General features: G+C 47.0%; 107 protein-coding genes and 2 riboswitches (2 of these 109 running past the window's edge). Of the genes, 68 read left to right on the top strand and 39 right to left on the bottom strand.

Annotated features, from left to right (window positions below; genetic code table 11):
- The 6 genes in view from N7U64_RS06750 to N7U64_RS06725 are tightly spaced (at most 37 nt apart) and all read left to right on the top strand, a layout consistent with a single transcriptional unit that may run on beyond the window.
- On the top strand, window positions 1-724 hold the 3' portion of the coding sequence (locus N7U64_RS06750) for a glycosyltransferase family 4 protein (RefSeq protein WP_318928952.1). Its footprint begins 449 nt before the window's first position; only the last 724 of its 1,173 coding nucleotides appear in the window; its start codon lies off the left edge, out of view; its stop codon occupies window positions 722-724.
- Window positions 717-2,042 (top strand): O-antigen polymerase, encoded by a 1,326-nt coding sequence (locus tag N7U64_RS06745; protein WP_318928951.1) that lies wholly within the window; start codon window positions 717-719, stop codon window positions 2,040-2,042. The genes N7U64_RS06750 and N7U64_RS06745 overlap by 8 nt, the downstream gene beginning before the upstream one ends.
- Window positions 2,029-2,577, top strand: a complete 549-nt coding sequence (locus N7U64_RS06740) for an acyltransferase (protein ID WP_318928950.1) — start codon at window positions 2,029-2,031, stop codon at window positions 2,575-2,577. Before N7U64_RS06745 ends, N7U64_RS06740 begins: the two co-directional genes overlap by 14 nt.
- A 37-nt stretch (window positions 2,578-2,614) precedes the next feature.
- A complete protein-coding gene (locus tag N7U64_RS06735) occupies window positions 2,615-3,829 on the top strand; it encodes a lipid II flippase MurJ (RefSeq protein WP_318928949.1) in 1,215 nt (404 codons plus the stop codon).
- A gap of 14 nt (window positions 3,830-3,843) precedes the next feature.
- Window positions 3,844-4,854: an NAD-dependent epimerase gene (locus N7U64_RS06730; RefSeq protein WP_318928948.1), complete on the top strand. Its 1,011-nt coding sequence runs from the start codon at window positions 3,844-3,846 to the stop codon at window positions 4,852-4,854.
- Between the two features lie 14 nt (window positions 4,855-4,868).
- Entirely contained in the window at window positions 4,869-6,035 is a 1,167-nt protein-coding gene (locus N7U64_RS06725; protein WP_318928947.1) for a nucleotide sugar dehydrogenase, read from the top strand.
- Between the two features lie 657 nt (window positions 6,036-6,692).
- Here the strand turns inward: N7U64_RS06725 and N7U64_RS06720 are convergent.
- The 4 genes from N7U64_RS06720 to N7U64_RS06705 are packed head-to-tail and all read right to left on the bottom strand — an operon-like array spanning window position 6,693 to window position 9,288.
- Window positions 6,693-6,968, bottom strand: a complete 276-nt coding sequence (locus tag N7U64_RS06720) for a hypothetical protein (protein ID WP_114594944.1) — start codon at window positions 6,966-6,968, stop codon at window positions 6,693-6,695.
- Window positions 6,965-8,341, bottom strand: a complete 1,377-nt coding sequence (locus tag N7U64_RS06715) for a hypothetical protein (RefSeq protein ID WP_318928946.1) — start codon at window positions 8,339-8,341, stop codon at window positions 6,965-6,967. The genes N7U64_RS06720 and N7U64_RS06715 overlap by 4 nt, the downstream gene beginning before the upstream one ends.
- Window positions 8,286-9,014, bottom strand: coding sequence for an ABC transporter ATP-binding protein (locus tag N7U64_RS06710; RefSeq protein ID WP_318928945.1), 729 nt, complete (start codon window positions 9,012-9,014; stop codon window positions 8,286-8,288). The genes N7U64_RS06715 and N7U64_RS06710 overlap by 56 nt, the downstream gene beginning before the upstream one ends.
- A 55-nt stretch (window positions 9,015-9,069) precedes the next feature.
- The gene (locus tag N7U64_RS06705) at window positions 9,070-9,288 is read right to left on the bottom strand and encodes a hypothetical protein (protein WP_026830228.1); all 219 of its coding nucleotides are present in this window, start codon (window positions 9,286-9,288) and stop codon (window positions 9,070-9,072) included.
- A 338-nt stretch (window positions 9,289-9,626) separates the two neighbouring features.
- On the opposite strand from N7U64_RS06705, the gene N7U64_RS06700 reads away from it, so the two are divergent.
- Window positions 9,627-10,358, top strand: a complete 732-nt coding sequence (locus N7U64_RS06700) for an EAL domain-containing protein (protein ID WP_318929157.1) — start codon at window positions 9,627-9,629, stop codon at window positions 10,356-10,358.
- A gap of 226 nt (window positions 10,359-10,584) precedes the next feature.
- Window positions 10,585-11,403, top strand: a complete 819-nt coding sequence (locus N7U64_RS06695; protein ID WP_318928944.1) for a tyrosine-type recombinase/integrase — start codon at window positions 10,585-10,587, stop codon at window positions 11,401-11,403.
- Here N7U64_RS06695 and N7U64_RS06690 read toward each other — a convergent pair.
- Both N7U64_RS06690 and N7U64_RS06685 read right to left on the bottom strand, forming a co-directional pair.
- On the bottom strand, window positions 11,381-12,220 hold the full coding sequence (locus N7U64_RS06690; RefSeq protein ID WP_318928943.1) for a tyrosine-type recombinase/integrase: 840 nt from the start codon (window positions 12,218-12,220) through the stop codon (window positions 11,381-11,383). The genes N7U64_RS06695 and N7U64_RS06690 overlap by 23 nt on opposite strands.
- On the bottom strand, window positions 12,217-12,651 hold the full coding sequence (locus tag N7U64_RS06685; protein WP_188004751.1) for a sigma factor: 435 nt from the start codon (window positions 12,649-12,651) through the stop codon (window positions 12,217-12,219). The genes N7U64_RS06690 and N7U64_RS06685 overlap by 4 nt, the downstream gene beginning before the upstream one ends.
- A 459-nt stretch (window positions 12,652-13,110) precedes the next feature.
- Between N7U64_RS06685 and N7U64_RS06680 the strand changes: the two genes are divergently transcribed.
- Together N7U64_RS06680 and N7U64_RS06675 are read left to right on the top strand one after the other, a co-directional pair.
- The gene (locus N7U64_RS06680; protein ID WP_318928942.1) at window positions 13,111-13,551 is read left to right on the top strand and encodes a hypothetical protein; all 441 of its coding nucleotides are present in this window, start codon (window positions 13,111-13,113) and stop codon (window positions 13,549-13,551) included.
- Between the two features lie 115 nt (window positions 13,552-13,666).
- Window positions 13,667-15,199: an FAD-dependent oxidoreductase gene (locus N7U64_RS06675; protein ID WP_318928941.1), complete on the top strand. Its 1,533-nt coding sequence runs from the start codon at window positions 13,667-13,669 to the stop codon at window positions 15,197-15,199.
- Between the two features lie 40 nt (window positions 15,200-15,239).
- Here the strand turns inward: N7U64_RS06675 and N7U64_RS06670 are convergent, their stop codons facing one another.
- A complete protein-coding gene (locus N7U64_RS06670) occupies window positions 15,240-15,917 on the bottom strand; it encodes a DUF3298 and DUF4163 domain-containing protein (protein WP_318928940.1) in 678 nt (225 codons plus the stop codon).
- 340 nt (window positions 15,918-16,257) lie between these two features.
- On the opposite strand from N7U64_RS06670, the gene N7U64_RS06665 reads away from it, so the two are divergent.
- Together N7U64_RS06665 and N7U64_RS06660 are read left to right on the top strand one after the other, a co-directional pair.
- Window positions 16,258-17,277, top strand: coding sequence for a fatty acid desaturase (locus N7U64_RS06665; protein WP_318928939.1), 1,020 nt, complete (start codon window positions 16,258-16,260; stop codon window positions 17,275-17,277).
- 126 nt (window positions 17,278-17,403) lie between these two features.
- Complete coding sequence (locus tag N7U64_RS06660) at window positions 17,404-17,916, top strand: VanZ family protein (RefSeq protein ID WP_131972185.1); 513 nt, start codon at window positions 17,404-17,406, stop codon at window positions 17,914-17,916.
- 55 nt (window positions 17,917-17,971) lie between these two features.
- Here N7U64_RS06660 and N7U64_RS06655 read toward each other — a convergent pair whose 3' ends face one another.
- Window positions 17,972-18,166: a hypothetical protein gene (locus tag N7U64_RS06655; protein WP_131502347.1), complete on the bottom strand. Its 195-nt coding sequence runs from the start codon at window positions 18,164-18,166 to the stop codon at window positions 17,972-17,974.
- A 362-nt stretch (window positions 18,167-18,528) separates the two neighbouring features.
- On the opposite strand from N7U64_RS06655, the gene N7U64_RS06650 reads away from it, so the two are divergent.
- Window positions 18,529-19,941: an ankyrin repeat domain-containing protein gene (locus N7U64_RS06650; protein ID WP_318928938.1), complete on the top strand. Its 1,413-nt coding sequence runs from the start codon at window positions 18,529-18,531 to the stop codon at window positions 19,939-19,941.
- A gap of 82 nt (window positions 19,942-20,023) precedes the next feature.
- Here N7U64_RS06650 and N7U64_RS06645 read toward each other — a convergent pair whose 3' ends face one another.
- Window positions 20,024-22,120 carry a 5'-nucleotidase C-terminal domain-containing protein gene (locus N7U64_RS06645; protein WP_318928937.1) on the bottom strand — a complete coding sequence of 699 codons (2,097 nt, stop codon included), beginning with the start codon at window positions 22,118-22,120 and terminating at the stop codon, window positions 20,024-20,026.
- A gap of 370 nt (window positions 22,121-22,490) precedes the next feature.
- On the opposite strand from N7U64_RS06645, the gene N7U64_RS06640 reads away from it, so the two are divergent.
- The 4 genes from N7U64_RS06640 to galU all read left to right on the top strand — a co-directional run bounded on the left by N7U64_RS06640 (window position 22,491) and on the right by galU (window position 25,711).
- Complete coding sequence (locus tag N7U64_RS06640) at window positions 22,491-22,667, top strand: hypothetical protein (RefSeq protein ID WP_318928936.1); 177 nt, start codon at window positions 22,491-22,493, stop codon at window positions 22,665-22,667.
- A 274-nt stretch (window positions 22,668-22,941) separates the two neighbouring features.
- Window positions 22,942-23,751 (top strand): ABC transporter permease, encoded by an 810-nt coding sequence (locus tag N7U64_RS06635; RefSeq protein ID WP_026827415.1) that lies wholly within the window; start codon window positions 22,942-22,944, stop codon window positions 23,749-23,751.
- A 14-nt stretch (window positions 23,752-23,765) separates the two neighbouring features.
- Window positions 23,766-24,719: an ABC transporter ATP-binding protein gene (locus N7U64_RS06630; RefSeq protein WP_318928935.1), complete on the top strand. Its 954-nt coding sequence runs from the start codon at window positions 23,766-23,768 to the stop codon at window positions 24,717-24,719.
- 110 nt (window positions 24,720-24,829) lie between these two features.
- Window positions 24,830-25,711 carry a UTP--glucose-1-phosphate uridylyltransferase GalU gene (gene galU, locus N7U64_RS06625; protein WP_318928934.1) on the top strand — a complete coding sequence of 294 codons (882 nt, stop codon included), beginning with the start codon at window positions 24,830-24,832 and terminating at the stop codon, window positions 25,709-25,711.
- 58 nt (window positions 25,712-25,769) lie between these two features.
- On the opposite strand, the gene N7U64_RS06620 is transcribed toward galU, so the two are convergent.
- Window positions 25,770-26,351, bottom strand: a complete 582-nt coding sequence (locus tag N7U64_RS06620; RefSeq protein ID WP_318928933.1) for a TIGR00730 family Rossman fold protein — start codon at window positions 26,349-26,351, stop codon at window positions 25,770-25,772.
- 129 nt (window positions 26,352-26,480) lie between these two features.
- Between N7U64_RS06620 and N7U64_RS06615 the strand changes: the two genes are divergently transcribed.
- Both N7U64_RS06615 and N7U64_RS06610 read left to right on the top strand, forming a co-directional pair.
- Window positions 26,481-26,654: a hypothetical protein gene (locus tag N7U64_RS06615; protein ID WP_318928932.1), complete on the top strand. Its 174-nt coding sequence runs from the start codon at window positions 26,481-26,483 to the stop codon at window positions 26,652-26,654.
- 299 nt (window positions 26,655-26,953) lie between these two features.
- Window positions 26,954-27,280 carry a hypothetical protein gene (locus N7U64_RS06610; RefSeq protein ID WP_318928931.1) on the top strand — a complete coding sequence of 109 codons (327 nt, stop codon included), beginning with the start codon at window positions 26,954-26,956 and terminating at the stop codon, window positions 27,278-27,280.
- Window positions 27,281-27,290: 10 nt separating this feature from the next.
- Here N7U64_RS06610 and N7U64_RS06605 read toward each other — a convergent pair whose 3' ends face one another.
- The gene (locus tag N7U64_RS06605; protein ID WP_318928930.1) at window positions 27,291-28,169 is read right to left on the bottom strand and encodes a helix-turn-helix domain-containing protein; all 879 of its coding nucleotides are present in this window, start codon (window positions 28,167-28,169) and stop codon (window positions 27,291-27,293) included.
- 147 nt (window positions 28,170-28,316) lie between these two features.
- Between N7U64_RS06605 and N7U64_RS06600 the strand changes: the two genes are divergently transcribed.
- From N7U64_RS06600 to N7U64_RS06585, 4 genes are all read left to right on the top strand, one after another.
- The gene (locus tag N7U64_RS06600) at window positions 28,317-28,463 is read left to right on the top strand and encodes a hypothetical protein (protein WP_158537512.1); all 147 of its coding nucleotides are present in this window, start codon (window positions 28,317-28,319) and stop codon (window positions 28,461-28,463) included.
- Between the two features lie 83 nt (window positions 28,464-28,546).
- Window positions 28,547-29,755, top strand: a complete 1,209-nt coding sequence (locus tag N7U64_RS06595) for a hypothetical protein (RefSeq protein ID WP_318928929.1) — start codon at window positions 28,547-28,549, stop codon at window positions 29,753-29,755.
- The gene (locus tag N7U64_RS06590; RefSeq protein ID WP_318928928.1) at window positions 29,748-30,491 is read left to right on the top strand and encodes a hypothetical protein; all 744 of its coding nucleotides are present in this window, start codon (window positions 29,748-29,750) and stop codon (window positions 30,489-30,491) included. Before N7U64_RS06595 ends, N7U64_RS06590 begins: the two co-directional genes overlap by 8 nt.
- Before the next feature lie 268 nt (window positions 30,492-30,759).
- Window positions 30,760-31,068: a hypothetical protein gene (locus N7U64_RS06585; RefSeq protein WP_318928927.1), complete on the top strand. Its 309-nt coding sequence runs from the start codon at window positions 30,760-30,762 to the stop codon at window positions 31,066-31,068.
- A gap of 69 nt (window positions 31,069-31,137) precedes the next feature.
- Here the strand turns inward: N7U64_RS06585 and N7U64_RS06580 are convergent, their stop codons facing one another.
- A complete protein-coding gene (locus N7U64_RS06580) occupies window positions 31,138-31,557 on the bottom strand; it encodes a helix-turn-helix domain-containing protein (RefSeq protein ID WP_290827876.1) in 420 nt (139 codons plus the stop codon).
- Between the two features lie 228 nt (window positions 31,558-31,785).
- Here N7U64_RS06580 and N7U64_RS06575 point away from each other — a divergent pair, with 228 nt between their 5' ends.
- A complete protein-coding gene (locus N7U64_RS06575; protein WP_318928926.1) occupies window positions 31,786-32,283 on the top strand; it encodes a VanZ family protein in 498 nt (165 codons plus the stop codon).
- A gap of 96 nt (window positions 32,284-32,379) precedes the next feature.
- Window positions 32,380-33,372 (top strand): ATP-grasp domain-containing protein, encoded by a 993-nt coding sequence (locus N7U64_RS06570; RefSeq protein WP_318928925.1) that lies wholly within the window; start codon window positions 32,380-32,382, stop codon window positions 33,370-33,372.
- Between the two features lie 64 nt (window positions 33,373-33,436).
- Here N7U64_RS06570 and N7U64_RS06565 read toward each other — a convergent pair whose 3' ends face one another.
- Together N7U64_RS06565 and N7U64_RS06560 are read right to left on the bottom strand one after the other, a co-directional pair.
- On the bottom strand, window positions 33,437-34,195 hold the full coding sequence (locus N7U64_RS06565) for a hypothetical protein (RefSeq protein WP_318928924.1): 759 nt from the start codon (window positions 34,193-34,195) through the stop codon (window positions 33,437-33,439).
- Window positions 34,196-34,226: 31 nt separating this feature from the next.
- The gene (locus tag N7U64_RS06560) at window positions 34,227-35,516 is read right to left on the bottom strand and encodes an O-antigen ligase family protein (protein ID WP_318928923.1); all 1,290 of its coding nucleotides are present in this window, start codon (window positions 35,514-35,516) and stop codon (window positions 34,227-34,229) included.
- 328 nt (window positions 35,517-35,844) lie between these two features.
- On the opposite strand from N7U64_RS06560, the gene N7U64_RS06555 reads away from it, so the two are divergent.
- The 13 genes from N7U64_RS06555 to N7U64_RS06495 are packed head-to-tail and all read left to right on the top strand — an operon-like array spanning window position 35,845 to window position 50,347.
- Entirely contained in the window at window positions 35,845-36,495 is a 651-nt protein-coding gene (locus N7U64_RS06555) for a YveK family protein (protein ID WP_012371440.1), read from the top strand.
- A gap of 22 nt (window positions 36,496-36,517) precedes the next feature.
- Window positions 36,518-38,389 (top strand): nucleoside-diphosphate sugar epimerase/dehydratase, encoded by a 1,872-nt coding sequence (locus N7U64_RS06550; RefSeq protein ID WP_318928922.1) that lies wholly within the window; start codon window positions 36,518-36,520, stop codon window positions 38,387-38,389.
- 12 nt (window positions 38,390-38,401) lie between these two features.
- Window positions 38,402-39,664, top strand: a complete 1,263-nt coding sequence (locus N7U64_RS06545) for an oligosaccharide flippase family protein (RefSeq protein WP_214849710.1) — start codon at window positions 38,402-38,404, stop codon at window positions 39,662-39,664.
- Between the two features lie 13 nt (window positions 39,665-39,677).
- Window positions 39,678-40,970, top strand: coding sequence for a hypothetical protein (locus N7U64_RS06540; protein ID WP_318928921.1), 1,293 nt, complete (start codon window positions 39,678-39,680; stop codon window positions 40,968-40,970).
- Entirely contained in the window at window positions 40,960-41,997 is a 1,038-nt protein-coding gene (locus N7U64_RS06535) for an NAD-dependent epimerase (protein ID WP_318928920.1), read from the top strand. The genes N7U64_RS06540 and N7U64_RS06535 overlap by 11 nt, the downstream gene beginning before the upstream one ends.
- The gene (locus N7U64_RS06530; protein WP_318928919.1) at window positions 41,987-43,336 is read left to right on the top strand and encodes a phenylacetate--CoA ligase family protein; all 1,350 of its coding nucleotides are present in this window, start codon (window positions 41,987-41,989) and stop codon (window positions 43,334-43,336) included. The genes N7U64_RS06535 and N7U64_RS06530 overlap by 11 nt, the downstream gene beginning before the upstream one ends.
- Before the next feature lie 12 nt (window positions 43,337-43,348).
- Window positions 43,349-44,692 carry a nucleotide sugar dehydrogenase gene (locus N7U64_RS06525; RefSeq protein ID WP_318928918.1) on the top strand — a complete coding sequence of 448 codons (1,344 nt, stop codon included), beginning with the start codon at window positions 43,349-43,351 and terminating at the stop codon, window positions 44,690-44,692.
- Window positions 44,680-45,789 carry a glycosyltransferase family 4 protein gene (locus N7U64_RS06520; protein ID WP_318928917.1) on the top strand — a complete coding sequence of 370 codons (1,110 nt, stop codon included), beginning with the start codon at window positions 44,680-44,682 and terminating at the stop codon, window positions 45,787-45,789. The genes N7U64_RS06525 and N7U64_RS06520 overlap by 13 nt, the downstream gene beginning before the upstream one ends.
- 16 nt (window positions 45,790-45,805) lie before the next feature.
- A complete protein-coding gene (locus tag N7U64_RS06515) occupies window positions 45,806-46,426 on the top strand; it encodes a sugar transferase (protein ID WP_318928916.1) in 621 nt (206 codons plus the stop codon).
- Window positions 46,407-47,474 (top strand): GNAT family N-acetyltransferase, encoded by a 1,068-nt coding sequence (locus N7U64_RS06510; protein ID WP_318928915.1) that lies wholly within the window; start codon window positions 46,407-46,409, stop codon window positions 47,472-47,474. Before N7U64_RS06515 ends, N7U64_RS06510 begins: the two co-directional genes overlap by 20 nt.
- Window positions 47,471-48,625, top strand: a complete 1,155-nt coding sequence (locus N7U64_RS06505) for an aminotransferase class I/II-fold pyridoxal phosphate-dependent enzyme (RefSeq protein WP_318928914.1) — start codon at window positions 47,471-47,473, stop codon at window positions 48,623-48,625. The genes N7U64_RS06510 and N7U64_RS06505 overlap by 4 nt, the downstream gene beginning before the upstream one ends.
- A 23-nt stretch (window positions 48,626-48,648) precedes the next feature.
- Window positions 48,649-49,389 (top strand): hypothetical protein, encoded by a 741-nt coding sequence (locus tag N7U64_RS06500; RefSeq protein ID WP_214849979.1) that lies wholly within the window; start codon window positions 48,649-48,651, stop codon window positions 49,387-49,389.
- A 34-nt stretch (window positions 49,390-49,423) separates the two neighbouring features.
- A complete protein-coding gene (locus N7U64_RS06495; RefSeq protein WP_318928913.1) occupies window positions 49,424-50,347 on the top strand; it encodes an LCP family protein in 924 nt (307 codons plus the stop codon).
- A 315-nt stretch (window positions 50,348-50,662) separates the two neighbouring features.
- Here the strand turns inward: N7U64_RS06495 and N7U64_RS06490 are convergent, their stop codons facing one another.
- Window positions 50,663-51,274, bottom strand: coding sequence for an AmiS/UreI family transporter (locus N7U64_RS06490; protein WP_012371427.1), 612 nt, complete (start codon window positions 51,272-51,274; stop codon window positions 50,663-50,665).
- A gap of 152 nt (window positions 51,275-51,426) precedes the next feature.
- Window positions 51,427-52,680, bottom strand: coding sequence for an SH3 domain-containing protein (locus tag N7U64_RS06485; protein WP_318928912.1), 1,254 nt, complete (start codon window positions 52,678-52,680; stop codon window positions 51,427-51,429).
- 158 nt (window positions 52,681-52,838) lie between these two features.
- On the opposite strand from N7U64_RS06485, the gene N7U64_RS06480 reads away from it, so the two are divergent.
- Window positions 52,839-53,747 carry a Gfo/Idh/MocA family oxidoreductase gene (locus tag N7U64_RS06480; RefSeq protein WP_318928911.1) on the top strand — a complete coding sequence of 303 codons (909 nt, stop codon included), beginning with the start codon at window positions 52,839-52,841 and terminating at the stop codon, window positions 53,745-53,747.
- Between the two features lie 68 nt (window positions 53,748-53,815).
- On the opposite strand, the gene N7U64_RS06475 is transcribed toward N7U64_RS06480, so the two are convergent.
- The 3 genes from N7U64_RS06475 to N7U64_RS06465 all read right to left on the bottom strand — a co-directional run bounded on the left by N7U64_RS06475 (window position 53,816) and on the right by N7U64_RS06465 (window position 58,878).
- Window positions 53,816-54,445: a hypothetical protein gene (locus tag N7U64_RS06475; RefSeq protein ID WP_318928910.1), complete on the bottom strand. Its 630-nt coding sequence runs from the start codon at window positions 54,443-54,445 to the stop codon at window positions 53,816-53,818.
- Entirely contained in the window at window positions 54,442-55,131 is a 690-nt protein-coding gene (locus N7U64_RS06470) for a zinc ribbon domain-containing protein (protein WP_318928909.1), read from the bottom strand. Before N7U64_RS06470 ends, N7U64_RS06475 begins: the two co-directional genes overlap by 4 nt.
- A 189-nt stretch (window positions 55,132-55,320) precedes the next feature.
- Complete coding sequence (locus tag N7U64_RS06465) at window positions 55,321-58,878, bottom strand: CDP-glycerol glycerophosphotransferase family protein (RefSeq protein WP_318928908.1); 3,558 nt, start codon at window positions 58,876-58,878, stop codon at window positions 55,321-55,323.
- 141 nt (window positions 58,879-59,019) lie between these two features.
- Between N7U64_RS06465 and N7U64_RS06460 the strand changes: the two genes are divergently transcribed.
- Both N7U64_RS06460 and N7U64_RS06455 read left to right on the top strand, forming a co-directional pair.
- Window positions 59,020-60,096 (top strand): glycerate kinase, encoded by a 1,077-nt coding sequence (locus N7U64_RS06460; protein WP_318928907.1) that lies wholly within the window; start codon window positions 59,020-59,022, stop codon window positions 60,094-60,096.
- Window positions 60,097-60,202: 106 nt separating this feature from the next.
- Window positions 60,203-60,772 (top strand): hypothetical protein, encoded by a 570-nt coding sequence (locus tag N7U64_RS06455; protein WP_318928906.1) that lies wholly within the window; start codon window positions 60,203-60,205, stop codon window positions 60,770-60,772.
- Between the two features lie 152 nt (window positions 60,773-60,924).
- On the opposite strand, the gene N7U64_RS06450 is transcribed toward N7U64_RS06455, so the two are convergent.
- Window positions 60,925-61,404: a glutathione peroxidase gene (locus N7U64_RS06450; protein ID WP_318928905.1), complete on the bottom strand. Its 480-nt coding sequence runs from the start codon at window positions 61,402-61,404 to the stop codon at window positions 60,925-60,927.
- 171 nt (window positions 61,405-61,575) lie between these two features.
- Here N7U64_RS06450 and N7U64_RS06445 point away from each other — a divergent pair, with 171 nt between their 5' ends.
- The 6 genes from N7U64_RS06445 (at window position 61,576) to N7U64_RS06425 (ending at window position 67,824) form a co-directional block, all read left to right on the top strand.
- Window positions 61,576-61,770 carry a hypothetical protein gene (locus tag N7U64_RS06445; RefSeq protein ID WP_318928904.1) on the top strand — a complete coding sequence of 65 codons (195 nt, stop codon included), beginning with the start codon at window positions 61,576-61,578 and terminating at the stop codon, window positions 61,768-61,770.
- A 240-nt stretch (window positions 61,771-62,010) separates the two neighbouring features.
- Window positions 62,011-62,164, top strand: a riboswitch (cyclic di-AMP (ydaO/yuaA leader).
- 220 nt (window positions 62,165-62,384) lie between these two features.
- On the top strand, window positions 62,385-62,465 hold the full coding sequence (locus N7U64_RS15400; protein ID WP_214849975.1) for a potassium-transporting ATPase subunit F: 81 nt from the start codon (window positions 62,385-62,387) through the stop codon (window positions 62,463-62,465).
- A 20-nt stretch (window positions 62,466-62,485) separates the two neighbouring features.
- Complete coding sequence (gene kdpA / locus N7U64_RS06440) at window positions 62,486-64,126, top strand: potassium-transporting ATPase subunit KdpA (protein WP_318928903.1); 1,641 nt, start codon at window positions 62,486-62,488, stop codon at window positions 64,124-64,126.
- Between the two features lie 17 nt (window positions 64,127-64,143).
- The gene (gene kdpB, locus N7U64_RS06435) at window positions 64,144-66,207 is read left to right on the top strand and encodes a potassium-transporting ATPase subunit KdpB (protein WP_318928902.1); all 2,064 of its coding nucleotides are present in this window, start codon (window positions 64,144-64,146) and stop codon (window positions 66,205-66,207) included.
- 13 nt (window positions 66,208-66,220) lie between these two features.
- Complete coding sequence (locus N7U64_RS06430; RefSeq protein WP_318928901.1) at window positions 66,221-66,742, top strand: potassium-transporting ATPase subunit C; 522 nt, start codon at window positions 66,221-66,223, stop codon at window positions 66,740-66,742.
- On the top strand, window positions 66,739-67,824 hold the full coding sequence (locus tag N7U64_RS06425; protein ID WP_318928900.1) for a universal stress protein: 1,086 nt from the start codon (window positions 66,739-66,741) through the stop codon (window positions 67,822-67,824). Before N7U64_RS06430 ends, N7U64_RS06425 begins: the two co-directional genes overlap by 4 nt.
- Before the next feature lie 121 nt (window positions 67,825-67,945).
- Here the strand turns inward: N7U64_RS06425 and N7U64_RS06420 are convergent, their stop codons facing one another.
- Window positions 67,946-71,530, bottom strand: a complete 3,585-nt coding sequence (locus N7U64_RS06420; protein ID WP_318928899.1) for an SH3 domain-containing protein — start codon at window positions 71,528-71,530, stop codon at window positions 67,946-67,948.
- A gap of 197 nt (window positions 71,531-71,727) precedes the next feature.
- Window positions 71,728-73,761 (bottom strand): thioredoxin domain-containing protein, encoded by a 2,034-nt coding sequence (locus N7U64_RS06415; RefSeq protein ID WP_318928898.1) that lies wholly within the window; start codon window positions 73,759-73,761, stop codon window positions 71,728-71,730.
- 773 nt (window positions 73,762-74,534) lie between these two features.
- On the opposite strand from N7U64_RS06415, the gene N7U64_RS06410 reads away from it, so the two are divergent.
- Window positions 74,535-77,282 (top strand): chitobiase/beta-hexosaminidase C-terminal domain-containing protein, encoded by a 2,748-nt coding sequence (locus N7U64_RS06410; RefSeq protein WP_318928897.1) that lies wholly within the window; start codon window positions 74,535-74,537, stop codon window positions 77,280-77,282.
- A gap of 23 nt (window positions 77,283-77,305) precedes the next feature.
- On the opposite strand, the gene N7U64_RS06405 is transcribed toward N7U64_RS06410, so the two are convergent.
- Complete coding sequence (locus N7U64_RS06405) at window positions 77,306-77,662, bottom strand: hypothetical protein (protein WP_318928896.1); 357 nt, start codon at window positions 77,660-77,662, stop codon at window positions 77,306-77,308.
- Window positions 77,663-78,017: 355 nt separating this feature from the next.
- On the opposite strand from N7U64_RS06405, the gene N7U64_RS06400 reads away from it, so the two are divergent.
- On the top strand, window positions 78,018-78,896 hold the full coding sequence (locus N7U64_RS06400) for a CAP domain-containing protein (protein ID WP_318928895.1): 879 nt from the start codon (window positions 78,018-78,020) through the stop codon (window positions 78,894-78,896).
- Between the two features lie 243 nt (window positions 78,897-79,139).
- Here N7U64_RS06400 and N7U64_RS06395 read toward each other — a convergent pair whose 3' ends face one another.
- From N7U64_RS06395 to N7U64_RS06380, 4 genes are all read right to left on the bottom strand, one after another.
- Window positions 79,140-79,955 (bottom strand): MetQ/NlpA family ABC transporter substrate-binding protein, encoded by an 816-nt coding sequence (locus tag N7U64_RS06395; protein WP_318928894.1) that lies wholly within the window; start codon window positions 79,953-79,955, stop codon window positions 79,140-79,142.
- Window positions 79,956-79,989: 34 nt separating this feature from the next.
- The gene (locus N7U64_RS06390) at window positions 79,990-80,655 is read right to left on the bottom strand and encodes a methionine ABC transporter permease (RefSeq protein ID WP_318928893.1); all 666 of its coding nucleotides are present in this window, start codon (window positions 80,653-80,655) and stop codon (window positions 79,990-79,992) included.
- A complete protein-coding gene (locus tag N7U64_RS06385; protein ID WP_318928892.1) occupies window positions 80,645-81,658 on the bottom strand; it encodes a methionine ABC transporter ATP-binding protein in 1,014 nt (337 codons plus the stop codon). Before N7U64_RS06385 ends, N7U64_RS06390 begins: the two co-directional genes overlap by 11 nt.
- 82 nt (window positions 81,659-81,740) lie before the next feature.
- Window positions 81,741-81,844, bottom strand: a riboswitch (SAM riboswitch).
- A gap of 62 nt (window positions 81,845-81,906) precedes the next feature.
- Window positions 81,907-83,094 (bottom strand): aminotransferase class I/II-fold pyridoxal phosphate-dependent enzyme, encoded by a 1,188-nt coding sequence (locus N7U64_RS06380; RefSeq protein ID WP_318928891.1) that lies wholly within the window; start codon window positions 83,092-83,094, stop codon window positions 81,907-81,909.
- A 163-nt stretch (window positions 83,095-83,257) separates the two neighbouring features.
- Between N7U64_RS06380 and N7U64_RS06375 the strand changes: the two genes are divergently transcribed.
- A complete protein-coding gene (locus N7U64_RS06375) occupies window positions 83,258-84,868 on the top strand; it encodes an alpha-glucosidase (protein ID WP_318928890.1) in 1,611 nt (536 codons plus the stop codon).
- A 101-nt stretch (window positions 84,869-84,969) separates the two neighbouring features.
- Here the strand turns inward: N7U64_RS06375 and N7U64_RS06370 are convergent, their stop codons facing one another.
- The 4 genes from N7U64_RS06370 to N7U64_RS06355 all read right to left on the bottom strand — a co-directional run bounded on the left by N7U64_RS06370 (window position 84,970) and on the right by N7U64_RS06355 (window position 87,577).
- Window positions 84,970-85,698 carry an MBL fold metallo-hydrolase gene (locus N7U64_RS06370; protein ID WP_188004712.1) on the bottom strand — a complete coding sequence of 243 codons (729 nt, stop codon included), beginning with the start codon at window positions 85,696-85,698 and terminating at the stop codon, window positions 84,970-84,972.
- A gap of 102 nt (window positions 85,699-85,800) precedes the next feature.
- The gene (locus tag N7U64_RS06365) at window positions 85,801-86,604 is read right to left on the bottom strand and encodes an SMP-30/gluconolactonase/LRE family protein (protein WP_214767472.1); all 804 of its coding nucleotides are present in this window, start codon (window positions 86,602-86,604) and stop codon (window positions 85,801-85,803) included.
- A 36-nt stretch (window positions 86,605-86,640) separates the two neighbouring features.
- Window positions 86,641-87,165, bottom strand: a complete 525-nt coding sequence (locus N7U64_RS06360) for a YceI family protein (RefSeq protein WP_131502291.1) — start codon at window positions 87,163-87,165, stop codon at window positions 86,641-86,643.
- Between the two features lie 148 nt (window positions 87,166-87,313).
- Complete coding sequence (locus N7U64_RS06355) at window positions 87,314-87,577, bottom strand: metal-sensitive transcriptional regulator (protein WP_012371399.1); 264 nt, start codon at window positions 87,575-87,577, stop codon at window positions 87,314-87,316.
- Between the two features lie 229 nt (window positions 87,578-87,806).
- On the opposite strand from N7U64_RS06355, the gene N7U64_RS06350 reads away from it, so the two are divergent.
- The 3 genes from N7U64_RS06350 (at window position 87,807) to N7U64_RS06340 (ending at window position 91,349) form a co-directional block, all read left to right on the top strand.
- A complete protein-coding gene (locus N7U64_RS06350; RefSeq protein ID WP_012371398.1) occupies window positions 87,807-88,352 on the top strand; it encodes an RNA polymerase sigma factor in 546 nt (181 codons plus the stop codon).
- On the top strand, window positions 88,352-89,110 hold the full coding sequence (locus tag N7U64_RS06345) for an anti-sigma factor domain-containing protein (RefSeq protein WP_214853266.1): 759 nt from the start codon (window positions 88,352-88,354) through the stop codon (window positions 89,108-89,110). Before N7U64_RS06350 ends, N7U64_RS06345 begins: the two co-directional genes overlap by 1 nt.
- A 196-nt stretch (window positions 89,111-89,306) precedes the next feature.
- Window positions 89,307-91,349, top strand: a complete 2,043-nt coding sequence (locus tag N7U64_RS06340; protein WP_318928889.1) for a bifunctional diguanylate cyclase/phosphodiesterase — start codon at window positions 89,307-89,309, stop codon at window positions 91,347-91,349.
- A gap of 255 nt (window positions 91,350-91,604) precedes the next feature.
- Here the strand turns inward: N7U64_RS06340 and N7U64_RS06335 are convergent, their stop codons facing one another.
- The 3 genes from N7U64_RS06335 to N7U64_RS06325 are packed head-to-tail and all read right to left on the bottom strand — an operon-like array spanning window position 91,605 to window position 93,637.
- Window positions 91,605-91,952, bottom strand: coding sequence for an iron-sulfur cluster biosynthesis family protein (locus tag N7U64_RS06335; protein WP_318928888.1), 348 nt, complete (start codon window positions 91,950-91,952; stop codon window positions 91,605-91,607).
- Between the two features lie 51 nt (window positions 91,953-92,003).
- Window positions 92,004-92,732, bottom strand: coding sequence for a TspO/MBR family protein (locus N7U64_RS06330; protein WP_318094335.1), 729 nt, complete (start codon window positions 92,730-92,732; stop codon window positions 92,004-92,006).
- 59 nt (window positions 92,733-92,791) lie between these two features.
- Complete coding sequence (locus N7U64_RS06325; protein WP_318928887.1) at window positions 92,792-93,637, bottom strand: DegV family protein; 846 nt, start codon at window positions 93,635-93,637, stop codon at window positions 92,792-92,794.
- A gap of 186 nt (window positions 93,638-93,823) precedes the next feature.
- Between N7U64_RS06325 and N7U64_RS06320 the strand changes: the two genes are divergently transcribed.
- The 6 genes from N7U64_RS06320 (at window position 93,824) to N7U64_RS06295 (ending at window position 98,807) form a co-directional block, all read left to right on the top strand.
- Entirely contained in the window at window positions 93,824-94,369 is a 546-nt protein-coding gene (locus tag N7U64_RS06320) for a helix-turn-helix domain-containing protein (protein ID WP_012371392.1), read from the top strand.
- A gap of 13 nt (window positions 94,370-94,382) precedes the next feature.
- Window positions 94,383-95,480, top strand: coding sequence for an ABC transporter ATP-binding protein (locus tag N7U64_RS06315; RefSeq protein ID WP_318928886.1), 1,098 nt, complete (start codon window positions 94,383-94,385; stop codon window positions 95,478-95,480).
- A complete protein-coding gene (locus N7U64_RS06310) occupies window positions 95,480-96,286 on the top strand; it encodes an ABC transporter permease (RefSeq protein WP_012371390.1) in 807 nt (268 codons plus the stop codon). Before N7U64_RS06315 ends, N7U64_RS06310 begins: the two co-directional genes overlap by 1 nt.
- Window positions 96,283-97,086, top strand: coding sequence for an ABC transporter permease (locus N7U64_RS06305; RefSeq protein WP_012371389.1), 804 nt, complete (start codon window positions 96,283-96,285; stop codon window positions 97,084-97,086). The genes N7U64_RS06310 and N7U64_RS06305 overlap by 4 nt, the downstream gene beginning before the upstream one ends.
- 3 nt (window positions 97,087-97,089) lie before the next feature.
- The gene (locus N7U64_RS06300; protein ID WP_318928885.1) at window positions 97,090-98,163 is read left to right on the top strand and encodes an ABC transporter substrate-binding protein; all 1,074 of its coding nucleotides are present in this window, start codon (window positions 97,090-97,092) and stop codon (window positions 98,161-98,163) included.
- A gap of 134 nt (window positions 98,164-98,297) precedes the next feature.
- Window positions 98,298-98,807: a hypothetical protein gene (locus tag N7U64_RS06295; RefSeq protein ID WP_012371387.1), complete on the top strand. Its 510-nt coding sequence runs from the start codon at window positions 98,298-98,300 to the stop codon at window positions 98,805-98,807.
- Between the two features lie 32 nt (window positions 98,808-98,839).
- Here N7U64_RS06295 and N7U64_RS06290 read toward each other — a convergent pair whose 3' ends face one another.
- The gene (locus N7U64_RS06290; RefSeq protein WP_214853250.1) at window positions 98,840-99,448 is read right to left on the bottom strand and encodes a YktB family protein; all 609 of its coding nucleotides are present in this window, start codon (window positions 99,446-99,448) and stop codon (window positions 98,840-98,842) included.
- 128 nt (window positions 99,449-99,576) lie between these two features.
- Between N7U64_RS06290 and N7U64_RS06285 the strand changes: the two genes are divergently transcribed.
- Window positions 99,577-101,274: a GGDEF domain-containing protein gene (locus tag N7U64_RS06285; RefSeq protein ID WP_318928884.1), complete on the top strand. Its 1,698-nt coding sequence runs from the start codon at window positions 99,577-99,579 to the stop codon at window positions 101,272-101,274.
- A 418-nt stretch (window positions 101,275-101,692) separates the two neighbouring features.
- Here N7U64_RS06285 and N7U64_RS06280 read toward each other — a convergent pair whose 3' ends face one another.
- The 4 genes from N7U64_RS06280 to N7U64_RS06265 all read right to left on the bottom strand — a co-directional run bounded on the left by N7U64_RS06280 (window position 101,693) and on the right by N7U64_RS06265 (window position 105,893).
- Complete coding sequence (locus N7U64_RS06280) at window positions 101,693-102,343, bottom strand: homing endonuclease associated repeat-containing protein (RefSeq protein WP_012371384.1); 651 nt, start codon at window positions 102,341-102,343, stop codon at window positions 101,693-101,695.
- Window positions 102,344-102,612: 269 nt separating this feature from the next.
- Window positions 102,613-104,262 carry a peptide ABC transporter substrate-binding protein gene (locus N7U64_RS06275; RefSeq protein WP_214767499.1) on the bottom strand — a complete coding sequence of 550 codons (1,650 nt, stop codon included), beginning with the start codon at window positions 104,260-104,262 and terminating at the stop codon, window positions 102,613-102,615.
- Between the two features lie 326 nt (window positions 104,263-104,588).
- The gene (bcp, locus tag N7U64_RS06270) at window positions 104,589-105,038 is read right to left on the bottom strand and encodes a thioredoxin-dependent thiol peroxidase (RefSeq protein ID WP_012371382.1); all 450 of its coding nucleotides are present in this window, start codon (window positions 105,036-105,038) and stop codon (window positions 104,589-104,591) included.
- Window positions 105,039-105,050: 12 nt separating this feature from the next.
- Window positions 105,051-105,893, bottom strand: a complete 843-nt coding sequence (locus N7U64_RS06265; protein WP_318928883.1) for a hypothetical protein — start codon at window positions 105,891-105,893, stop codon at window positions 105,051-105,053.
- Between the two features lie 112 nt (window positions 105,894-106,005).
- On the opposite strand from N7U64_RS06265, the gene N7U64_RS06260 reads away from it, so the two are divergent.
- From N7U64_RS06260 to N7U64_RS06225, 8 genes are all read left to right on the top strand, one after another.
- Window positions 106,006-106,293 (top strand): HesB/YadR/YfhF family protein, encoded by a 288-nt coding sequence (locus N7U64_RS06260; protein ID WP_012371380.1) that lies wholly within the window; start codon window positions 106,006-106,008, stop codon window positions 106,291-106,293.
- Window positions 106,294-106,420: 127 nt separating this feature from the next.
- Window positions 106,421-107,965, top strand: coding sequence for an L-glutamate gamma-semialdehyde dehydrogenase (gene pruA / locus N7U64_RS06255; protein WP_012371379.1), 1,545 nt, complete (start codon window positions 106,421-106,423; stop codon window positions 107,963-107,965).
- A 71-nt stretch (window positions 107,966-108,036) separates the two neighbouring features.
- The gene (gene putP / locus N7U64_RS06250; protein ID WP_318928882.1) at window positions 108,037-109,548 is read left to right on the top strand and encodes a sodium/proline symporter PutP; all 1,512 of its coding nucleotides are present in this window, start codon (window positions 108,037-108,039) and stop codon (window positions 109,546-109,548) included.
- A 151-nt stretch (window positions 109,549-109,699) separates the two neighbouring features.
- A complete protein-coding gene (locus N7U64_RS06245) occupies window positions 109,700-110,920 on the top strand; it encodes an Nramp family divalent metal transporter (protein WP_318928881.1) in 1,221 nt (406 codons plus the stop codon).
- Window positions 110,921-111,121: 201 nt separating this feature from the next.
- Window positions 111,122-111,412, top strand: coding sequence for an Asp-tRNA(Asn)/Glu-tRNA(Gln) amidotransferase subunit GatC (gene gatC, locus N7U64_RS06240; protein WP_026827487.1), 291 nt, complete (start codon window positions 111,122-111,124; stop codon window positions 111,410-111,412).
- Between the two features lie 16 nt (window positions 111,413-111,428).
- The gene (gene gatA, locus N7U64_RS06235) at window positions 111,429-112,871 is read left to right on the top strand and encodes an Asp-tRNA(Asn)/Glu-tRNA(Gln) amidotransferase subunit GatA (RefSeq protein ID WP_214853244.1); all 1,443 of its coding nucleotides are present in this window, start codon (window positions 111,429-111,431) and stop codon (window positions 112,869-112,871) included.
- A gap of 13 nt (window positions 112,872-112,884) precedes the next feature.
- On the top strand, window positions 112,885-114,318 hold the full coding sequence (gene gatB / locus N7U64_RS06230) for an Asp-tRNA(Asn)/Glu-tRNA(Gln) amidotransferase subunit GatB (RefSeq protein ID WP_012371374.1): 1,434 nt from the start codon (window positions 112,885-112,887) through the stop codon (window positions 114,316-114,318).
- A 146-nt stretch (window positions 114,319-114,464) separates the two neighbouring features.
- A protein-coding gene (locus N7U64_RS06225) for a diacylglycerol kinase (RefSeq protein WP_012371373.1) crosses the window boundary here: on the top strand, window positions 114,465-115,343 show its 5' portion. 90 nt of this gene lie beyond the right edge of the window; the window shows 879 of its 969 coding nt (coding positions 1-879); the start codon lies at window positions 114,465-114,467; the stop codon falls past the right edge of the window.

Below are 115,343 nucleotides of genomic sequence, written 5' to 3'. Positions count from 1 at the left end.
GAAAACTAAAAAAAGAGTTAGAGAAGCTAAACATGTAATTTACGTTACGAGCGAGTTTTTACAAAAAAGATATCCTACGAATGGGAAGCATACTAACTGTTCAAATGTTCACATTGATGATATGCCAGTTAGTGTTTTAGAGGAGAGAATTGAAAAGATTGAACACACGGCAGGAAATTTGATTTTAGGAACTGTTGCTGCAGTAGATGTTAAATTTAAAGGTCAACAATATGTTATTAGAGCGATGAATGAGTTAAAGAAAAAAAATAAACTTAACTTTGAATACCATTTAGTTGGAGGTGGTAATCAAGATTATTTACGAAGTGAAATTAAAAAATATGGTTTAGAAAACAATGTGAAACTTCTAGGTCCAATGAAGCATGATCAAATCTCTGATTTTTTAAGATCCATAGATATATACATTCAACCAAGTAAACAAGAAGGATTACCAAGAGCAGTAATTGAAGCAATGAGTCAAGGACTACCGTGTATTGGTGCAAATACAGCAGGGATACCAGAACTAATAAACAGAAAATATATTTTCAATAAGGGATTTGGTATTAGAAAAAATATTTTAAATATACTATCTGAAATTACAAAAGATGATATGAGAGAACAAGCTAGTATAAACTTTTATGAATCCAAAAAATATAATAACGATGTTATAAATGCAAAAAGAATTCAATTTTTTAAAACATCTTTGAAGGAATATAAAAATGAATAAGTTGAATGAAGCAGACATTTGGTTGAAATATTTTATTTTAATTTTTGCTGGGATATTCTCGTTAATATGTATGATTAACAGTAGTGAAATAAATGGTCTAATACTTAGTTTTTTGATTTTACCATTTAGCTCAATGTGTCTAGTTCGCTTTAATTTATTACATCCATATGTTTGGTATGGAGTATTTTTCAGTCTATACACAATAGGATATCCAATTTTATTAAGTACAGGAGAAAATAATTTTAATTACTATTATGGATATTCTAATGAACTTTTTTATTTACATTGGATTGCAATTTTCACATTTTTTTTAGTTGTTTCTCCAAATATTTCAAAGCAAATTAAAATACCTGAAAAAATTAAAGTTGAAAGTTTCTTTGTTTTTAACACTATCTTTTATTGGTTGTTAACTTGCTTATCAATAATGTACTTTATTTATATTCAAATAACTGGGATTTCTAGTAAGGTTAATTTAAATGATGCCAGTATTTCTTCAATTGGAGTAAAGATGTTACTTATTTATGTATTAGTTACTACAATAGAAGTCATCAAACTAATTTTGACAGATAATAAAAAATTGTTTTATAGAAATATTTTAGTGACGTTTACTATACTTATTTTAATTATGTTCTTTACTGCTGAAAGAGACTTGATTTTTAGATTCATATTAGTGATTTTTTACATCTATTATATTTTTTTATATAAAAAAAATCATAAAGTGAGATTGTTTTTAATTGGTGTACTGTTCTTTTTATCGATACCATTAAGTAGGAGTTTTAAGTTCTTTTGGATAAGAGGTGAGACTGATACTTTAAGCAGTAATTTATTAATTGAATTTATAAATTCTGAATTCCATACACAATCTAGAAATGTTCAATTGATTCTCAACAGTGGATCTTACAAAGGTATTTTAGAAAATAATTCACTAACCAATGCATTTCTCAAATTAATAGGCATTGACGATTTCAGCGTACTAAGTTGGTTTCAAAATACATTTTATTATAACAAAAGTACAGGAATGGGATTCTCGCTTGTTGGAGAAGGTTATTTAAATAGTGGTTATTTCGGTGTACTAATGATTTTTTTAATTATTTCCTTAATTATTAAGTATTTTTACAATCGTATCAGCAACAGTCTATACTATTTAATAATTTACTTATTAATGATTCCAGTAACTGTATATACGATTAGAGCAGATTTTAATAACTTTTTGTCACAATCAATAAAACAAGTAATTCTAGCTGTTGTATTTTTTGTGCTGATAGATAAGATTAATTTTTTAATAAAAAAGAGGAGTAAATTTAGTGAAAGTAATTAAAGCAATATCTAAGAGAGTTATTTCAGTCGCTTATTTATCAGTCAATAAATTTATTTTGATGAAAAATATATCTTTTAAAAAGGAAGAATTAATTTCTATTTCTACACGATTTAATTTAGATAGAAAAGCAAGCATTGTACTAGGTAATAAGAATGGTACACGAAGAAATGTTGAATTTTCGGTTAGTAATGAAGGCGAAATAATTATTGGAGATAATTGTTTTTTTAATAATAATTGTATGATCGTTTCTCATAAAAGAATAACTATAGGTAATGGATGTTCATTTGGCCCGAATGTAATGGTATACGATCATGATCATGATTTTAGAGCAGAAAACGGTTTGAAGAGCAATAAATTTAAAACTACAGAAATTTCTATTGGAAATAACGTTTGGATAGGGGCTAATTCTGTAATTCTTCGTGGAACGGTGATAGAGGATGATTGTGTAATAGCTGCTGGAAGTATTGTAAAAGGACATATTAAATCCGGACATATTCTAATTACTGAAAAAAATCAAAAATTAATAAAAATTTAAATAATCAATTTGAAAATTTAATTATGGAGCAAAAATAATGAAATTAAAATTTATGAGAACCTTCTCTTGGATGCTAATAGCAAATGCAGTTACATTTGGTCTCAAATGGTTAATAATTATTGTCATTGCAAAAGTTCTTTCAGCTAATCTTGTAGGAGAATATTCATTAGCATTCGCTATTACAGCTCCAATCGCATTATTTGCTCAATTAAAATTAAGATCAATATTTGTAACTGAAAAAAATATTGGCTTTTCAGACTTTTTATATGTGAGACGTATAATAAACTTATTATCAATTATAGTAATGTCACTTATTTCTATTTTGTTTTATAAAGAATTTTTCTTTACAATTCTTGTGATTGGTGCATCTAAGTTACTAGATTTAAAGTCAGAAATTTACTACGCTGTTCCTCATAAAAAAAATGAGTTGGCAATAGTTGGTCAGTTAATGATAGTTAAAAATGTGCTTATGTTCATAAGTTTTTTTATCGTATTAATTTTATTTAAGAATCTAAATTTCTCTTTATTGAGTATGCTTCTTGTTCAATATCTCATTTTTATATTGATTGAAAAGCGAAAAATAACTAAAGCATTCTACGTAACCAAAAAAACTATAAATTATTCAAATGTAAAAAATATATTAATAACATCTATACCGTTAGGGATAGTGGCAATGTTATTTTCTTTTACAATTAATGTACCTAGATATGTACTTGAACATTATGAATCAACAAAAGTTTTGGGTTATTTTTCGGCTGTTCTGTACATTTTAACTGTATCTAATTTATTTCAAATAGCTATTTCTCAAGTTTTTCTACCAAAACTTTCAGTCCTCTATCAAGAACAAAATAAACAAAATTTCCAAAATTATTTATGGCGAAAATTAATGGTTTTTTCTGTCACATTAGGTATTTTAATGTTAATAGTTATTTTTGTTTTTGATAAAGAAATTCTTCTAGTTCTATATGGAGAAGATTACATCGCATATTCAACTGTGTTCAAATTGTCTATGGTTGCGACATTTATAAATTTAATTAGTGGTAACTTAGATACAGCATTAATTGCGATGCGCGCAATTAAAAATCAACCATTGATTTTATGTATAAATTTGGTTATTACTTTAGGGTTAAGCATACCTTTGATTTCTACATATGGAGTCTTAGGAGCAACTTTTACGATGATATTAAGTAGTTTCATATTAACAATTTTTAGATACTTACTTTACAAAAAAAACTTGAAATTAATTGCTTAAGGGAGATGTGAAAAATGATATTAGTAACTGGAGCCTCAGGATTTGTAGGATACCATTTAATAAACAAATTACTTCAAAATAACATAAATGTAATCGGATTCGATAACTTAAATGAATATTATGATAAGAACTTAAAAATCGATAGAACAAATTTATTGAGTAATTATCCCAATTACAATTTTATTAATGGAGATCTGACTGATAAAGAGACTTTAGATAAAATTTTCAAAGAAAACAGTCCTGAAATAGTAATCAATCTTGCGGCACAGGCAGGAGTTCGCTATTCAATTGAAAATCCTTATGCCTATTTAGATTCAAATCTTACAGGATTTTTAAATATACTAGAGGCTTGTCGTCATTACCCTGTTAAGCACCTTTTATATGCATCATCTAGTTCTGTTTATGGTGGTAATAAAGTAGCACCATTCTCAACCAACCATAATGTTGATCATCCAGTCAGTCTTTATGCTGCTACGAAAAAATCTAACGAGTTAATGGCTCATACATATAGTCATTTGTATAATATTCCGACAACGGGATTACGATTCTTTACTGTTTATGGTCCGTGGGGTCGGCCGGATATGGCATACTTCTCGTTTACTAAGGACATCATTGAAGGGAATCCGATCAAAGTATTTAATCATGGGAAAATGGAACGCGACTTTACATATATTGACGATATTGTTGAGGGAATCGTTAAGCTAATTCCACGTGCTCCTGAAAAAAATCCGGATTGGGATGAAAGTAAGGATGAACTGGGTGCAAGTTTTGCACCGTACCGTGTTTACAACATCGGAAATAACCAACCTGTTCAACTCATGAAGTTTATTAATGTATTGGAAGAAAAAATCGGTAAAGAGGCAAATAAGCAATATATAGAGATGCAACCAGGTGATGTTATGCGGACCTACGCCGATGTATCTGAACTAGAGCGTGACATTGACTTTAAACCAAGTACGAGCATTGAGGATGGGCTTGGCAAATTTGTCGATTGGTACAAAGAATACTATAATGTGAAGTTATGAAAAGGATGAGATAAATGAAAGTTACAGTAGCAGGAACAGGATATGTTGGTCTTTCAATGGCAGTTTTACTGGCGCAGCATAATGAAGTCACATCGATTGATATCATTAAAGAACGTGTCGAGCTTGTCAATGATCGGAAATCGCCAATCGTTGATGTTGAAATCGAGAATTTCTTACAGAACAAAGAATTAAATCTACATGCAACTACTGATAACTTTGAAGCCTACAAGGATGCTGAATTCGTCATTATTGCGACTCCCACGGATTACGATCCAACACGGAACTACTTCAACACTCGGACCGTTGAGAGCGTTATCGCGACAGTCCTTGCCATCAATCCTGATGCGACGATGGTTATCAAATCAACGGTACCAGTTGGCTACACACAAGAATTAAAAGAGAAGTTTGATACACCAAACATCATCTTTTCACCGGAGTTCTTGCGTGAAGGACAGGCACTGCATGACAATCTCTATCCATCACGTATCGTTGTCGGTGAACAGTCAGAACGGGCACAACAATTTGCTGATCTTTTACTTCAAGGAGCCATTAAAAAGGATGTGCCGATTCTTTTGACAGATTCAACAGAAGCTGAAGCCATCAAATTGTTCTCCAATACGTATCTTGCGATGCGTGTCGCGTTCTTTAACGAACTCGATACGTATGCAGAAGTCCGTAATCTTGATACAAAACAAATCATTGAAGGTGTCGGGCTTGATAGCCGGATTGGCAATCATTACAACAATCCTTCTTTTGGATATGGTGGGTACTGCTTACCGAAAGATACAAAGCAACTCCTTGCGAACTACGATGAAGTGCCGAATAACATTATCGGGGCAATTGTTGAAGCGAACCGGACACGGAAAGATTATATTGCAGATACAATCATCAAACAAAATCCGAAAGTTGTTGGAGTTTATCGTTTGACGATGAAAACAGACTCAGACAACTTCCGTGCTTCTTCGATTCAAGGCATCATGAAACGAATCAAGGCAAAAGGAATAGAAGTGACGGTCTTCGAACCTGTATTGACGGAAGATACATTCTACAATTCACGTGTCATTCGTGATCTTGAAGCATTCAAGCAAGAATCAGATGTCATTCTTTCGAATCGGATGCATCCTGAGTTGAGCGATGTTGAAGATAAAGTGTATACGCGTGATTTGTATAGCCGGGATTAAAAGAGATATCTTGTAGATTGTTCTAAACCATAAACAAACCCTTAATTCGGAGACGAATAAGGGTTTGTTTTACATCACCAGATTAAATAATACCAGCGTGAAGTATAAATTTTTTAAGTTGAGTTTTTTGCGTTCGATTGGATATGTTTTTTTATGGATTCAATGAATGAAGAACAGAATTTTTTTTGAAAATGCTTCGAGTCTAACGGGAAAAGTAGTTGTTTTTCTCAACTATGAGAAAAACAACTACTTTATTTTTAGTCTGAAGTCGAATTTCGGTTAAACTTTTTTATTTTATTCTGCTTCTGTTTTTGAATCATTTTAACGAGTGATAAAAATATCATCTGTCCGTCTGTCGTGATAGGGAAAAAGTTAAATACGTTTGCTAAACAAAGTATTTTCACCACTACCCACGCTCCGCCGTCCCCTTCGACCCATATACCAAAAGAGAAAAGAAGTAATGGTGCTGAAACTGAAATGATCAGATTTTGCCAGTCTACATGAGTATTATGATAACGGACCGTCGGAGTCAGAAAACGGTCGAATGTCACGCGTGGCTGACGTCGGAAGAGAAGCGCAAAACACCAATGGATACTTTCATGAATAGTCACGACTAAACCAATTAACAGTACATAACTGATCAGGAGCAGTAGTGTCTCAGCTGTCATGTCGAGCAGAAATCCGTCGTGTCTGCATGAATAATCCAAATAAAGTGAACAGTACGATAAAGGCGAGATACATGAGGAGCGCCTGTAATGTGAGTGAGAAATGCGTATTCAGTTCTTCTTTCGTCATCACAGTAGAAATTTTCAGACCGGTCATCGTTGTCACAACACTGGTTTCATTGATTTGGAAAAGCTCATAAATGTAATCAATCAAAAAGATGACCGCCCAGATTACAGTTCCTACACCGATCAATTTTGTGAGTTTCATTTTGCCACCTCGTATTCTTTCTTTAGTATGAGATACAATACACCGAGCAAGAACAATAATGCAGGGTATAGCGCCCCGTCTATGCTGACAAGTACTGATAGGAGAATAATTAAGATAATCGTTAAAACAGAAGCAATCGTCTCATTGATATTGCTTTGTGATTTCGGAAACAAGAATCCTGCAATTGTTGCCGCAAAAAAGATATTGATACCATACAGATAAGGGTTCAAACTATTTGTCTCGACAATCCCGACATATAAGGCAGGGGCCATTAGAATGATCGACACTCCGAGTAGGGAGCCAAGCTCCATCAGCGGATGGATGCGGTATAATCCATACAGTTTGCGTACCGCCAACGTCGCATCTGCGTATGTGATCGTTACGATTCCTAAAATCGGCAAAAGGAATAACCACAGTTGCATCGTTCCCCCCAGACCCACTTGATAGAGCGCCCCGGCTGACATGACAGCTAATAATGCCCAGAAATAAAGGAAGTTCTTACTTCGAATAATGGCCGGCATCGTTGTTGCCAGTCCAATATTAAAAGCGGGCAAGCCCAACTTAAAGTAACTCTGACGCACATAAAGATGGTTGCGGGAGAAGAATAGGGTTTGCAGGAGATACGCAGCTCCTCCAATCAAGATGCTTCCTGCTAGTACGAATAGGGTTAGTTTAAGAATAGAGTACGGCAGCGTGCTGACCCAAACATCGATTTGAAATCGTGTCTTGATTAAATGGAAGGTCACCAGGCCGATTAGACATAAATCGAGCACGAATCCCAGGATGATGCGCTTAAGTCCGGACATTTTTTGTAACAGAGCTGCGTACAAAAAATCAAGAATCCAAAAGCTTGCGATAAAAACAGTATGTAGAGTCAAGAGCACAAGCAACGCAACTCCCCATTGCATCGGAATCAGCTTTAGTGCAGGTGCCACGATGATCATCAACAACTCAAAAAAGACAAGTGCGACACTCAACTTAAACAAGCGTTGACTGACATTAACTTCCCGTTCAGAAAAAGGAAGTGTTTGGGCGAAGAATAAAGAGTTCCGATTTAATGAGACTGTTGCGTTCAACAGAATGAACATGAACGTTCCTAAAATGAAAACGACATTGAAGTAACTGCTCAACGTCATTTTTCCTGCTAACAAGAGTGTCGCCTGATCAGCTTCTTTCGCATTGGTCGTCAACGTCGAAAGTTGGACCATATTTAAATAAAAGTATCCGAGGTAGGCTGCCGTCAGCAGTAGTAATAATCCGTAACGGTTCAATCGGCTACGAAAGAACGGACGATTGAACAAACCATGAAATGTATCGTTATAGAAGAACTTCAGAAGACATAAAATGTTTTTGGACGATGGCGAACTTCTCACGCAAGACCTCCTCTTGTTTTATGACTTGTGTCAATTCTTCGGGAGACCCCTCAAAGTGTATAAGGGAACCATGACGCATCAGTCTGACATCATCGGGAAAGCGATCAATCGTATTCCGTTCATGCGATACGATGATGATTTTCTTCGTCTCGCCAACCGCTGCGAACAGCTCCTGTACAAGAAGGGATGTATCGAAATCCAGTCCGCCGAAAATTTCATCCGCGATTATATACTCAGTATTGGCAGCGAGTGCTGCAACAATTTGAATTTTCTTCTTCATTCCAAAGGAGTACGATTCGATGGTTTTATGTTGTCCATCCGCTAAATCGAGTAGTTCGATTAAGATGGGTGCTTTCTCATACTCACTTGTCTCGTATCGACTTAAAACGAACTGTACATATTCTTTACCTGTCATGTATCCAGGTAAATAAAAATCTGAAGGCAGATAGAAGAACTTAGACTTATATGCTTTGCTACCTGGAGATAATGCATCAATCAAAATCTCACCACGATCTGCTTCGAGTAAGTTTGTCATCATGTTTAGTAATGTCGTTTTCCCACTACCATTTGTCCCGACGATCACAGAAACACCGGTTTTTGAGAACGTTGTGGATAATTGATCAATAATACAATTTTTTTTGAACGACTTCGTTAACTGTTTGATTTCAATCATTTTCTCGCCTCCTAAGAAAAACGGGAGCCCGAAGAGCCCCCGCTTATTAAGTACGTTACGAGGCTTTACAGCCAATACCCATTTGCCAAATCTTTGGCCAATTCAGCTTTACGTTTCCGTTAAAGCTGTAGCCGCGGCTTGTGCAATAAAAGGCATATGCAAAAATTCCAACTAAAAGGACTAACGCAAAAACCATCCAGAACCATTTGTTTTCGATCATGTTAAAGAACTTTTCTTCCAATGATAACTGATACGACACGAACATTGCAGACATCCGAATTCCTCCTTTCTCTTTTAAGATAGAAAGTTATTCATCCTCATGAAACATGGCATTAGTTTTTTTAAGAGAAAATTAAAACTTCCTTCCACTTGATTGTAACAAAAATTCCAATATTAGGAACGAGTCCTTTTGAAGCATCTTACTCAACGAATAATCATGACTTTTCTACCGAGGATTTCTTTAATACTAGTACTCTACTAACTAGTTTTATAAAAATCTGATTGAAAAGTCCTGAAAAAATTAAAGATTATTCTCATAGTCAAATTAGATATATTATGGGGAAAATGTTTGATATTACATAATAATTGAGAAAATGATCACATGATGGTCCTATTTCAAAAACAGATATTTTATATGAAAACGTAAAAATCTCAGAAACACTTCGTCAATTGCATGATAAAGGGATAAGTATCTATTTGGATGATTTTGGAAAAGGATATTCCTCTATTTCTTATCTACAGGACTATCCGATTGATACGATTAAAATAGATCGTAAGTTTATAAAGGATATTGATTCAGAAATTCGTGCCCGTTCCATCGTAAGGTCCGCAATTTTTATTGGTCAAGAGTTTGGATTGAATATTGTAGCGGAAGGCGTAGAAACTGCTGCGCAATTACAAGTTCTTCGCGGATTAGATTGTCCTACTATTCAAGGCTATTTATTCAGTCAACCTTTACTAGAAGCGGATTTTGCTGAATTATTATCACGTCAACTGTTACTACCGAAAGAAAAGATTACTAATAAAGAGATTGCTACGTTATCGTTGCAGGCAAAATTGACAATTGATCGTATTGACGACGTGCCTGTGAAAATTGGCTCCTCTGTCATCATGGTTTGCAGAACTAATTTGAAAAACTTAACTTTTTATTCTAACATTTGTTTTCCTGTTAAAGAAGAAGTGGAGTATAGATTAACTGTAGAATTAACAGATAGATTTCAGGATGTTTCAATCCGGCTTCACGATATGAAAGAGCTCTCCAACGGATTGCTGGAATATGAAGGATACTACACCAGCATTCATCAATCACATATCGTCATCACTGCCTTTCAAAATCTTAGATGAAGTAAAGCTGTATAGTGCCGCTGATTTGTAGTCTCTTCCAGTTTTATCTTTATATAAGAAGTTAGTCTAAGTAACAATATTAAGAAAGAAACAATCAAATAGTACAAACTTTCCGATTTTTCTACATTTTAAAAAGTTCATGGGTAGAGTTATTATATGAATGGGATTGAATAAAAAGTGAATGGGGAATTGAGGGGGAAATACTTTCTAAAAGGAGGTTCTTCTCATGACACATTTTGAATATCTAGACTACTATTTGAAAACGCATCTTTTTTATAGTAAATCGACAATCAAAGCATATCGCAGTGATTTACGACAAATGAAAAATAATCAAATTGAATGGTCGACGAAATCCTTGCAACGTTACTTTAATGAGTTGATTAAACGATACAAACCAACGACCGCGATGCGGCGATATCATGCCTTGATGGCACTGGGAAATGAACTCATCCGAGCGAAACGTCTCAAAGTTAATCCGATGAAACAAGTCCGTCCGATTGTTCACCAGCATATCCAACAACGTGAGCATCATCCACTCGAAGAAACGATTCAAATGATTCGTCACATTACGGATCCGACCTATCGTCTCTTCTTTGAACTCATCAGTCAAACGGGCCTCCGCTTTATGGAGGCCCGTTTATTGTCGATCGAGGATATTCAGTTTGCGAAGTCGACGTTACTTGTACGACATGGGAAAGGACGACGATTGCGGACGGTTCCGCTTGGAGAAGGACTGGTGAGTAAGCTTCGAACGTTTTTAGAAGGACGGACGACAGGGCTCGTCTTTCAGTCTGTCCGAGGCAAAGCCATCAATGAGCAGTCGGCTCGTGATGCATTACGTAAGCAGTCGCTTGCTAAGCGTGGACGACCGTTACATCCGCACGACTTACGTGTGTCGTTTGCGACGTATCTCTATCAGACAGGCAACCGTAAATTGCTTGAGATTCAGCAGTTACTTGGTCACGGCAGCTCCCGAACGACAGAAGGCTACATCATCAGTCAGGAAACGAAGCTCCAGCAAGTCATCGATGCATTGTCGGCGTAAGGCGGTTGATCGAGGACCGGGCAACTTCAGACGACGGTAAGATATACTGTTGCGTCGTCTTCGCGTCACTATGGCCGAGCAGGCGCATGACAGTCAGTAAATCAGCTCGATGTTCCCGGTAAATTGTCGTCGCGAACGTGACCCGTAAATCGTGTGGTCGGAGTGTCCGTTTTAAGATTTGCTCGCTGGCAAGCCGGAGTTGTTTTCGCGTCTGATTCGGATCCAGCAAACCACCAGCAGTGTTTTGAAATAAGGGACCGTCATTGGGTTGAACATCGAGATAGCGCATCAGGACAGTAACCAGTTCGTCGTGGAGCGGGACGTAGCGTGTTTTCTGTCCCTTGCCATGACGGACAAACAGTTGCCGTTCGGTTAGGTCGAGATCGGTTCGACGTAATTGTCGGGCTTCGTTGAACCGAAGACCTGTATGTAAGAGCAGGAAATAGAACGTATACATCGTCTCGTCTTGCAAAATCTCAATGACACCTCTCGCTTCGGTGTAACTAAAGGCAGTGCGATGTTTCGGTAGCGGACGCGTCGGTTTCTTAATTCGGGATAAGGGGTTCGAGGGAATGGATTTTTCAGCGACTAAGGCGTCAAATAGTGTCGCGAGTGCATTAATCCGCCGGGAGACAGTTGTCGGGGCGTAGGTTTGTTTTAACAACGTGATGTAACGATGCATTGAAGGGATGTCGATGGTGTGGGCGTGGGTACAGAAATGACGGACGTCAGCACGATAGGCTTTTTTCGTCAGAGGACTGTAGCTCGGTGACTGTTCGATGATGGCCAGTAACCGGTCCAAGTAAAACGTCATCATAGGAGGATGTCCTGGACTTTCTGTTTGAGTTCCGACTTGAGCGACCGGAGGCGGGCCGGAGAGTAGCCGAGGGTTTCCTCGTTACCATGAAGGAGGGCTTGAAGAATCGTAAATTCCTTGCGGGACAGTTCCTGTTTCAGTTGATCGAGTAGATAAGTGAACGAGACTTGCTGCTGACGGGGGAGTTCCGGTAACATCTCTACAGCGACTTCACCGGCGAGTGTCCGGTTGCGGGTCGCCAAGTAATCGAGCATCGCACCCTTCGCGCGAATCCGGGCGAAGGTGACGGTCATGACCTTACCTTCTTCGATGGATTTCCAGAGTCGGAGAAGTGCGGCTTGACGGCATTCATCCTGTTCATTCGGATGAATCGAAAGGCGGGAGAGAAGAGAGTTGACGAGGGGAATCCATTGTTTTAAGGCTTCATTCATGACGAGATGATCCAATCTGAGATATGCATATCTATGTATTCCGCGGTAGTTTCAGTATAAGTAGAGTTATCCTGAAGCAAGTGGCGGAAACAGGCGGTTTTTCAAGAAGTTTTTCGTGTTCAGTCGTAGAAATGACGACAGTAGGAAATCGGAAAGTTTAGAAAACCGTTGGCATAATTCAAAAAAGACGATTTGAAAAGAGAGGATAACTCTACTTATCCTAAGGGGTGTTCGAAAAAGAAAATCCTTTTTTTTGCAAGTCGTTACTACACAATTATTCTACAGTCTGAAAAACCAAGGTTAAAAGAAAAGACGAGATTTTTCAGATACTGCTTTCCTTGATGTGCAATAGAGAAGTAGAAGCGGATTGGCTGAAGGTGATACGGTAATTAAACCGGTAACGTTAATCTTCAACACGAACAATAATACTATTAAAAAGAAAAGGTTGGTTGAAATGGGATGAATTTAAAGAAAAAACGCCCGCGCATAACACTCATCCTAATTGGTGGTTTCCTGTTGCTAAATCTTGTCTGGTACGGGGTTACGGCGGTTGAGTACAAACCATTCGTTTCGGCTGTACCGGATTTTGATGGCGTACACAGTATGATGCAAGACGGTTTCTCCTATACGGTGGAGACACCTGACTACCTGTCTTATACAGGTAGACTGATGATCGCTGACAAACAAGCCGGATTGGCAGTCGGTGTGTACCCACACTTGTTTCAAGACGACACGTACGAAGTCTGGATTCAAGAAGGATTGAATGGATATCTTCTTGACGTCAACAATAGTTTGGAACTACTCGAACCGTACGACGAGCAACAAGATGTACTTAATCGGAATAAATCGGAAATCACGCGTCTCATGGACCAAGTGAAGAGTGTGTTTTCACTTGATTGAATAACTATCTGAACCCAATTAAAATGTACTATTCATGTATGTTTTTAAAAGAACAAGGGTAACTGTAACTGTTAGCTAAGGGAATAAAAACTGACATTTACGGAGGCGGAAAATAATGAAGAATCTGGATGGATTTCCAACATCGTACTGGCGCACTTCGATTGAACCATCGAATTATCCGAAACTGGCAACAAATCTAACAAGTGACGTCGTTGTCATCGGGGCAGGCATCGCCGGACTCGTCACGGCTGTTCAACTGATTGAACGGGGCTATGACGTGACGTTGATCGAGGCTGACCGGATTGCAAGCGGGACGACCGGTTATACGACGGCGAAGGTCTCGTCTCAGCACGGCTTGATTTATGACGAACTGATCCAGACGTTTGGCGAAGAGAAAGCACGGCTCTATCACGAAGCGAATGAAGAGGCGATTCGGTTCCTCCGTGATCAGACAACACGCCTGGCAATCGAGTGTGAGCTTGAGGAACAGGATGCTTATCTGTATGTCGCGTCAAGCGGACCGAAACACAAGCAACTGATCAAAGAAGCAGAGGCATACAGCCGGCTTGGAATCAACGGCGGAGACGCGACGGAAGAGGTCAGAGGCAAGTTACCGTATCCTGTCGAACAGGCCCTCGTCATTCGCAATCAAGCTCAGTTCCATCCGGTGAAATACTTACTTGGTCTGGCCCGTTATTTCACGGAACAAGGCGGAAAGCTGTATGAACAGACGCGGGCGACGTCTGTCGAGTCGAAACGGACACCGACGGTATTGCTTGAATCCGGTCACCGGATTGAAGCGAAGAAAGTCATCGTCGCAACACACTTTCCATTTAACGACTTCAAGGGACTCTACTTCTCGAAACTCGAAGTTCACCGCTCTTACATCGTCTCGGGACTTGTTCCGGAAGAGTTCCCGGACGGTATGTTCATGAGCGCGGACAAACCGAGCCGGTCGCTCCGTCACGTGCACACGGCGCACGGGAAACGGCTTGGGCTGTTCGGTGGGGAGAACCACCTGTCGGGACATCAGACGGATACGAAAACGAACTATCAAGCGTTGGGTCATTTCGCCGAGAGTGAGTTTGGGGTAGCTGAAATTGATCAATTTTGGTCGGCGCAGGATTTGATTTCACTCGATAAAGTGCCGTATATCGGTCAGATGACGAGTGATGATCCGAACATCTTGATCGCGACTGGATTTGCCAAGTGGGGGATGACGAACGGGATTGCGGCAGGTCTTCTCTTGTCCGATTTATTAACGGGAACGCCGAACCGCTTCAAGGGATTGTTTGATCCGAACCGGTCGAAGTTGCATAAACAGGATGCCAAACAATTTGCGAAGAACAATGCCGATGTCGCAATCGAATTGCTGAAAGGGAAAGTGACCCGTGCCAGTCAATCGGCGGACGAACTCGGTATTGATGAAGGGGGACTTGTCCGTCATGCCGGGAAGACGGTCGGAGGATACCGAGACGAATCCGGTGAGTTACATCTCGTCAAGACGACCTGTACGCATATGGGGTGTGACGTCAAATGGAACAACGGGGAACGATCGTGGGATTGTCCGTGTCACGGCTCGCGGTTTGATTATGAGGGGAACGTGCTCGAAGGACCGGCAGTCAAACCATTGAAAAAATTAAACTGACTAAAAAACATCCACGCCCATTGATGCGTGGATGTTTTGATTAGTTGTAAACACTTTTCGGAACAAAGATTTCCGGCTGACCTGTCGAATAAGGCGCAATCTCGTAAGACTGGAAGACGACCTTGATGCCATCCTTCATCATCAGATATTCTGATTTTTTTGAGACATCGACGTCACCCAATGTATCGACGAAGTAATCGTCATTGTTTTTTAATTTATTGTAGATGTACTTCTCAACTTTTTTAAACTGTGTCGATGTTTTTAAGACGCTTGTGATTGGCACTTCTTTACCTGTTTTCAATGAGTAGTTGACCCCATATTTATAACCAAATCCGTGGGCACCGCCTGTATAAGAATAATCCGACAAGGTGAATGTCAAATAAGACGTGTTATTTCCAGTAACTTTATAAGACGTGCTGTATGTATAGTTGCACATCGACGGATTTTTTTTGCAGTAAGAGGTTTTTCTTTCTTCTTTCTCGAAGGCTTCGATCTCTAAATAGTTTTGATAGGCGAACTTGGAGAAATCAGCTAGGTCAGCGTTGATCGTTTTTTGGACACTCGTCGATGGACCTTTCGTGACATATGGGTACTTCAATGCCTTTTTGTCTTTTGCGTACTTTGTGATGACGGTTGGTTTCGTCGCTGCATCAACAGACAAAGTGGTCGGTAAAAGTAATGTCGCTGACAGCAGGGGGATGAACCAGGATTTTTTCATAAGTAATCGCTCCTTAAAAATGTATTTCTTTTAGTATACGGGATTCTAGCCTAATTGTAAGTAATTCCCTTTACATTTCTTTTATCTCCAAATCAATGTTTTGGAGTCCATCTGACCATAAATATTTCAAGTGATATCAGAATTTAATATTCATTTATTTTTTCGATGTGCTATAATTACCAGGTATTAAAAATATTCAAGCGTTTAATTATATCGGTCGGGTCGATCTTCATGTGGGTGTTACGAATTCACCGTCACGAACGCCGTTTACAGGTTTCATATCAAGTTCATTTCATAGTAGCGTCGTGAACGCTGTACGAATTCGAGGAGGAAGCAACACATGAGTAAAGAAAAAATCGCCCAGCTTCGCAAACACGTTTCGCCTTTTGAGAAGGCAGACGTCAAATCAAGTGTCCGGCAAATGATCAATACGATCCTGCCGTTTCTCGTCGCCTGGTTCCTGGCCTATCAAGCCATACAGATTTCCGTTTGGCTCGCTGTTCCGCTTGCGATCGTCGCAGCCGGTTTCGTCGTCCGGATGTTCATCATCTTCCACGACTGTACACACGGGTCATTCTTCAAAAACAAAAAGGCCAATGCAGTCGTAGGAACGATTACTGGCATTCTGACTTTATTCCCGTATGAGAAGTGGAAACGGGAGCACTCGATTCACCACGCATCCAGTGGGAACTTGGACAAACGCGGTGTCGGTGACATTTGGGTCATGACAATTGAAGAATATGTCGAAGCTTCAAAATGGACGCGTTTGAAATATCGTCTTTACCGTAATCCGTTCGTCATGTTTGGTCTTGGACCACTCCTGTTGATTTTAGTCGTCAGCCGCTTTAACCGGAAAGATGCCCGGAAAAAAGAACGTATCAATACGCATGTCATCAATGCGTCACTAATCGTCTTATACGGCATCATGATTTACTTCATCGGATGGCAGGCGTTCCTGATCATTCAAGGAACAACGATGTTCACGGCAGGCGTACTCGGAATCTGGTTATTCTACGTCCAGCATACGTTCGAAGACTCGTATTTCGAGGATGAGAGCGAATGGGATTACGTCAAGGCAGCTATCGAAGGCAGCTCATACTATGAATTGCCGAAAGTCTTGCAGTGGGTAACAGGGAACATCGGTTTCCACCACGTTCACCACTTAAGTCCGCGTGTACCGAACTACAACTTAGAAAAAGCGCATACGGCGACACCACCGCTTCAAAAGGCAACGACAATCGGCTTGTTCTCAAGTCTGAAGTCGCTGCGTTACAAGCTGTATGACGCTAAAAATAAAACGTTCGTGACGTTCGGGGAAATCAAGCACCTCTTGCGTGAACCGAAAACGTCTGTCTCATAAACGATAGGGTCTTACTTCTTTTTAAAAGGAGTAAGGCTTTTTTTGTTGCGAACTCCGACTTTTGCCGTATGTCTCGCCCGGGAATCCATGGTACGATGGCAAGTATTGAAAAGGAGGGATGTTCGGATGCGTCGCCCATCAATCGGCTACATCATGGCAGGAGCTATTTTGCTTTTATTATTTGGATTCAGTTCGATGAGTTATCAGCAACAATCCTTGATTCCGTTTCTGACGAATCATATCCCACTCGGATGGGTCTACGCCTTTTCGTTCGTCTCGTTTCATTATGAGGTGCCGATTAGTGTCGCAGCCCTGGGACCCGCAGCCTTCCTTGAGTTTTTCATTCGCAAAGGGATGCATGCCGGTTTGTTCTTCATCCTCGGGACAAGCCTCGTCCATGTCTTGCGTCTGCGCGGCTATCGTCCGGTTCCGGCTGCTTTCTTTGCCGCGACGACAGCGATGACCGTCGGAGTGTTCGATGAGTTCCATCAGCAATTGACCGGCGGACGGACCCCGCTCGTCGGAGACGTCCTCATTGATGGCAGTGGGGCTGTATTTGGAATTGTTCTGTATACGGCCATTCGCCTGTTTATCAAAGCCGACCGAATCGTTAAGACTGAGTACTTGCAGTCGAGTTAAAGACAAAAATACCCGGTCGTCTCAATCTTGCTGAGGCGACCGGGTATTTGGACGATTAGAAGCGTTGGACCCATTCGATTTTATATTGCGTCCGACCGAATTGTTTACGAAGCATCGTATCTGCTTTTTTCCGCGCTGCCGTGTGGTCACCGGCTTTAATGATCAGGCGATCTGTGTCCACGATTTCATCCTGTTCGATAACTTGATATTGAATCGTATATTCCTTATTAAAAAGTCCTAATAATCCCAAGAAAATCACTCCCATATTCTTCATTCTAGTAGTTAGTATATGGTATTTAAGAGGGAATAGCAATTTAAATAAATGACTATTGTCGCACCTGTCACTAAAAATTATATGGTTCTAAAGAATCATTCGTCTAATGTTTCAAATGTTACGATTTATGTTGGTATAACTAGATAAATGGTGTTTGAAAGTGGCTTTTAATCAACTTATTTATAACTTTCATGAGTCTTTAGACATACTTAGGGGGAATATATTTTTATCCTTAAAATATATTTAAATATAATGATTTGGATGATTAACAAGAATTGCCTTGGAACTCTTATGGAATTACCGGTATGATAAGAGGAGTGAGAAAAAGAGGTGAACCAATGCATGAGGAAGTGAAACAAATCAGACAGAGACAACAGTCCGCGACCGTACGAGAGCGACTTTATTTTTGGTTACTCTTGCTGAGTACACTCGTAACGGGTTGTGGCTTAATCATCGGCATTCTGACGCTTGAAACAATCGGGATCATAATCGTTGGAACGATCCTTCTTTTACTCGGTATGTTCTGGATTCGTCAGTGGATTCGTGTCATGACCATCCGGACGGACGGGATGGTGCTGAGTGAACAGCAGCAACCACTTGTTTATGAACAACTTCGGCAGGATACGGAACGACTGGGATTCTGGAAGGTGCCGGAAATCATCGTAACAAACCATAAGACAATCAAACGTCCACGGACGATCGGCTTGTTTCAAAAGTATCTGCTTGTCTTACCAACCGGTTATCCGGTAAATGCGACGACGCGTTTCGAACTGTTGCGCGAGCTCGTCCATTTAAAACAGAACCACGAAGAGAAACGGATGCTGCTGTTGCTCGGGAGTTGGGTGCCGTTCCTGAGAAGTGCTTATCTCCGGGCATGCGAAGAGACGGCTGACCGGCTGGCACTGGCTTGTCTTGCAGAAGAGGAACGTGTGCCGGCGCTTGTCCGGTCCGTTGTCGGTCCTGTCTCCTGGCAGACGTTGAACCTTGATGCCTATATCGGTCAAAAACGCCAACCGATGCCGTTTGCCGCAGCGCTCAGTGAATTGTTCCGAAATCAGTCGTCCATTTCCCGGCGGTTGACGTTTGCCGGACTCGATGCTCCGCGAAAACAGTCGGCCCGTATTGCGAGTGCCGCCGTCGTCATTCTGAGCTGTCTGGCCCTGACAGGACTGGTCTTCGCCGTGACAAAGCTTGAGTTGACCGCTTGGTTGCCGAACGGTGCCTCTTCCGTTGCCGAGCAGACGGTGAAAGAAGATCTCGGAGAATCGAAACTGATGGCGGCGATTCAAAAGGGAACGCTTGCCGAAATCGAAACGTTGATTCCGAAGAGTGATATGCAGGCAGTCGATGCCGACGGCGATACGGCCCTGCATTACCTCGGGTACCGGAAGTCGAGTGAGGGGCTGGAGACGGTCTTTAAAGCCTTGCTTGCTGCCGGCAGTGATGTTGACGCCGTCAATGAGTTCGGCGAACGGCCGTTCATCACAGCGGTCTACAGCAACAACAAGGAATTGGTGGAGCTGTACTTAGAACGGGGCGAGAAGATTAATCAACAGGACGACGAGAAATATACACCGCTCCATCACGCGGTTGAAGGCGAAGGAAAAGAGACCGTCCAACTATTGCTTGAGCGGGGCGCCGACCCGGCAATCAAAAATGCCGATGGGTATACCCCGCTGATGATGGCACAGGAGTATGAGCTGGATGACATTATCACCTTGCTGAAACAAAATCAGACCCAGACGTTATGAAGACAATAACAGGAGGGGATATGATCCGCCTCCTGAAAACACAAAAAAGACCGGCAGTTAAGCCCGGTCTTTTTTTGCGGAATTATTTTGTTTCTGCTTTTGTATCGACGATCCGGCCTTCGATTTTGTAATCGACTTGACCAAGTGATTTCGTGAAGTCGCGGAGGTTTTCCCAGTCCGAGAGACCAAGATCCGTCACACGACCGTCTTTATAAGCCACTTCGAACGGTGTAAGCCCGTCGCCGCCCTTAGCTGTGAAGGCATTCGTTGCGATGACATACGTTTTCGTTAAATCAAGGGCTTCAAACGTGTCGCCGTTTTTGACTTCCATTTTCGTGACACGGTCGCCTTTTGCGAGTTTGCTGCTGTATTCGAATTTCATGCCCGAGACGTGGAGGAAACCGCCGTTTTCGATTGGAGCGACGCCAACGCTGATTTCAAGCAAGTCTTTGATTTCCTGACCTGTCAATTTCGCTGTTGCGAGTGTGTTACCGAACGGAAGTGTCGTCAAGACTTCACCGACCGTGAGTGGACCGGCATTGATGGCAGCACGGATTCCACCACCGTTTTGCATCGCGATGACTGTATCTTTGTTGTATTCTTTCGCTTTTTGGAGCATCCCGTCTGTGATCAGGTTACCGAGTGCCGTTTCACTGTTCCGGACACTGACTTCACCACGTGGATTCACGAGCTCGTTGACGATGTTCGCGCCGACTTCTTCGTTTTTAAGTTCTGTGATTTGATCAGCGTATGGTTTAAGGATAGACGCGGCAGTAGCATCTTCCGCTGCTTTTGAAACGTCGATCAATGATCCTTTATACTCTGTCAATTTCCCTTTGTAGTCGAACGTCAGGTTAAGATTTCCGAGGAAATCACCGTACTGGTAAGCTTGAGCGATGATGGTCGGCTCTGCTTTACCCGGTACGACCGTATCATCCACGACGACCGGTGTTTCAAGTTTCGTATGCGAGTGACCACCAACGATGACATCGATGCCGTCCACGTTACGTGCGAGCAACTGATCATTGTCGACGGCCGGATTGTCATCAAAACCGATGTGTGTCAAAGCAACGATTTTATTGACGCCACGGTCTTCGAGTTTTTTGACAGCTGCTTTCGCACTGTCGATGTAGTTCGCGAAGGCGACAGTTCCCGGACTCGAGATATCGGCCGTCTCTTCTGTCGTCAGACCAAAGAAACCGATTTTTTGGCCTTTGTATTCTTTAATGATGCCTTGATAGATTTTGCCTTTTTCAGGACCGGCTGTGATTGTTTTCGATTGCAGACCGCCGAGTAATTCGTTTTTGCTGAAATCGACGTTCGCTGTGATGAACGGGAATTTCGCTTTCTTGACGAATTCCTGTAACGCTAAGTGGTTGTCCGCATCCCCAAGGTCGAACTCGTGGTTACCGAACGTCATCATGTCGTATTTCATGTAGTTCATCAGCTCGAGATCAGCTTGTCCTTTGAACTTGTTGAAGTAAAGGGAACCGGAGAAGACATCCCCTGCATCGAGTAACAGTGACGGTGTACCGTCTGCTTTATAGGCAGCGCGGAGTTCTTTAATGACGGTTGCGCGTTTTGGTGCTTTATCGAGATTGGCGTGCGTATCGTTCGTGTGCATCAAACCGATTGAGAAATCATCTTTATTGATATCAAGCACGTTGATTTTAGCTTTGAGTGTGATCGTTTTGCCGAGACGTGTGTAGCTTGCAACAGCGTATTTGACGCCGGCTTCGCTCGTATCGACTTTCGACCAGCGGACCGGTTTGTCATAGACACGACCTGTCGCATAGAGGACAGCAAGTGTTTTCGGGAGTTCCGGTTTTTCACCGACATAGATCGTCTGTTCTTTGACACTTTCGACGAACTTCACGGCATAATTTTGAATGAGGATTTTAACTTCGATCGGTGATTTCTTCTTGCCATACGTTCCTTTGACCGTCTGATAACGGTTGAAGATATGACGATCATAACTTTTCCACGTGATTTTCTCGCCCTTGTATGTAGCAGGTAACTTGACCGGGGCACCTTTTGTGAAGACGAGTGACTTGAGTTTGACCGTTTTGACTTTGACATGCGTTGCTGCCGATACAGTAGTCTGGGCAACCGGCACGATTGCCGATGTCGTCAGGGCGACAGCAACGGCTGCCGCGTAAAGCGGTTTTGATTTATACATACGTAGAAATCCTCCTTCAAAGTGGGTGTATGAATACAAGGTCGAAATGCGATCGTTGACCTCTTCTTCTACTATAAGTCGTTCTTGGTGGATGGTGCGATAAAACTTTTGTAAAATTCGTAAATTCTTAGGTCGGACGACATGACAACCAGCGGAAGACGTCCGTTTTAGTCCGTTTTTCTGGTTAATTTGACCTAAACATGTAAAATGATAACGCTTTCATTATAATCTGTCCGAGTGAAAAAAGAAACGGAAATATACATCAATTCGTCAAACATTCCCATTAATTGATAATCTACTGGTGGAGTTCGGCGTATGAGTTCGGTATGATGAAGAAATGAGGAAACCGCGGGAGGAGAGCAACAAGACGATGAAAGAGACGATTCAAGGCACCATGGTTCTGGTCATCTTATGTGTGATGAGCATTTTATTGATCTGGGGATTGTCATCCCCGCCGACGACGATTGAATTTCCACTTCTATCCCATTCGAAACCAGTCAGCAACGATGTCTTGTCCATCGTTGCTGACTGGTTTTTTTATTGGTGAGAAAGCTACAGTTTGGTGTCGGTTTGCCCAATACATTGACATGAATTTTAACGATGGCTAGAATTGATTAAGTGTATGGCACCCGGTGCCTGCTTTTTTAATAGGAAAAGAGTGCTTGAAAAGGAAGGGAGGAATGAATCAACGTGCAGGCGTCTGCCTGTCCGCGGTCGGTCGTTCGTTTGAAGAATCGCGAACGGAGCCCGTCTTTTTATTTTGAAGTGGATGCAACCGAACTAAAATACATGTACCTTTACAGATCGGAAGGAAATTAATTATGTGGAAAGAAATGAAAAGCATCATCCGCGAACAAGTGGAGAATTTTCCGCTGATTCGCCGTCTCGCCCGTTATGAGATTAAATCGGCGCACGCGGAGCAACGACTTGGACTTTTGTGGGAGCTGCTCAATCCCGGCTTACAGATCTTTATTTACTGGTTCGTCTTTGGTGTTGGTCTGAAAGGGAACAAAAACGTCGACGGTGATACACCGTTCATCGTCTGGCTCCTCTGCGGGATCGTCGTCTGGTTCTTCATCAATGATGCCTTGCTGCGCGGGTCGAACTCGATCAACAGCCGCCTGGCGATGGTGACGAAAATGCGTTTCCCGATGAGTGCGATTCCGTCGTATGTCATCTTATCCCGGATGTACCAGCATTTCGCGATGCTCCTGATCGTCTTCATCGTCATCATCCTGAACGGTATTCCGATCACCTGGAAGTTACTCCAACTCCCGTATTATATGGCGGCTACTTATATCTTCGTCTACGCGTTCTCCCTGTGTTTCTCGACATTGATTACGCTCGTCAAAGACATTCAATTGTTCCTGCAATCGATGATGCGGATGCTGTTTTATCTGACACCGATTCTGTGGAACATCGAACGGTTCCCGGATGTCTTACACGGTGTGCTTCGTCTGAATCCGGTCTTTTACCTCGTGGAAGGATACCGCGCGAGCCTGCTCGGCGGAGCCTGGGTTTGGCAGGAGTGGCCGACGGGACTTTATTTCTGGAGCGTGACACTGCTCTTGTTCACAGCCGGAACGTTTTTACACATCAAGTTCCGTAAATCATTCACCGAGCTCGTTTAAGGAAGGAAATCGCCATGTCTATGATAAAACTCGACCATGTCACGAAACGGTTCGATATGGTCACGACGACAAAAGAAAAATTCAAGTTACTGTTTAAGAATCAAAGTAAAAACGTCAAGACGTTTACGGCACTCCGCGATGTCTCCCTTGATATCGGGTCCGGTGAAGTCGTCGGTCTCGTCGGAATCAACGGTTCCGGGAAATCGACACTGTCGAACCTGATTTCCGGTATCATCTATGCCAACGAAGGCGACGTCGAAATCAACGGGGAAGTGGCAATCATCGCCGTTTCCCAAGGGTTGAAAAACGTCTTGACCGGCCGTGAGAACATCCACCTGAAATGTTTGATGCTCGGGATGGACGATGCAGAAATCGAACGCCGGATGCCGGGGATCATTGATTTCGCGGACATCGGGGATTTCATCGATCAACCGATTAAAAAATATTCAAGCGGGATGAAATCGCGGCTCGGATTTGCGATCGCCGTCAATGTCGATGCCGACATCCTGATCGTCGATGAAGCGTTGTCGGTCGGTGACCAGACGTTTTACAACCGGTGTATCGACAAGATGAACGAGTTCAAGAACGAAGGCAAGACGATCATCTTCGTCAGTCACTCGTTGAACCAGATCCGGAGTTTCTGTGAGCGGGTCATCTGGCTCGAATACGGACAGGTCAAGCTCGACGGGACGACGAAGGAAGTCGTACCGGAATACAAGAAGTTCCTGACCGAATACAAGAAGCTGACGAAAGAAGAACAGCACCAGTACCGGCGGGATCGTTTGAAGGAACAGAGCGCCCAGGCGAAACCGGGTAAGAAAAACATGGATGCCGAAGATACGGTCAAACATCCGGGATGGATCTTGTCAGGGATCGGCTTACTCGTACTTGCAGCCGGCAGTCTGATGGTCATCGATGAGACACCGTCATTCGCGACATTTACAGAAGCTTTGACTAAACTATTTTAAGAACGGATCAGAGACGTGTGTCTCTGGTCTTTTTTTGAATAAAACAGGGAACAAGAGACTGAAAAGCGAATGCTTACGAGTAACGGATCAAGTACTGAGGAGGAATGTACGTGTCGAAAGTCAGAAAAGCCATCATCCCGGCAGCCGGTCTCGGGACCCGGTTTTTACCGGCGACGAAAGCGATGCCAAAAGAAATGTTACCGATTTTAACGAAACCGACCATTCAGTATATCGTCGAAGAGGCGGTGGCATCGGGGATCGAACAGATTATCATCGTCTCCGGACGGAACAAGCGGGCAATCGAAGATCATTTCGACCACGCACCGGAACTTGAGAACATCCTGCGTCAAAAAGGGAAACTCGACTTGCTTAAAGAGGTCGATGCCTCGACGACGATGGCGGAGATTCATTATATCCGTCAAAAAGAACCAAAAGGACTGGGACATGCGATCTGGAGTGCCCGGCACTTCATCGGCGATGAGCCGTTTGCCGTCTTGCTCGGGGATGATATCATCGTCTCGGAAGAACCGGGTCTAAAACAACTGATTGATCAATACGAAGAACTGGACGCCTCGGTCGTCGGTGTCCGACACGTCCCGACGGAAGACACACATCGGTACGGCATCATCGATCCGTTGAATCAGACAGGACGCCGTTATCAGGTCCGTCAGTTCGTCGAAAAACCGGTCCAGGGAACGGCACCGTCCAATATGGCGATCATCGGACGGTACATCCTGACGCCGGCGATCTTTGAATACCTGGCGACTCAAGGAGCGGGATCGGGCGGAGAGATTCAGCTGACGGATGCAATTGAACGGCTGAACGGACAAGAAGACGTCTACGGATACGAGGTGGAAGGGAAGCGGTTCGATGTCGGGGAGAAGATGGGGTACGTCGAGACGACGTTAGCGTTTGCGCTTGAAGACGCAGAGATTCAGGCAGATGTCCGGCAGTTACTCAAGCGGTATGTCGAGAGCTGGGAGCAGGAATGAACAACAGGAGTGACGGGATGAAAATCCGCCACTCCTGTTGAAAGAAAATTTCTGAACGTTATGTTTGTTTCGTGTTCATGTATGTCTTGACCTGTGGTGCTTGATACGTTCGGAATCGTTCGAGTAACCGTTCCGGATCCGATTCGACAATCAGCATTGCCACATGTTCCGGAATCAAGAAACCTTGTGTCTCCATCTGCTGAAACAATGTCACGAGCGGGTCATAATAGCCGTCAATATTTAGGATTCCGCACGGTTTTTCGTGAAGACCGAGCTGTGCCCACGTAAAAACTTCAAAAAACTCTTCCATCGTTCCCGGACCACCGGGCAAGATGATGAAGCCGTCGGCCAGTTCTGCCATCTTCGCTTTCCGGTCGTGCATCGATTCGACGAGGTGAAGTTCGGTCAGGTTCGGATGGGCGATCTCTTTTTCCTGCAGGAAATGTGGCAGCACGCCGACTGCCTGTCCGTTGGCTGCGAGAACAGCATCGGCGACGGCACCCATCGTTCCGACACGTGAACCGCCATAGACAAGTCCGATTTGATGCGCTGCGAGCGTCGTCCCGAGTGTTGCTGCGGCTTGCCGGAAAATGGGTGTTGATCCGTCTTTAGAACCACAAAATACTGCTAGCTTTTTCATCCATAGGTCCCCCTTTTAAAAATCGTCTTCTGTCACCATATCATATCAGTAAGTTTTGAATAAGAGGAGTCTTGTAAGGTTTTGACGAAGAAAAACAAATCAGGAAACGTCAAAGTAAAGGAGGAAGTAATGAGACCTAAAATCATCGTCTGGCTGGTCCTGCTGATTGCGGCAATCAATCTTGCAATCGGTCTTTGGATCCCGGAATCATCTGTCCGAACGACGGTCAGCAGCATTTTGCTCGGGCTGGTCGTCTTACTTGGAGTAGGGTATTTCATTGCACTGCGCCGTTCGTCAAAATAAATTAAACCCGTTTCATTTGCGTGCAGCAGATGAAACGGGTTTTTGTATGCAGAACAATCATAAAGTTGAGAACGATTGAATATTCTAAAAAATCTATTTTCATACACTTTATCGACACAATGGTGGATAAAATGTAAATAATATGCACATTTCGGGACGTATGACCTAAGCCAAAAGATACGGTTAGTGTAAATAATGTGCAAAATACACTAAATATTCGTATTCGAATATTCAAAGGGGGTCTAAGGTTATATGATGTTGTTACAGAGCTAGACAAAAAAATTAGGAGGTTATTCATTATGAACTTAAAAAAGAAATTAGGATTAGTTGTTGGAGCACTTGCATTAACTGGATCACTTGGATTCAATGGAGTCGAATCTTTAACATCAACAGATATAGCCCGGAATGACCTTCCAATGGAGTATTCAGTAAAAGTCGACGTAGCTCGTAATGATCTTCCAATGGAATACTCAGTAAAACGAGATGTAGCTCGCAATGATCTTCCGATGGAGTACTCAGTAAAACGTGACGTAGCTCGTAATGATCTTCCGATGGAATACTCAGTAAAACGAGATGTAGCTCGCAACGATCTTCCAATGGAGTATTTAGTAAAACCATTAGTGTAAGATAAGTTTCTTAAAGGATTTTAAGATAATGGAGTTTCTTTTCGAGCATGATTTGTTTGTATTCTGTCATATCAAGTAACTCAAAAAGTAAATATGCTTTTTGATAAACTTCACTTGTACTTTTGAAGCTAGAGTTTATCAATTCCAAGCAAGCACCTTTTTGAAATAAAAGCTGACCGAGTAATGACATGTCTTTAAATTTTATACTTTGTTTAATGCCATCGTTAACGTAAGTTAAAGCGGTTTCTGGCTTTTTTAGTTCAATTAAAATTTTAGAAAAGTTATACTGTATCCGGATTTTATTTAAGATCATTTCATCATTATCGAAATTAAGTCTTAATATTTCTTCATATACTCTCAAACTATGTTTGTAGCTTTTGTTTTCATAATAAATATTTGCGATTGCTGCTTTTATTCGTACAATCATATCTGGTGAATAATAAATCGTAGAATATTTATCAGAGAGGTTTTGTAATTCAATAATACAAGTTCTGAAATCAGTTTTGTTTAAACGATAAGCACATAAATGAAAATAATATTTATACAGTAAACTCAATTCAATGTTATTAGAAGAGGATTCAATAAAAGTTTTCGTTTCATTAAAAATAGCATTGAAGTCTTTATTTCTAAATCTGCTTAAAAATGAATCATCGATAAGCCTCATAGAAGTTTGTTGCTCAGTGTGATCTAAAAAAACAGTAATCGGTACCTGCAATCGTCGTGATAATGCAAAAAGCAAATCAACGGTCGGAGAATGTGTTCCACTTTCAATTTTACTGATTTCCGCTTGGCTGCAAATTCCGTTCGCCAAATCCTTCTGCGTCAGATTATGTTTCTTGCGAAGACGGCGAAGGGCCAGACCAATCTGTGGTGATGTGAATTGATCCATCGGGTTCTGTCCTTTCTGTCCTGTGGATTTGAGAAAACGATACCCTTTTCCATTATAAGAGGGAACGGGATCTGATACCAAACTTTTAGTTAAACAAGTCGTCAACGTGTCGTCTGCCATTTTAAACGAATGAAAGGGGTAACTCCTATGAATCTCACCTTTAAAGAATCGCGCCGGACCATGACATCTTACGGCTGGTGCTTAAATGCTGCTGCTGTCTCGGTCGCACCCTTGGCAAGTCGGGAAATGGACCGGATCAAACCGCCGGCGAAACGAGAACTGAAAACTTCATGATGACGTCTCTTGCTGACGTGGCTTCATTCCGTCACAGGTCTGAAGCCTTTTTTTAATATTACTTGGATGAAAGGAGCATGGATATGATCGGACTAACGGTTCTTTCTGAAAGCGAAGGCTGGTTACACCAACTCGACCCGACCGGTGCCCTTAAGACTTTTTGTGAGCAGCACCGGTTCTCAATGGATCGTTATGATTACGATCAACATACGTTTTTGGATTTACTCGACTATATGGACTTTCAGGAATTCGAACATTATTTGTTTGTCCTGCGAGGACAGGGGGAGCGGACCTTGCGTCTGGTCGCGTATTTACAACAGCGGATGCTACATGTTCAGTTTCATCTGATTAATGAGCGGGGCGACGTCTTGTTCGGAGACCCGTATTTCTTGGATAAGACGATTCCGTTAGAAGGGACGACAGGATATACGCAACCGATTGAATTACAGGATGCCTTGATGTCGTTGTTCACTGGTGTCTATCCGGATACGGCGTCGCGTCAGCCGCAACCGTTGCGTCACGTCTATGTCGAAACGACGGATCTGCTCGATTCGATTACACCGACTCTGTTTGATCAGATGACGATCAACAGTTTGTTATACATCGATCAGTCGACCCGGCATGACTTGCCGGTCATCGAACTGATGAGCCGGACACCGGTCCTGCTGGCGTTTTCCGATACGTTACCCTTTAGTGTCAGAGACCGGTTGGCGACGTTTGAACGTAGTGACCTCGATGCTGCCATGCAGCAGTGGCAGGAGACGGGTGTCGTCTTAAATCCGGAACAGCGGATCGGGATTCTTGATTATGCGACGCTCACCGGCATGCCGTCCTCCCATCGTTTGTTCATTCACAGAGACGGAATCTATGCAGATTATGAAAAGCGGATATTGCTCAGCAAGGCGTTTGACTTAAACATCTGTCAGTTACGTCAAAATCAGTTGGCAACATGGGAAGTGCTCCTTCCGATTCCTCAGCTCGCGTTATATCCAATCCTGTTTCAACTGGCTTCGGCGTTTCAAGGGACCAGTCAGTTCGTTACTCCGTACAGCGTGTTCGAGCTGCCGCGGACGGAAGGAAAGCTTGGTCCGCTGACGATGATCGGGATTCAAAATAAAGAAGGCTGTTTCGCCTTCGAACTGTTGACGAATCAATTGTTTGAGACGGATGAAGTCTTTCTCGCGATTCTCGAAGCCGATCAAAAGGAACGGTTCGATGTGTTGCCGAAGCGGCTTGGGACAGATTATGAAGCGGCGGTTCGGACGTATAAGGAGTTGATTTATCATGGATGACACACCATTATTCGGTCCATTTGCGCGAAAAGGGAGTTATTCACGTGTTCAAGTTCTCGATCATCTGTTTGCAGATGACCGGTTCACGGCACTGTATCAAGAAACGTCCTCCTTACCGGAAGTTGACGAATTGATGTTATACCGGCGCTACCTTCAAAAAGAAGATCGTGTGCTGGTACATGGGAACTTTTCAGCAAAGTTATTCAATACGTTATGTGCGGAAGGATACGATCTGTATCTCATCGAGTCGGAGTTAAACCGAATTGCCGGTATCTCCGAGCAATACCTGAACCGCGTCTACGGACTCAGTAATGAGGTGGTCGATGTCATGGGAAGTCATGCGTTTCATAAAATCGTCTTGCCGGGTACGACGATTGCCCGGTATTCACGAGGAGAACTGCTATTGTTCTTCCGCAATATCCGTCACTTACTGGCAACGGACGGTCAATTACTGATCAGTATCCATAACGCGGATTATTTAAGACAAAACGTCCAACCAATTGCCTCGCGACGTATGGAGGACTGTACCTTGTTTTACGGTCAAAAAGTCGACCGTGACCTGTTGATTTTTAATACGTATCTGAAGTCTGCTACTGATGAGAAGGTTGGTTATGTAGTGGAGCATCTCTATGAGACCGATACATTGTTTGAATTTGCGAAACTTTCCCGTTACCGGGGACGGACATTATACGCGGGGAAAAGCATCAGTATTTTAGAATTCGATAAAATCGGATGACGTTCAGTTCAATTTTAAAGACAAACAGGGGTGGATGTTTAAAATCTGCCTCTGTTTTTGTTGTAGAAAAAATCTTGTGCGCCATGTTGTTTTCAAAAAAATAAAGTTTTAAAAATTCAATCTGTTTCCAGAAAAATAATCCCTTATATTGGATAAAAATATTTTTAATACTAGTTTAGCTAGGTCTAAAGGTGGGGTAATAAAGAAAAGTAGTCCTTATCAATCAGTTTAATGATGCCATGCTAAAATCGGAGGATAGGTAAACGTTATGGATGAGAAGATAGCCAAACTGAAAGCCAGTTGTTTATCGTTTATCGAAACGTTGTTTCCAGAAGAGGTTTTTGAGTTTGTGGATGCTGTCATTCTTCCTGATGCCTTTGGTAAGAGCGGTACACATTTGATGTTCAAATCAGATGAACGCGAGCTCAAACTCAGTTTTGTCGATCAAGCACATAGTCGCTTCGAACGTGTTTTCTTAGCTGAAAAAACATCGGAATCTCCATTTTTCAGCCGGATGATGGAAGCGACATATGAAGACGGTCAACTTTACATTCATCATGTCTTAAAATCTGATTAACACGGTAATTTAAAACACGATGAGATGTGTACAGGAAACATCCTGTCCGCCTCTCATCGTGTTTTTAGATTAAATCTCAATCGATTGTAAACCTTGTTGCAGTGCTTGATTGATAGTGGTCGCCATATGATCACGGACTTCCTGCGTCAGGAGACGGCCATTGAAGTAGACTTCCGGCGAAAGTGTCAAGTGGACGAGAATATCTTCCAGGACCAGTTTGAAATCGAGCGGTTGTGTCGGTTCGAGGGATTGAGCCATAAACTCCTGCAATGAGGGATGTTGCACATACTGAGGGTCAATCAAATCGATCACAGTCGTATTCAGAGCGAGCGCAAGGCGTTCTAATGTTTGAGGATTGGGCATCCGTTGGCCACGTTCGTAAGCGGAAATCGACGTGACCGTTTCTCCGCAACGTTCAGCGAGGTGCTTTTGAGTGTATTGGTGTTGTTTACGCAACTGCATGATTTTTTTTCCGAGCGCACGTTTCACAGGGCTCAACTCCTATTCTTGCATCCTTGCTTAATAGTACTAAATAACCACTTTCATTATAGCGCAAACCTTTAAAATGTAAAAAAAAGTTTTTAGAAAAAAATAATTGCATGATTATGTATGTAATGGGTTGAAAATTCAGAATATCATGCATTATTTGAAAATCTTAGGAAGGATCAGAAAAGAGAACATGATATTCTATTATGTAGTGAGAATAGGAGGTCCTATATGTTGAGAAAAATACCATGGTCGGGTTATGTGACCTTGTTGATTTTGGCTATCTTGTTCATATCGAGTTCGATGCCATACGAAGAACAGTCCCTGAAACCGGGTTTGTCACGATACTTTGATTTAGGTTTCGTCAAGCATCTCCGGTTCATCTCGTTCGACTATCACGGCGAAGTGAGCGTTGCAGTGCTTGGTGCTTCCGGCTTTGTCGAGTTTTTCATTCGAAAGGCAGCCCATCTGTCGATCTTCATCGTTCTTGGAATCGCGTTAGTTGATTTAACGTACCGCTTGATCCGTCCGTATGTGTTGGCAGCTTTGTTTGCCTATACGGTCGCGATTACAGTTGCCGTCTTTGACGAGTTTCATCAAATTTTGACTGGAGGACGGACGGGGCTGATTCAGGATGTCCTGCTGGACGGGACAGGTGCTTTGATCGGCATTCTATTGTACCGGTTATTTTGGAAGAAAAGACCAAGTGAACAGTGGATTCGAAAGTGAGTCTTCGGTCCTAGTTTTTTTGAAAGAAAAGCAGGGTTTCAATGGAGCGGGTCGAAAAAGAAAGGTTAACATCATTAATTAAAAGGAGTGAATCGGATGCAGAAACCTCATCTATTGATTACGAGCGCCGGTCGCCGGGCAAAGCTCGTCGAGTATTTTGTCAAAGAGTTTAAGACGGGACGTGTCAGCACAGCGGATTGTAGTCCATTGGCATCGGCGTTATACATGGCAGATCAGCATTACATCGTACCGAAGATAGATGAGGTCGATTACATCGATCATTTATTTAAGCTTTGTCAGAACGAAGGAGTGACGGCTCTCCTGACATTGATTGATCCGGAACTCGGTTTGCTCGCACAAGCGACGGAACGATTTCAAGCCATCGGTGTGACAGTCATCGTCTCGCCATATGCCGCTTGTGAGCTGTGCTTCGATAAATATACGATGTATGAGTACTGTCTGCGACAAGGGATTGCGCATGCAAGAACGTATGCGACGATGGCGTCGTTTGAAGAAGCTCTGGCTGCAGGCGAAGTACAGCTGCCGGTCTTCGTCAAACCGCGCATCGGAAGTGCCAGCATCGAAGTACGACGGGTCGAAACCGTCGAAGAAGTGGAGCAGTTGTTCTCAAAGAACACCGATTTAATCGTCCAGGAACTACTCGTTGGTCAAGAGCTCGGGGTCGATGCGTACGTCGACTTAATTTCCGGAAAAGTGACGTCAATCTTCATTAAGGAAAAATTGACGATGCGGGCGGGAGAGACCGATAAAAGCCGTTCTGTCCTCCGGGACGATGTCTTCGAACTGGTCGAACATGTCCTCGACGGATCGGGGCTGGTCGGACCTCTTGATTTTGATTTGTTTGATGTCGCCGGTACGTTGTATCTGTCGGAAATCAATCCGCGTTTTGGCGGAGGATATCCCCATGCCTATGAATGTGGTGTTAATTTTCCGGCGCAACTGTATCGGAATCTGATGCATGAGATCAACGTTCCGCAAATCGGACAATACCTCGATGATATCTACATGCTGAAGCATGATACCGTCACCTTGATTTCAGCCGCTGAACTGCAGCGAATCAAACGATAAGTAAAAAAATGCCGATTGGACTTCGTTTAGAAATCCAATCGGCATTTTTTTGTAAAGATGGTGATCAAGAAATTGAAACACGCGACCGTTTGAGGCACTGTACGGCAGATGTCCAGCTCCCGAACAAAGCATTGATGGTCGACGTACTTGGAACGGAGCGTCCTTCCGCCCATTTCCGGTAATGGATGATGCTGAGCGATGGCAGTTCTTGTTGAGCCTGACGTAAAGCATCGAGGACATCTTCTTCGACCCATTTCCGGCGGGGTGGAGCGATATCGAGACATGTAAGGGCATCGACCCATGAACCATACTTTCGGGCAATCGTCGCGACCGTCGGATGTCCGTTTTCCTGTGCCCAAATTGAATACGTTTGGGTCGTCAGGCGGGGAAGGACGTCCGATGCTTCGAGGAGCGCATTGATAATCCGTTCTTCCGTCATACAGATCGAACGTGTCATCTCAATGTGAGCTTCCTCAAGGGCCCGTGACCATGACCCGAATCGTAAGTTGATCAACGTCAAAGAAGGTCCGTGTTTTGCTTTGGCCCATTCCCGGTAACTGTTGCTGTGGAAAGGATGGAGCCGTTCCGAAGCTTCTTTGATAAAAGCAAGAATTTCCTGATCGGAGTAGTACGGACGGATGGAAGATAAGCCGGCCGCATGCAAAGCTTCGCGCCATGAACCAAACACGTTGATGATCGTCGTAATTGAAGGGATCTCTTTTCCGTTCGACCAGCGGGCATATGTCTTGGCGTCCAACGCAGGATAAGCGATACTTGCCTCGATTAAGCTGTCGATGACTTGTTGTTCTGTCCATTTCTTCATGATGTCATACCCCTTTCATGTAGGTGTTCGTCTAGGTGTGGGTACTTTCTTGTGAGGTCGCGCGACGCCGGGTCGCATAAATCAAAAGACTGAGCCAGATGAAATAAAATCCGCTCGGCCGGATCAAGACACTTTCCGTGAACTGAAGCAACAGCAACCAAAGACTAAGTAACAGCAAACTGATCGATAACGAATCGTCGTAGCGATAATTCTGAATGAACCGGACGAGTATCAACAGAAACGATGCGGTATAAAGCAACAATCCAATAAATCCAAGTTCATACAGATAGACGATCGGTGTACTGTGAAACGTATACAGTGTACTCGGCCCGAGTTGTTGTTCGAGCCCGATGGCAGCGGAACCGAGCCCGTGTCCGAACCAAAACCGATCGAGTGAAGCGGTCAGACCCGCTTGCCATAAGTCGCTCCGGCCGTTAAGACTGATCAACTTGGCGAATAACGTGTGGTTCAGGGACAGTGAGCCGATGAGAATCGCGGCACCGATCAGATAAAGTCCCGTCACCTGATAACGCAACCGGTTTGTCGGGATCAATAAAATCGTCGTCAGCAACGCAAGCAGACAAAACGAGTAGAGACCGGTCTGTGAGGCACTGAGCACGAGCCCGATTAAAATCACGGCGAGAATCATTCCGAAAAGCACGCATGACCGGACATTTCGACGGTTGAAGGCTTGTAAGACAGACATCCAGGCGATGAGACCACCGGGGACAAGCCATGCCGCCAATGTATTCGGATTGTTGGTCAGACTGGCTGACCGGAGAAAGCTGCCTTGTTCACCGACATACAGTTGCGATAGAGATACGGGACCGAGTTGCAACGACTGGATGTTCTCGATCGGCACGTACTGTTTTCCAAATGAGACAATCAGGGCATAAACAGCGAGACAGAAGGCTTGATACAGAAGGATGAGGTTCATCAGCTGAAACCAGCGGATGTAAGGCTGAACTGAAAGTGACAGCACGATGAGGACGAAAAGTCCTGTCGTAAACAGATGAAGTAGGACAAGCGAAGAATCGACCGCTGGACGAAAGAAGAAAATAATAGCATGAAACGTAAGATAAAATAAAAACGAAATGACAAGTCGTTGCGTTGAGGCACTGGGCGGAAAATACAAGGGACGGTTAACGAGATAAAGACCAACAAATAGGATGAGATAGATCAGTGCCATCCAGATGTTCCAATGACTCGGCAGGACTTCGTCCGTGAAAGAGAGCGGACGCGTCCATAAATCGATCAGGACCCAGAAGGTCAGGAGGAATAAGCCAATCGATTCAGGTATATTGTCTGATTTTAACATCATTACTAGTATCTATCCACCCTTCATATAGGACTTATTACCGAATTTTCAGACTTTTAATCATCAAATTGGTATTTACCCTTTATTTCTTAAAAATCATGCAGTTTTTGTGGATGATTTTGAAAAAGCGGCGATCATTTTTTTGTGAATCGTCTTTTTTTTGTGAATCAATCTTTTTCGATGAACTAACGATACGCAAACATGATGACTCCTCAAAAAAATATAATCATTTCCACCAAGCTCTAATTGTTTTGGCAGTCGTTTGGAAATAAGGTGTAAGCATAACCAGTGTCCATCCAACCTGTCAGGTAGCGAGAAAGAGGTGAACCATGTGAATTCCATCCATCAAAAAAAGACATTCGGTGACCATCTGATGACATTAAAGAAAGGGTGGTGGGTACTCTGCTTACTGACACTGCTCTTAGCGGGTGCCGGATATGCCGTCAGCACCTATGTGATTCCACCGACGTATGAAGCGACTGCCTATATCCTGGTTGTCCCGCAACAAAATGCGGAAACGACTTCAACGACGACGCTTGTCAGTACCTACCAAGATATTTTAAGAAGCCCGGAAGTCATCGATCAGGTTGCTCAAAAAATGGACGTCACGGATAAGCGGATTTTCGATTTGACGAATCGTCTGACCGTCGCCAGTAATCTCGATTCGCAAGTTATCGCCTTGTCGGTCACAGATCGGTCGGCGGAGCAGGCAGCGATCCAGGCGAATACGATGACGGAAGTCTTCCAGGATTATGTTCCGCAACTGATCAAAACGAGTAGCACCGAAGTATTCTCGACAGCCCGGATTCCGACAGAACCGGTCTCGCCGAACATTCTGATGAATACCGCAATCGGCGGCATCCTCGGACTTCTCTTCGGCTTACTGATCGTCTACTCCCGGGCACTCGGAAAAAAGTCAGTCGCTGAAGAAACGAAAGAAACCTCTTATCCGCAAGCTGTCAGTCATCCCAGCCGTTCTTGATTTGAGAAAGGAGGAGCCGCTCATGCAAGCCCCGCCATTCCAGCAATATCGCCGGCATATGAAAATCGGTCTATTGCGACTTATCGATGCCTCGATCATCATTGCTGCGACGGTCGTGACCTTTTACTTTTTTAATCCGCTGAACCTCACGGCCAACTTTGAACTGATGGATGCTATCGAAATCGCTTTGATTCAATGGGTCGCCTTGACACTCGTCGCCCACTGGATGCGTTTTTACCAAATCATCTGGCGGTATGCCAGCCTGCGTGATTTAGGCGTACTGCTCGTTGTCGTTGTTGCGAGCAGCTTCGTTCTTCTCGGACTCGAGTACGCTCTGTTCGATTTTGCCGTCGAGCGTGCCGTCTTCCTTCAGACCGGTTTAGTCCTGAACGGCATCCTGTTCGTCCGACTGTTGATCCGCGGACGAAGTCTCGAGCTGAAACGGGAAAACCGGACGCTCGGGAAACGGACGTTAATCATCGGTGCCGGTGCCTCGGGGCAGATGATCACAAAAGAGCTGAAACAGAAAAAAGCCCATATTCTGAACGTCGTCGGATTGCTCGATGACTTGACGGAACTGAAAGGAATGATGATTCACGGTGTCCCCGTCATCGGAACGATTGATCAACTCGAATGTATCATTGAAGAACATAAAATTGAAGCTGTCGTCCTGGCCATTCCCTCACTTGCCTATCCGGACCGGGTTGCTTTACTGAACCGGATCAAACAGACGAAAGTCGAAGCCCATACATTACCGATGCTTGTTGAACTGGCGTCCGGCAAGGTATCCGTCAATCAGATGCGCGAAGTATCGATTGCCGACCTGCTCGGCCGGGAACCGGTTGAACTGGATATCACGGAGATTGAAAAGAGTGTCAGTCAAGCAACGGTGCTCGTCACCGGAGCCGGCGGATCAATCGGCTCCGAGATTTGCCGACAGCTGATTAAGTTCAAACCGGATCATCTGATTTTACTCGGGCACGGAGAAAACAGCATTTATCTGATCCGACGTGAACTGGAAGCCGTCACAGAAGGAATCACGCTCCATTCCGTCATCGCCGACGTCCAGGATGCGGACCGGATGATGGATGTGATGGAACGGTTTAAACCGGATCTCGTCTACCACGCGGCAGCACACAAACACGTGCCGTTGATGGAAGACAATCCAAGCGAAGCAGTCAAAAACAACATCTACGGGACGCGGAATGTCGCTCTTGCGGCAGAAGCGGCCGGAGTCAACCGATTCGTCATGATTTCAACCGATAAGGCGGTCAATCCGACCAGTGTGATGGGAGCGACGAAACGAATTGCCGAGATGGTCATTCAGCAGATTGCCCGCAACAGTGAGACGACGTTCGCGGTCGTCCGGTTCGGCAACGTGCTCGGGAGCCGGGGTTCCGTCATTCCGCTCTTTAAGGACCAGATTGCGAAAGGCGGTCCGATCACCGTAACGGATCCGGCGATGACCCGGTACTTCATGACGATTCCGGAAGCCAGCCGGCTCGTCATTCAAGCGAGCGTCCTCGCGGAAGGCGGGGAAGTCTTTGTCCTCGACATGGGTGAACCCGTCAACATCACGACGCTCGCCCGGAACCTGATCCACCTGAGCGGTTTTACCGAACAGCAGATTCCGATCGTCTACAGCGGCATCCGAAAAGGTGAAAAGTTATATGAAGAATTACTCGCGACGGAAGAAGTACATGAAGAGCGGGTCTTTGACAAGATTCTCGTCGGGAAAACCCGACCGTTTGGATCAATTGATCCGTATTTACGGAATATCGCCTTGGCGCTCGATGATGAACAAGCGTTACGGACGTATCTACTCGAAGCAACGAACCGGACCGACATGATGCCGGAGACGATTCCACCGGCGATTCGGATCGCCCGGGAATGAGGGGGAGACGAGATGAAACCTGTTCGGCAACTGTCACGATTTAATCTGATTTTCATTGCAGATACGGCCTATTCCCTGCATCAGTGGATGATTTTGACGCTGCTGATCAAATGGAGCACACCACTCAACATCGGTTACTTCAATTATGCACTCGCTTTGACGGCACCGATCGTCATGTTTTGTTGGTTAAATGCCAGCACGATCCTGACGGCAGAACGGTCGGGCTTAAAAAACTTCAACCTGTTCATCAAGACCCGCTTTTCCTTATTATCGGTCGGGGTCTTCGTCCTTCTCGGTGTCTATTATTTCTTCGGTGAAGCCGATATCCTCTGGCTGACCTTACTCGTGTACCTGAACAAGTATATGGAATCCTTTGCCGATCTCGCGTACGGATTCCTCCAAGGACACATGGCATTCAAGGAAGTCGCCTTATCGAAGATTTTCCGCAGTCTCGTCAACGTCTCCGGAGCGGCCTTGATTCTTTTTACGACCCACTCGATTCACGGCTTCGTCCTGGCACTCGTCGCCGGTAACCTGATCATGCTGATTGTTTACGATTTACCGACCGTCCGGCGTGTCGGTCACGGATTCGAAAACCAGCAGATGAGTCAACGTTATCAAACCGGACGGCAATTATTCTTCAAAGCTGTCCCGCTCGGATTCGTCGCCTTATTGATTGCGCTTAACGCCAACATTCCCCGCCTGTTCGTCGGACACGCGATCGGAACAGAGGAACTCGGTTACTATGCGAGCATCGCCTATCTGCTCGTGCTTGGCAGTTTGTTCATCCATTCCCTTGTCGCCGTTCTGTTGCCAAACTTCTCTTCCGACAGCGGAGAACGGCAAAGCTTACCGGAATTACGGAAGCTGACCCGGTCAATGCTGCTCATGACGAATGCAGTCGGCATCCTGTTGATCATCGGTTCGATCTTCTTCGGCAAGTGGGGGTTAACGATTTTCTACAATGCGTCGTTTGTCCAGTACCACACGATTTTCGTCCTGATGATGGTCGCCTCGCTGTTCTTCTATAATTCGACCGTCATTCAAGCATTGTTGACCGGATTCCAGCAATTCCGGGTTCAAACGATTGCCATCTTCGGCAGTGTCGTCGTCAACATCGTCGCCTGCAGCATTCTGATTCCGATGTACGGTTTGTACGGCGCAACGACCGCTTACGGATTATGTGCCGTCACCCAGATCGGATTATTGATTCCGGCACTTTACCGTTGTCTCTACCCACGAAAAATGGCACTGGCGATTGAACAAAGCAGCTAAAGGAGGAAAAAGCATGCGGCCGATCCTGATTGTCGTCGTTCTCGAAGCCTTGCTCAGCCAATTGGTCCGACCGCTCTTTTTGACTTCCGAAGGTTACGTCGCAACCGTCCTTGCCATCAACTCGGTTTTGCTGATGTTTTATCTTCTCCGGCAAGCCGATACGACCCCGTTGTTCCTGATTTTCGTGACGGCATTCCTGATCCGGCTGACCTTGATGCTGGTCGATCTCGAACTGTTCCGGCTCCCGCCGCACAGCGGTGACGATACGGAAGCGTTTCATCTCGAAGGATTGCTGATTTACACCGATCCGACGATGTTCAATGAAGTCGTCCGGGGGAGTTACTCCAAATTTTTAGGTATCTTTTATCTCGCATTTGGTCCGGAACGGATGCTCGCCCAGTACTTCAACGTCATTCTCGGCGTCGTCTCAATCGTCATCCTGTCGAAAACGCTGCTGCTCCTGAAACTGCCGATGCATTACGTGTTGATTGCGACCGGTGTGTTTGCTTTCTTCGCTCAAGGATTACTGCTTTCGCCAATCCTTCTGCGCGATCAGCTCGTCGCACTCGGCATCGTCTACACCTTGTATTATATGGTGCGCTGGACGCTTGATAAGTCGGCGGCGAGTCTGACCTTTGCCTATCTCGGTTACTTCATCAGCACCGTCTTTCACTCGGGACTCGCGATCGGGATTCTGGTCCTGCTCGTCTACTTCTCCTTTTATAATCACGAGACGCAACGGATGGACTTTGAAGCATCGAAAGTCCAGCGGTTGATTGTTCAGGTCGTCATCGTCGGGTTCATCGTCTACAGCTTCCAGGACGTGTTGTTCGCAAAGTTCACCCACGTCTCAGAAAATGGTCAGCTGTTCAGCGGAATGAGTTATGACCGCGGAGGATCGGCTTACTTGAACGGGCTGTCGGTGACCGGACCGTCGGATATGGTCCTGTACGCGCCGCTGCGGATGATTTACTTCCTGTTCTCGCCGTTTCCGTGGCAGTGGTCCAGTGTCATGAATATCGCGATTTTCTTCGCCGATGCGGCTTTTTATCTCCTGTTAGCCGTCTTGACCCTGATGCATCTGAAGTATTTAAAACAATATCCGCTCGGAAGTGTGCTGCTGTTCATGCTGATTCTCTTCATCGTCAACGCCGTCATCTTCGGTCTCGGGACAGGGAATGTCGGAACAGCGATCCGCCACCGGTATAAACTGTTTCCGATGTTGCTGATTGCTTATACATCAATCCATTACATCCGCTATCAAGTGCTCCACCACTTCGAGGAGGTTGAGAAACGTGCAGAATAAGACGATTTTAATTACCGGGATTGCAGGATTCATTGGATTTCATGCGGCACGTCGCTTTATGGCGGAAGGATACCGGGTCATCGGGCTGGATGAAGTCAACGATTATTATGATCCGACATTAAAAGAAGCCCGCTTGCTGGAACTGGATCCGAAGCGCTATACATTTTACCGGGTGTCACTTGAAGATGCGACAGCAATCAACCAGATTTTCGAGACGGACCAGATTGACCTGGTGCTCCATTTAGCGGCCCAAGCCGGCGTCCGTTACAGCATCGATCGTCCCGATGTCTACATCACATCGAACATCGTCGGATTCTTGTCCATCCTCGAAGCCTGCCGACATCATCCGGTCGAACAATTGATTTACGCATCTTCAAGTTCCGTCTACGGATCGAATACGAAGATGCCGTTCGCGACGACGGACGCCGTCGACCATCCGCTCAGTCTCTACGCCGCTTCGAAAAAAGCGAATGAGCTGATGGCGCACACATACAGCAGCCTGTACGGCATCAAGACGACCGGTCTCCGGTTCTTCAGTGTCTATGGACCGTGGGGACGACCGGATATGGCCTTGTTCAAGTTCACGGAAGCAATCGCAAACGGACAGCCGATTGATCTTTACAACTACGGGGAGATGGGGCGGGACTTCACTTACGTCGACGACATTATCGAAAGCATTTACCGGCTGATGCAGACAGAACCCGCCGCCGACCCGGCATTTGATCAGGAAAATCCGTTACCCGACCGGAGTAATGTTCCATACCGTGTCTTTAACATCGGCAGTCACAGTCCGATCCGGCTGAACGAATTCGTCTCCCTGATTGAAGAGCGGCTTGGTAAAAAAGCGATCAAACATGAAATGCCGCTGCAAGCAGGAGATGTTCCCGAAAGTTTTGCTGATGTTGAATCGTTGTTCGAGACGATTGGTTACCGGCCGCAAACGACCATTGAAGCAGGTGTCCATGCATTCATCGACTGGTACGAACAGCATTACCGGCTGAAGGAGGAAGTCCAGGATGGCGCTTAAAGAAGAGATTTACTACAACTCTCCGATATTTATTCAGAATATTTTGACATCAATGTATGGAAAAAAGCTGATGCAGGAACGGTACGGTCCGGGATATGAGAAAAAACTTCAGGAGTTGCGGGTCAAAGACCGGACCGTCGATTACCGGATCGAACAGCTCGAACGGTTGAATGCGTTTCTCCTGTTCATCCAGGAACACACACCATATTACCGGAAGCTGTTTCAGGAGCACGACATCCGTCTTCCTTTTACGTCACTCGACCAGCTACAGACGATTCCGATCCTTGAAAAAGAAACGCTACGGCAACAAAATGAAGCATTCATGTCAGAAGTCGACGCGCCGGTGCGCGGCCGGACCGGCGGGACGAGCGGGAAATCGCTCCAAGTCGCCTTCATGCGGGAAGACGTCCAGGAACGGATGGCGCATCTTGATTACTTTAAAGAGTTGCACGGCTTTCATTCCGGGATGCGACGCGCGAGCTTTACCGGACGAACGTTAACGGCGATCGATCAAAAAAAGCCGATCTTTTGGCGGATGAACCGACCGCTCAATCAGTTGTTATTGTCGATCTTTCATATGAAGGAAGAAAACTTTCCGGCCTATATCGAAGAGTTGAACCGGTTCCGACCGGTGGCACTCGACGGAACCCCGACCGCGATGCTCGAGATTGCCTTGTATTTGCTGAAACATGATTTACGGCTCGACTTCTCACTCGTTGCGATTTTTCCGACATCGGAAACGGTGACGCCGGAGATGCGGCGCTTACTTGAAGAAGCGTTTCAAGCACCGGTCTTTGATCAATACGGCTCATCGGAAGGGGCACCAATCATTTCGGAATGCCGGGAACGTAAACTCCATCTCCATCATGAAACCGGCATCATCGAACCGTATGGAGACCTGGGAGAAGTCGTCGTCACGTGTTTTACGACCCGCGGCACACCGCTCGTCCGTTACCGGATCGGCGACCGGATGACACTCGGACGGGAAGCCTGCACCTGCGGACTGAACGGACCGGTCATCGAGTCGATTGACGGGCGGGGAACGAGTTTCATCGTCAGTGAAAAGCGCGGCAAGGTCTTTGAAGGCGACATCACGACGATTGCCCGGGAACTGCCGAACTCGGTTCTACGCCTGCAGGTCGAACAACACGCGCTGAATCATGTAACACTGCGCTACATTCCCGACGAGCAACGATTCGTACCGAAACATGAAAAAATCCTCTTGCGGGAGATGCAGAAACTCCTTGGATCCTCGATGAAAGTCACGCTCGAGCCGGTCCAGCAGATGAAACAGGAGCCGAATGGAAAAACACTGATCGTCAAACAGTCGATGAAATAGGAGGAATCCATCATGAACAAGGCAGTCAAACACATCGTAGATACGACAGCAGCCGAAACACGATCACTCCCCATCGCCAACCGTTCGATTGCCGTCGTCGGTCTCGGATATGTCGGTCTTCCCGTCGCCGTCGCCTTTGGCGAAAAAACGGAAGTCGTCGGCTTTGACATCAAAGAACAGCGCGTCGCTGAACTGAAAGAGGGCATTGATGCGACGCTCGAACTCAGTCCGTTCGTCCTGAAAAATGCCGACGTCGAATACGTGACGGACGCAGCAGCACTCGGAGCGAGCGACTTCATCATCATCGCCGTTCCGACACCGATCAATGCGCAAAATCAACCGGATTTGACGCCGCTCCTGCGTGCTTCCCATCTTGTCGGACGTCAGTTGAACAAAGGGGACATCGTCGTCTACGAGTCGACCGTCTACCCGGGAGCAACGGAAGAAGATTGTATTCCGGTCCTCGAAGAAGCATCCGGTCTGAAGGCCGGGGTCGACTTCTTCGTCGGCTACTCGCCGGAACGAATCAATCCCGGCGATCATGAGCATACGTTCAAGACAATCAAAAAAATTGTTTCCGCACAAAACGAAGAAACGCTTGATATCGTCGCGGAAGTTTACGAAGCGGTCGTCGAAGCCGGCGTCCACCGGGCATCTTCGATCAAAGTCGCCGAAGCCGCTAAAATCATCGAGAATACACAACGCGACCTGAACATCGCCTTGATGAACGAACTGGCGATCATCTTCGACCGGATGAACATCGATACGCTCGAGGTCCTCGAGGCTGCCGGAACAAAATGGAACTTCCTGCCGTTCCGACCGGGCCTCGTCGGCGGTCACTGCATCGGGGTCGACCCGTTCTACTTGACGATGAAAGCCGAGTCGCTTGGTTACCATCCGGAAGTCATCCTCGCCGGACGCCGGATCAACGATACGATGGGACGCTTCATCGCGACGTCGCTCGTTAAGAATCTAATCAAACAAAACATGCCGGTGCTCGGTGCCCGGGTAACGGTGCTTGGTCTATCGTTCAAGGAAAACGTCAGTGACATCCGGAACTCGAAAGTCGCGAACCTCGTCAAGGAGATCGAAGAGTTCGGCATCGAAGTCCAAGTGACAGACCGGCTCGTCGAAAAAAGGGACGCGAAACGTGAATACGGCATCGATCTTGTTGATCTCGCCGACCTGAAACCCGCCGACGTCGTCATCTTCGCCGTCTCGCATGAAGAGTATGTCGAAGGTAACTGGTTGCTGGCGCAACACCTGCTCAAAGTCGGACGCGGCATCGTCATCGATATCAAAGGGATGCTGACACCGTCGGAAAAACCGGAAGGGGTGCATTTATGGCGACTTTAAAAATCCTTCAGGTCTGCGCGCTGGATACGACCGCCGAGACGATGTTACAACCGTTGCTGCTCGCCTTGCAAAATGCCGGACATGACGTCGGCATTGCTTGTGCCGATACCGGAGCGGCCGCAAAACTCGCGGCGCAAGGTTTCACGATGCACGACATCCCGATTGAACGGAAAATCGACTGGACAAGCAACTGGAAGACGATCCGCTCGATCGTCCAGATTTTAAAAGACGAACAATATGATGCCGTGCATGTGCATACGCCGGTCGCGGCGGCCCTCGGTCGGGTCGCAGCGAAGCGGGCCGGCACAAAACACATCGTCTATACGGCGCACGGTTTCTATTTTCACGAAAAGATGGGACGCGTCACGTATCAGCTGACGTATTCGGTCGAGAAGTGGCTGGCCCGGTTCGCGACCGATTATCTGTTGCTCCAAAGTCAGGAAGACTACGAACTGGCGAACCGCAAACGGTTTAAAAATACGACGCGACTGATGCATCTCGGAAACGGGATCGATTTGACCCGGTTCTATCCCCGGACCCGCCAAACGACCGGACCGTTTACGTTTTTATTCATCGGCCGGATTGTTGAGGAAAAAGGGATTCTCGAACTGTTGAACGCTTTTGAACAGGTCGTTTCGGTTCAACCGGACGTCCGGCTGGTGATTGCCGGTGAAATGATGGAAAGTGAACGCGATCAGACGACGAAACACACGTTCCGCAAACGGATCCGGGAGATTCCGAACATCGATTACCTCGGGTTCGTCGAAGATGTCCCGGAACTGTTGCACCAAGTCGATGCGTTTGTCTTACCGTCGCATCGCGAGGGGGTTCCACGTTCGATCATCGAAGCGATGGCGACGGCGAAACCGGTCATTGCGACAAATATCCGCGGCTGCCGGGAAGAAGTCGTCGACGGCAAGACCGGTTACCTGGTCGAAGTACAGGACGAAACACACCTGGCCCGACGGATGCTCGATCTGGTCGAACAGCCGGACGTCGCGTCCGAGATGGGGCGGGCCGGATTCGAACGGGCGATGAAACACTTTAACGAAGCAGATGTCATCAAGCGGCAACTCAATCTCTTTTCGAACTTATGAGAAGGAGGACGTCATCATGAAACGGACATTCGATTTCACTGTCAGTCTACTCGCCATCATCGTCCTGTTGCCGGTCTACGCCTTCGTCGCCTTATTCATCTACACGAAGCTCGGACGGCCGCTTTTCTTCAATCAAGTCCGTCCGGGGTATAAAGGTGAACTGTTTAAGATCTATAAGTTCCGGACGATGTCGAACGAAACCGATGCGGACGGAAAGCTGTTGCCGGACGCCGACCGGATTCCAAAGTCGGTTGAATGGATCCGCCGTCTGAGTCTCGATGAAATTCCCCAGTTCTTTAATATCCTGCGGGGGCAGATGAGTTTCGTCGGACCACGTCCGTTGCTCGTCAGCTATTTGAACCATTACACGAAAGAACAGATGACCCGGCATGACGTCCTGCCCGGTCTGACCGGCTGGGCCCAAATCCACGGACGAAACGCAACGACGTGGCAGCAACGGTTGGAACAGGATCAGTGGTATGCTGCGAATCATACATTCCGGATAGATTTTTATATTCTTTGGAAGACGGTCAAAATCGTCATCTCGTCAGAAGGGAACTCGACCGATCACCAGACAGGTATGGGCGAATTTAAAGGCCTTGACGGGGGTGTCCCTCATGATGTCGCTAAGCAATGAACGGCTGATTCACGATCCGTTGGAATGGGATGCGCTCGTCGCCCGGTACGGACTCGATTGTTATTATGAGTACGCTTACTTTAAACTGGCCCAAGAACCGGAAGCCGTGCCGGAGATGTACGTTCATCCTTCGGAGTTCGGGATTCTGATTTATCCGTACTTGAAACGCCGGATCACCGGGACACCGTTTCAGGATTTGACGACGCCATACGGATATGGCGGACCAATCTTCGTCGGACTTTGGTCGAGCGATCAAATCGAGGACATCCGGCAGCACTTTCTCGAGTATTGTCAGGCGGAACGGATTGTCAGCGAAACGATCCGGTTTCATCCGCTCCTCGAAAATGATGAGCTCGGACGAAGCTGGTGTGAAACGACGACCGTCCTGCAACAGACGGTGACGGTCGATTTGACCGAACCGTTCGAGACGATTGAAAGTCAGTTCTCTTCGATGACGCGGCGCAACATCAAAAAAGCCGTCCGGGAAGACGTGACGGTCCGGGTCGCCGGACAAAACGAGTATGCCAAGTTCATCCAACTTTACCGGCTGACGATGGACAAACATCAGGCCGATGTCCGTTATTACTTTACCGATCACTACTTTCGCCAGTTTCATGACGGGCGGCTGCCGGCGGAGTTACTGGTCGCCGAACGGGAAGGGAAAATCATCGCCGGCTGTATCGTTCTCTACGGTCAACAGTTTGCGCACTATCATCTCGGCGCATCCGATCCGGCAGAACTGTCCGCCCGCCCGAATCATCTTCTGTTTGCGGAAATGATCCGCCGTGCCAAAGCACTCGGAAAAACAGCCCTGCATCTCGGAGGCGGAACGACACGAAACGAAGACGACAGCCTGCTCGCCTACAAACGTTCCTTCAGCAATCGTCAGACCTCATTCACGCTCGGCACATCGGTGCTTCACCCTTTACTGTACCGTCAACTATCCGAACAGCACCTCGCACACAACGTCCTGTCGTCACAGGACTGGTTTCCGGCCTACCGGACACCTGTCCGCCAACTGTCACCAAGGGGGGAGCAGTCATCATGAAACACATCCCGTTATCGATCCCACATCTCAGTGGTCAGGAAATGCGTTATGTCACGGAAGCTTTGGAAACGAACTGGGTTGCGCCGCTCGGTCCGAATGTCGAAGCCTTCGAAGCAGCAATGAAAACATACAGCGGTTCCGCTGCGACACTCGCGACGAGCAGCGGGACAGCCGCCATCCATTTGGCACTGGCGACACTCGGCGTGACGGCCGGAGATGATGTCTTCTGTCAGTCGTTGACTTTCATCGCTTCGACAAATCCGATCCGTTATGTCGGTGCACGGCCGGTTTTGATTGATTCCGAACCGGAGACGTGGAACATGTCACCGGCAGCACTGCGACGGGCGATGATTCAAGCCGCGACCCGGGGACGCCTGCCGAAAGCCGTCATCGTCGTCCATCTGTACGGCGTTGTCGCGAAGATCGAAGAGATTGCCGCCATCTGTGAGGAGTATGATGTACCGCTGATCGAGGACGCGGCAGAATCACTCGGGTCGACGATCAACGGTCGGATGACAGGCACGTTCGGAACATTCGGCATCTATTCGTTTAACGGCAATAAAATTATCACGACGTCGGGCGGGGGCATGTTGGTCTCAAATGACACCGGCCTGATCGAACGGGCCTTTTATCTCGCGACACAAGCCCGTCAGCCCGTCTTACATTATGAGCATACGGAAGTCGGCTTCAATTACCGGATGAGCAATGTCTCTGCCGGAATCGGACGCGGCCAGCTGGAAGTGATTGAAGAGCGGGTCGAAGCACGGCGGACCATTTTCGAGCGGTATGTCCGGGCCTTTGAGACGGTCGACGTCTCACATTACCAGCAGGAAATCGAAGGAAGCCGCGCGAACCGTTGGCTGACGGCACTGACGTTACCGGGAGGCACGGCACAACGGGATACATTGATTCAGCAGTTGCAGCAAAAAAACATCGAGGCGCGTCCGGCCTGGAAACCGATGCACCTTCAACCCGTTTACCGGGATGTGCCTTATGTCACGGCGAATGAAGAGGATGTCAGCCGCCGTCTATTCGAGGAAGGGATCTGTTTACCGTCTGCTTCGCAAATGAGCTTTACGGATCAAGCACTGGTCATTCGTTTTGTTCGCCAGGGACTCGTTGAAGATGTTCGACGAAATGTTCAGTTATGAATGTGTGGGAGGGAGACATCGTGATGAGCGATTTGGAGGAAGCGATTGAAGCACTCCGTCTCGCTGCGAACGGGAAAAATGAACTGACGGCAAATACCTACTTTCGCTGGCAACTGAATACCCAGTATCCAAGCGTCGCGGAAATCCTGATTTTATTCGGATCATGGCAGATCGCTCTCGAACGGGCCGGTATCGGTAACGTCCGGGTAGCCTTCACCAAGTCGGATATCATCGAGGCCTTACGGGCCGCAAAGGAGGAACTGGAACCCTTCACGAGTGCGACATACCGTGAATGGGCTCAGCAACATCAGGCGCCGAGCTTGACCGATATCGTCCATCAATTCAACTCGTGGCAGCAGGCATTATCGGAAGCAGAGATCTTAAAGGAACGGGTGCAGGAGATGGAGCGCCGGATCATCGAATCGTTACTCGAAGCACAAGAGACGTTATCCGTCCTGACGAGCCAGACTTATACGAAGTGGGCAGCGGGCAAAAACCGGCCGACGGTGGCGACGATTGCGAGACGTTACGGATCGTGGAGCAATGCCCTGGAGATCATCGGGATTGAACAACCACGCAAACGCTGGACAGAAGAAGAGGTTTTACGCATTTTACGGGAAGCGGCAGCTGAAATGGATGGCTTGACGATTGCTCATTATCAACGATTCAGTGAGGGACGGGAGGCACCGAGCATCGGTGTCATCACAGCCTTGTTCGGCAGTTGGAGCAATGCGGTGATGATCGTCTCCGACGAGCAATCGTAAATCGACTTGATCCGAAAGAAAAGGGGATATCGTGATGAAAAAATGGACGTGGCTGATCATAACAGTGGTTGGTATCGGGTTACTCGTTTTTTTCGGATCAGGTGGGTACATCCAACAGGCGGATCACCAGACGAGCAAGCAGGCGGAGGTGACGGATCCGACACATGTCGAGGCAACAACGCCGTCTCAACCGGCAAAAGGCTCGAAAACCAAACTGGCCAATCAACAAAAGGCATTGTCGTTTTTATTGCTCGGTGTCGATCAGCGGGGAAACGAAGCCGGACGGAGTGATACGATCATCGTCGTCACCGTTAATCCGGCAACCGGGGAAAGCAAGATGCTGAGCATCCCGCGCGATTTGAAGACAGAAATCATCGGTGTCGGTTCGAACGATAAAATCAATCATGCCTATGCCTTCGGAGGTCCGGAAATGGCACGGGATACGGTCGAGCATCTCTTGGATCTGCGAATCGACTATTTCGCGGAAATCAATCTTAAAGGATTCACCGATTTAGTCGATGCCGTTGATGGCGTAACGGTTAAAAATGATATTGATTTCTCTTATTACGAGATGCAGTTCCCGAAAGGTCCAGTCTCACTGAACGGTAAGGAAGCGCTCGCCTATGCTCGGATGCGTCATGATGATCCGCGGGGCGACTTCGGACGGCAAATCCGGCAACGACAAGTCGTTCAGGCCGTCGCCGATAAACTGACGGCTGATTTTTCCTTGACGCGGTTTAACGATGTGTTGACGGCACTCGGTCAAAACGTCAAAACCGATATCCCGTTCCCGGTCGTCCGGAAGCTTGCGACCGATTACCGGGACAGTCTGAAACAGGTCGAGACCTTGTCACTTGAAGGAAGCGGCGGCATCGAATCGGATCACATCTACTACTGGCATCCGACAGCGGCTTCGCTGAAACAGGTCCAGACTGAGTTGAAAAAGGAACTGAAATGATGGTTCAGCAACTGAGAAAAGCGTAATTCTTGTTAGACGGGAAAAGGGGCTGACTCAAAAAAGAAACACTCATTCTTTCACGCCCTTTCCTCAGGCGAGACACAAGTCAGTTTTCCTGCCTGAATCAGGCAGAAACCCGGGTCTTGTTTGTCTCTGACAGCGCAACATGCGCTTTCCCTGTAGGAGTCGCGTGAAAAGAGTGTTTCTTTTTTAACGCGAAAAGGGTGGCAGATTCCAATTCTGCCACCCTTCTCTTTGTAGAATCTGACTTTTGAGTCAGCCCCTTGACGTCTGAGTCGGAATAAACGAAGCTTTTTAGTTTTTTGAACGGACGATTGTCCGGACAGGGAGAAACTTCACAGCCGCATAGATGAAATATAAGACCGTCATGATGGCGGCTGCACTCCAGATGAGCTGGTAGTTGGCACCTGTCGTCCCGAACCGGAGACCGACAAGGGCAGGCACGATGAGCGTCAACCAGCTGAGGACGATCGCGACACGAGCCGTCAGCGCATCGAGGCTCATATTCAATCCCATCCCGAGGAAAAACAGTCCCCAGAGGATGACCCAGAATAACCACGTCGCACCGCCGATGATGTCACCGGTACTGAAGCTGACACCGGCATAAAACAGCGCAGAGATGGCGACGAACAATGAGAACCAGCCGACACCGCTGCCGTCGAGACCAAACAAAAACGTGATGCCGACATACAGGTACGTAAAGGCGAATAAATAGATGCTCGCATACCCGAACGTCAGCGCCGGATCACCGGCTGCCCCGATGACGAGCCAAGTCGCGATGAAGGTCTGCAATAAACCGGTCAACAAACTAAAAAGACCGGCGCTCTTCAAATCGACTTTCCCGAACAGCGACAGACTATTTAAAAAGAGGGCGACGCCTCCGAATAACAAACTTACATTTCCCACGTGAATTCCTCCATTAAGACGTCAGACGTCTGATTGTTACTTCCACCATATGATGAATTCGCTTCCATTGCAAGTGAAATTTTTCAGGTGGAAATAACAAAAAAAGACTCCGGATATCACTTTCAGCAGAAAGCGAATCCGAGAGTCTGGTCTTAACGGTTGAGGACGGAACGTAATGTCGTTTCGGTTTGCGGAAGTGTTCCTTTTAACGTAACGAGACCGTAACGTGTCGATCCTTTTTTGATGAAGAAGACGCGTGTATAGGCAGACTCCGGCGTATAACCGGTCTTGCTCGCATAAACACGTGTGTCGCCTGGAAGTGACGTGTTCGTATGATACCACGTCAACGTCCGGGCATAAGGTCCTTTGACAGTCGTCTGGAACGATTTACGTCCGCTGACCGTCATCAGATAACTGTAATTCGCATACGTATTGGCAAGCTTCTGCATATCCGCTGCCGTCGTATAGTGGCTTGGATGATAGAAGCCGTGCGGATTCATGAAATGACTGGCCGACATACCGATGCGGCTCGCACGGCTGTTCATGAGCGAAACGAACTTCGATTCCGAACCGGCAGTCCGGACGGCAATCGCTTTCGCAGCATCGTTGCCGGAGCGGATCAACATCCCGTTTAACAGTTGGCGCATCGTGACTTTGTCGCCTGAACGGAAACCGGCGGTGCTGCTGCCGGAGGGAACGGCTAACATCGAGTACGTCAACGTAAAGGTCTGATCGAGCGTTCCTTTTTGTGCCGCCGCGTCATAAGCGACGATTGCCGTCAGTAACTTCGTCGTACTGGCCGGATAACGGCGGGCAAAACTTTCTTTCGTCAGTTCATAGCCGGACGAACCGAGTTTGAAGTAACGCATCGATGCGACCGGATAGCTGCCGCTTGCCGGAGCCGGCGAACTTGTCGTCAGCTTTTTCGCGACCTGGTTCGAGACATAATAGTAGTTCGTTTTTCCTTTGACCTTATACCAGCCATTCGAATAGGAAACAGCGTTGAACTTTGATTTATATGTAGCATGCCGTTTGATATTTTTAGAAGAGGCCGTACTTGGTGACGTCCGGACATTCGCGCCTGCCGTCGAGTAAACGATAATCTTATATGTCTTGACGGAGCTGGATCCGACTTTTTTCGCGACCTGATTCGACAGGTAACGATAGGCGCCTCCGTCCTTGATCTTGTACCAACCGTTCGAATAAGACACAGCGGTAAACTTAGCTTTGTACGGGGCACGACGGGTAATGGTTGCAGATGAACTTGTGCTTGGCTTCGACCGGATGTTTGCCCCAATCGTCGACGTGACGATGACCTGATAGCTTGTTGCTTGAGCAGGCAGGGCAGGGAGACATAAGGTAAGAAGCAGGACGAGTGTCAAACCAATCCTGAATAATGATTTCATAAAAAACTCATTCCCTCCTTTTGCAAAATATGTTCTTATCATAAAACAAAAAAAGGAAATTATCTTCTTTTTCAAAAAAATAGTTTCCCTACACGAAGCGCATGAAACCGGCTAACATAGGGAATGAGAGCAAAAGACAGGTTCAAGGAGGAAATCAGATGAAAATAGCAGTAATTGGTTTAGGCGATATCGCCCAGAAGGCGTATTTACCGGTCTATGCAGAGCGGACAGACCTGGAAGTTTATCTTGTCTCGACGGATCAGGAGAAGGCAGAACGGTTGCGAAACGCTTATCGGTTTGCCGGGACGTTGTCTTCACTGGATGATGTCATTCGGGAAGGGATTCAAGTCGCGATGATTCACTCAGCGACGAAAGTCCACGCGGAACAGGCGAAGCAACTGCTTGCAGCCGGCGTCCATCTTTACATTGATAAACCGGTCTCGCTGGAAGTCGAGGAAGTCCGGGCATTGACAGAACAGGCGGAAGAACAAGGTCTGCATTTCATCACCGGCTTCAATCGCCGGTTTGCATCCGCCCACCGGACGTTGCTTGAAGTCGAGGAACCGAATCTGGTCGTCATGCAAAAAAACCGGACGTCCTTTATCGAAGATGCCAAGACGTTCATCTTTGATGATTTCGTCCATGTCGCGGATACCCTGCGTTTCTTGACCGGTCGAGGCGAAATCGAACAGTTGCAAGTCCGGGGTAAGAAAGTCGACGGATTGTTGCACCACGTAACGATTCAATTCGAATCGAACGGCATCACCGCGATCGGTATCATGAACCGGAATAACGGCGTGACGGAAGAACGTGTCGAAGTGATGGGACCAAATGAAAAACGGATTGCGACAGATGTGACGTCGGTGGAACGATTGACGAAAGCCGGTACGTTACGCCTGCCGCTCGATAACTGGGAACCGACCCTGCACCGTCGCGGATTCGTCGAGATGGTCGATGCCTTCATCGAGACCGTTCATGGTCATCCGTCAGCGTCCGTCACGGGAAAAGACAGCTTGGCAACCCATGAGCTTTGTGCGGAAATCGTCAAACGGTTGGACGCACTATAAGTCAGTTGAGACAGCAAAAAACGACCGTGTCCTCTTCGATCATCGAGAGAACGTGGTCGTTTTTTGTGTTAATCGACTTTTTTTAATTGATAGATCCGTTTCCCGCCTGGACCTTCGAAAGTTAAGGTCAGACCCGCGCGGCTGAAGACATAACTGACGAGTCCTTCGGAGAGGGCGAGACGGGCTGATAAATCCGGTTCGAAGCGGACGGTCTCCGTATCACTTCGCGGAGCATCGGGCGTTCCAAAGTCCTGATACTGAACCGTCGCGAGCAACGTATGCGGTTTGCCGAACGAGACGTGGAGCTGACCCGTGGCCGGGAAGGTTGTTTCTTCCTGCCCATCATCGAGGATGCTGCGCTCGATTTGATAAGTGCCCGCTGCCTGTTTCAAACGATCGAGCATCGCTTCAGCACTCAGCTGAATCGACTTCGCACGCAGGCGGATCGGATTATCCTGAGGCAATGGTAACTTTTCAATCGTTCTTGCAGTAGTGATGCTGTCTTCAAAACGGTAACTCGCGAACTGCGTTTCGAGCCGCACCATCAACTGAGCCGCATCATGCATCGGATCCTGACGGGACGATTGATCGACCGCCTGTGTGTATTGTCCGAGGTCCAGCTCGTCCTGGATACGCGACGGTTCCTGCGAACATCCCATCAACAAACTACAGAACAGAAGCAGAATGACAATTCTCATGCGTCCACCTCCGTCCGGACGATGTGGGTGATTTGCAGATGATCCGTATGTAACCGGACGTTGTAGCGGACATCGTACGTGACGAGCTGTTGATTGACAGGCAGTTGATAGGTTTCGACCGTTCTGACCTGATAGGAATCCCCTTTTGAGACGAACCGTTTAAAATCAACGGTTTGGAGGCGCGGCGGAATCGGGCTGTCGGAAGCGGCATGAATCGTCCGTAAGGCATCGACTTCTGACTGGAAGGCATCCAAGGTCGCAAACTGGATCGCAGAGAATGTTTCCAGTGTATCCGTCGTTTTGGAATAATTGGCCGTTTCCGGAACCGTTTGTGTATATTGGCGGACGAACTTCAGGATATCGTAAGAGGCCGGAGGATTTTCCGACGAATAAGTTTGATTGTAAGCAGAGGTCTCGTCAGACCAGTCCGACAGGGACAGGGCCTGGACGGGTGCAGCAAGCGTCGTGTGGGTCGAGTCGGTTTGCGTCAAAGCGTACCATGTCCCGATCGCTCCGACTGCAATCGCAAAAACGATAATAAAAGATAGGACGTAACGGTTGGACTTGACCGGTGTGACAGATGATTCTTCATCGAATTGCCGTTTTTTGAGGACAGGATGTTTGCAGTAGGAACATGCTGTCGCTTCTGTTTCCAACGGTGTTCCGCAAAGTGAACAACGTTCCATGAACCATCCCTCCTAATTGAAATGACACATTATTTTTTACAGAGAATAATATTTTTGAAATTCTAATTTAGAATAACATTAATTGGAAATCAAATCAAAAAGCAATTGGCTGAAGCCGACGATTGTTCGTCAGACCCCAAAAAAAGATTCCTTCCACGCGTGTGGAAGGAATCTTAAAAACATAAGCTCTTAAACAGAATAACTGCCGTCCGACTGCTCGGTCATTTCAAGTGTATCTTTTGCAAAGTAGGTGTCAACGACACGTGATGCCGCCGACCCGTCTTCCATCGCACAATAGGATTCCCGGAAAGCATCGAGTCGTGACCGGTAGTCGCTCGTCAACTGCGGAATGTTGGCCAAGGCTTCAACGAAAGCATCTTCGGTCTCGAGAATCGGTCCCGGCAAGTCCTTGTAGTAGTCAAGATAGAAGCCGCGTAATGTATCGCGGTATAAATCGAGATCGTACGCATAAAAGAACATCGGGCGGTTCATATTCGCGAAATCAAAGAACACGGACGAATAGTCGGTGATCAATAAATCCGTGATCAAGTACAGTTCCTGAATATCCGGATAACTCGTGACATCGATAAAACGTTCCCGGTGTTCAGCAGGAATACGCGGTTTCTTCGTCACAAGAACGTGCGTCCGGATCAAGAAGACGTACTCGTCACCGAGTGCTTCCGCGACACGGTCGAAATCGAACGGATAGTCAAAGAAGAACTTTCCGTTTCCGAGCGACTGATGATCGCGGAACGTCGGTGCATACAAAATGACTTTCTTCTCATCCGACAATTGCAGTTTCGTCCGGATACTCTCGATGGTCTTCGGCTGATTGTTCGAGAAGAACAGATCATTCCGCGGATAACCGGATTCTAAAATCGGTCCATCATACCGGAAAGCACTTTTAAAGATCGTCGAGGCGTAAGCACTCGGAGACAACAGGACGCTCCATTGTTTGATTGAGTTCGTGACCCGGTCGACGTACCCTTCGTCCCGTCCATGAATCTCGTCCAAATCGAACAACATCTTCTTAAGCGGTGTCCCGTGCCACGTCTGAATGTAAGTCGTCTCTTTCCGGCGTGTGAAGTAATGCGGGAAGTTCTGATTGTTGACCCAGAACTTCGCTGTCGCCAGGTAATAGAAGTAAGCAGGAGAAAGACGCTTGATGACTTTGGCATTCGGATCCCCGAGGTAAAGCCGCTTATTGTAGACCCAAACGACTTTATAATCGAGATTACGCCGTTTTAACTCTTCATAGATATAACGCGGGCTGTCGGAATACTGTTTACCGAGTCCGCTTTCAAACACAACGAGTTTCGGATCGACCGGCAGTTTTTGCATGAAACGGTAAGCCAGCTTCATCGACGGGAAGTAGTAACGATTTTTTCTATACAAGCGGTATAGAATATTCGCAGCTTCATTCGTCTCTAAACGTTCCAACCAGCTGGTTTGCTTTTTAAAATCAGTAATGTTTTGATAAATCGTTTCTGCATAAGATGAATTGACCGGTCTCAAGAAAATATCCGCTCGCTTTTCATACTCATCTTCCATTTGGAACTGACGTGCAGCGGAAAGTTCCAATTGATCCAGTACTTCATCCGGTGTTTTGGAGATTGGACCCGGTAATTCTTTTTCCAGATCGTAATGGGATCCTTTAGGTCCAATGAAACGCCGACTGTCAAACTGGAAATAGAAAACAGGTCGTTTCAAGAAGCTGAAGTCAAAAGCAACGCTTGAATAATCTGTAATCATCAGCATGCTTTCTTTCATCAGATCCTGAACGTCACGTTCTCCCTGATTGATGACCGTAATCGGCAAGTCTTCGAAATGACTCGAATACTGTTGCATGTTCGGGTGCAGACAAAAAATAATTTCCATGTCATGAGCCGAAGCGAACTGATGGAGTCTTTCGCTCGATAACAGGGTCCGGTACTGCTCGTAGTACTCAGATTCAAAGAATTGGAGCGGTGTCTGTAACCAGGTACGCCATGTAGGAATAATTAAAATTTGACGTTTTACTTCGCAATCCTTTGCGAGCAAGGTATCGAAACGTGCCAGTCCAGTGACTCGAACTTCATGTTCCGGATAACCCATATCTTCTGTAACGACACGTTTTTCACGTTCGGAACTGACGAAAAACAAATCAGTATGGAACGACGGTGAATGCTTGCCGTAATGATTTTCTAAATTCTTCGTTCCGAGTACACCGTGTTGGAGGAAAACATGTTCTGCGTTCATCTTGTGATCAAAACGTTTTGAACGAACAGGATATAAATAATCTCCATGGTGCGTACCAATCACTTTTTTCGCCATAAGCGTGTGATAGATATGTTCTTTGGATTTAAACGGTAAGGCATGTCCCAGTTGATTTACTTTCTCAAATTCCGGCGAATTTTCGTCAATGACATAATAAACAGGACGGTCAGGATAGGTATCGCGCATATATTTGAAGAAGTGATAACCGTTATCCTGTGCCTTATAAGGACGTTCTCCGACAATCCATGTATTCTTTTCAGCAAACAACCGGTAAACCGGTGCAAATTTCATCATATGATTCAGATAATCATAGTTTTCATTCGTGAATTCCGTCATTTCGAACGAGAGATTTCGATGTCCGATCGTAAAGTAAGGATTGATGAGCATCGTGTGTCGATCGCTTCGGGCGTTTGTTTCTGAAATTAATTGGCGGGTGATGTAACGAGCACGACCGAGACGGAGCAATGTAGTCTCTGAACGATGATAGTATTCGAGCGAGACGAATGTATCATATACGCCTTCTTTTAAAAGTTGTTGCTGATGGTAAATATCTGTCCAATCAATCAGTGCTCGATAGGTATACCGGTAAAGTCCGAATTTCTCAGCACTTTTGGCATTGTCATACATCCAATCGATCGGGACTGCAACTTGTTCTCCTGTTTCCCGGTGGACCAGTTGCAATGTTCCTTTTTGAATAAAAGCATGGCGGGTAAAGATTTTCCCTTTAATTTCAGTTTGATTCGCAACAGGACGCTCGATGGAATCGATTTGCATCTTCGGTTTAACTTTAGGTTCTTTGTTTAACAGTAATCTTAAATTCCCTTTTAAATCCGTGTAGATATGAGCCGAATTTTGAAATTCTGAATCAATCAACGGCTTTAAAGGAGAAGAAATTCGAGTCTCCAGAAAACGTCCTAAGATAATTTCGCGGGTAAACAGTTCACCGTTAATCGAAGAACGACTCGGTAATCCTTTTGTTTCCCATTTTTTGAGCGTCGTTGGACGGAAATCTTCGAGCTGTTTTGAAAACTTCAACCAAAAAGAAAATCGACCGGTCGGCAAGTCCGTTTCGGATTCTGAATCAGTTTCTGCTAAATCTTCCGAAGCATCTGCCTCCAAGATCGAGATAGCCTCTTTCGTATCTTCTTCAAGAGACAGTTTTTCTTGCTCCGCTAACAGTTTGTTTTCTAATACCTGTTCAACGAGAGCAGGCAAGATATCATGTGTTAGCGAGAAAGAGAACTGGCCATCACCTGTCGGATGGGTATTTTGTAATTGAACTACTTCATTCAGTCGATTATCACGAATGATCAGAGACTCAACATTCACTGAAGGATCAGACAAACGTCCACTCAAAATATGTTCTTGAAATGTCGAATTGAGTTGTAACGTTTGTTTAAACTTAGCGCGACGTGAAACCGTCTTTTTTGGCTTTGGTAAAATTGAACTTCCGAATCGTGCCATTCGTAATAGTGTCTTGGAAAGACTCACGGGGTAGAACCTCCTCATAAAAAAATCGTCTGTTTTCGACGGGAAAACAAACAGAACGTGTCGTGTGCATGACAATTATCATATCATATTTTCTTTTTTTTGGATGATCAAAATAAAGACAAGTTAGGGGAGGCAATCAAGATGCATCATTTCATCTGTATCGACAGCTTCAAAGGCTGTATCGGCTCGGAAGATGCAGCACGTGCCATCGAACGGGGCATTCGGCATGCCGATCCTGACGCGACGATTGATTGGAGTCCGGTCGCGGACGGCGGAGAAGGCACGATTGATACGTTATTGGCCAATGGATTTGAGAAAATCGAGGACGCGACAATCGATTTAGCCGGTCGTCCAATCGACGTGGCCTATGCGCAAAAAGGCCGGATTGCCGTGGTCGAGGCGGCGACCGTCTGCGGACTGCACTTGAAACGACCGGAAGATGAGGCATTTTCGGTTCACACACGGGGTGTCGGTCGTCTCGTCCGGCAGGTGCTGGCGACGGATGTATCTGACGTCTTTTTGGCCTTGGGCGGCACGGCGACGACCGATGGCGGGCTTGGTTTTTTGGCAGAGCTGGGGGCTGACCTATTGACGGAAACCGGAGCACCGATTTCATGGCAAACGAATCCTTTGATGGAAACGAAACACCTCCAGCTGCCGGCCGTGTCCGTTCCCTTACTTGTCCTGGCAGACGTCACGGCTCCGTACGCGGGTGAACAAGGAGCCGCATACGTCTTCGGACCGCAAAAAGGACTGACTGCATCGGAAATTGTTTTACTGGATGGACGGTTAAATGAAATCGGACACCGGCTGCATATCGATCACGTCAAAGGAGCAGGGGCGGCAGGTGGTCTCGGCGGAGCGGCGTATGCGCTTGGTACTTCGATCGAATCGGGTGCCGCTTTTATATTACGGATGATTCATGCGAGGGAACGGATTGAACGAGCCGATTATGTCTGGACGGGGGAAGGGCGGGTCGATCGTCAGACCGCGATGGGGAAGCTCCCGGCAAAGGTCATGGCATTAGCGGATCAGGAGGACGTTCCTTGTATCGTCCTTGCGGGTGAAGTGACGGAAAGGATGGAGCAGGCATGGATCTGCGAAGCGATTCATGATCCGGATGAAGAAAAGACGCTTGATCCGTTCGTGACGAAACAACGGCTGGCGCAACGGACAGAGCAAATTGTCCGAAGGTTGCTGGCAGCGCGAGACAGGTGAATTCTTTTGAAATCAGGTGAATAGTTGAAGGGAACAGGTATGAACGGATAGGGCTTAGGGTAAAAGAAACTATATTACTCTATTAATTGGAAGGCAGGTCAACCTCATGATCAATCAGTCGATTCAACTGTCATTTCGACAAGTCCGGGCACTCGTCGAACATACCTTATTATTATTCAAGGAGCTCGATCAACAACTCGCCAATCGGGGTTATGAACCGATTTTACCGGACGTCGTCCAAACGGAACACGGTATCAGCATTCATCAGACGAAAGACAGCGCGGAGTCGCTTGTTCCGCATTTTTTGACCCGGTCTTACACACGTCAAAATGAGAAAATCTCGAATCATGCGCTGATTGTTTCCGTTCAATACACACATCCGCTCCACGAACGATTTGATCCAGTTGTCCTGGTCGGAGACGTCATGTTCAAAAACCCGAAACAGACGACAAAACTGTTGCTCGATAAACCATGGTTGCTGAAGTATGCCGCCTTCGAATCAACGGCTGCCGGATCATTTGAGCCGACCGGCAAACGTTTCCGGACCCAGCCGATCGAAGAAATCGAATCGCTCGATGTATGGGGGCATCCGTTTACAGACATGCGGGATGTCGAGGATGTAAAAGTGTTGGCGGAAGAAATGATCAAAGGGCACTTAGAGCCGGGAACACCTTGATGTACGGCACTTCATCACGCAAAAATTACGTGAAGCAAGTGATTCTTTTTTGAACGAGACAAGGGTGGCAGAATTGTAATCTGCCACCCTTGTCTTTGTAAAAACTGACCGTTGAGTCAGCCCCTTAAATGCGTGAGATACGTAATGCGTGTTTAGACCGGAACGACAATCCGTTCAATGGCTGCGACGAGATCCGTCGGATTGGTTTTCGGTGCGAATCGTGTGACTTCCCCGTCACGTGTCACTAAAAATTTCGTGAAGTTCCATTCGACGTCCTGCTCGCCCGTCGTGTTCGGGGCAAGTGCTTTCAGTTCTGCGAACAGAGGATGTGTGTCTTCCCCATTGACTTCGATTTTTGAGAAGACAGGGAACGTCACGCCGTAGTTCATTTGGCAAAAGCTTTGGATTTCTTCGTCTGTTCCCGGATCTTGTCCTGCGAACTGGTTACACGGGAAACCGAGGACGACGAGCCCTTGTTTCCGGTAGTCCTGATGGAGTTGTTCCAGTCCTTCGAATTGTGGGGTCAAACCGCATTTACTCGCTGTATTGACAATCAGCCAAGCCTGTCCCGGATAATCTTTTAACGTCGCTTCCGTACCGTCGATCCGTTGAAATGTCTGCTCCTGTAACATGTTTAAATTCCCCCTTATAGTCTTAATCCCAGTGTAGCAAATGCCTCCGGCTTTCGCCTGAAAAACGGTTTTCAAGATGACAATCCCTTCACAATCCGGTGTCAGCCGCCCTGAATCGTGTCAATTTTTGATAAAATACAAAAGACTTTGGAAGGAAAGGAGAGATGCCACATGAGAAAGATGTTGAAACAATCGCGTTTTGTCATGATCGCGACGCTTTGTCTCGTCTTGGTCGCAAGTGTTGTTACACTGCTGACCCTCGGATTCGAACGTGATATTGTGATTCTTGTTTCTGGAGTGGTCGCCCTGTGGGTGACGATGCTAGCTCCTTTGACGGTCCAGGCCAAAATGAATGAGCAATCATAACCGGTGTTGATTCAAAAAAACCACAGTCCGATTTCTTGCTGAAGGAATGTTTCCATTCAGATGAAGGAATCGGTTTCTGCGGTTTTTTTTCTTCTATAGCATAGGTTGAAAAAACACTATTTTTATAAAATAAGTCATCAAAAAGTCTGACTATATTTTTTTTAGAAATTCTATTTACAACGCCAAATAATCGGAGTAATATCCATCTCATCAACGAACACTAACATGTTAATGCTTCGATCTCAAAGTACGCCGAATTCATGATTGAAGCGGGGGACCCAACCGTCACGACACGTGACACGGGGTGAATCTTCTCAGATTAAGAGAAGTAGGGCGAAATCCTAGGTATGCCCGAATCCGACAGCTAACCCCGCAGGCGTTTTTAGGAGGGAACGACTCTTATTCAGTACTGCCATTTTTTAAGGCGATGCTGGGGCCGTTACTGCCTCACATCGCCTTTTTGTCGTGTTTAATTGTAAAAATATTGAATAATATGGAGGTAATTTCAACATGGGGGACATTTGGAGTATTTTGTTACTTGTTTTCTTTTTCGGAACGTCATTTTTGACGATCGGTCTGATTGAACGGATTCAATGGCGGGCAGGTGACCGGAAATGACGTGGTTTTTACTTGCTGTCGGTTGCCTTGTCTTTTTGTATCTGAGCTATTGTTTGATTTATCCAGAAAAATTCTAATCGCATAGGAGAAACAAATCATGTGGACTCAATTTTTAATCCAGTTTTGGATATTGCTCATCATCGCACTCGGAGCAGCCGTCTTGCTTGGACGGTACATCGGAACGGTCTTTGCACCTGTTGAAGACCGAAAAATGGATTCGTTCGGTAAAATTGAACGGCGATTTTTACTTGTACTTGGTGTGGATGAACGAAAACAAGACCAGTCGTGGGTCGGTTATGCGAAAAGTCTGTTACTCGTCAACTTGTTATTTTTTGTCGGAGGATATCTGTTACTGCGTTTTCAGGGAAGTTTACCTCTGAATCCGAACGGTGCTGCTAATCTGGACTGGTCGACTGCCCTGCATACGACGATCAGCTTCATGACGAATACCGATCAACAGCATTATTCCGGTGAAGCGTTATCGTATCTGTCCCAGACGTTTGTCCTCGGAACGATGCTGTTCGTCGCACCGACGATGGCGTTCACCGTTTGTATGGCAGTCATTCGCGGACTTGCCAACAAACCGCTCGGGAATTTTTATGCCGACTTCGTCCGTTTCATCGTCCGGATCCTGTTACCGGTGTCCTTACTGTTTGGATTGTTGCTGATTTTACTCGGCGTTCCGCAGACGTTTGGCGGAGCGGTGACCGTGACGACACTCGAAGGAGCAAAGCAACTGATTTACCGTGGACCGATCGCGGCGTTTGAAGTCATCAAACAGCTTGGGAACAACGGCGCCGGATTCTTCGGAGCGAACGGAGCGCATCCGTTTGAGAACCCGAACCAGTACGTTAACTTCATTCAGATGTTTTTGATGCTGCTGATTCCGATGTCACTTCCGGTCGCTTACGGAAAAATGATCGGTTCAGCGAAGCAGGGCCGTCTGTTCCTCGGCGTGATGACGCTCCTGTTTATCATGATGACGTTCGGTATGGCCGGCAGTCTCCTCGCAAATCCGACCGCACATGGTCAGGAACTCCGGTTTGGTCAAATCGGGACGATCTTATACAGCTCGATTACGACAGCGGCTGAAACCGGTGCTGTCAATGCGATGCATGATTCGCTTCATCCGCTTGCCGGGCTGATTCAGCTGGGCAACATGATGCTGAACGTCGTCTACGGCGGAACAGGAGCCGGTTTCCTGAACGTGTTGTTGTATGCGTTTGTCGCCGTCTTCCTGACCGGATTGCTGATCGGCCGGACACCGACCTTCCTCGGCAAAAAGCTCGAGACGTTTGAAGTCAAGCTGATGGCGATTACCTTACTCGTTCCGCCGTTTCTGATTCTCGTCGGAACAGCAGTTTCAATGTACGTGGCACCGGGTGTCGGAGCGATTTCAAATCCCGGCTACCATGGTCTGTCACAAGTCTTGTATGAGTTCACTTCGGCTACCGCCAACAATGGTTCCGGTTTTGAAGGGCTCGGTGACGCGAATGTCTACTGGAATGTCTCGACGTCGTTTGCCTTATTCTTTGGTCGTTACATTCCGTTGATTCTGATGCTGGCGATTGCAGGATCACTGAAAGCAAAACCAGCTGTTCCGCAAGATGAATTTTCGTTTAAAACAGATACCCCACTATTCGGTACAGTTTTCCTCGGTACGGTCGTACTCGTCGGTGCATTGACATTCCTGCCAGTGCTTGTACTTGGACCTATCGCGGATTGGCTGACGATGTGAACAGGAGATAATGAAAGATGATGGAACCAATCAAAGATCAACCTACTGGGCAGGAACCGAACGTTCCGGAAAAAGCGTCAACATCAGCCGTTAATCCGTCAATTGCAAAACAAGCGACACTGGATGCCTTTAAAAAATTAAATCCGGCGCATATGGTCAAACAACCGATCATGTTCGTCGTCTGGATCGGTTGTCTGCTGGCAATCGGTTATACGATTTTCATCGACGAGATGCGTGGTTTTAACTTAGCCGTCAGCATCATCCTGTTCCTGACCGTTCTGTTCGCGAATTTCGCCGAATCAATCGCCGAAGGACGTGGGAAAGCCCAGGCAGATTCTTTAAAAGCCTCAAAAGCGGATGTCATGGCGCGCAAACGGGTCGGGCAGATGATCGAGACTGTCTCCTCGGCGACACTGCGGAAGGGTGACATCGTTTTCGTCCGGACCGGTGAATATGTACCGGGGGACGGCGAAATCATTAAAGGTCTCGCTTCGATCGATGAGTCGGCGATCACCGGAGAATCAGCACCGGTCATCAAGGAAGCCGGGGGTGACTTCTCATCTGTCATCGGCGGCACGTTAGTCGTCAGTGACGAAATTGAAGTCCGGATTACGAGTAACCCGGGCGAATCGTTCCTCGACCAGATGATTGCGCTCGTCGAAGGAGCAAGCCGGCAAAAAACACCCAATGAGTTGGCACTTTCGACGTTACTGACAAGCTTGACACTGATCTTTTTACTCGTCGTCATGACACTGCCTGTCTTTACGAATTATTTAGGCTTTGATTTGTCCGGTCCGATTCTGATCGCCTTGCTGGTCTGTCTGATTCCGACGACGATCGGCGGATTGTTATCGGCGATCGGGATTGCCGGGATGGACCGCGTGACCCGCTTTAACGTCATTGCGATGAGCGGGAAAGCGGTCGAAGCAGCGGGAGACATTCAAACGATCATTCTTGATAAGACGGGTACGATTACGTTCGGGAACCGGATGGCGTCCGACATTCTGCCGGTCGGTGCTGCGACGACGGAAACTGTCTTTTCCGGTGCGACACTCTCGTCACTCGCAGATGAGACACCGGAAGGCCGTTCGGTTCTGGAACTGGCTGAACTGCGAAACATGCCGATTGAACAAAAACAGTTGGACGGGGCGGAAATCATTCCGTTTCGGGCGGAAACGCGGATGTCGGGTCTTGATTTAGCCGACGGCCGCCGGGTCCGAAAAGGAGCCGGACAAGCGATTCAACAGTGGGTCGCGGACCAAGGGGGAGAGATTCCTAGCAATCTGCAGGAAACAGTCGATCAGATTTCACGGCTCGGCGGGACACCACTCGTCGTCGCCATCGATACGGAAATCTTAGGTGTCATTTACTTGAAAGATACGGTCAAACCCGGCATGCGGGAACGGTTTGACCGCCTGCGGGAGATGGGAATCAAAACGGTCATGTGTACCGGCGACAATCCATTGACGGCAGCGACGATTGCCCGCGAAGCCGGAGTCGACGATTTCGTCGCGGAATGTACGCCGGAAGATAAAATCCGTGTCATCAAACGTGAGCAGGACGCCGGACACCTGGTTGCGATGACAGGCGACGGAACAAACGATGCACCGGCGCTTGCCCAGGCCGATGTCGGTCTTGCGATGAACAGCGGGACGCAGGCGGCAAAAGAAGCAGCCAACATGATTGATCTCGACTCCAATCCGACGAAAATCATCGAAGTCGTTGAAATCGGGAAACAGTTGCTGATGACACGCGGTGCGTTGACGACGTTCTCGATTGCCAATGATGTCGCAAAATACTTTGCGATCATTCCGGCAATCTTCATGGTCGCGATTCCTCAGATGGAACTGCTGAACATCATGCGTCTCAATTCCCCGACGACGGCTATCCTGTCGGCACTGATCTTTAACGCGATCATCATTCCGATGCTGATTCCGCTGGCGATGAAAGGTGTCTCGTATAAACCGATGACAGCGGATCAACTGCTCGGCCGGAATTTACTCATCTACGGTGTTGGCGGCGTCATCGTCCCGTTCATCGGCATTAAAATCATTGATGTCTTGCTCGCAAGCATCCTATAAGGAGAACAGAATCATGAAACAGGCCATTCGTGTGACGGTCTTCGTCACTGCGTTGTGCGGGATTGTTTTTCCCGCTTTGCTGACCTTGTTCGGTCAATTACTTGTTCCGGACAAAGCAGCCGGTTCACTGGTGCAGGAAAATGGAAAATTCATCGGATCGGAATTGATTGCGCAACCTTTCACGTCAAAACAATATTTCCACGGACGTCCGTCAGCAGTCGATCAATTAGCGGGATCATCTGCTGGGGATAACCTGGCCGCTTCGAACCCGGAGCTTGGCAAGAAGATGGCGGAATTCGCGAAACAGAATCAAGTGGACGGCGCTTCGCTTCCGGACGATGCCCGCGTGACGTCCGGTTCTGGCTTCGATCCGCACATCTCGCTCGACTATGCGCGGGCACAGGTCAAACGGATTGCAACCGAACGAAATCTCTCGCGTGATGCTGTTCGGCGATTAATCGATCAGGAAGCAGGGAATAATCAATATGTGAACGTTTTGATGTTGAATCTGAAACTTGATCGGAGTCCATCATGACACGCGGAAAGCTGAAGCTGTATATCGGCTCGGCTCCCGGTGTCGGGAAGACGTATAAGATGCTGGCGGATGCCCATGCGTTGGTCCGGGAAGGCAAGGATGTCGTCATCGGTTTGATCGAGACGCACGGCCGTCGGGATACGGCAGAGATGATCGGGGGGCTCGAACAGGTGCCGTTACTCGAAGTCCACTATAAAGAGAAAGTGTTTCTTGAAGTGAACGTCGAAGCGATCATTGCCCGCAAACCGGACATCGTGTTAATCGACGAACTGGCACATACGAATGCGCCGGGATCGATTCGGAAAAAACGATATCAGGATGTCTCCGTCCTGCTTGAAGCGGGCATCAATGTCTATTCAGCCGTCAACATCCAGCATTTCGAAAGCCTGCTGTTTAAGGTGAAAGAAATGACAGGGGTCGAAGTCCGGGAGCGGATTCCGGATCCCTTCCTCGGGGAGGCGGATGAGATTCTACTCGTGGACGTGACACCGCAAACCTTGCGCGAGCGACTGGAACACGGAAAAATCTATAAAAAAGAGAAGATTGAACAGAGCTTAAATTCTTTTTTCTCCTTGCAAAACTTAGCGAGCTTACGGGAGTTATCACTCCGGCAGGTCGCGGATGAAGTCGACGATCAAGTATATCAAGCCCGTCTCTTGATCGAAAAAGATCCGACCTTGTTACAGGAACGAATTTTAGTCTGTGTCCAGTTGAATGAAAATGCGCGAAAGTTGATCTATCGCGGATTTCGGATGGCGAGCCGGATGAAAGCCGATCTTTATATTTTGACGATTCTACCCAAGCCGGAAAACCAATTGGCGGCATCGCAAAAAGAAGTACTGGCGATGTTACGCGAAAGTGGAGCCCTGTTTGACGCAGAAGTCTTAATTCGGATTCAAGGGGAACGTTCGATTGCGGAAACCATCACGGCAGCCGCAAAACATCATCGCATCACACAAATCGTGCTCGGTCAATCCGCACGGACCCGGTGGCAGGAGATCCGGCGTGGATCGATCGTCAATCAAATCATGCGTCAAAACCGGGGCATTGATTTGCAAATCGTCGCAGATGATCAAGTCTGACAGGGTGTCTCTTCCGCGTAAATGCAGGAGACGTCTTCCGTCAGATGGTGGCGGTCAAAGCACACAAAAAAAATCCAGACCACGAATCGATGGATTCAATGTCTGGATTTTTTTGTAGTTCTTAACGCGTAAAGACTGGAATATCAAAGACAGCCGTATAGCTGTCCATCTGTTCATAGAGCTTGTAGATTTGGGTGGTTTGTTTGACCGCCCAGCCCATATCCGTCGCGTACTGGTGAACACCCGGACGCATCGGACTCCAACGCATTTTGTAGAGCGTGTTTTGGTCGTAAGCATTGTGGATGTATGTCGTACTGATGAATTCCGCACCACCGACGATGGCGGCTTCCGGTGTGAACCATCCTTTGCTGTACGCATACGCAGCACCTGTATTGATGGCATCGTAGTCATACGCGCCGATTCCGTACATGTTGTAGACCGTTCGTCCGTTCCAAACGACGCCTGTCGCTAGTTTCGACGTCCCGTTCCCTGTCTCGAGTAAAGCATGTGAGATGAGGTACGCTTCGTTGACCGAATACTTCGCGCCGGCATCGATGAAAGCTTGTCCGCAACTTCCTGTCGTACATTTACCGAAGATACCTTTTGTCGCGAGGATGTTGTTCAACGTCGCCGCTGAAGCACCTGTTGATTTGGATAGATCAAGGAACTGGTAATAGGCAGACGATTGACGGTCAACTTTGAGCGGATCCGCTGCATTCCGGACATCGGCTTCCAGTGCGTTCAACCAGTAAATCGTTGAATACTTTGTCGTCGTTGTGTAGACACGCGGATACGTCGTGTAGAACCCGCTGACGTTTTGGTAGACCTTAATCATCGCATTCGGTTTGAACTGACCATAGACGTGACTGGCCGTCGTCGCACCGGAGCGGATGTTCAGCGGTGTCGTTGCCGTGACCGTGGCAATCGTTCCATTGACCGGATCGAGGGAACCGCCGAGGCGAACATAGTCCGCACTGACATACATCAGTTTTGAAGCATATAAATCGGTTTGCGGGGGAGGATTCAGTTTCATTTGGGCACTGATGAAGCTGTCAAACGTATACGGTGTTGCGACTGAATTATAGACGTTCAGCTTGGCTGATGTCATGACCATTGTCCCGTTATACGCATAAAGCGTCTTCCCTTCATAAGAAACTTCATACCAGCTGCCGATTTTTCCGGTGACCGGTAAAACCGTATTCACAGGAACGGAAGCGACGAGTTGATACGCATCCCCGACATAAGACCGGAGCGAAGTCGTTCCGGTTGCCCGGACAAACGATTTTTCGATCGGCTCATAAGCGATGGGTGAAGTCGGTTGACCAAGCTTGATATAACCTGTTTTTCCGTTGACCGTGACTTGATGCCACTGACCATTGGCAGATGTCGTCACAAGCGTTTTCGTCGTGTAGACATTACCTTTGTTTAAGTTGGTGATGGTCGCCGCTGTATCTTTGGCATCGCTTTTGACAGCAACCGGAGCGTCGAGCAGGAAGCGGGCTTCTGCAATCGTCGTCGTCTCCGAAAACTCCGTCAAAGTAGACGCTGCCGCATAACCGCTCTTACCGGCATAGGTGATCTTCACCCAGTTGCCGATTCGTCCTGTCACCGTGATGACCGTTTTGTTCGGAATCGTCGTGACGGGAGCGTAAGATGGTCCGGCATAAGACCGGAGCGGTGTTGTAGCTGACGTTTTGTATTTTGTTGCCGGTAAGGCCTCGTAGGCAATCGATGTTCCTTGGTTGACGCGGACGTAACCGGTTTTTCCATCGATCGTCATCCGGTGCCACTGTTCTGCACGACCGTTCGTGATGACTTGTGTCGTATAGTAGACGTCATTTGCCGAGAGTGTCGTCAACGTATCGGCTGTCGAGTGATGCGATTTCTTTACGTCGACTGACTTCGATAAGACGAATCGTGAAGCCGGCAGTGTTTTTTTCGTAATCAATTCAGTCATCGTATCCGCAACAACATAACCGGTTTTCCCGTTCGCTGCTACTTTGTACCAATCTTGAATTTTTCCGATGACCTGAACGTTCGTACCTGTCGCGAGGGTTGCGACAGTTGCATATGAATTTCCTGCATATGTACGCAGTACAGTCGTTTCTGTCGCTTTCATTGCCATGTTCTCTGAACTGTAATCGACAGGTGTCCCTTGATCGACCGGGATGTATCCTGTCTGACCGTCTTTTATGACACGATGCCATTTAGACGAACCATTCGTGACGAGTTGATTCGTTTGATAGATATCCTTTGCCTTGAACATCGTGACGGTCGCAGCGTTGGCTTTCGGTGCTGCTTTCATCGCGACATCCGTTTCAAGTTGGATATCGGTCGCCGGAATCGGTTGTGTCGTCACATAATCCGTAAAGGTCGTACCGGCTGCGTAACCTGATTTTCCGTCATAAGAGACTTTATACCAGTTGCCGATCTGTCCGTGGATTTTGACGACGGTCCCGTTTGGAATCGTTTTAATGACACCGTACGAAGGACCGGCATACGAGTGCAAGGCCGTTGCTGTCGTTGTCTTTAGAGAAAGATCATGGACCGTATAATACTTGATCGTTTTTCCCTGATTGACTTTGACATAACCGGTTTTGCCGTCTTTTGAGACTTTATGCCATTGCTCGCCAAGCGGATTTGTCACAAGTTGCGTCGTGTAGTAGACGTTTCCTGTTTGCAGGCTGGCAAGTGTCGCAGCGGAAGAAACCGGTGTAGCTTTGACTTCAACCGAATTCGACAACAGGAAGCGTGACGAGGCTAACTTGACCTTCGTCGTGTACTCTTTCAAAGCAGCAGTCAAGACGTAACCTGTTTTCCCGTCATACGTGACACGATGATAGAGACCCGAAATTGCAGTCGATTTAACGATTGCTCCTTTTGGAAGCGTGACGAGCGGACGTTTTGTTCCGTCCGTCGTATCGTACAGGACAAGAGCGGATTTCGTCTGGAACGCCGTTTCCGGAATCGTCGTCACTTCTTGTTTAGAAGAGCCGGCGAACGCCCCTTTGTGCATATAACCTGACTTACCTGCATACGTGACGTTGTACCAGTCACCGATTCGTCCGGTCGTTTGCAGGGAAGTCCCTGTTGGAACGACAATCTGCCGCGGATAGGCTGTACCGGCATATTGACGGAGAATGTAACCGTCTGTCGTCTTTAAAGCAGTTTTCGACATTTTCGTATAGGAGATCGGTGTCGTGTTCAAGGCACGGGCATAAACAGTCTTGCCGTCAAACTTAACACGGTACCAGATTTCGCCGAACGAATTCGTGATTTTTTGTGAACTGTAGTACGCGTCCTGTTCATTTAAAGTAGCGATGACAGGAGCTGTCGCCGACGCCGACGTATGAAGGGTCGTCTTTTTCGAAACGAGGAACCGTTGTCCTTTAATCGTTTCTTTCTGATCAAATGCTGTTAGATATTTTGACGCGACATATCCCGTTTTTCCGCCGTATGCTACTCTTCTGAAATAGCCAGAAGACGACTCATACGTGGATGAAACGATAGTTCCGGTCTTGATCGTCAACAAGCGTTTCCGTGAAGATGTCGTCTTGTCATACAGATAAGTATCGGCAGACAGACGGTAGGTCGTTGCTTTGGTCGTCGCAGCTTCGAGTGAAGGGCTGTAAGAAACAAGTATGCCGAGGACCAGGATAAAGCTGACCAGCATCTTCAAGGGTTTCGTGAATAGTGTCGTGTTCAAAGATCGTATCCTCCTAGTTAGAATTCGTCCGAAGACGTTTCGGGCTCTAGGATGTCAATTCTAAGATGTGAAATTAATTTGCCTATACTTACTATCGACAATAAAACATTTATCTACAGTATATTTAGAATTTTTTTGAAAAAAGGGGTTTAGTTTTTTGAAAATCCCTTCTGTTTTAGGAAACAGAAGGGATTAAGTCATATCATGATTTTTTGAAAAAGTTCCGACAGATTAGTCGTCGGTCGATCGCATTGAAAATCATGACAAAGATAGGCTGTCGCCTGTTGAGTCGGGGGATCATACGTAGCAAGGAATGGAGCGATTTCGAGCAAATCCGTTTTTGAACCGACGAGCAGTGAAAGTTCAGGCAACCGGCGTTGATGGAGCTGTATCAGAAACGAGGCGACATCCTCGTAAGATTCCGTCAACACGATCAATTCTTTTGGTTCCATCAAGGTCCGGGTGTAGACACTCAGAAGACTGGCGAAACCTGTCGGTTGAGATTTAATTTCGGAAGCAAGCGTCGAGAAGCTCCGCTGTGCCTGATCCCGGTAGCCGGTCCGGCCTGTCAGCTGTGATAAACGAAGCAGATTCGAGACAGCCGTGCTGTTACCGGCCGGTTTGACGCCATCATAGACATCTTTCGGCCGTACGAGTAACGTGTCGTCCTCAAATGAAGTAAAGAAAAAGCTGCCGTCTTCGTCAGAGAAGTCCCCGATCATCCGTTCCGTCAGCCGGATTGCCTGCTTGAGATAGGGGATGTACTGTGTCGTTTGATGCAGCTCGAGATAAGCTTCCGTCAAGAAACTGTAGTCATCGAGATAACCGTTTCCTTGAACATGACCTTGACGATACCGGACGTGTAACCGGTCGTCGTTCATCAAATGTGTTTCAAGAAACGTCAATGCCTGCCGGGCACGCTCTGTATACCGGTCATTGTTAAAAACACGTCCTGCTTTTGCGTAGGCAGAAATCATCAAGGCGTTCCAGGAGGTCAAGACCTTATCGTCACGGAACGGACGGGTCCGTTGACTACGTAAGAGCAACAAGGTCCGGCGCTCCTGCTCAAGTTGGATCAGGATGTCTTGAACAGAGGTATTCCGATCAGCCGCCAATTGCTGAATCGATTGACCGGTCCGACGAAAAACAATCCGTCCTTCGAAGTTTCCTTGAGGCGTGGCTTGATAGAGTGAAGGAAAAACAGCCTCTTGTCCGAGTAAATCCGTCAGTTCATCGAATGTGAACGTATAAAACAGTCCTTCGCGACCTTCGCTATCCGCATCTTCCGCTGAATAAAACGCACCGTCCGGAGAGGACAAATCGCGTTCGATGTACGCAAAAATTTCTTCTGCATATTGTTTAAACCGTTCTCTGCCGGATACTTGATACGTTTCGATACATAATGTCGCAAATAAGGCATTGTCATACAACATTTTTTCAAAATGAGGGATTTCCCAACGTTCATCGACCGTATACCGGTAAAGACCGAATCCAACGTGATCGGTGATTCCGCCATCCCGCATCGCGGTTAAGGTCCGCATGACCATCTGCAAAGCCGTCTCATCTTCTGCGAACCGGTAATAATCGAGCAGGAAAGTCAGCAACGAAGGCGAGGGGAACTTAGGAGCTGTTCCAAACCCGCCGTTCTCCACGTCAAACTGACGCATCGCCTGATCAAATGTCTCGTGGACCAATGCCTCATCCAAGGAATCTTCTGAGTCGAAGGTCGTGACCGCCGTTAACGCCTGAATGATTTCCTGTCCGACCCGTTTGATTTTGTCCGGATCGGTCCGGTAATGTTCACTGAGTTGCAACAGAACCTGCCGGAAGCTCGGGCGGTTGAACTGCGGTGTCTTCGGAAAATAGGTGCCGATGTAAAACGGCGTCTGATCGGGGGACATGAAGACGCTGAGCGGCCAACCGCCCTGTCCGTTCATCAGTTGGGCCGCCGTCATATAAATCTGATCGATATCCGGTCGTTCTTCCCGGTCGACTTTGATCGAGATGAACCGGTCATTCAGCATCCGGGCCGTTTCTTCGTCTTCGAAGCTTTCGTGTGCCAAAACATGGCACCAATGACAGGTCGAATAGCCGATCGACAGGAAAATCGGTTTGTTCGCCGAACGGGCAGCGGCAAACGCTTCTTCCCCCCATGGATACCAATCAACCGGATTGGTGGCGTGTTGGAGTAAATAAGGACTTTTTTCATTGATCAGTCGATTCGTCGCCATCTCTAAAACCTCGTTTCTTCTATAGTAATAGTCAGTCAGTAATAGTCAGTCGTCTTTTGATAACCATAACGATACCGGTGTTCGGGAGATGAATCAACAAAAGGACCCGTATCCAAAATAGAAGTTTCTTAAAAAAGATTGACTTTATAAAATAAAACGTGGTATATTAAATTTTGTCATGAATCGGGGATGATCACTCATGTGAGAATCCATCACAAAAATACACAATTTAATAATCAGGTCAGGATTTTTAGACCTTACTGACAAATGAGTCAGACATAAGTCATCGCTTTTATTTTGTCCTTCTTCTGTTGAACGAGAAGAAGTTGACCCAGCAAGATAAACCTTCCATTCGATACTTTTCAGCTCATTTCCGAGCGAAATTCTAAAAATCCCAGTAAATACGCAACCCAACGCGTAACTTGATTCTTGCTAAAACGCTTGATTCAGCTGGCGCGGCCAAGGAGCCGTAACAACGAAAGAGAGGTAGGGCTTTCGTCGTTTCAGGTGTTTTGATCACCTGTATCCTCGATTCTCATGACACCTAAAAAACAGACACGCTGAAAAGGCGTTTTTTTTATGCCTTTTTTTAAAATTAATATACAAATGAATCTTAACATTCTTTACGTAAAGACGAATGATTATTTTTTGTAAGCGTTAACAATTAATTCTTTTACGAATATTAGTGTCTTTTTTTACATAAAATATACACTATTCATGAATTAATCTGATAATATAAAGAAGTGTCAGAAAATTCATAGGGGGTCAACATCATGAAGAACGTCAGTACGTTTGGGAAGTGGGCATTGGTCGGAGCATTAACAGCAGGAATTCTTCCACAAGCAGGCATTACGGTCGGGGCAGAAGGCGAAGGCGTCATCTTGTCCGAGTACATAGAGGGGTCAAGCAACAACAAAGCGATTGAAATTTATAATGGTTCGGGTCAAATCATTAATCTTTCAGATTACACGCTTGTTCAATATACGAATGGTGGACCGACAGAGTCAAAAATTACCCTGTCCGGAACGCTTGAGCCGGGGAAAACATTTGTCATCGCCAATTCAAGTGCAAACGCAGACATTAAAGGAAAAGCCCAACAAACAACAGGTTCACTCAACTTTAACGGAAACGATCCGGTTGCCTTGAAAAAGGGTGATGTCGTCCTTGATATCATCGGTCCGGTCGGCTCCAGTGCTGATTTCGCGAAAGATACGACACTTGTCCGGAACTCAAACGTAACAGCCGGTTCGAAAACATACGAACCGTCACAATGGACAAGCTTCCCGGTCGACACGTTAACAAATCTCGGGACGCACGCTGCTGAAGCCGGAGACATTTTAGTCGCACCGACGGCATCACCGGTCGGAGAAGTCGATCGCGGCGATCAAGTGACGTTAAACGGAGAAGGTACGATTCATTATACCGTTGACGGATCAACACCGACTGCTGAGAGTCCGGTCTACTCGGGTCCGATTACAATTAATGAAGAAATGACGATTCAGGCAGTAGCTGTCAAAGACGGAAAAACGTCTGCTGTTTCGACATTCAAATACTACATCGCACCTCCTATCACGAAAATCAGCAGCATTCAAGGAGTCGCACATACATCACCATACGCGGATCAACTCGTCCGGACGACGGGTGTCGTCACCTATGTCGTCGATGCCAACAACTTTTACATGCAGGATCCGAATCCGGATAACAACAGCAAGACCTCTGAAGGGGTTCTGGTCTACGCGAAAAATCACGGTGCAGCAGTCGGACAGACCGTTGCAACGACGGGGTATGTCAAAGAATGGTTGCTTGGCGGATACAGCGACAAGTTTGATACGGATCTCGCGGTTACGGAAATCAGTACAGTCAATCTCGTAAAAGGTGCATTGAATACAGGATTGCCGGCAAGTATCGTTCTTGGGGAAAACGGTGTCCTGATTCCGACGCAAGTCATCGACAACGATTCATTTGCTGAATTTGATCCGGCTGAAGATGCGATTGATTTATACGAAAGTGTTGAAGGCATGCGTGTTGCGCTTCCAAATGCCATCGTCACGGGACCACAGGCCAACCGGACGATTCCGGTCCGGACGCAAACAGCGGATAAAGTCTATACGAAACGCGGTACACCAATCCTGACAGCGGATAATGCCAACCCGGAGCGACTGTTTGTTGAGATGGGCAGCAGCTCGTACCGTGCGAAATCAGGGGACCGTTTCGAAGGAACAATCGAAGGTGTCATGAGCTATAACTATTCGGCATATAAAGTGCTCGCGAAAGCAGCGGATCTGCCGAAGTTGATTACGAGTGAAGTTGATCGTCAACCGACGAACATTGAAACGGGCGATTCGCGTCTGACGGTTGCTTCATACAACGTGGAAAACTTTGCTTCGACGGCAGATGCCGGAAAAGTCGACCGTGTATCGGAAGGCATCGCGACATTCCTGAAAACACCGGATATCGTCGGTTTGACAGAAATGCAGGATAACGATGGGGCGACAGACAGCGGTACGGTCGATGCATCGAAATCATTTGAGACATTGATTGCAGCGATTGAAGCGAAAACAGGTGTCCGTTATGCGTATACGGATATCGCGCCGGAAGACAAAAAAGACGGCGGACAACCGGGCGGAAATATCCGTGTCGGTTTCTTATACAACCCGGCCCGTGTTTCCCTTGCACCAGGTGAAAAAGGAACAGCGACGGAAGCCGTTGCCGTTGAAAACGGTAAGTTGACGAGCAACCCTGGTCGGATTCAGCCGAACGATCCAAACTTCGCAAGCTCACGGAAACCACTCGTCGGAGAATTCATCTTCAAAGGCGAATCGTATCATGTTATCGTCAACCACTTTAACTCAAAAGGTGGCGACGGAGCGGACTTCGGGAAAAATCAACCGGTCGTTCGTAAGAGTGAAGTCCAGCGTCATGCGATTGCACAGATCGTCCAAAACTTCGTTAATGAACTTGAAACAGAAGTCAAAGATTCGAACGTCGTCGTACTGGGTGACTTAAACGACTTCCAGTTCTCGAAAACACTCGACATCTTAAAAGGCGACAATCTCTGGAATACAGTTGATGATCTTCCGAAATCGGAACGTTATTCTTACGTCTATAACGGAAACGCACAGGTGCTCGACCATGTCCTGATTTCGAAAAACCTGAAGCCGTATACATCTTCTGATATCGTCAACATCAACTCGGATTATATGGAAGCAGACGGCAGCGCAAGTGACCACGATCCAGCCATCATCTCGATTCAAGGAATGGAAAGCGCCGTTGCAGTCAACGGTAAAGCAGAAATCGGAAAATGGCGTGCCGTTCAAAAAGGAAAGCATATCTTCATCGAGCGTCAACTCGCCGGTAAATGGGACAAGGCAAGCGAAACACATGCCGATCAGCAAGGAGATTTACTTGAACTGCGTGTTTCTCAAGGTCGTCCGTACATCCAGGTGAAAACGAAAAAAGGCAAAACGATTTGGCTTGAACTATCGAACGGTTATAAATTAAAAGAAACAACAAAATACTAAACGACTGTATCGAAAAAGCGGACTTAATTGTCCGCTTTTTTGTGTGTTCGAATAAAGAGAGAGAAGAAGGACAACAGACTAATCGAGAGGGTAAGCAGTAGCGCGAGGTTTAATGGGACGACACGGAACATATACGTAAAATGAATGATGATTAATAACAGGATAATCGCAAGGCCAGGAAGAAATTGTTTGCGTAACAGATGACCGACACCGGGGACAAGCAATTCGAAACCGAACCGTTGACTGATATGGACTTCTTCATGCGCATTGGCGAGACTAAATGAGACAGTCAACAAAACTAAAATGAGCCATCCGGAAAACAGATATTGTTGAATCGGTAAAAATGTAATCGATTCATAGATAAAATAAAGTAGAATCATGGCATACTCCTTTGGAAGTAGATATTATATAGAATTCCCTTATTTTTTCCTTACGAATTCTAATGATAGCGAGGGTTTTCGGGAACGGCAACAACATTTAAAAGGAATGAAAATAAAAGAATGTTCACACATTTTAACAACAGGGGAAAAATAGTTTATTTTATGTATGATAATGGTGTGAGAATGTGATGGATAAAGACATCAGACCTTTTTTACACAAGAGGCATTAGATGTGTCGAAGGTGTGAAGTAAAATGCTGAATCATGTGATTTCACTTGAAACGACAGCTTAGACTGTTCGAACGGGCGGGTTTCTTTTAAAATTAAGTCAATGGAAGAAGCGAGGAGGCAAACGAATGAAAAAGTGGTTAGTACTTGGAATAGCAGCTGTCGCTTTCTTTAGTTATGAGAACATGCCGATGGAACAAGCAGAAGCGGATTATCCGAAAAGCGGCGGAACGCTGATTGATCGATATACGAGTGAATACCCTGGTTATGACTGGGAAGTGAGGCGGACGGCGACGGAGGAATTCGTAGCGTTGACGAAAGATGGTAAGGATTATGGAAAGTACCGTTCGAAAAACGGTGTGACGACACAAGGAGCCGTTTTAAACAAAGATACGGAAGCTACCCTTGCGAAAAAAGGCTGGAAAGCTGTCAAGTCGTACCGGAAAGGGAATACGAACTATCTGCTGAACCTCGATCATGCCGCGGTCTATGAAAAAAATGACCGGTACGTGACGTATTTCTTTGATCAGCACGACGGCAACAAAGTTAAAGCGACACTCGCAATCCCAAAAGAAGTCGAAGCGAAAAAAATCGGATTTTACGGCAAAGCGTCAAGTGCATTGCGAACGACGGATGAGAAGCTGATGTTGCGTCTGATGAACTGGGACCGGGCCGATTATAAGCTCGGAGCGCTTGCGCCGTATAATGCACTTAAACCCGTCACACGGGCGCACAGTGAGAACATGGCGAAAAACAATTTCTTCTCTCATACCGATCCGGAAGGACGTGACCCGTTTGACCGGATGAAAGAAAACGGAATTCGCTTCTCGGCAGCCGGAGAAAACCTGTCGATGGGCTATCCGAATGTCTTTGCAGCGCACTGGGGCTTGATGAACTCAAAAGGGCACCGTGATAACATCATGAACAAGGACTTTAAACAGGCGGATACCGGTGTGGCATTCCGTGACAATGCACCGTACTTTACGATTAATTTCCGGACACCGTAAAAACAAGGAATAGTACGTATGACCTCGATTTTGCGAAAGCAGGATTGAGGTTTTTTTTGATGGGAAGAATTCTGTTTTCTGTCCGTTCGCTTTTCTCGAGGGAGAAGTCGTGACGTCCGAAACAGTTGTTCAATCAAAAAAACTCCTGAAGCGTCTCCGCCCTTGAAACAAGGAGGAGTGATCAGGAGGTTCGTTCGGCATATTTCCGTTCAGCATATTAATGAAGCGAGCGGACAACTTCGATTATTTTGCCCAGTCCGGTTTACTGAATCCTTTAAATGATTTTTCGATGACGTTGTTAAAGTCATCCGATTTGACGACAGCCGTCAAATCTTTCGCCAGTTGTTTATCGGCATTCGATGTTTTAATGGCGACCAGATTCCGGTACTGCTCGTCCATTTTCTCAAGTGCCAGTGCATCCAGTAAATCAAATTTCGCGGCTAACGCAAAGTTTCCCGGAACGGCAGAGATGTCGACACTTTCAATGGCACGCGGCAGTTGGGCGGCTTCGAGCGGTTTGATGACCAGTTTCTTCGGATTCTTGACGATATCTTTTTCAGAGACCGTCAGTGGGTCCGTGTCGGCTTTCAATTCAATCCAACCTTGGTCAGCCAGCAGATTCAGTGCCCGGGCCTGGTTCGTCGGATCGTTTGGTGTCGCGACTTCCGCCCCCGTCTTGACGTCAGCCAGCGATTTGTAGGATTTGCTGTATAATCCCATCGGCGCCGTCGGGACAGTAATCAGTCCTTTGAGATCGAGGTTCTTTTCCTTGGCAAACGTCTTCAGGTAAATCGAGTGTTGGAACAAGTTAGCGTCAATATCGCCACTGCCGAGCGCGATGTTCGGTTGAATATAATCGCCGAACTCGACGATTTCAACGTCGTAGCCTTTCTTTTCAAGCCCGGGTTGAATCGCTTCTTTGACCATGTCGCTGTAAGGACCGCTCGTCGCCCCGATTTTGATCGATTTATTTTCTTCTTCGGCACTGCTGTCACCGCAACCGGCAAGAATTCCGGCTCCGAGTAGTCCTGTTGCTAAAAAGGCATAACGTTTTTTCATATTCATTCTCTCCCTTACGATTCTCTATTTTTGGTTAACGTTTATCAGCACGACGGGCCAGAACATTGCCAAGCCCTTGAATACTTTGAACAATGATGACGAGGACGACAATTGTCACGATCATGACGACATTATCGTACCGGTAATAGCCAAAGCGGATGGCCAGGTCACCGACGCCGCCACCACCGACGATACCGGCCATGGCGGAAAACCCGATCAGGCTGATGGTCGTCAAAGTGACGGCTTGAATGATGCCGGGAAGGGCCTCCGGTAAGAGTGCACTGATGATGATCCGAAACGGTGTCGCGCCACACGCTTCTGCTGCTTCAATCAATCCCGGTGGAATCTCGCGAAGCGATGTTTCGACCAGTCGGGCGAGAAACGGAATGGCGGCGACACTCAGACTGACGGAAGCTGCTGTCGGTCCAATCGTGTTATCGAGTAATAATTGTGTCAGCGGAATTAACGCGACGAGCAGAATGATGAACGGTAACGAACGGACAATATTAACGAAAAAGTCCAAGATGCTGCGAACGACGACGTTCTGGAAAAACAATCCCCGGTCCGTGATGAATAGCAGAATCCCGAGTGGAATGCCGATGATGAGGGCGAAGCCAAGTGAGATTCCGACCATCAAAGCCGTTTCCGCTAACGCTTTCGTAAGATCCGGTAACATGATTTCAATCCGTTCAAGCCACATCCTGAATCACCTCAAGCGTATGGAGTTGTTCTTCGAGCCACGTCAGGGCCCGGTTCACGTGAAGGGTCGGACCGGTCAGGCTGACGATCAGCACTCCGAATGCGACGTTTTGAATATAATCGACCTTACCGTGGAGAATGCTGACGGAAATATCAAACTGTTTGATTGCTTCCGACAACGTACTTTCACCGGTTTTCTCACCCGTGAATTGCAGGCGGATGATTTTCCCCGGTGTCGTCCGCAAAATCCGTTCCGGTAACTCGATCTGGAGTGCCGTATCGACATAATGTTTCGTGACATCATGTGCCGGCTGACTGAACAGGTCGTATGTACGGGCGACTTCAACGACTTCACCTTGCGCCATGACGGCAACCCGGTGACAAATCTGTTTGACGACATCGATTTCATGGGTAATGAGAATGATCGTCAGGCCAAGCCGTTCATTCAAGTCTTTCAGCAGTTCGAGAATTTGTAGCGTCGTGACCGGGTCAAGAGCGGACGTGGCTTCGTCACATAACAGAACGCTCGGGTTATTCGCCAGGGCGCGGGCAATCCCGACCCGTTGCTTTTGACCGCCGCTGAGCTGACTCGGGAAATTCGTCTCGAAGCCTTCGAGTCCGACCAGGGAGACGAGCTCTTTGATCCGTTGCGGGAAGTCAGTCCGTTTGACGCCGGCAGCCTTTAAGGCAAAGGCGATATTATCGGCGACGTTCCGGGATTGAATCAGTTGGAAATGTTGAAAAATCATCCCGATGTTCAAACGCAGTTCGCGTAAGCTGCCTTTGGAGAGGCCGGACAGATTAGTGCCCGATACTTTAACCGTTCCTTGTGTCGGTGTCTCCAGTCCGTTGATCAGACGGAGCAGGGTGCTTTTTCCGGCACCGGATTCACCGATGATGCCAAAGATTTCACCTTGCTGAATCGTTAAATTGACGTCACGTAAGGCAAAAATGGGTGTCCGGTCACGAACGAACCGTTTAGTGATCCCTTTAAATTCAATCATCTGTCGTTTCCTCCCTATACAAAAAAATCGCCTTTTTCCAGTTAAGAGCAACCAGAAAAAAGCGACGAAGTGAAAATTTCGTAACTTATCTCTCAGAATGAAACATTCTGTAGGATGTGGCACCGTTCCTTAAAGGTGGTTGCCGGACGTCGTTGGGCCTAATCCCTCGGTCGCTCTCGATAAGTAGATATGCTGTTGGGACTTACTGTAACGGAAATCATTCCCATTTGTCAAACGTTTTTTCAGAATTATTCCGCAACGGTCTGGCGAAACAGATTCAATTGACCAATCCGTTCGGTTGCTTCGACGAGTCGTTCGGCGTCAGCAATCAGGCTGATCCGGACGTAACCTTCCCCGTATTCGCCAAAGAAATGTCCCGGTGTAACGGCGACATGCGCTTCGTCGAGCAGGTGATCGGTAAAGCTTTGGGACGTGTAGCCGGACGGGACCGGCAACCAGACGAAGAACGAACCGCCCGGGATCGGTCCGTCCCAACCGATTTCCTGTAACTTGCCGAACAAGGCATCACGCCGGGCTTCATACAGAGCGCTCAGTTCGCGGACACACGTCTGATCGCTTGAAAGAGCGACGGTTGCTGCCTGTTGAATCGGTGTGAAAGCACTGACGTATAAGTGTTCCTGGTACGTCTCGATACTTGCGATGACGGACGGATTCCCGATGGCGAAGGCGATTCGGAAACCGGACATGTTAAAACGTTTCGATAATGAAAACAGTTCGATTCCGACGCCTTTTGCGCCTTCCGTCTGGAGGAAACTGCGGGTCGGACCGTCGAAGCTGATTCCGCCGTAGGCGAGGTCGTGGACGACGCAAATGTCGTTCGCATCAGCAAAGGAAACCGTTTGCTCGAAGGCTTCCGCTGTCGCCGTCGCTCCGGTCGGATTGCTCGGGTAGTTGAGGAACAACATCCGGGCCCGTTCGACATCTGTCGTATCAAGTAACGTGTAGTCAGGTAAAAAGGCATTTTCCGCAAGGAGCGGCAATGTTATCGGGTAAGCTCCGGCAAGGGCGGCGCCGGATAAGTAATCCGGGTATCCGGGATCAGGAACAATGACACCTTCACCGGGATTGACGATCGTTTGCGGTAAAGCGACGATACCGGCTTTGCTGCCGAGCAGAATGGCGACTTCAGAGGCCGGATCGATGTTTACGCCAAACTCTGACTGATAAAAATCCGCGACAGCCTGTTTGAGGAAATCGTGTCCGCGAAACGGCGGGTACTGGAGGTTTGAAGCGTCATTGATTGCCTCTTTCAAGGCATCCAGAATATGTACAGGTGTCGTCTGATCGGGTGTTCCCTGACCAAGCGTGATGACGTCATGGCCGGCAGCCTTGACGGCACCGATCCGCTGGGCGAGCTCGGCGAAGACCGGAGCGGGTAACCGATCAATCGCAATCGATGGGGCGAAATGTTTCATCTGTCTTCCTCCTTGTTGGGTATTGTCGTCAAGGATAACGAATTTTCAGAAAAAAGAAAAGAGTTTTTTAATAATTGCTGATAATTGGGAAAAAGAACCGATGGCTTTCGTGTTTTTGATACACTAAACTAGAATACGATTGAATCACAAAGGAGATGATGGGATGAATCGGGCCTGGTGGAAAGAAGCCGTTGTCTATCAAGTGTATTGGCGCAGTTTTAAAGATTCGAACGGAGACGGGATGGGCGATTTACGCGGAGTAATTGAAAAACTCGATTACATCGCTTCCCTGGGTGTCGATATCATCTGGTTAAATCCCTGTTATACATCACCGGATGTCGATAACGGATACGACATTTCGGATTATTACTCGATTATGCCGAAGGCGGGAACGATGTCGGATTTGGAAGAACTGATTGCGTCCACCCATGAACGGGGATTGAAACTGATCCTTGATTTGGTAGTCAATCATACGAGTGATCAACATACGTGGTTTAAAGAATCCCGCAGCAGTCGGACAAACGAGAAAGCCGATTGGTACATTTGGCGGGACGGGGTCAAAGGAACACCGCCGAACAATTGGCGGTCGTATTTTGCGCCGAGCCCTTGGACGTGGGATGAGACACGCCAGCAGTATTACTTCCATTCCTTTGCATCGGAGCAACCGGACTTGAACTGGGAACATCCTGCAGTCCGGCAGGCTGTGTATACGATGATGCGGTGGTGGGCCGAGAAAGGAATCGACGGCTTTAGGATGGATGTCATCAACCTGATCAAGAAACGGGCGACGTATGATGATGTCGCAGATCCTCTGAATTTATCCTACTTAGGGAACCAGCCGGGCATTCATGAATTCTTGCAGGAGATGCACCAGGAAGTACTGGCGGGAACCGATCTCTTTACCGTCGGTGAGATTCCGTTCGTCGGCCCGGAAGACGGGTTACTGTATGTCGGTGAGGAACGGAATGAGTTGCGGACGCTGTTTCACTTCGAAGTCGCGGATGACATGGAGACGATGGATTTACCGCGCTTCAAACAAATCCAGAAGCGTTGGTACGAAGCGCTTTATCCGAGCGGAGTCGCGTCACAGTTTTTGAATAACCATGACCACACCCGTCAGGTGACCCGGTTCGGAAGCGAACGGTATCGTGTCGAAAGTGCCAAGCTACTGGGCTTGATGCTGCACACGTTACCGGGCATCCCGTACATTTATCAAGGGGAAGAAATCGGCATGACCGGCATTCGTTTTTCTGATCCCGAGTCTTATCAGGACGTCGCATTTCGGAATCAATACGCCGAACGGATTGCCGCCGGCGAATCACCCGGAACCGTCCTGTCCTCGATGCAGTTGCGGGCGCGAGATAATTCACGGACACCGATGCAGTGGAATACCGGCAAAGCAGCCGGATTCACCGCAGCGACGCCATGGATGACGGTCAATCCGAACTACCGTGACATCAACGTCGAAACAGCGGAACAGGATCCGCATTCCGTGCTGGTGTTTTACCGGCAACTGATTGATTTACGGAAGACTCATCCGGTCATGGTTTACGGAGGTTATCGTGATCTGGCGATTCAGGATCCGTACCTGTATGTCTATGAACGGGTCCTGGGCGGAGTGGTTTGGCGGATCGTCTTGAACGTCCATGATGAACCGGTGACGACGACGTTTGGTTTACCGGAAGAACAGTTGATTCTGACGAATTATGAGACCGCGGACATCAATCGATTGGCACCGTACGAAGCCCGATTGTACCAATATGAGATGCCTTAACTGGCGGCGACGGTCAACAGAAAAAATCCGGACATCTTCTACTCTTCATTTCTAAATGAGGAGCAGGAAATGTCCGGATTTTTTTGAACCAGCTGATTTTTTTACGTATAGCCGTTGCGCTTTTTCGAGGATAAGAGCTGTTCGAACCGGTCGACTGCCTGGCGCATATCGAAGCTTGGTGCGACGACGAGCGGTCCGTGACCGACTGCCAGGACGTCCGGTGTCAATTCCGTCAACTGATGCGCCGATTGGAGGGCGACTTCCTTATCCCAGGTCGCAAGCGACGGGAAGGGGAACTGCCAACGCGTGTCCCCCGAAACCGCCAGACCACCCTGAGTTTGGAAAGCGTCACCGGCAATCAACGTCCGACTGCCTTCATGCCACAGGGAGATGGAACCCGGTGTGTGTCCCGGAGAAGCAATGACACTTAAACTGCCGATCTGTTGACCGCTTTCGAGCAGCCGGTCCGGACGGGTTTTGATGTTTTTTGGAATGCCGCCTTTCAGCGGTGTCGTCTCGCCTTCGCGCAACGACTCATCCCCGCTGAGGAGAGCCGCATCCCGGTAACTGATCGAGACTTCGGCAAGCGGGAAAGCACTTGCTAAAAAATCAAGGGATCCGACGTGATCGGCATGTGCATGAGTCAGGATGATGGATTGTAACGGTTTGTCAAACGACTTGATGACGGAATAAATCGCTTTGGCATTCAGTGAAATCCCCGTATCAATCAGGGTGAGGCTGTCCGCTTCTTCAAATAAGTAACAGTTGACCGGGAAGAAGGACGGCGTTGTTTGCAGTTGATGAAGTCGTTCGATCGTCGAAATATGCATCCGATTACACTCCCTCGTCATAATATACACTTCTGTTTTAGTATCGCCTGTTTTAGTACAGACGTCTACAAAAAAACTCCCTCTCGTGAGGGAGCAAAGGTGTTAATACGTCACTTCGAAAACGGCTCCGGCATGTTCGGAATCGTCCCCGTCTGCTGCTGTCGTGACCAGTAGACGGTCTTCGTACAGAATCGGACAAGTCGGGTTCGAAACCGGGAAATCGATCTGGGCAAGTTTTTCACCGGTTTCAAGATTCCAGCGTGTTAAGCATGATCCGGCATAATGGGCGATGAAGACATGACCTTCCGTGTCTTTGGTCATACCATCCGGGAAACCGTCTTCGTCCTCTAAGTCGATGGCCACCCGGCGGTTTGTCAACGGTTGATCCGCAGCATAGTCGAAGGCATAGACTTTTTTCGTCGGCGTATCGATGTGATAGAGTGTCTTACCGTCCTCGGACCAAACGAGTCCGTTCGAGTTCGTTAAGTTTTCGAGGAGGACATCGACGGAACCGTCATGACGCAGACGATAGAGGGAAGCGGTCTCGCCGTCCTCTTCATTGATACTTCCGGCCACATACTGACCCGATGGATCAAGTTTCCCGTCATTCATCCGGTCGGAGTCAGGAAGCGTCAATTGGGTTTCCAGTGAGAGGTGTCCTTCCTTTAAATCAAACGTTCCGAAACCATGTGCCGACGTGACACGAAGGAAATCCGGCGCATCCGTCAAAGCGATCGAGGTGATGGCACTTGGTACTTGGTACGGTTTTAAAGCCTCTGTCGTTAAGTCATATGAAAAAAGAAGCTTGCCCGGAATATCGACGAAATAAAATCGTTTGGTTTTAGCGTCATACACCGGTGATTCCCCGGTCTTACATGCAACATCAATAAAAAGTGAAACTGTCATCTGATTTCCCCCTACATCTACTATGATCTCTACTAATTACCCGTGAATGAACTCGAGGTGCAATTGAAACTTCACATCACTGCCGACCAGAACACCTCCGGCTTCGAGCGCGACGTTCCAGGTGAGATTGTAGTCTTCCCGTTTGATCTTCCCGTCGACTTCAAAACCGGAACGTGTATTACCCCAAGGATCAACACCGCTGCCTTCATACTCGACCTTAAACGTTTCTGTCCGCGTAACATCCTTAATCGTCAAATCACCGGTCACTTCATATTCGTCACCGGAGTGTTTTTTAAACGAAGTCACACGGTAAGTAATGTTCGGATACTGCTCGACATCGAAGAAATCAGCTGATTTCAAATGTGTATCGCGGTCCGCACTGCGTGTGTCTATCGTAGCGACCGGAATCGTTACGACAGCAGAAGCGTTTTCCAAATCATGTGCTTCTCCACTGACATCAAAGGTAAAGTCACGAAACTCTCCTTTAACCTTTGAAATCATCATGTGTTTGACTGAGAATGTGATGGAGCTGTGGTCCTGATCGAGTTGATACGTAGCCATATTCGGTTCCTCCTCATGTTCAAGTCACTTTTCGTCATGCCTTTTATTGTTCCTTTTTATCTCGATTCCAAAACATACAGCGGAAACAAAAATAAGTCTTGCACCGCATCCAAGCAGAGCAAGACTATCAACGATTCCAAGGAATCGATTAGCGGCTTTTTACCAGCAAGTTAACGGCTTCCTTAACCAATTCCTCCGTCTGTCCTTCGCCGGATTGTTCGGCTTCTTTGACACACTCGATCAGATTGGAGCTGACGACGACACCAATCGTCCGGTCAATGGCGGAGCGGGCAGCCGACAGTTGCGTGATGACATCACGGCAATCCTGTCCTTCTTCCATCATTCGCAAGATACCGCGAAGTTGTCCTTCGATCCGGCTGACCCGGTTCTTCATTTTACGATCGTAATCCATTCATTTTCCTCCATTCTAAGATGCAATCCGTCTGTTCGATACCTTTATGCTATGCCCATCACGGTATTGCTGTCAATCTAACCGCTTTTTTCAGCTATATTTTTTAGCGGAATAGGGAATATGGATGTGGTGGACAAAAAAATGAAATAAAGTGAAAAAACTAAAACGATTTTGCGTCAGCTTGCGTATACTATATGATAAGGCTGACTGATCACCAAGGAGGAGAAGGATGCATACTCAATCCGATGAATCGCTTTATCATCAGATGCGCAGTGGAGATGAACAAGCTCTCGAAGTACTGTATGACAAGTATGAAAGACTGTTGTTCTCATTCGCTCATCGCTTTACGAACAATGATCGTTTATCAGAAGAAGTCATCCAGGAAGTCTGGATGAAGATTTGGAACGGACGGGTCGATTTTAATACCGATAAAGGAAAGTTCTCCTCTTGGATATTAACGATTACCCGCAATGCAGCGCTCGACTGTCTGAGACGCGAGAAACGCCAACCGACGATTGAAGTCGAGGAGCGGGACGGCGGATATGATGAACCGGTCGAACGGACGGTCATGCAGCGGGAAACGGCGACGGAAGTCCGCGATGCCGTCAATGAACTGAAACCCGATCAACAAGAGTTAATTGAACTCGTTTATTTTAAAGGCCTGACACAACAACAAATTTCAGATCAGCTTAATTTACCGCTTGGAACGGTGAAAACCAGAATAAGGAGTGCTATCCAGGCACTCCGAAAATTACTAGACGGGAGGGAACGTTGATGGAAGAACGTTGTCATGATTTAATCGATTACTTCAACGGAACATTATCAGCTGCCGATCGCGACGCGTTCGAGGCACACTTGGCGACTTGTGATGACTGCAAACAGGCGCTCCAAGAGATGCAAGACTTGATGCTGCCCATCGCGGAATCACTTCCGGAACGACCGATACCAAACGGCATGAAGTCAAGAATTCTCGGTGAAGTCCTTGGATCGACGAAACAAGGACAAAAACCGGTGCAAGCAGCAGTTGAAAAACCGGCTGTAGAGGAGACGCACTTGTCTGACCTCGACGCAGTACGATCGAAGAAAGAGAAAAAACGGTCTGTGCCGCTCGGATGGTTGATGAGTATCGCAGCCGCCTTGATCCTGTCACTTGGTGCCAACGCCTACTTCTTGTCGCAAGACGAGTCTTCTCCGGCGGAAGAGTTTGCGATGGACGAAGTCAAAGGAATGGGCAACTTTGAAAGTACGGCCTCAATTAAGGGGTCAAGCATGATTTTTACAAAAGATGATCAGGAATTCATGCTTGTCCAACTGAAAGATTTACCGCCGCTGAAGAAGGGTGAGTTGTATCAACTTTGGACGATTCAAGGTGATACGCCTCGTGCGAACGGGGTCATCGAACAGGACGGGGAAGCGGCAGCTGTCTTCCCGATCAAAGGAGACGGAACAATTGATGCGGTCGCCATCACAGTCGAACCTGAACCGGATTTAGAAAAACCGACCGGCGAAGTCGTGGCTTCCGTCGCGTTATAACAATCAGTGAATGAGAGATAACAGTAAGGGGATGCGATATCAACAGCATCCCTTTTTTTGTTCGTTTTTCGAGTATATCCGCCTCTTTTAGAAAAAAGCACACGCATTCTAATGAAATTTCTTCAGAAGACTGAAAAAATACCGGTAAGCAGACGATACTAATAGGAATGTCAGTCAAAAAAGAGAGGCACTTATCATGAATGAATGGATCACCTTAACGAAACATTACGAAGAGACATTGGTCATCCTATCGGTCATCGTGGCCATTGTCGGATCCTATGCCTCACTTGAATTAAATCGCCGGTTGGCAAAAGCCGTATCTTTAAAGAAAAGAGCATTGTTCGTCTCTTCCTTGACGATGGGATTATCCATTTGGGGTATGCACTTCGTTGGCATGGGGGCATTTGAGTTGGCGGTACCGGTCAAATACGACTGGGTGCTGATGTTCCTGTCAATCGTCCCCGCCGTGACGGCTGCCTGGATTGCCTTTTATCTCTTATATTATTCGGAGCTGACACGGAAAAAAGTCATCATTGCCGGAACGTTAATGGGGATGGGAATCGCCATGATGCATTATCTTGGTATGGTTGCGATGCAGTTCGATGGGGATGTCCGCTATGATGCGGCGTTATTCACGTTATCGATTGTGATTGCCATCACGGTCGCTTATGTCGCCCTCCTGTTGCTGTATATGACACGGCATGTCGATAAAAAACGAATTTTGATTCCCGTTGCCATCTTAATGGGGTTTGGTATTTCAACGATGCACTATGTCGGAATGCTCGGGACGACGTTTTGTGTTCCCGGTGCTTCGGGAGTGGACGTCTCAGCCAGCCCCGTCACATCAAATATCTTAAGCGACGTGGCAGTTCCGGTCTTTTTAATCGTTCTGTTGATCGTCGGGCTGTATATTCATCTTGAACGGCGGGCCTTACAGATGATGGCGTATACGGATCATTTGACCGGATTGCACAATCGCCGTTGGCTGGATCATCATATGTCAAAAGTCGACGGACAATACAGCCGGACGAAAAAGCGGATGACGATGGCGTTGCTCGATTTGGACGGGTACAAATGGATCAATGATACATTCGGCTTTGATCAGGGAGACATCGTCATTCGGCAATTCTCGGACCGGATCAAAGCGTTACTTCAAGAAGATGAAGCTTGTATCCGTTACAATGGAACCCAATTTTTCCTGATTCAAAACATCCATCCCGATCTGCTCGAAGAGGCCTTCACGGATGTCCTGGAAGCAATCCGGCAACCGATTTTTCTCGACGGGCAGGAGATTCATTTGACTGCGACCATCGGCATCATCGTTCCGAATATTACGGATACACTGGAAATGCGGATTGGTCAGATGGAAAGCGCCCTGCGTGCAGGGAAAAATGAAGGACGGGACCGTTTTGTCATCTACGATGAACTGCTCCATTCGGATCGCCGGGAACAACAAATCGTCGGTTCCCTCCGTCGGGCCATGACGGACTTTAAAGAGTTTAATCTCGTCTATCAACCGAAAATTGCGCTGGCAACAGGCAAGGTCGAGCAGGCAGAAGTCCTGATTCGCTGGAATCATCCGAAATTCGGTTTCATTTCACCGGCGGAATTCATTCCGCTCGCTGAAAAGTACAGTCTGATCCATCGGCTGACCCAGTGGGTACTGCAGGAAACTGTCAAGCAAATGGAAGTCTGGCGGGAAGAGGATCACTTCATCCGTCAAGTCTCCGTCAACCTGTCAGCGATGCATTTCCGGTCGGAATCGCATAATCTGATGATCAAGGAAATCGTTCATCATTCGTTGAAGGACGGCGGAGAATTACAACTTCAACTGGAAATTACGGAGACATCCGTCATGGAAAATCTGGAGCGGGCCTTATTGATGCTCGGAGAATTAAAGCAATTGAGTTTGACGATTGCGCTCGATGACTTCGGGACAGGACTGTCCTCGCTGACGCATTTAAAGCATTTACCGATCGATATATTGAAGATTGATAAATCATTCATTGATGAAGTACCGCATGATGAGCGGGGAACGGCGATTACCGAAATGATCATCCAGTTGGCGAAGAGTCTTGGGATTGAAGTGGTGGCGGAAGGCGTCGAGACGCTTGAGCAGCATGAATTCCTGAAACGACTCGGATGTGACTATGGGCAGGGCTATTATTACAGCCGTCCGGTCAAGGTCAAGGATCTCGACCAGCAGACGATTGAACGAACTGTCCTGGATGTGGGCTGACAGCACATCCGTTCAATCCAATCCGTGTCTTTTTACGTATACTGGATAAGCACACGAGGAATATGTGTGCGATCATGGGGGACGCAATGGCTTCGTGAACGAATTCCGGGCAGGAATTTGTTCGACTTGTGCAAGATGCAGACAGAATCGCCGTACATTTCGATGGTTGCTCAGCTCTCTACTCAATCCAGTACCTGTCTGTCCATCACACTACAAAGGCAGCTTTCCACAAGGGAAGCTGCCTTTTTTGTCGTCTTACCGGTTGGCTGTCAACTGGCAGCCGGTCTGATCGGTAACGAGGACGTTCGTATTGAAGTATTGACCATCACTTTTTAGAATCAATGATTTTTTCTCGGGATTGTAATCAAGCGTCATTTCCTGATCGAGAAAATGGCTCGACCACCGTTTAACGAGGACCGGTCCGACGTTTGAATCAATCGTCATATCTTCGTCCGCCGCCCCTTCGACGAGCCGGATGCTGAAGATACCGGAATTTCCGCAACCGCATCCTTCTGTATCGTAATAAAGATGCAATTGACCTTCCGTATCACCGCGTAACTGGTCGATTCGACCAAGCGCGGCTTCTGTAAATGTAATATGCATGACATTCACTCCTTTGATACCAGTATACGACGAACAGCAAAGAAAATAACGTTACTTGCTCAGTCGGACTTGACGGCGCATCCGGACGAGCAGGAAGACATATCCGGCAAGCAGGACGACGACGCTTCCGAGAACGACTGTATCAACAAGCCCGTTATCTGACTGGAAGTTAATTGCAATGTAAGCCCAGACGAAGACGAGCGGATAAATCGGATCGCGGTTAAAGAACATGAACAACAAGGCGAGAACTACACCAACACCAAGCATGATCATCGTCCAACCGGCATCGCCGATTCCAAGCCATGAGTTGATGTTTTCGGTATCGATGGTCAAGAAGATATTGGCAATCGTCGCAACCGATACCCAACCGAGGTAAAGCGAGAACGGCAATTTAAAGCGTAAGGCTTTTGTCTCGCGGTCGATTTTTGAGTAAATCACGATCAGTGAAACGAGAAGACCGACGATGACGACGACCGACAGCGGGAATAACTTGTATGAGAACGTAACAATCCAACCGGCATTGAACAGACAACTGATCAAGAACCACGGTCCGATTTTTTTTGCGATATCATGTTCCTTGAATTTCGGAATCGTCTGCATGATCAACCAGACGAGCAAAACAAGATAGATAAGTCCCCAAATTGAGAAAGCATAACCTGCGGGTTTGAAATAGGTCATGATCGTGTCCGAAATCCGTCCTGTCTTTCCACCGTCAAGCGCATTGACAGCGATCGTAAAAACAAAACCAAGCCAGTTGAGCCAAATCCATTTGTTTTTCAATACAAAAACCTCCTTTAATCTCTAAAGGAGGTTTACCCGGATATTTGACTCTTTAGACATCAGCGTCGGCTCGTCGGATTTAAGAACGACATGCCGATGGCCGGATTACCGGTATGTGAACCGAGAACAGGCGTTAAGTTATCGATGCGAACTGTGACATCGAACCGCTTTTCGAGATTCGTTTTCCACTCGAACGCCAAATCGTAGGCAGTTGCATGGAATAATGAAACATCAGTGACCGTTCCGCTCTCAAGCATTTCAACGAGATGGTCATAAATCTTCCCATGCGCTTTCTTGAACGTTCGAACCGTCTGATACGGTACGATTTTCCCTTCTTCGAAATGAAACAGAGGCCGCAATTGAAGTAAGTTACCGACAAACGCCTTCGTCGAGGAAATGCGTCCGCCTGCCTGCAGCTGATCGAGGTTCGCGACCGTGAACTCGATATGATGATCGAAGCGGCGCTTTAAAATATACTGCTCGATCTCTGTGACTGCCATTCCATCTGCTGCGAGCTGTATCGCTTCCGCAAGCAATTGACCCGCCGGATAGATACCGCAACGGGAATCGATGGCAATCAACCGGAAACCGGCAATCTCCGCACCTTGGACGGACGCATTATACGTACCGCTCAGTTCACTTGAAAGATGGATCGCAAAGCCGACATCATACTGTTCTTTTAACCGTTCGTAGTGTTCCGTGAACGTACCGATAGATGGTTGGCTTGTTGTAACCTTATGCTTCGCACCAATCCATTCATAGACGGTCTCAGCCTGGACATCGACGCCGTCCGTAAAACTTTCACCATCCTTCATGACGAGAAGAGGGACGACGGTCAAGTCTTCGTGCTGGGAAATCGAATCGGGCAAAATCGTCGTACTGTCTGTAATCCATGCAATCTTCATGGTGTTTCCTCCTTATTTTAGTACCTGGTATTAATTGTAGTTGTAAGCGTTATCGCTGTCAAATGAACCCTTAAATTTTTGAAACATTTTAGTTGATTAACTGGCCCAATACGCTATAATCGGTACGTGATTAGTAAACTTGAAGTCGTCTTATACTAAACTGTTATTTGGAAAGGAGGGCGCGGATTGCGGACGATCGGAAACAAAATCAAAAATCTGCGTCTTCAAAAAGGCTTGACGCAAGAGGAGCTTGGCGAACGGACGGATTTAAGTAAAGGATACATCTCGCAAATCGAACGTGAGATCAGTTCACCGTCGATTGAGACGCTGTTCAGTCTTCTGGAAGTACTCGGCATCTCGGCAAAGGATTTCTTTGATGAAGACACATTAAATCAAAAGGTCGTTTATTCGCAAAAAGATGTCACGCGTTATGAGGACCCGGAACAAGGGTATCATGTGACATGGCTGATTCCGGAATCAAATGAAAAGGAAATGGAGCCTGTCTTACTGCGATTGGCACCGGGCGGACACTTTAAAGCATACGAACCGTCCGGATCGGAAACGTTCGTCTATGTACTTGAAGGGGCGGTCACGTTGAAGCTTGGCCGGGAATCATTCGTGGCGACGCAAGGCGAGACGCTCTATTATAAAGCTTCAGAAATTCATCAGTTACGAAATGATTCAAAGGCGGAAACGAAAGTACTCGTGACGGCCACGGATTCGTACTTATAAGGAGGAATAAGATTTGGCAGACAACAATACGATCATTCAATTTACAGACGTGACAAAACGTTTTGACGAACAGACGGTTCTTGAACGCGTCAGTTTTGAAATTGAACGTGGAAAATTTTATACGCTGCTCGGACCATCCGGTTGCGGGAAAACGACGGTTTTACGGCTGATTGCCGGGTTCACCGAAGCGACGGAAGGCGATATTCTGTTCAATGGAAAACGGATCAACGATGTTCCCGCCAACAAACGGCAGGTCAACACGGTCTTTCAGGATTATGCGTTGTTCCCGCACCTCAACGTCTTTGAGAACATCGCGTTCGGATTGCGGATCAAAAAGATGAAAGACACGGAAATCAAGACACGTGTGCTCGATGCGTTAAAGTTCGTCAACTTATCCGGATACGAAAACCGCGAAATCACGGAGATGTCAGGCGGACAGCGCCAGCGTGTCGCCATCGCCCGGGCGATCGTCAACGAACCGGAAGTCATCTTACTGGATGAACCGTTATCGGCACTCGATCTGAAACTCCGGACGGAAATGCAGTATGAGCTGCGTGATTTACAGCGTCGTCTCGGGATTACGTTCATTTTCGTCACGCACGATCAGGAAGAGGCACTGGCGATGTCGGACGAAATCTTTGTCCTCAATCACGGTCTGATTCAGCAGTCGGGTACACCAACGGATATTTATGACGAACCGATCAACCGTTTCGTCGCTGATTTCATCGGGGAATCGAATATCATCCCGGGGCGGATGTTGATGGATTACCGGGTCTCGTTCGCAGAAAAAGAATTTGAATGTGTCGACCGCGGTCTCGAATTAAATGAACCGGTCGAAATCGTCATCCGTCCGGAAGACTTGGAAATCACCAGCGTCGCCCAAGGGAAGTTGCGCGTGACCGTCGATTCCCAGCTGTTCCGCGGTGTTCACTATGAGATTGCCTGCATGGATGAAGTCGGAAACGAATGGCTCGTCCACAGTACGAAAAAAGCGACGGTCGGGGAACAGATCGGCTTGACGTTTGATCCGGAAGCGATTCACGTCATGCGTCTGAATGAGACGGAAGAGGAATTCGACAAACGGCTTGAGTCCTACGATGGGGTGCTGTGATGCAGAAGACACGTAACTGGTACCTGATTCCGTATAGTTTCTGGATTGCGTTGTTCGTCATTGCGCCGATCGTCCTCGTCGTCTATTATTCGTTTCTCGATCTCGAAGGACATTTCTCACTCGTCAACTACCAGAAGTTCTTCACCTCGACGTATCTGACGATGACGCTCAGCTCGTTTTGGTATGCCTTTTTGATCACACTGTTTTCACTAGCAATTGGTTATCCGACTGCCTATCTGCTGACGAAAACAAAGCATAAACAATTGTGGCTGCTGTTGATCATCTTGCCGACCTGGATCAACCTGCTCTTAAAAGCCTATGCATTCATCGGTCTGTTCAGCACTTACGGATGGGCGAACCAAACGTTGGAAGCGATCGGAATCGGCCGGAAACAGATCTTGTTCACGGACTTCAGTTTTGTGTTCGTTTCCGTCTACATCTTCATTCCGTTCATGATCCTGCCGATCTTTAACGCGATTGAAAAATTGAATCCGTCACTTGTGTTTGCGGCCCGCGATCTCGGGGCTTCGAATTTCATGACGTTCCGTCGTGTCGTCTTTCCATTGACGCTTGATGGAGTTAAATCGGGCTGTCAGCTCGTCTTCATTCCGGCGCTGTCGTTATTCATGATTACACGTCTGATTGCCGGGAACCGGGTCATCACGCTCGGAACAGCGATTGAACAACAGTTTCTTGTCACGCAAAACTGGGGAATGGGCGCGACGATTGCCGTCTTCCTGATTATTGCGATGGCAATCATTCTGGCATTAACGAGTACGAAACGGAAGAAAGGAGCGACGACATGATGAAACGATTAAAATTAGCGAATCTGTACCTGATCGGTGTTTTCATCATCTTGTACGCCCCGATTCTTTATCTGGCCTTCTACTCGTTTAACAGTGCCGACAACATGACGAACTTTGATTCCTTCACGTGGGATTGGTACAAGGAAGTTTTCCAGGATTCCCGACTTTTGATCATCGTCTTAAACACGCTAGTCATTGCGCTTCTGTCCGCAGCGATTTCGACGATCATCGGTGTTCTTGGAGCAATCGGGATCCAGGCGGTCCGCAAGAAACGGATCGAAACGTCGCTGTTGACGCTCAACAGCATCTTGATTGTCAGTCCCGATGTCATCATCGGGGCGTCGTTCCTGATCTTCTTTACGATGCTCGGCATTCAGCTCGGCTTTACGTCGGTCCTGTTGTCACACATCGCGTTCTCCGTCCCGATTGTCGTCATTCTGGTCCTGCCGAAACTGCAGGAAATGAGTCCGACACTCGTTGATGCAGCGCGTGATTTAGGAGCGAGCCGGCTTGATGTTCTGACGAAAGTCATCCTGCCGTACATTACACCAGGTATCTTTGCCGGCTTCTTTACGGCATTGACGTATTCACTCGATGATTTTGCGGTGACATTTTTCGTTACCGGAAATGGATTCACGACATTGTCCGTTGAAATCTATTCGCTTGCGCGGCAGGGGATTTCGATGAAAATCAACGCCTTGTCGACCGTGATTTTCCTGTTTACATTCTTACTCGTCATCGGCTATTACTTCCTGAACCAACGTTCTGCGATGAAGTTGTCCCGACCGGAGGTGAAATAATCGATGAAAAAACTCATTCAATTGTTTGTCGCGATTTTCTTGATTTCCGGTATCATCCTGTTTGCATTGAACCGGTTGAACGCGACGCAAGGTTATTCGGGCAAAAATGTCCTGAACATCTATAACTGGGGCGATTATATCGATCCGGAACTGATTGATCAGTTCGAAAAGGAATCCGGTATTAAAGTCGTCTATCAGACGTTTGATTCAAACGAAGCGATGCTGACGAAAATCGAACAAGGCGGAACGACGTACGATATCGCTGTGCCGTCCGATTATGCGATCGCAAAGATGATCGAAGAGGATTTAGTGTTGCCGATCGATCAACAAAAGATTCCCAATCTGAAGAACATCGATCCACGGTTCCTCGATTTATCGTTTGATCCAGGCAACAAGTATTCGATTCCTTATTTTTGGGGAACGGTCGGGATCGTCTACAATCAAAAACTGATTGACGGAAAAAAACCGACCAGCTGGAAAGATATTTGGGATCCGGCATTGAAAAATCAAATCCTTCTCGCAGACGGAGCACGTGAAGTGATGGGGATGAGTCTGAACAGTCTTGGCTATTCCTTGAACGAGACCGATGAAACGAAACTGCAGGAAGCCAAAGCCAACTTGATGGATTTGACACCAAACGTCAAAGCGATCGTCGGGGATGAAATTAAGCTTTTGCTTGCCAATGAAGAAGCAGGAATCGGTGTCGTCTGGTCCGGTGATGCCAATGAGATCATGAGTGAAAATGAGAATTTGAACTATGTGATTCCAAAGGAAGGATCAAATGTCTGGTTCGATAACGTCGTCATTCCGAAAACGGCTAAAAACGTCAAAGGTGCCCATGAATTCATCAATTTCATGCTGGACCCGAAAAATGCCGCTAAAAATGCGGACTATGTCGGATACTCGACGCCAAACAAAGCAGCGTTGAAATTGCTCGATCGGGACGTACGGGAAGACAAACGTTTTTATCCCGATAAAGAGGTCACGGATACACTTGAAGTATATGAAAACTTAGGGAAAGAAATGCTCGCTCATTATAATGAACTATTTTTAGAGTTCAAAATGCATAAGAAATAACAGGAAAAGTTGTTGCCCGATCCGGGTAACAACTTTTTTAAAAATATTTTTTAAAGAAATGTATGTAAAGTGAATATTATTTCGAAAATGGGGGAATGAGATATTTATCAAAGCATTTCAAGGGGGAGCACATCATGAAACAAATTTTTGGTCTTATCTTAACTGCCGCACTTACCATGAGCCTCGTCTCAGGTCCTTCATATAACCAGTCTGCCGAAGCTGCGAAGCCGACGGATATCGATTGGTTGAAACAAGTTAAAACGACAGCGTCAAAAGCCAAATCCGTCGATGGAAAAGTGACATTGGAAAAAACGACGTTAGCCCAGGTACATAGCGCGTACAAAGGGGAAAAAAACTCGACGTGGTGCCAAAGCGGTAAAGGATTGGTCGCTCCGAACAAAGCAGTTCACTACTGCTCGACATTCGGTGTGCCTGACCGCAAAGCGAAAGTCTCAGCCATCGTCTACAATCCAAAAGTGATCGGCCGGACAATTACCGTCAAAGAAGTCAAAAAAGCGTACTCAACGGCAAAACTCGACAAAACATTCAACCTGATGACCGTTTCAACAAAAGAGGTCAACATTTATCTAAATTTAAATTCTGAACGTACACAAGTCATGTCAATTCTAGTAAAATATAACTAACGAACAAAGGATGACCTTTTGGGCCATCCTTTTTATTGAATTTTTTTATAGATTGGCACGAGTTGTTCATAGGTATTTCGAATCAATTTTACTAGATCTTCGTGCGACATCGCACTGACTTCTTCGGCAGAGACATGACGGCCGACCAAAAATTCCGCTTTCTTGACATCACGGAATCGTACCAGTCCTTGTTCCAGACCGGTCTCGTCAATCTGTTGTGCCTCTTTCTTCATATGATCGTAAGAAACAACGAAATCAGACGGAAGAGCGTGCAACAGTTCCTGATGATTCAGGAGTTTTGTCGCGTACTGTGATTTATTCGGAAGTTCGTAAATGTAAGCGAGCCAGATGAACAGATGATCATCAAATAAGCCGACTTGGAAATGCGGATGCTTTTTGTAGCCGCGTTTGTTTGGGGAAAAAGCCATCCATGTGTCCTTCGGGGGATTTACTTTCCGGCGGGCATGCTGTGCAATATGCACATACATATCTTCTGCCAGGTTGACCGTTAAATCGGGTGAGACTTCCTGTCCGATTTGTTTGAAAACGGGTTGAATCCGTTCCCGAATCGCGTGCATCCGTTGTTCCAGTCCTTCAATCTCAAATGTATCAAATGCTTCTTTTGTAAATTGTGTAGTCACTGATTTATCACCTCTATTGCTAGTGTAACAAATCAAAGCGTGAAGAATAGACCTCAATGCTCAAATGAGTGATAATCAGATTGTTTTTTTCATATATACACAAAATGTGTTAGGAAGGGGAAGTCAACATGCGTCGCTTTCAACAATATCTCCTTCGAAGCTGGATTGTATTTTTTCTTGTCGTCATCGGAATCGATTTACTGGCGAAATCAAGAGATTACAACCTGAGCATCGACTTTTTTACGTTTACGCTTGTTGTTGCACTCTCCACCATCTTTGTTATTGATCCGGTGCGCAGAAGACATATGAGCTTTACGTTTCATTTCGGATTCGTCCTGTTTACGTTTTTAACGTATGGACTCCTGTCTGCCATCTGTGTTGGACAATTGACGATGTTGATTTACCAATTGCGGACGTTCCATACCGCAATCGGCCGCCGGCGTATGCTACATAATTACCCGTTTAATGTCACGCTCGAGCTGTTATTGATTTTGCCTGCCGGACTAGCTTACAATGCGCTCGGCGGGACGCACGGAAAAGATTTTTTATTAATTGAAAACGTCGGACCGTTGCTCGTCATGGTCTTGATTTTATGGATCGTCTTACTGTTCCAGTATAAATTGTCGAACTTTTTACTTGGTGAAAACATCCCGAACAGTGTCATGCTACCGTTGCTTCGGTTTGAGGCAGTTGTCATTGCCGCCGAATTGCTGTTTGGAATTTTCAGTACATTGATGGTTCAAAACAACGGCAACAGCGGTCTTGTCATGACAGCTTTTGCGCTGTTCATCATCAAACGGTCGCTTGGCAGTTCCGTCCATGCCAGTGACCGGATCGAGCACTGGGAACAGATTGAACGATTGAAGGAAGCAGCCTGGAAAGACGGCGATGCCCAGTTCATCATCGAACGGTATTTACGCCAATTGAACCATTTCGTTCGTCCGGATATCGCCTGGATTAAGTTTGATTTCGGTGAAGGCGAGTCGATTTATTATTCGTTAAAGGACGGTCGGAAATTAAAAGCGGATCATGTCCACGGCATCATCATTGAAGATATCATTGACGAAAAAGAAGAAGTGTTGCTGTACGGTATGCAACAGGAATGGGATATCCGCCTGTATGATTGTGTCCCGGAAGAAACGCAATCGATTCTGTTTATTCAGCCGGAAGCAACCGAAAAAATCAATTGCTCTTTATTTTTAGCATCTGAAGCGAGCGGCGAGTTCACAAAAGACTTTGGTTATGAATTGTACCGCGCGTTACGTGTCCTCTCCTGGGCAGTTGAACGGGCACAGGAGCGGGAACGTCTGTTGACGGACAGCCGGACGGACGCGATGACGAAATTACCGAACTACCGGGCGTTGCAGGAGTGGGGCGATCGCCGGATTCGGCAACGTGATTTATATCCATTCTCAGCCTTGATGATCGATTTGGACCATTTTAAACAGATCAACGATACATATGGGCATGAAGTCGGGGATATCGTTCTGTTTGAAGTCGCCAAGCTGTTAATGCAGGCGACGCGAATCACGGATCTTGTGGCCCGTTACGGCGGCGAGGAATTTGTTGTCTTGTTACCGAATACGGATCTGGAATCGGCTCAAATCGTTGCCGAACGGATTCGCGAGACGTTACATGCCAATCCGATTCAGGTTGAAGAAGATTCGTTAAGGATTACGGCAAGTATCGGTGTCGATACGTTAAACGAGCTGGGTGATTTAGCGAGTCTGATTCGCAATGCCGACCGGGCAATGTATATCGGTGCGAAGTTCCAAGGACGCGACCGTGTCGCATCATACCAAGAGTGGAAAGAACGTGTCATCTAAGCTTAAGATAAAGGGGCTGACTCAAAAGTCGGATTCTACAAAGAGAAGGGTGGCAGAATTGGAATCTGCCACCCTTTTCGCGTAAAAAAAGAAACACTCTTTTCACGCAACTCCTACAGGGAAAAGCACGATTTTGCGCTGTCAGAGACAAACAAGACCCGGGTTTCTGCCTGATTCAGGCAGGAAAACTGGCTTGTGTCTCGCCTGAGGAAAGGGCGTGAAAGAATGAGTGTTTCTTTTTTTGAGTCAGCCCCTTTTAACGTTCTGATAACGTGTGTAGATCGTGTGGAGAGCTCTGTAGTAAGAGGTAAGAACAGGAAGCTCTCTGAGGGCGTTAAATGAGACAAAAAAGCCCCGTTCTGCAAGAGAAGGAGGCTCAGTGATTATGAATGTATTTGAAGGAAAAATAAAAGCAGGATTATTGGGCTTGCTGGTTGCTCGTACGGATTTCGCTTTCAATCGCATGGATGGCCGCAGACCAAGAACCATACCGGTGCAGTAGAGCTTTCGTCGACGGTTTGTTGTTTCGTTTCGCCCATTCACGATAGGCTTCGAATGAGAGCGAGAAACCGACTTCTTCAATCGCTTGGCGCAATGATGCGGCAAGCTCAGCTTTTGAATAGGTGACGCTTGCTTCTAATCCGGCGGCCGTACAGGCATCATGCCAAGATCCGAACATCTTCACGATATGATAATGACTCGGAGCATGATGAACCGATTTACGCCAGATTTGATATTTCTTTAAGGTGATGGTCGATCCGACATCCTGGGCGTACCGGTGAAACGACTTCAGGATTTCATCTTTCGTATATTTCGGAGCCCGTTCGAGTTCTTCCGGCTGTTGATCGATATGCCATTCATAACCGGCTGCAGATAAAGCTTCCGGCCAAGATCCGAACTGACGAATGATGGTTTCCGGTTGCGGCCAACCATGTTCGATGGCATAACGACGATAAATCGTCCGGCGGGGACGATCCTGGATGAGTTCGCCTAAGGCCTGGATGGCTTGAATCATTTCAAGTTGTTCTTCCGTCCATGTCTGCTGACTCGTAAGTACACGTTGTTTCAAGGGTGAGTCCTCCTTCCTAGTAAATCGTAATAGTTGAGGCAAAAGTCCTCTGTATAGAATATATCGGCACTTTTCCATTAATTATGAATAATTACCGTGAAATATTGTAAATAAAGTGAAAATCATTCTTCTGCTAAGTATAAATGGAAGTAATCCAAATGAAAACAGAATGTTACCAATTTTTAATGAACCGTATAAAAACAGTACATTTGTCTCATATGGAAAAAAAGACCAGACCCGCATGGAGCGAGACTGGTCTTAGGTCATACTTATTTTCCTTCGATATACGTCCATTTGAACGAAGTATCCGCACCGACTTTATGGTTGACGATTCCTTTAACGTACGGTTTACGTAAGAGGGAAGCACCGCGTTGGTACATAACTGAGATCGCTTGATCGTCTTCAAGTAAGACTTTCTCCGCATCTTTCAGTGACTGCCAACGTTTTGCTGCATCTGTTTCTTTCATCGCCGACTTGATGAGTGAATCGTACTTGTCGCTTGTGTACTTACCGCGGTTGTACGGTCCATCTGTCATCCACATGTCGAGGAATGTCATTGGATCCTGGTAGTCAGGGCCCCATCCTGCGAATGAAAGTTCGAACTGACCTTTAGACTCGAGGTCCAATTTGTTTTTGAACGGTTGCTGTTTGATTGTAACTTCAAGACCTGGAAGGTTTTTCTCCCACTCGCCTTTGAGGTATTCGGAGATTTTCTTCGAGTTGTCGTCATCGTATGAAAGAAGCTCAAGCTTGACGGATTTCTTACCGATATCCTTCAGACCTTTTTCGAACGAAGCTTTAGCCGATGAAGCATCGAATGATCCGAAACCTTCGTTGCCGTCACGGAAGTCTTTTCCGTCCGGACCTTTAGCGAATTCTTTTGGTACATAGTAGTAAGCAGGGATCGATCCGTTGTTTAAGAGGACTTTCGCCATCTGCTCTTTATCGTAACCAGAGTCGATTGCTTTACGGATGTCTTTGTTTTTGAGCAATTCGTTTTTGAAGTTCATTTGGATGTAGTACATCGACGCGTCAAGACGTGTATCGAAGTCTTCGCTATCTTTGTACTGATCAACGAACTCACTTGTCAGACCAACTGTATCGATATCACCTTTTTCGTACAGGTTGACGGCTGTTGATACTTCTTTAACGACTTTATAGTTGACTTCTTCGAGTTTGACCGTATCTGCATCCCAATACTGATCGTTTTTCTTGTAGCTCCAGCCGACTTCTGTTTTCCAGTCCGTCAGTTGGAACGGTCCGTTGTAAAGGAAGTTCTCCGGGTTCGTCGCGAAGTCTTTGCCTTTTTCTTCAACAAATTCCTGTTTGAGTGGCATGAATGAACCGAAGCCAGTCAATGCTTTGAAGTATTCAGCCGGTTGTGTCAGTTTGACTTCGAGTGTCTTGTCGTCAACCGCTTTAACACCAACGTCAGCCGGTTTTCCTTTTCCTGTGTTGTAGGCTTCAGCGCCATCGATGATATACATGATGTACGCATATTGCGATCCGCTTTTCGGATCAAGAACACGTTTCCACGCATATTCGAAGTCTTTTGCCGTGACGTCACTGCCGTCCGACCATTTAGAATCACGTAATTTAAATGTGTATGTAAGACCATCTTCAGAGACGTCTACACTTTCCGCAACACCAGGTGTCGGCTCTTGTTTTTCGTCGAGACGGAAGAGACCTTCCTGGACGTTGTTTAAGACTGTGAATGAAACTGAGTCTGTCGCAACGGTCGGGCTGAGTGCCGGGATGTCTGAACCGCTTGTGAGGTTAAGAACCTGTTTGTCCGACGCCTTTTTCGTATCAGTCGAACCTGAAGTATCTTTTGAATCATCTGTCGATGTACAAGCAGCAAGGCTTGATCCGGCGATAGCTAGAGCACCAACGAGTGCAAGTGTTTTTTTCGTCTTCATAATAATAAGTTCCCTCCCAAGAATGAATATATATGATTGAAAAATGAGTACCGATTAGAATAGCGATCCGGTGTCCTATTAAAAAAATAAGAGGGGTCATCGCCTTTTATTTTGTTGAAGGAAAGCACCGGATCAACTTGTTACCAATAATAAATACAATATTCAGAAAAATCAATAGCTTATTTTCAGATTATTTCAAATTGATTAAAATTTCGTGTAATATCAACGTTTTTTTTGTAAAAATAATTTTCCGGGAGGATAATATTGGGAGGTAAAAATGATTCCAAAATTAAAACACGCTCATCAAATGGCGTGTTTTAATCCGGTCAGTTCAGTTGTTCGAGAAAGGAAAGTGCTTCTGTGACGTGGTCTTTGACTTTAACGGAACGCCATTCCTGAATCAATTCGCCGGATTCATTAATTAAAAAAGTGGAACGTACGATTCCATAATATTCCTTCCCGTAATTTTTCTTCAGTTGCCAGACTCCATACTGCTCACAAACGGTATGGTCGACATCGGACAATAATTCGAAAGGAAGTTCGTATTTTGAGATAAAATTCTGGTGACGCTTTTGGCTGTCAGCGGAAATACCGAGAATGACCGTATTCTTCGCAGCAAAGGCTTCCGACGCATCACGGAAGTCACATGCCTCCGTCGTACAACCCGGTGTCGAGTCTTTCGGATAAAAGTAGACGATGACTTTTTTTCCGCGGAAATCACTTAGTGAAATCATCTCTCCCTGCGCATTCGGCAGTGTAAAATCGACTGTATTCATGAATGGTCCTCCTCAACCCAGTTCCATATTCAACTGGTCAGCGTATTTTTCGAGTTTCTTTTGCAGACTTTCCTTTAACGGATCGAGCGCAATCAAATACTTTTCAAAGTCGGTGCCGGCTTTTGCCGTCTTCAGTAACAAGGATTGTTCCTCCCGGTACCAGTCAGCGTAATCCTCATAGTAATTAACAAGCGTCTCCGGATTTCCTTTGTTACCGAGGGCCGGACCGTAAATCATCAGGATGTTGCTGTTCATTTCAAGCGCCATGTAGTCCGTCTGGGCATTGACCCGGGTAAAGACTTCATCCTGCTCGTCTTCCTTCGTATTCCCGACCGCTTCCGCCGCTTTCGCGTTGACCCCATATTCATCGGCGTTAAAGGACTCGAACAGGGAGGCGAGGGTCGTAAAGACTTCGGGATCAAACTTCGTCGGCACGATGACGACTTTCCATTCGCCGTCCTGTTTTAAAAACAGTTTCGAAGCACGATTCGGTAAAGGCGATCCGTCTTCATCGTTGAATTCGTGAATGATGTAGGCGACGTTACCTTCCTGAAAACTTTTGACGACTTTACCCGGTTTGATCTTTAAATTCTTGGCACCGAGTGTCGCGGCCCGCAACAACTTTTGATCCCCCGTATACTCAATCGCGGCAAGTGCTTCAGCATCAGCTGTACCGGACTGACCAACAGTTTGTTGATACGTCTTGTAGACATCAAGAACGTCTTGACTTGCCTGTTTCGTTTGTTTCGTTTCCGTCGACTTCGGGGATTCAGTATCAGTAGACGGAGCGGAATCGTTTCCGCATCCGGCGAGGATGATTCCCGTTGATACGAGTACCGTCAATAATCGTTTCATATTTCAGTTCCTCCTATATGAACAACATCTTTCATTATGTCTTCACCATACAGGAAATTCGCTTTTTTGAGTAGGGAATAGGTACACTAGCATAAAGGAGAGTGGGTTCACCATGAAAATTCACGTAACAGACGAAGCACTACAATATTTCAAAGAAGAGATGGAAGCAAAGGAAGGCGATACGATCCGCTTTTTCGCCAAGTACGGCGGCTCTACCGATTTAACGCAAGGGTTCTCAGTCGGAGTCCACATGGAGACCGTTGACCGGGCAGCGGTTGAAGAAACCGTCGACGGGATTCATTTCGTCGTTTCCGATCAGGATGACTGGTTGTTCCAGGGACAGGATGTCGAAGTATCTGTTCAAAATGAAGAGATCGTCTTTTCACAGGCTAAGCAATGAATATGAAATGAAGAGGACCTCCACGGTCTTCTTCATTTTTTTGTCTAGAATAATTGTAAGCGGCGACATGCTTCTGTACAATGGAGAATGTAAGCGATTAAAAGCAAGTATAAAAGGGGGAATAGAGATGATTCCGTACAAACACGAACCATTCACGGACTTCTCACAGGAAGCAAACAAGAAAGCGTTCGAAGAGGCGCTTGAACTTGTATCGAAAGAGCTTGGGAAAGATTATCCACTCGTCATCGGGGGAGAACGTGTGACGACAGAGGACAAAATCGTTTCTGTCAATCCGGCAAACAAAGAAGAAATCGTCGGACGCGTTTCGAAAGCGACACAAGCACACGCTGAAGATGCCATGCAAGCTGCAGTCAAAGCATTTGAAACGTGGAAATTCGTCAATCCGAGTGTTCGTGCGGACGTCTTATTCAAAGCCGCAAACATCATCCGGAAACGCAAACATGAATTCTCGGCTTACCTCGTCAAAGAAGCCGGTAAACCATGGAACGAAGCAGATGCGGATACAGCGGAAGCAATCGACTTCCTCGAATACTATGCGCGTCAGATGCTTGTCTTAAAAGAAGGCAAGAAAGTCGAGAGCCGTCCGGGCGAATACAACCGGTACGACTACATTCCACTCGGTGTCGGTGTCATCATCTCACCATGGAACTTCCCGCTTGCCATCATGGCAGGAACAGCGGTTGCTGCGATCGTGGCAGGTAACCCGATCCTCTTGAAACCAGCATCGACGACACCGGTTGTCGCTGCTAAATTCGTTGAAGTCATGGAACAGGCGGGTCTTCCGGCCGGTGTCTTGAACTTCATTCCGGGACCAGGTGCGGAAGTCGGCGATTACCTCGTCGATCACCCGAAAACACGTTTCATCAGCTTCACGGGTTCACGTGATGTCGGACTCCGCATTAACGAACGCGCTTCGAAATTAAACGACGGTCAAATCTGGCTCAAACGCGTCATCGCGGAAATGGGCGGAAAAGACACGATGGTCATCGATGAGTCGGCTGATCTCGATTACGCGGCAGACATGATCACAAAAGCGGCATTCGGTTTCTCGGGACAAAAATGTTCAGCTTGTTCACGTGTCGTCGCACTGGATTCGGTATATGACGAATTGCTCGCGAAAGTCGTCGAAAACACAAACAAACTCAGTATCGGTAACCCGGTCGACGTAACAAACAACGTCGGACCTGTCATCGATGCAGCAGCGTTCAAGAAAATCACATCGTACTTCGATGTCGCAAAACAAGAAGGCCGGATTGCAGCAGGTGGTACAGCGGATGATTCGACAGGATACTTCGTCGCACCAACAATCGTCGCTGACGTCCAACCGACGGACCGTCTGATGCAGGAAGAAATCTTCGGACCGGTCGTTGCGTTCACAAAAGCAAAAGACTTCAAAGAAGCAATCGACATCGCCAACAACACGGAGTATGGTTTGACAGGTGCCGTCATCACTCAAGATCGTACGAACCAGGAATACGCACGTGCGAACTTCCATGTCGGTAACTTGTACTTCAACCGCGGTTGCACAGGTGCAATCGTTGGGTACCAACCGTTTGGCGGATTCAACATGTCAGGAACGGATTCAAAAGCAGGCGGACCGGATTACTTGACTTTACATCTTCAAGCAAAAACTACTTCTGAAATGTTCTAAAATGATGTTTAATAGATGAAACGGGTATGCAACCTGCATACCCGTTTTTTTTAGAAAAGGGGGAGCACGAGATGAACGGAATGTGGTTCGCGATTTTGTTGTATCTGGGTTTGATGGTCACACTAGGTGTCGTCGCGTATTATCGGACAAAAAACATGAACGATTATATGCTGGGAGGACGAACAATCGGACCTGTCGTCACAGCGCTCTCAGCAGGAGCCAGTGATATGAGTGGGTGGCTGTTGATGGGATTACCGGGTGCCATGTTTGCAACTGGTCTGTCCAGTGGTTGGATCGTCATCGGGTTATTGCTCGGTGCCTATGCCAACTGGCTGCTCGTCGCACCACGTTTACGTGCGTATACAGCACATGCCGGGGATGCCATTACAATTCCTGACTACTTTGAAAAGCGGTTCCACGATAAAAGTGGTGTCCTGCGTACAGTTTCAGCTGGAGTTATCTTAATATTCTTTATAATGTACGCTTCAAGTGGTTTTGTTGCCGGTGGTCGTCTGTTTGAATCGGTCTTCGGACTCGAATATACAACCGGCTTATGGATTTTGGCGGGGGTCGTCATTGCGTATGTCTTCCTCGGCGGATTCCTTGCCGTCAGTTGGACGGACGTCGTACAGGGCATGATCATGGTCATCGCCTTGCTGATTGTTCCGGCTGTCACGCTGGCACTCAGCGGCGGAATCAATGAAACGCTTGAGACGATTCGTTCAACGGACGGTTCGAAACTCGAGTTGTTCAAAGGAACAACCGTGATCGGCATCGTTTCCCTGCTGGCATGGGGGCTTGGGTACTTTGGTCAGCCGCACATCATCGTCCGTTTTATGGCGATTCGAAACCTGCATGAAATGAAATCGGCGCGTCGGGTCGGAATGATTTGGATGACATTTTCGATTGTCGGAGCCATGGTGACGGGATTATTCGGATACGCCTACTTCACACAACAAGGCGGAACACTCGATAATCCAGAGAATGTCTTCATTCAACTGTCACGTGATTTGTTCCCAGGTTTCATCACGGGATTATTACTCGCAGCATTGCTCGCGGCGATCATGTCGACGATCTCGACGCAACTGCTCGTCTCGTCGAGTGCTGCAACCAATGATTTCTATCAGCGTTTCCTGAAACGGAATGCGTCAGATAAAGAGTTGATGGTTATGGGACGGATCATGGTTCTCGTCGTTGCACTGCTTGCCATTGCCCTGTCGTTTGGTGCGCAAAAATCCATTCTGACGTTGGTCGGTTATGCGTGGGCCGGATTCGGTGCTGCCTTTGGACCGGTCGTCCTGTTCAGCCTACTCTGGCGCCGGATGAACAAACATGGTGCCCTTGCTTCGATGATTACGGGATCGGTCGTCGTCATCGCCTGGATTTTAGTGAAGATGTACGTCAAAGATCTTCCGTTCTACATCTCGGAGATGTATGAAATGATTCCTGCATTCATCGCGTCTACCGTCGCACTTGTTGTCGGCAGTCTCTTGACGAAGGCACCAAGCCAAGCGATGTATGATGAATTCGATGAAGTACAGGCTCAACTTAAAGGAGCGGAGCAACAACGGAAAGTAGTTTGATTTTAGCAGAGAGAATGTCCGGTGCCTCGTGCGTCGGACATTCTTTTTCTAAAGAAGAAACTAACTTGGTGAACATATCTTTACATAAAACATATATGTTGCCTATACGCAAAAAAAGCGTATACTAACAACTAAAGAGAGGTGAGGCAAAGTGGTAAGTCAACCGATCGTTCCAGTGGAGCGTTTGAAAAAAAGACACTATATCGGACCGGCTTTTGTCGCCGCCGTCGCTTACCTCGATCCGGGGAATTTTGCGACGAACATGACAGCAGGAGCCCAGTACGGATTTTTACTGCTCTGGGTAATTGTTGCCGCCAACCTGATGGCCGTGATGATTCAGACACTATCGGCCAAACTGGGGCTGGTCAGCAATACGAGCCTTGCGGAAGTCATTCGGGATGAACTGTCGCCGGTCATGCGAATTCTTTATTGGGCGCAGGCCGAACTCGTCGCGATGGCAACGGATTTAGCGGAGTTCGTTGGGGCGGCACTCGGTTTTAACCTGCTGTTCGGCATCGATTTGAAAATCGCCGCCTTGCTGACAGCGGTTGCTTCGTTCGTCATCCTTGGATTTGAACGGAAAGGGTTACGTCATTTTGAAGCTGTCATCGGAGCGTTGGTCCTCGTCATCGCTCTGGCGTTTGCGATTCAGGTCATCGAAGTTAAACCAGTCCTGCGCGATGTCGCTGGCGGATTGATTCCCGGATTTTCCGGAACGTCGAGCATTGTCCTTGCAGCAGGGATGCTCGGGGCAACGGTCATGCCGCATGCGATTTATCTCCATTCCGATTTAACGAAACGCCGGATGGGAACAATCGCGGATAAAAAAGGGTTGTTACGGATTCAAAAGATGGATATTTGGGCTGCGATGCTGATTGCGGGGGCAGTCAACGGCGCAATGCTTGTCATTGCCGCGACGGTCTTCTTCGGAACGAGCCAACAGGCAGAGACACTGGAAAGTATTTTTCACGGACTCGGAACGTCGCTCGGCGGCGCGGCACCTTATCTGTTTGGCGGAGCGTTACTGATTTCCGGACTTGCCTCGTCGAGTGTCGGGACGATGTCCGGGGATGCCATCATGCGCGGATTCCTGAAGATGGAGATTCCGATTTTCCTCCGACGCAGTGTGACGATGTTACCGGCGATCCTCTTATTGTTATCCGGCTTTGACCCGACCCGGGCGTTGATTTGGAGTCAAGTCGCCTTATCGTTCGGAATTCCGTTTGCGTTAATCCCGTTGATCCGTGCCACATCCAGTGAACGGATCATGGGCAAATATAAAAATCAGCCGTTAACGAAAGGGATTGCCTGGACGATCGTCAGTATCGTCATCGTCTTCAATATCTATTTGCTGGGTGATCTTTTATTTTGAATAATCAGATTTTTTGTTTTGCTTACCGACAGCACGGGTAATTCATTACTAGAAGCTTTCTGCCCGGAAGCTTTGCTACCCCTATAAGGACGATGGTGCGGACCTCCCCCCGATGCACCATCGTCTTTTTTGTCTGGACAAAAAGTGCTATGATTAAAAATAGTGTAAAATATATTGAAAAAGTTCCGGAGGTGGAATCAGATGGCAAAGATTAATGAAGAACAAGTCCGCCATGTGGCGCATTTAGCACGTCTCGCCGTAACAGATGAAGAAGTCCAACAATTTACCGTTCAACTTGAGAAGATTCTCGGGTTCGCTGAACAATTAAATGAGCTTGATACGACAGGCGTCGAACCGACGACACACGTCCTCGATCTCAAAAACGTCTTGCGTAAAGACGAAGTCCGCCCGTCGCTACCGCGCACGGAAGTAGAACGACTCTCACCTGATTGGGAAGACGGACAAGTCCGTGTCCCGGCAGTATTTGAATAAGGAGGAGACCACCGATATGTCACTTTTTGAACATGGTGTAAAGAACTTACACACACTCGTCAAAGACGGAGAAGTCAAAGTATCCGAACTTGTCCAGGAATCCTTTGACCGCATTGACCGTGTCGACGGAAAGATCGGCGCATTTTTATCATTAAACGAAGATGCTTTCGAACAGGCAAAACGGATGGACGAGATTGCGAAACACGAAGCAAACCCGTTATTCGGTTTACCGATTGGTGTCAAAGACAATATCGTCACGAAAGGGATGACGACGACGTGCGGTTCGAAGTTCCTCGAAAACTTCGTCCCGGCACACGATGCGACAGTCGTCGAGCGTCTTCATGAAGCAGGAGCCGTCACAATCGGGAAACTGAACATGGACGAGTTCGCGATGGGCTCATCAAATGAAAACTCGGCCTACAAGCCGGTCCGTAACCCGTGGAATACGAAACACGTCCCGGGCGGTTCGTCAGGCGGATCAGCAGCTGCTGTCGCGGCTGGAGAAGTCCTGTTCAGCCTCGGTTCGGATACGGGTGGTTCCATCCGTCAACCGGCCGCTTACTGTGGTGTCGTCGGATTGAAACCGACTTACGGTCTCGTCTCGCGTTACGGTCTCGTCGCCTTTGCGTCATCACTTGACCAAATCGGTCCCTTGACACGGACAGTCGAAGACAATGCGTACTTATTAAGTGCGATTGCCGGACACTGTGACATGGATTCGACGTCAGCGAACGTCAACCCGACCGATTACACGCAAGCATTGACAGGGGATATCAAAGGACTCAAGATTGCTGTCCCGAAAGAGTACTTCGGCGAAGGAATCAGTGAAGGCGTTAAAGAAAATATCCGTGCCGCGATCAAGAAACTTGAATCGCTTGGCGCGACAGTCGACGAAGTCTCGCTTCCGAACTCAAAATATGCGCTCGCAACGTATTACTTGCTTGCTTCTTCAGAAGCTTCCTCGAACCTCGCACGGTTCGACGGAATCCGTTACGGTGTCCGTGCCGAAGCCGATGCACTCGAAGATGTCTTCAAGTATTCACGCGCTCAAGGTTTCGGTGACGAGGTCAAACGCCGGATCATGCTCGGCACATATGCCCTCAGCTCAGGTTACTACGATGCCTATTATAAAAAAGCACAACAAGCGCGGACGTTGATCAAACAGGACTTCGACCAAGTCCTTGCCAACTACGACGTCATCATCGGACCAACTGCTCCGACACCTGCGTTCGAACTCGGTGCCCAAAACGACGATCCGGTCACGATGTATGCCAACGATATCCTGACGATTCCAATCAACCTGGCAGGTGTTCCGGCAATTTCGGTCCCAGCCGGTCTTGTCGACGGATTACCGGTCGGTCTGCAAATCATCGGAAAACACTTTGACGAGGCGACGATTTATCGTGCGGCGCATGCATTTGAGCTTGCGACCGGCGGATTCGCGCTTCCGAAGTTATAAAGGAGAATGCCTTATGAACTTTGAAACGGTCATCGGTATTGAGGTCCATGCCGAATTAAATACAAATACAAAGATGTTTTGCGGCTGTGCCCGGGAATACGGCGCAGAAACGAACACGAAGACGTGCCCGATCTGTCTCGGACATCCCGGCGTCCTGCCGAAAATCAACGAAAAAGCGGTTGAACTCGCGGTTCGTGCTGCCATGGCGTTAAACTGTCATGTCGCTGATCAAACGAAATTCGACCGGAAAAACTATTTTTATCCGGATACACCGAAAGCCTATCAAATTTCACAGTTTGATCAGCCGATCGGTTTTGACGGCTACATCGATGCGGAGGTCGACGGCGAAACAAAACGTTTCCGGATTGAACGTGTCCACCTCGAAGAAGATGCCGGGAAGATGAACCACACCGGTGCCAATCATTCGGTCGTCGACTTCAACCGGACCGGTGCCCCGTTAATCGAGATCGTCAGTGAAGCGGACATGCGCTCACCGAAAGAAGCGGTCGCTTACCTCGAACGACTCAAGGAAGTCCTGCAATATGCCGGTGTCTCGGACGTCAAGATGGAAGAAGGTTCGTTACGTTGCGACTGTAACATCTCCGTCCGTCCATACGGTCAAGAGAAGTTCGGAACGAAAACCGAGTTGAAGAACTTGAACTCGTTCGGAAACGTCTTAAAAGGACTTGAGTTTGAAGAAGACCGTCACCGTAAGCTGTTGTTATCCGGCGGCGTCATGCGCCAGGAAACACTCCGCTTTGACGAAACGAAAAAACAAACCGTCCTGATGCGGGTCAAAGAAGGTGCGTCCGATTACCGTTACTTCCCGGAACCGGATCTCGTCAAGCTGGTCCTCGACCACGACTGGAAAGAAGCGATCCGCGCCGGCATTCCGGAATTACCGGATGCCCGCCGCGTCCGCTACCAGGAAGCGCTTGGTCTGTCGGCGTATGATGCGAAACAATTGACGGTCACACGTGAGATGGCCGAGTACTTTGAAGCGACGATCGCAGCCGGTGCGGAACCGAAAGCCGCTGCCAACTGGACGGTTGGGGAAGTCCAAGGTCACTTGAACAAATCGACGGAAACGTTCGACACGATCAAGCTCACACCGGCCCGTCTTGCTGAAATGATCGAACTGATTGCCGGTGGAACGATTTCATCGAAAATCGCGAAACAAGTCTTTACGGCAGTCATCGAACAAGGCGTCGAACCACGCGCTTACGTCGAAGAACAAGGACTCGCGCAAATCTCGGACGAAGGACTGCTTCGCGGACTGGTCGTCGAGATGTTCGAAGCCAACCCGGCAGTCGTTGAAGAACTGGTCAACGGCCGCGATCGGAAAAAAGGGTTTGTCATCGGTCAAATCATGAAAAAAACAAAAGGAATGGCGAATCCGGCTCTGCTCGATCAGCTGTTCTACGAAGAACTCGAAAAATTAAAATAAGTCTTGCTGAAGCGCCGCTCTCCTCTCCTAAACCATGAGAAGGAAGCGGGGCTTCTTTTTTTGCCTTTGTAATGTGCCGGTACTTCATGTAAAATAAAACAGTTATGTATCAAATGGATCGGTTGAGTAAAAAAGGAGAAAATCTTATGAGACCTAGAGCGCGAGTGATTTATAACCCGACTTCCGGGAAAGAGATGGTAAAGCGAAATCTGCCGTATATCTTAGACCGGCTGGAAGCAGCGGGTTATGAGACTTCCGTCTATTCGACGAAAGCGGTCGGTGACGCGACATATGAAGCAGCACGGGCCTGTGAAGCCGAATTTGACCTTGTCGTTGCTGCAGGTGGAGATGGCACGTTAAACGAAGTGATCAGTGGCATGGCATCGTATCCGGTGCGTCCGAAACTCGGTGTCTTACCGGTCGGAACGACGAATGACTTTGGCCGGGCGATGCGGATTCCTTTGACGATTGAAGGGGCGATGGATGTCATCTGTACCGGGTACACGATGCCCGTCGACATCGGAAAGATCGAAGGGACGACAGGCACCCACTACTTCATCAACATCGCAGGTGGTGGCATCATGACGGAACTTTCGTATGAAGTTCCATCAAAACTGAAGACGGCACTCGGACAGTTGGCGTATTACGTCAAAGGGATGGAAAAACTCCCGCAAATCCGTCCGACCTATGTCGAGCTCGAACACGAACGCGGGATTTTTAAAGGCGAAGTCATGTTGTTTTTGACTTCGAATACCAATTCTGTAGGCGGTTTTGAAAAACTTTCACCGAATGCTTCCCTCAATGATGGACGCTTTGATTTATTCATTTTGAAAAAATGTAATCTCGTTGAGTTAATCCGCGTCATGCGGTTGGCGTTAAAGGGAGACCACTTCTCTGATCCATGTATTGAACATGTGACGACGTCATTCGTCCGGATGCGAAATACATCCGAGATGAGCTTGAACATCGATGGCGAGTTTGGCGGAATTTGTGAAGGGGAGATGACGAATCTTCAATCGCATTTC

The sequence above is a fragment of the Exiguobacterium sp. K1 genome (assembly GCF_033721435.1).
Lineage (GTDB): Bacteria > Bacillota > Bacilli > Exiguobacteriales > Exiguobacteriaceae > Exiguobacterium_A > Exiguobacterium_A artemiae.
This window is presented reverse-complemented; position numbering and strand designations above follow the sequence as displayed.

Excerpts from the sequence above, each read along its gene's own strand:
- N7U64_RS06745 (WP_318928951.1), top strand. The coding sequence starts at position 717 with ATGAATAAGTTGAATGAAGCAGACATTTGGTTGAAATATTTTATTTTA.
- N7U64_RS06735 (WP_318928949.1), top strand. The coding sequence starts at position 2,615 with ATGAAATTAAAATTTATGAGAACCTTCTCTTGGATGCTAATAGCAAAT.
- N7U64_RS06730 (WP_318928948.1), top strand. The coding sequence starts at position 3,844 with ATGATATTAGTAACTGGAGCCTCAGGATTTGTAGGATACCATTTAATA.
- N7U64_RS06725 (WP_318928947.1), top strand. The coding sequence starts at position 4,869 with ATGAAAGTTACAGTAGCAGGAACAGGATATGTTGGTCTTTCAATGGCA.
- N7U64_RS06720 (WP_114594944.1), bottom strand. The coding sequence starts at position 6,968 with ATGAAACTCACAAAATTGATCGGTGTAGGAACTGTAATCTGGGCGGTC.
- N7U64_RS06710 (WP_318928945.1), bottom strand. The coding sequence starts at position 9,014 with ATGATTGAAATCAAACAGTTAACGAAGTCGTTCAAAAAAAATTGTATT.
- N7U64_RS06705 (WP_026830228.1), bottom strand. The coding sequence starts at position 9,288 with ATGTCTGCAATGTTCGTGTCGTATCAGTTATCATTGGAAGAAAAGTTC.
- N7U64_RS06695 (WP_318928944.1), top strand. The coding sequence starts at position 10,585 with ATGACACATTTTGAATATCTAGACTACTATTTGAAAACGCATCTTTTT.
- N7U64_RS06690 (WP_318928943.1), bottom strand. The coding sequence starts at position 12,220 with ATGATGACGTTTTACTTGGACCGGTTACTGGCCATCATCGAACAGTCA.
- N7U64_RS06685 (WP_188004751.1), bottom strand. The coding sequence starts at position 12,651 with ATGAATGAAGCCTTAAAACAATGGATTCCCCTCGTCAACTCTCTTCTC.
- N7U64_RS06680 (WP_318928942.1), top strand. The coding sequence starts at position 13,111 with ATGAATTTAAAGAAAAAACGCCCGCGCATAACACTCATCCTAATTGGT.
- N7U64_RS06675 (WP_318928941.1), top strand. The coding sequence starts at position 13,667 with ATGAAGAATCTGGATGGATTTCCAACATCGTACTGGCGCACTTCGATT.
- N7U64_RS06670 (WP_318928940.1), bottom strand. The coding sequence starts at position 15,917 with ATGAAAAAATCCTGGTTCATCCCCCTGCTGTCAGCGACATTACTTTTA.
- N7U64_RS06665 (WP_318928939.1), top strand. The coding sequence starts at position 16,258 with ATGAGTAAAGAAAAAATCGCCCAGCTTCGCAAACACGTTTCGCCTTTT.
- N7U64_RS06660 (WP_131972185.1), top strand. The coding sequence starts at position 17,404 with ATGCGTCGCCCATCAATCGGCTACATCATGGCAGGAGCTATTTTGCTT.
- N7U64_RS06650 (WP_318928938.1), top strand. The coding sequence starts at position 18,529 with ATGCATGAGGAAGTGAAACAAATCAGACAGAGACAACAGTCCGCGACC.
- N7U64_RS06645 (WP_318928937.1), bottom strand. The coding sequence starts at position 22,120 with ATGTATAAATCAAAACCGCTTTACGCGGCAGCCGTTGCTGTCGCCCTG.
- N7U64_RS06640 (WP_318928936.1), top strand. The coding sequence starts at position 22,491 with ATGAAAGAGACGATTCAAGGCACCATGGTTCTGGTCATCTTATGTGTG.
- N7U64_RS06635 (WP_026827415.1), top strand. The coding sequence starts at position 22,942 with ATGTGGAAAGAAATGAAAAGCATCATCCGCGAACAAGTGGAGAATTTT.
- N7U64_RS06630 (WP_318928935.1), top strand. The coding sequence starts at position 23,766 with ATGTCTATGATAAAACTCGACCATGTCACGAAACGGTTCGATATGGTC.
- N7U64_RS06620 (WP_318928933.1), bottom strand. The coding sequence starts at position 26,351 with ATGAAAAAGCTAGCAGTATTTTGTGGTTCTAAAGACGGATCAACACCC.
- N7U64_RS06615 (WP_318928932.1), top strand. The coding sequence starts at position 26,481 with ATGAGACCTAAAATCATCGTCTGGCTGGTCCTGCTGATTGCGGCAATC.
- N7U64_RS06610 (WP_318928931.1), top strand. The coding sequence starts at position 26,954 with ATGAACTTAAAAAAGAAATTAGGATTAGTTGTTGGAGCACTTGCATTA.
- N7U64_RS06605 (WP_318928930.1), bottom strand. The coding sequence starts at position 28,169 with ATGGATCAATTCACATCACCACAGATTGGTCTGGCCCTTCGCCGTCTT.
- N7U64_RS06600 (WP_158537512.1), top strand. The coding sequence starts at position 28,317 with ATGAATCTCACCTTTAAAGAATCGCGCCGGACCATGACATCTTACGGC.
- N7U64_RS06595 (WP_318928929.1), top strand. The coding sequence starts at position 28,547 with ATGATCGGACTAACGGTTCTTTCTGAAAGCGAAGGCTGGTTACACCAA.
- N7U64_RS06590 (WP_318928928.1), top strand. The coding sequence starts at position 29,748 with ATGGATGACACACCATTATTCGGTCCATTTGCGCGAAAAGGGAGTTAT.
- N7U64_RS06585 (WP_318928927.1), top strand. The coding sequence starts at position 30,760 with ATGGATGAGAAGATAGCCAAACTGAAAGCCAGTTGTTTATCGTTTATC.
- N7U64_RS06575 (WP_318928926.1), top strand. The coding sequence starts at position 31,786 with ATGTTGAGAAAAATACCATGGTCGGGTTATGTGACCTTGTTGATTTTG.
- N7U64_RS06570 (WP_318928925.1), top strand. The coding sequence starts at position 32,380 with ATGCAGAAACCTCATCTATTGATTACGAGCGCCGGTCGCCGGGCAAAG.
- N7U64_RS06565 (WP_318928924.1), bottom strand. The coding sequence starts at position 34,195 with ATGAAGAAATGGACAGAACAACAAGTCATCGACAGCTTAATCGAGGCA.
- N7U64_RS06560 (WP_318928923.1), bottom strand. The coding sequence starts at position 35,516 with ATGATGTTAAAATCAGACAATATACCTGAATCGATTGGCTTATTCCTC.
- N7U64_RS06550 (WP_318928922.1), top strand. The coding sequence starts at position 36,518 with ATGCAAGCCCCGCCATTCCAGCAATATCGCCGGCATATGAAAATCGGT.
- N7U64_RS06545 (WP_214849710.1), top strand. The coding sequence starts at position 38,402 with ATGAAACCTGTTCGGCAACTGTCACGATTTAATCTGATTTTCATTGCA.
- N7U64_RS06540 (WP_318928921.1), top strand. The coding sequence starts at position 39,678 with ATGCGGCCGATCCTGATTGTCGTCGTTCTCGAAGCCTTGCTCAGCCAA.
- N7U64_RS06530 (WP_318928919.1), top strand. The coding sequence starts at position 41,987 with ATGGCGCTTAAAGAAGAGATTTACTACAACTCTCCGATATTTATTCAG.
- N7U64_RS06525 (WP_318928918.1), top strand. The coding sequence starts at position 43,349 with ATGAACAAGGCAGTCAAACACATCGTAGATACGACAGCAGCCGAAACA.
- N7U64_RS06520 (WP_318928917.1), top strand. The coding sequence starts at position 44,680 with ATGGCGACTTTAAAAATCCTTCAGGTCTGCGCGCTGGATACGACCGCC.
- N7U64_RS06515 (WP_318928916.1), top strand. The coding sequence starts at position 45,806 with ATGAAACGGACATTCGATTTCACTGTCAGTCTACTCGCCATCATCGTC.
- N7U64_RS06510 (WP_318928915.1), top strand. The coding sequence starts at position 46,407 with ATGATGTCGCTAAGCAATGAACGGCTGATTCACGATCCGTTGGAATGG.
- N7U64_RS06505 (WP_318928914.1), top strand. The coding sequence starts at position 47,471 with ATGAAACACATCCCGTTATCGATCCCACATCTCAGTGGTCAGGAAATG.
- N7U64_RS06500 (WP_214849979.1), top strand. The coding sequence starts at position 48,649 with ATGAGCGATTTGGAGGAAGCGATTGAAGCACTCCGTCTCGCTGCGAAC.
- N7U64_RS06495 (WP_318928913.1), top strand. The coding sequence starts at position 49,424 with ATGAAAAAATGGACGTGGCTGATCATAACAGTGGTTGGTATCGGGTTA.
- N7U64_RS06485 (WP_318928912.1), bottom strand. The coding sequence starts at position 52,680 with ATGAAATCATTATTCAGGATTGGTTTGACACTCGTCCTGCTTCTTACC.
- N7U64_RS06480 (WP_318928911.1), top strand. The coding sequence starts at position 52,839 with ATGAAAATAGCAGTAATTGGTTTAGGCGATATCGCCCAGAAGGCGTAT.
- N7U64_RS06475 (WP_318928910.1), bottom strand. The coding sequence starts at position 54,445 with ATGAGAATTGTCATTCTGCTTCTGTTCTGTAGTTTGTTGATGGGATGT.
- N7U64_RS06470 (WP_318928909.1), bottom strand. The coding sequence starts at position 55,131 with ATGGAACGTTGTTCACTTTGCGGAACACCGTTGGAAACAGAAGCGACA.
- N7U64_RS06460 (WP_318928907.1), top strand. The coding sequence starts at position 59,020 with ATGCATCATTTCATCTGTATCGACAGCTTCAAAGGCTGTATCGGCTCG.
- N7U64_RS06455 (WP_318928906.1), top strand. The coding sequence starts at position 60,203 with ATGATCAATCAGTCGATTCAACTGTCATTTCGACAAGTCCGGGCACTC.
- N7U64_RS06450 (WP_318928905.1), bottom strand. The coding sequence starts at position 61,404 with ATGTTACAGGAGCAGACATTTCAACGGATCGACGGTACGGAAGCGACG.
- N7U64_RS06445 (WP_318928904.1), top strand. The coding sequence starts at position 61,576 with ATGAGAAAGATGTTGAAACAATCGCGTTTTGTCATGATCGCGACGCTT.
- N7U64_RS15400 (WP_214849975.1), top strand. The coding sequence starts at position 62,385 with ATGACGTGGTTTTTACTTGCTGTCGGTTGCCTTGTCTTTTTGTATCTG.
- kdpA (WP_318928903.1), top strand. The coding sequence starts at position 62,486 with ATGTGGACTCAATTTTTAATCCAGTTTTGGATATTGCTCATCATCGCA.
- kdpB (WP_318928902.1), top strand. The coding sequence starts at position 64,144 with ATGATGGAACCAATCAAAGATCAACCTACTGGGCAGGAACCGAACGTT.
- N7U64_RS06430 (WP_318928901.1), top strand. The coding sequence starts at position 66,221 with ATGAAACAGGCCATTCGTGTGACGGTCTTCGTCACTGCGTTGTGCGGG.
- N7U64_RS06425 (WP_318928900.1), top strand. The coding sequence starts at position 66,739 with ATGACACGCGGAAAGCTGAAGCTGTATATCGGCTCGGCTCCCGGTGTC.
- N7U64_RS06415 (WP_318928898.1), bottom strand. The coding sequence starts at position 73,761 with ATGGCGACGAATCGACTGATCAATGAAAAAAGTCCTTATTTACTCCAA.
- N7U64_RS06410 (WP_318928897.1), top strand. The coding sequence starts at position 74,535 with ATGAAGAACGTCAGTACGTTTGGGAAGTGGGCATTGGTCGGAGCATTA.
- N7U64_RS06405 (WP_318928896.1), bottom strand. The coding sequence starts at position 77,662 with ATGATTCTACTTTATTTTATCTATGAATCGATTACATTTTTACCGATT.
- N7U64_RS06400 (WP_318928895.1), top strand. The coding sequence starts at position 78,018 with ATGAAAAAGTGGTTAGTACTTGGAATAGCAGCTGTCGCTTTCTTTAGT.
- N7U64_RS06395 (WP_318928894.1), bottom strand. The coding sequence starts at position 79,955 with ATGAAAAAACGTTATGCCTTTTTAGCAACAGGACTACTCGGAGCCGGA.
- N7U64_RS06390 (WP_318928893.1), bottom strand. The coding sequence starts at position 80,655 with ATGTGGCTTGAACGGATTGAAATCATGTTACCGGATCTTACGAAAGCG.
- N7U64_RS06385 (WP_318928892.1), bottom strand. The coding sequence starts at position 81,658 with ATGATTGAATTTAAAGGGATCACTAAACGGTTCGTTCGTGACCGGACA.
- N7U64_RS06380 (WP_318928891.1), bottom strand. The coding sequence starts at position 83,094 with ATGAAACATTTCGCCCCATCGATTGCGATTGATCGGTTACCCGCTCCG.
- N7U64_RS06375 (WP_318928890.1), top strand. The coding sequence starts at position 83,258 with ATGAATCGGGCCTGGTGGAAAGAAGCCGTTGTCTATCAAGTGTATTGG.
- N7U64_RS06370 (WP_188004712.1), bottom strand. The coding sequence starts at position 85,698 with ATGCATATTTCGACGATCGAACGACTTCATCAACTGCAAACAACGCCG.
- N7U64_RS06365 (WP_214767472.1), bottom strand. The coding sequence starts at position 86,604 with ATGACAGTTTCACTTTTTATTGATGTTGCATGTAAGACCGGGGAATCA.
- N7U64_RS06360 (WP_131502291.1), bottom strand. The coding sequence starts at position 87,165 with ATGGCTACGTATCAACTCGATCAGGACCACAGCTCCATCACATTCTCA.
- N7U64_RS06355 (WP_012371399.1), bottom strand. The coding sequence starts at position 87,577 with ATGGATTACGATCGTAAAATGAAGAACCGGGTCAGCCGGATCGAAGGA.
- N7U64_RS06350 (WP_012371398.1), top strand. The coding sequence starts at position 87,807 with ATGCATACTCAATCCGATGAATCGCTTTATCATCAGATGCGCAGTGGA.
- N7U64_RS06345 (WP_214853266.1), top strand. The coding sequence starts at position 88,352 with ATGGAAGAACGTTGTCATGATTTAATCGATTACTTCAACGGAACATTA.
- N7U64_RS06340 (WP_318928889.1), top strand. The coding sequence starts at position 89,307 with ATGAATGAATGGATCACCTTAACGAAACATTACGAAGAGACATTGGTC.
- N7U64_RS06335 (WP_318928888.1), bottom strand. The coding sequence starts at position 91,952 with ATGCATATTACATTTACAGAAGCCGCGCTTGGTCGAATCGACCAGTTA.
- N7U64_RS06325 (WP_318928887.1), bottom strand. The coding sequence starts at position 93,637 with ATGAAGATTGCATGGATTACAGACAGTACGACGATTTTGCCCGATTCG.
- N7U64_RS06310 (WP_012371390.1), top strand. The coding sequence starts at position 95,480 with ATGCAGAAGACACGTAACTGGTACCTGATTCCGTATAGTTTCTGGATT.
- N7U64_RS06305 (WP_012371389.1), top strand. The coding sequence starts at position 96,283 with ATGATGAAACGATTAAAATTAGCGAATCTGTACCTGATCGGTGTTTTC.
- N7U64_RS06300 (WP_318928885.1), top strand. The coding sequence starts at position 97,090 with ATGAAAAAACTCATTCAATTGTTTGTCGCGATTTTCTTGATTTCCGGT.
- N7U64_RS06295 (WP_012371387.1), top strand. The coding sequence starts at position 98,298 with ATGAAACAAATTTTTGGTCTTATCTTAACTGCCGCACTTACCATGAGC.
- N7U64_RS06285 (WP_318928884.1), top strand. The coding sequence starts at position 99,577 with ATGCGTCGCTTTCAACAATATCTCCTTCGAAGCTGGATTGTATTTTTT.
- N7U64_RS06275 (WP_214767499.1), bottom strand. The coding sequence starts at position 104,262 with ATGAAGACGAAAAAAACACTTGCACTCGTTGGTGCTCTAGCTATCGCC.
- bcp (WP_012371382.1), bottom strand. The coding sequence starts at position 105,038 with ATGAATACAGTCGATTTTACACTGCCGAATGCGCAGGGAGAGATGATT.
- N7U64_RS06265 (WP_318928883.1), bottom strand. The coding sequence starts at position 105,893 with ATGAAACGATTATTGACGGTACTCGTATCAACGGGAATCATCCTCGCC.
- N7U64_RS06260 (WP_012371380.1), top strand. The coding sequence starts at position 106,006 with ATGAAAATTCACGTAACAGACGAAGCACTACAATATTTCAAAGAAGAG.
- pruA (WP_012371379.1), top strand. The coding sequence starts at position 106,421 with ATGATTCCGTACAAACACGAACCATTCACGGACTTCTCACAGGAAGCA.
- putP (WP_318928882.1), top strand. The coding sequence starts at position 108,037 with ATGAACGGAATGTGGTTCGCGATTTTGTTGTATCTGGGTTTGATGGTC.
- gatC (WP_026827487.1), top strand. The coding sequence starts at position 111,122 with ATGGCAAAGATTAATGAAGAACAAGTCCGCCATGTGGCGCATTTAGCA.
- gatA (WP_214853244.1), top strand. The coding sequence starts at position 111,429 with ATGTCACTTTTTGAACATGGTGTAAAGAACTTACACACACTCGTCAAA.
- gatB (WP_012371374.1), top strand. The coding sequence starts at position 112,885 with ATGAACTTTGAAACGGTCATCGGTATTGAGGTCCATGCCGAATTAAAT.